The sequence below is a fragment of the Streptomyces sp. C1-1 genome, from assembly GCF_050214755.1.
Taxonomy (GTDB): Bacteria; Actinomycetota; Actinomycetes; order Streptomycetales; family Streptomycetaceae; genus Streptomyces.
Genome location: NZ_CP189826.1, coordinates 6460347 through 6575689 on the forward strand (window position 1 = coordinate 6460347; position 115343 = coordinate 6575689).

The 115343-nt window shown below is 71.1% G+C and carries 101 protein-coding genes and 2 tRNA genes (2 of these 103 cut by a window edge); 78 read left to right on the forward strand and 25 right to left on the reverse strand.

Annotated features, from left to right (window positions below; translation table 11 throughout):
- The 12 genes from ACQF4J_RS29450 to ACQF4J_RS29505 form a co-directional block, all read left to right on the forward strand.
- A protein-coding gene (locus tag ACQF4J_RS29450; RefSeq protein ID WP_427167160.1) for a valine--tRNA ligase crosses the window boundary here: on the forward strand, positions 1-1106 show its 3' end. 1519 nt of this gene lie to the left of the window's left edge; 1106 of the gene's 2625 nt are visible here — the last part of the coding sequence; the start codon falls outside the window, past its left edge; it ends in the stop codon at positions 1104-1106.
- Between the two features lie 133 nt (positions 1107-1239).
- A complete protein-coding gene (folC, locus tag ACQF4J_RS29455; RefSeq protein ID WP_427167161.1) occupies positions 1240-2724 on the forward strand; it encodes a bifunctional tetrahydrofolate synthase/dihydrofolate synthase in 1485 nt (494 codons plus the stop codon).
- A 4-nt stretch (positions 2725-2728) separates the two neighbouring features.
- The gene (locus tag ACQF4J_RS29460; protein ID WP_351568704.1) at positions 2729-3085 is read left to right on the forward strand and encodes a DUF4233 domain-containing protein; all 357 of its coding nucleotides are present in this window, start codon (positions 2729-2731) and stop codon (positions 3083-3085) included.
- Between the two features lie 67 nt (positions 3086-3152).
- The gene (ndk, locus tag ACQF4J_RS29465; protein ID WP_142151946.1) at positions 3153-3566 is read left to right on the forward strand and encodes a nucleoside-diphosphate kinase; all 414 of its coding nucleotides are present in this window, start codon (positions 3153-3155) and stop codon (positions 3564-3566) included.
- A 265-nt stretch (positions 3567-3831) separates the two neighbouring features.
- Positions 3832-4851 (forward strand): rod shape-determining protein, encoded by a 1020-nt coding sequence (locus ACQF4J_RS29470; RefSeq protein WP_004931372.1) that lies wholly within the window; start codon positions 3832-3834, stop codon positions 4849-4851.
- Between the two features lie 145 nt (positions 4852-4996).
- On the forward strand, positions 4997-5935 hold the full coding sequence (gene mreC / locus ACQF4J_RS29475; RefSeq protein WP_351568701.1) for a rod shape-determining protein MreC: 939 nt from the start codon (positions 4997-4999) through the stop codon (positions 5933-5935).
- Positions 5936-5954: 19 nt separating this feature from the next.
- Entirely contained in the window at positions 5955-6635 is a 681-nt protein-coding gene (gene mreD / locus ACQF4J_RS29480; protein ID WP_351568698.1) for a rod shape-determining protein MreD, read from the forward strand.
- Positions 6636-6751: 116 nt separating this feature from the next.
- Positions 6752-9004 carry a penicillin-binding protein 2 gene (gene mrdA / locus ACQF4J_RS29485; RefSeq protein ID WP_351568695.1) on the forward strand — a complete coding sequence of 751 codons (2253 nt, stop codon included), beginning with the start codon at positions 6752-6754 and terminating at the stop codon, positions 9002-9004.
- Positions 9001-10200, forward strand: a complete 1200-nt coding sequence (rodA, locus tag ACQF4J_RS29490; RefSeq protein WP_427167162.1) for a rod shape-determining protein RodA — start codon at positions 9001-9003, stop codon at positions 10198-10200. Before mrdA ends, rodA begins: the two co-directional genes overlap by 4 nt.
- A 55-nt stretch (positions 10201-10255) precedes the next feature.
- Entirely contained in the window at positions 10256-11764 is a 1509-nt protein-coding gene (locus ACQF4J_RS29495) for a CYTH and CHAD domain-containing protein (protein ID WP_351568689.1), read from the forward strand.
- Between the two features lie 159 nt (positions 11765-11923).
- Positions 11924-13894 carry a TIGR03960 family B12-binding radical SAM protein gene (locus tag ACQF4J_RS29500; RefSeq protein WP_427167163.1) on the forward strand — a complete coding sequence of 657 codons (1971 nt, stop codon included), beginning with the start codon at positions 11924-11926 and terminating at the stop codon, positions 13892-13894.
- Between the two features lie 261 nt (positions 13895-14155).
- Positions 14156-14689 (forward strand): CbrC family protein, encoded by a 534-nt coding sequence (locus ACQF4J_RS29505; protein WP_427167164.1) that lies wholly within the window; start codon positions 14156-14158, stop codon positions 14687-14689.
- 264 nt (positions 14690-14953) lie between these two features.
- On the opposite strand, the gene ACQF4J_RS29510 is transcribed toward ACQF4J_RS29505, so the two are convergent.
- Positions 14954-15637 carry a UTRA domain-containing protein gene (locus tag ACQF4J_RS29510; RefSeq protein WP_427168636.1) on the reverse strand — a complete coding sequence of 228 codons (684 nt, stop codon included), beginning with the start codon at positions 15635-15637 and terminating at the stop codon, positions 14954-14956.
- A 239-nt stretch (positions 15638-15876) separates the two neighbouring features.
- Between ACQF4J_RS29510 and ACQF4J_RS29515 the strand changes: the two genes are divergently transcribed.
- The 3 genes from ACQF4J_RS29515 (at position 15877) to ACQF4J_RS29525 (ending at position 17440) form a co-directional block, all read left to right on the forward strand.
- The gene (locus ACQF4J_RS29515; protein ID WP_427167165.1) at positions 15877-16284 is read left to right on the forward strand and encodes a gas vesicle structural protein GvpA; all 408 of its coding nucleotides are present in this window, start codon (positions 15877-15879) and stop codon (positions 16282-16284) included.
- A complete protein-coding gene (locus ACQF4J_RS29520; protein WP_427167166.1) occupies positions 16284-17054 on the forward strand; it encodes a GvpL/GvpF family gas vesicle protein in 771 nt (256 codons plus the stop codon). The genes ACQF4J_RS29515 and ACQF4J_RS29520 overlap by 1 nt, the downstream gene beginning before the upstream one ends.
- Before the next feature lie 134 nt (positions 17055-17188).
- Complete coding sequence (locus ACQF4J_RS29525) at positions 17189-17440, forward strand: hypothetical protein (protein ID WP_351568675.1); 252 nt, start codon at positions 17189-17191, stop codon at positions 17438-17440.
- Positions 17441-17492: 52 nt separating this feature from the next.
- Here ACQF4J_RS29525 and ACQF4J_RS29530 read toward each other — a convergent pair whose 3' ends face one another.
- From ACQF4J_RS29530 to ACQF4J_RS29540, 3 genes are all read right to left on the reverse strand, one after another.
- On the reverse strand, positions 17493-18050 hold the full coding sequence (locus ACQF4J_RS29530) for a potassium channel family protein (RefSeq protein ID WP_351801844.1): 558 nt from the start codon (positions 18048-18050) through the stop codon (positions 17493-17495).
- The gene (locus ACQF4J_RS29535; protein WP_351568669.1) at positions 18047-18892 is read right to left on the reverse strand and encodes a YhjD/YihY/BrkB family envelope integrity protein; all 846 of its coding nucleotides are present in this window, start codon (positions 18890-18892) and stop codon (positions 18047-18049) included. Before ACQF4J_RS29535 ends, ACQF4J_RS29530 begins: the two co-directional genes overlap by 4 nt.
- A gap of 396 nt (positions 18893-19288) precedes the next feature.
- Complete coding sequence (locus ACQF4J_RS29540; protein ID WP_427167167.1) at positions 19289-20050, reverse strand: SDR family NAD(P)-dependent oxidoreductase; 762 nt, start codon at positions 20048-20050, stop codon at positions 19289-19291.
- A 127-nt stretch (positions 20051-20177) separates the two neighbouring features.
- Between ACQF4J_RS29540 and ACQF4J_RS29545 the strand changes: the two genes are divergently transcribed.
- Positions 20178-20786 (forward strand): TetR/AcrR family transcriptional regulator, encoded by a 609-nt coding sequence (locus tag ACQF4J_RS29545; protein ID WP_427167168.1) that lies wholly within the window; start codon positions 20178-20180, stop codon positions 20784-20786.
- 468 nt (positions 20787-21254) lie between these two features.
- Here ACQF4J_RS29545 and ACQF4J_RS29550 read toward each other — a convergent pair whose 3' ends face one another.
- A complete protein-coding gene (locus ACQF4J_RS29550; RefSeq protein WP_427167169.1) occupies positions 21255-22094 on the reverse strand; it encodes a class II glutamine amidotransferase in 840 nt (279 codons plus the stop codon).
- A gap of 94 nt (positions 22095-22188) precedes the next feature.
- Entirely contained in the window at positions 22189-22545 is a 357-nt protein-coding gene (locus ACQF4J_RS29555) for a hypothetical protein (protein WP_427167170.1), read from the reverse strand.
- 146 nt (positions 22546-22691) lie between these two features.
- Between ACQF4J_RS29555 and ACQF4J_RS29560 the strand changes: the two genes are divergently transcribed.
- From ACQF4J_RS29560 to ACQF4J_RS29610, 11 genes are all read left to right on the forward strand, one after another.
- A complete protein-coding gene (locus ACQF4J_RS29560; protein ID WP_427168637.1) occupies positions 22692-23756 on the forward strand; it encodes a hypothetical protein in 1065 nt (354 codons plus the stop codon).
- Positions 23757-23804: 48 nt separating this feature from the next.
- On the forward strand, positions 23805-24578 hold the full coding sequence (locus ACQF4J_RS29565; RefSeq protein WP_351568655.1) for a TIGR03936 family radical SAM-associated protein: 774 nt from the start codon (positions 23805-23807) through the stop codon (positions 24576-24578).
- A gap of 271 nt (positions 24579-24849) precedes the next feature.
- Entirely contained in the window at positions 24850-28923 is a 4074-nt protein-coding gene (locus ACQF4J_RS29570) for an Rne/Rng family ribonuclease (RefSeq protein WP_427167171.1), read from the forward strand.
- Between the two features lie 255 nt (positions 28924-29178).
- Complete coding sequence (rplU, locus tag ACQF4J_RS29575; RefSeq protein ID WP_099928855.1) at positions 29179-29499, forward strand: 50S ribosomal protein L21; 321 nt, start codon at positions 29179-29181, stop codon at positions 29497-29499.
- A 14-nt stretch (positions 29500-29513) separates the two neighbouring features.
- Entirely contained in the window at positions 29514-29768 is a 255-nt protein-coding gene (gene rpmA, locus ACQF4J_RS29580) for a 50S ribosomal protein L27 (RefSeq protein ID WP_142151933.1), read from the forward strand.
- 113 nt (positions 29769-29881) lie between these two features.
- Complete coding sequence (gene obgE, locus ACQF4J_RS29585) at positions 29882-31333, forward strand: GTPase ObgE (RefSeq protein ID WP_351568649.1); 1452 nt, start codon at positions 29882-29884, stop codon at positions 31331-31333.
- Between the two features lie 262 nt (positions 31334-31595).
- A complete protein-coding gene (locus ACQF4J_RS29590; protein ID WP_427167172.1) occupies positions 31596-33146 on the forward strand; it encodes an alkaline phosphatase D family protein in 1551 nt (516 codons plus the stop codon).
- An 88-nt stretch (positions 33147-33234) separates the two neighbouring features.
- The gene (locus ACQF4J_RS29595) at positions 33235-34422 is read left to right on the forward strand and encodes a hypothetical protein (protein ID WP_351568643.1); all 1188 of its coding nucleotides are present in this window, start codon (positions 33235-33237) and stop codon (positions 34420-34422) included.
- A 183-nt stretch (positions 34423-34605) separates the two neighbouring features.
- Positions 34606-36102 (forward strand): bifunctional cytidylyltransferase/SDR family oxidoreductase, encoded by a 1497-nt coding sequence (locus ACQF4J_RS29600; protein ID WP_351801838.1) that lies wholly within the window; start codon positions 34606-34608, stop codon positions 36100-36102.
- 141 nt (positions 36103-36243) lie between these two features.
- Entirely contained in the window at positions 36244-38346 is a 2103-nt protein-coding gene (locus ACQF4J_RS29605; RefSeq protein WP_351568637.1) for a hypothetical protein, read from the forward strand.
- 215 nt (positions 38347-38561) lie between these two features.
- Complete coding sequence (locus tag ACQF4J_RS29610; RefSeq protein ID WP_427167173.1) at positions 38562-39710, forward strand: glycosyltransferase family 2 protein; 1149 nt, start codon at positions 38562-38564, stop codon at positions 39708-39710.
- Between the two features lie 5 nt (positions 39711-39715).
- Here ACQF4J_RS29610 and ACQF4J_RS29615 read toward each other — a convergent pair whose 3' ends face one another.
- Positions 39716-41119: a polysaccharide pyruvyl transferase family protein gene (locus ACQF4J_RS29615; RefSeq protein WP_427167174.1), complete on the reverse strand. Its 1404-nt coding sequence runs from the start codon at positions 41117-41119 to the stop codon at positions 39716-39718.
- 191 nt (positions 41120-41310) lie between these two features.
- Between ACQF4J_RS29615 and proB the strand changes: the two genes are divergently transcribed.
- From proB to ACQF4J_RS29640, 5 genes are all read left to right on the forward strand, one after another.
- Entirely contained in the window at positions 41311-42438 is a 1128-nt protein-coding gene (gene proB, locus ACQF4J_RS29620; RefSeq protein WP_351568628.1) for a glutamate 5-kinase, read from the forward strand.
- A gap of 186 nt (positions 42439-42624) precedes the next feature.
- On the forward strand, positions 42625-43053 hold the full coding sequence (locus tag ACQF4J_RS29625) for a hypothetical protein (RefSeq protein ID WP_058925325.1): 429 nt from the start codon (positions 42625-42627) through the stop codon (positions 43051-43053).
- A gap of 61 nt (positions 43054-43114) precedes the next feature.
- Complete coding sequence (locus tag ACQF4J_RS29630) at positions 43115-44401, forward strand: glutamate-5-semialdehyde dehydrogenase (protein ID WP_351568625.1); 1287 nt, start codon at positions 43115-43117, stop codon at positions 44399-44401.
- A gap of 112 nt (positions 44402-44513) precedes the next feature.
- Positions 44514-45107, forward strand: a complete 594-nt coding sequence (locus tag ACQF4J_RS29635) for a hypothetical protein (protein ID WP_351801834.1) — start codon at positions 44514-44516, stop codon at positions 45105-45107.
- Positions 45108-45220: 113 nt separating this feature from the next.
- The gene (locus tag ACQF4J_RS29640) at positions 45221-46291 is read left to right on the forward strand and encodes a hypothetical protein (RefSeq protein ID WP_427167175.1); all 1071 of its coding nucleotides are present in this window, start codon (positions 45221-45223) and stop codon (positions 46289-46291) included.
- A gap of 24 nt (positions 46292-46315) precedes the next feature.
- On the opposite strand, the gene ACQF4J_RS29645 is transcribed toward ACQF4J_RS29640, so the two are convergent.
- Positions 46316-47425 (reverse strand): M48 family metallopeptidase, encoded by a 1110-nt coding sequence (locus ACQF4J_RS29645; protein WP_351568616.1) that lies wholly within the window; start codon positions 47423-47425, stop codon positions 46316-46318.
- Between the two features lie 128 nt (positions 47426-47553).
- Between ACQF4J_RS29645 and ACQF4J_RS29650 the strand changes: the two genes are divergently transcribed.
- The 7 genes from ACQF4J_RS29650 (at position 47554) to ACQF4J_RS29680 (ending at position 51877) form a co-directional block, all read left to right on the forward strand.
- Complete coding sequence (locus ACQF4J_RS29650; protein WP_351568613.1) at positions 47554-47715, forward strand: hypothetical protein; 162 nt, start codon at positions 47554-47556, stop codon at positions 47713-47715.
- A 143-nt stretch (positions 47716-47858) separates the two neighbouring features.
- The gene (locus ACQF4J_RS29655; protein WP_427167176.1) at positions 47859-48014 is read left to right on the forward strand and encodes a hypothetical protein; all 156 of its coding nucleotides are present in this window, start codon (positions 47859-47861) and stop codon (positions 48012-48014) included.
- Positions 48015-48094: 80 nt separating this feature from the next.
- Positions 48095-48793: a nicotinate-nucleotide adenylyltransferase gene (gene nadD / locus ACQF4J_RS29660; protein ID WP_427167177.1), complete on the forward strand. Its 699-nt coding sequence runs from the start codon at positions 48095-48097 to the stop codon at positions 48791-48793.
- A 17-nt stretch (positions 48794-48810) separates the two neighbouring features.
- Entirely contained in the window at positions 48811-50508 is a 1698-nt protein-coding gene (locus tag ACQF4J_RS29665; protein WP_427167178.1) for an LCP family protein, read from the forward strand.
- A 113-nt stretch (positions 50509-50621) separates the two neighbouring features.
- Positions 50622-51065 (forward strand): ribosome silencing factor, encoded by a 444-nt coding sequence (rsfS, locus tag ACQF4J_RS29670; protein ID WP_351568604.1) that lies wholly within the window; start codon positions 50622-50624, stop codon positions 51063-51065.
- On the forward strand, positions 51062-51733 hold the full coding sequence (locus tag ACQF4J_RS29675) for a histidine phosphatase family protein (RefSeq protein ID WP_427167179.1): 672 nt from the start codon (positions 51062-51064) through the stop codon (positions 51731-51733). The genes rsfS and ACQF4J_RS29675 overlap by 4 nt, the downstream gene beginning before the upstream one ends.
- Before the next feature lie 71 nt (positions 51734-51804).
- Positions 51805-51877: transfer RNA gene (locus ACQF4J_RS29680), tRNA-Ala, on the forward strand.
- A gap of 68 nt (positions 51878-51945) precedes the next feature.
- Here ACQF4J_RS29680 and ACQF4J_RS29685 read toward each other — a convergent pair.
- On the reverse strand, positions 51946-52854 hold the full coding sequence (locus ACQF4J_RS29685; protein WP_351568599.1) for a helix-turn-helix transcriptional regulator: 909 nt from the start codon (positions 52852-52854) through the stop codon (positions 51946-51948).
- A gap of 133 nt (positions 52855-52987) precedes the next feature.
- Between ACQF4J_RS29685 and ACQF4J_RS29690 the strand changes: the two genes are divergently transcribed.
- The 4 genes from ACQF4J_RS29690 to ACQF4J_RS29705 all read left to right on the forward strand — a co-directional run bounded on the left by ACQF4J_RS29690 (position 52988) and on the right by ACQF4J_RS29705 (position 55109).
- Complete coding sequence (locus tag ACQF4J_RS29690; RefSeq protein ID WP_427167180.1) at positions 52988-54457, forward strand: MFS transporter; 1470 nt, start codon at positions 52988-52990, stop codon at positions 54455-54457.
- Positions 54458-54526: 69 nt separating this feature from the next.
- Complete coding sequence (locus ACQF4J_RS29695) at positions 54527-54700, forward strand: hypothetical protein (RefSeq protein ID WP_107057459.1); 174 nt, start codon at positions 54527-54529, stop codon at positions 54698-54700.
- A gap of 3 nt (positions 54701-54703) precedes the next feature.
- A complete protein-coding gene (locus ACQF4J_RS29700; RefSeq protein WP_003976229.1) occupies positions 54704-54937 on the forward strand; it encodes a hypothetical protein in 234 nt (77 codons plus the stop codon).
- Positions 54938-55036: 99 nt separating this feature from the next.
- A tRNA-Ala gene (locus ACQF4J_RS29705) sits at positions 55037-55109 on the forward strand.
- Between the two features lie 132 nt (positions 55110-55241).
- On the opposite strand, the gene ACQF4J_RS29710 is transcribed toward ACQF4J_RS29705, so the two are convergent.
- Together ACQF4J_RS29710 and ACQF4J_RS29715 are read right to left on the reverse strand one after the other, a co-directional pair.
- Positions 55242-56858 carry an NADH-ubiquinone oxidoreductase-F iron-sulfur binding region domain-containing protein gene (locus tag ACQF4J_RS29710; protein WP_351568595.1) on the reverse strand — a complete coding sequence of 539 codons (1617 nt, stop codon included), beginning with the start codon at positions 56856-56858 and terminating at the stop codon, positions 55242-55244.
- The gene (locus tag ACQF4J_RS29715; RefSeq protein WP_427167181.1) at positions 56855-58174 is read right to left on the reverse strand and encodes a ferric reductase-like transmembrane domain-containing protein; all 1320 of its coding nucleotides are present in this window, start codon (positions 58172-58174) and stop codon (positions 56855-56857) included. Before ACQF4J_RS29715 ends, ACQF4J_RS29710 begins: the two co-directional genes overlap by 4 nt.
- A gap of 419 nt (positions 58175-58593) precedes the next feature.
- Here ACQF4J_RS29715 and leuS point away from each other — a divergent pair, with 419 nt between their 5' ends.
- The 9 genes from leuS (at position 58594) to holA (ending at position 69603) form a co-directional block, all read left to right on the forward strand.
- A complete protein-coding gene (gene leuS / locus ACQF4J_RS29720) occupies positions 58594-61476 on the forward strand; it encodes a leucine--tRNA ligase (RefSeq protein ID WP_351568590.1) in 2883 nt (960 codons plus the stop codon).
- 253 nt (positions 61477-61729) lie between these two features.
- Positions 61730-62467 carry a hypothetical protein gene (locus ACQF4J_RS29725; RefSeq protein ID WP_427167183.1) on the forward strand — a complete coding sequence of 246 codons (738 nt, stop codon included), beginning with the start codon at positions 61730-61732 and terminating at the stop codon, positions 62465-62467.
- Between the two features lie 72 nt (positions 62468-62539).
- Positions 62540-63385: a DegV family protein gene (locus ACQF4J_RS29730; protein WP_351568584.1), complete on the forward strand. Its 846-nt coding sequence runs from the start codon at positions 62540-62542 to the stop codon at positions 63383-63385.
- Positions 63386-63571: 186 nt separating this feature from the next.
- Positions 63572-64642, forward strand: a complete 1071-nt coding sequence (locus ACQF4J_RS29735) for a helix-hairpin-helix domain-containing protein (RefSeq protein ID WP_427167184.1) — start codon at positions 63572-63574, stop codon at positions 64640-64642.
- 27 nt (positions 64643-64669) lie between these two features.
- Entirely contained in the window at positions 64670-65065 is a 396-nt protein-coding gene (locus tag ACQF4J_RS29740) for a hypothetical protein (RefSeq protein ID WP_427167186.1), read from the forward strand.
- An 11-nt stretch (positions 65066-65076) separates the two neighbouring features.
- Complete coding sequence (locus ACQF4J_RS29745) at positions 65077-67467, forward strand: ComEC/Rec2 family competence protein (protein ID WP_427168638.1); 2391 nt, start codon at positions 65077-65079, stop codon at positions 67465-67467.
- 4 nt (positions 67468-67471) lie between these two features.
- Positions 67472-68257: an arylamine N-acetyltransferase family protein gene (locus ACQF4J_RS29750; RefSeq protein ID WP_351568572.1), complete on the forward strand. Its 786-nt coding sequence runs from the start codon at positions 67472-67474 to the stop codon at positions 68255-68257.
- 29 nt (positions 68258-68286) lie between these two features.
- Complete coding sequence (locus tag ACQF4J_RS29755; RefSeq protein WP_142151908.1) at positions 68287-68532, forward strand: hypothetical protein; 246 nt, start codon at positions 68287-68289, stop codon at positions 68530-68532.
- Between the two features lie 81 nt (positions 68533-68613).
- Entirely contained in the window at positions 68614-69603 is a 990-nt protein-coding gene (gene holA, locus ACQF4J_RS29760; RefSeq protein ID WP_351568569.1) for a DNA polymerase III subunit delta, read from the forward strand.
- A 339-nt stretch (positions 69604-69942) separates the two neighbouring features.
- Here holA and rpsT read toward each other — a convergent pair whose 3' ends face one another.
- Positions 69943-70209: a 30S ribosomal protein S20 gene (gene rpsT, locus ACQF4J_RS29765; protein ID WP_015660447.1), complete on the reverse strand. Its 267-nt coding sequence runs from the start codon at positions 70207-70209 to the stop codon at positions 69943-69945.
- Between the two features lie 222 nt (positions 70210-70431).
- On the opposite strand from rpsT, the gene lepA reads away from it, so the two are divergent.
- Complete coding sequence (gene lepA, locus ACQF4J_RS29770) at positions 70432-72300, forward strand: translation elongation factor 4 (RefSeq protein WP_351568566.1); 1869 nt, start codon at positions 70432-70434, stop codon at positions 72298-72300.
- Between the two features lie 279 nt (positions 72301-72579).
- Entirely contained in the window at positions 72580-74454 is a 1875-nt protein-coding gene (locus ACQF4J_RS29775) for an AMP-dependent synthetase/ligase (protein ID WP_427167187.1), read from the forward strand.
- 180 nt (positions 74455-74634) lie between these two features.
- Here the strand turns inward: ACQF4J_RS29775 and ACQF4J_RS29780 are convergent, their stop codons facing one another.
- Both ACQF4J_RS29780 and ACQF4J_RS29785 read right to left on the reverse strand, forming a co-directional pair.
- Positions 74635-75189: a response regulator gene (locus tag ACQF4J_RS29780; RefSeq protein ID WP_351568561.1), complete on the reverse strand. Its 555-nt coding sequence runs from the start codon at positions 75187-75189 to the stop codon at positions 74635-74637.
- Between the two features lie 12 nt (positions 75190-75201).
- Positions 75202-79338 (reverse strand): HAMP domain-containing protein, encoded by a 4137-nt coding sequence (locus ACQF4J_RS29785; protein ID WP_427167188.1) that lies wholly within the window; start codon positions 79336-79338, stop codon positions 75202-75204.
- 102 nt (positions 79339-79440) lie between these two features.
- Here ACQF4J_RS29785 and ACQF4J_RS29790 point away from each other — a divergent pair, with 102 nt between their 5' ends.
- Both ACQF4J_RS29790 and hemW read left to right on the forward strand, forming a co-directional pair.
- Positions 79441-81357: an ATP-binding SpoIIE family protein phosphatase gene (locus ACQF4J_RS29790; protein ID WP_351568555.1), complete on the forward strand. Its 1917-nt coding sequence runs from the start codon at positions 79441-79443 to the stop codon at positions 81355-81357.
- A 31-nt stretch (positions 81358-81388) separates the two neighbouring features.
- The gene (gene hemW, locus ACQF4J_RS29795) at positions 81389-82621 is read left to right on the forward strand and encodes a radical SAM family heme chaperone HemW (protein WP_351801824.1); all 1233 of its coding nucleotides are present in this window, start codon (positions 81389-81391) and stop codon (positions 82619-82621) included.
- A gap of 12 nt (positions 82622-82633) precedes the next feature.
- Here the strand turns inward: hemW and ACQF4J_RS29800 are convergent, their stop codons facing one another.
- The gene (locus ACQF4J_RS29800; RefSeq protein ID WP_427167189.1) at positions 82634-83443 is read right to left on the reverse strand and encodes a DUF3097 domain-containing protein; all 810 of its coding nucleotides are present in this window, start codon (positions 83441-83443) and stop codon (positions 82634-82636) included.
- Between the two features lie 31 nt (positions 83444-83474).
- Complete coding sequence (locus ACQF4J_RS29805; RefSeq protein WP_351568546.1) at positions 83475-84206, reverse strand: MBL fold metallo-hydrolase; 732 nt, start codon at positions 84204-84206, stop codon at positions 83475-83477.
- Between the two features lie 150 nt (positions 84207-84356).
- Between ACQF4J_RS29805 and hrcA the strand changes: the two genes are divergently transcribed.
- The 9 genes from hrcA to ACQF4J_RS29850 all read left to right on the forward strand — a co-directional run bounded on the left by hrcA (position 84357) and on the right by ACQF4J_RS29850 (position 94661).
- Complete coding sequence (gene hrcA / locus ACQF4J_RS29810; protein WP_142151899.1) at positions 84357-85373, forward strand: heat-inducible transcriptional repressor HrcA; 1017 nt, start codon at positions 84357-84359, stop codon at positions 85371-85373.
- Complete coding sequence (gene dnaJ, locus ACQF4J_RS29815; RefSeq protein ID WP_351568540.1) at positions 85374-86507, forward strand: molecular chaperone DnaJ; 1134 nt, start codon at positions 85374-85376, stop codon at positions 86505-86507. It abuts the gene before it with no gap.
- 78 nt (positions 86508-86585) lie between these two features.
- Complete coding sequence (locus tag ACQF4J_RS29820) at positions 86586-87662, forward strand: nitronate monooxygenase (RefSeq protein WP_351568537.1); 1077 nt, start codon at positions 86586-86588, stop codon at positions 87660-87662.
- The gene (locus tag ACQF4J_RS29825; protein ID WP_351568534.1) at positions 87659-88411 is read left to right on the forward strand and encodes a 16S rRNA (uracil(1498)-N(3))-methyltransferase; all 753 of its coding nucleotides are present in this window, start codon (positions 87659-87661) and stop codon (positions 88409-88411) included. The genes ACQF4J_RS29820 and ACQF4J_RS29825 overlap by 4 nt, the downstream gene beginning before the upstream one ends.
- Before the next feature lie 106 nt (positions 88412-88517).
- Positions 88518-89087: a hypothetical protein gene (locus ACQF4J_RS29830; RefSeq protein WP_427168639.1), complete on the forward strand. Its 570-nt coding sequence runs from the start codon at positions 88518-88520 to the stop codon at positions 89085-89087.
- Positions 89088-89132: 45 nt separating this feature from the next.
- Entirely contained in the window at positions 89133-92333 is a 3201-nt protein-coding gene (locus tag ACQF4J_RS29835; RefSeq protein WP_427167190.1) for a S41 family peptidase, read from the forward strand.
- Between the two features lie 48 nt (positions 92334-92381).
- Entirely contained in the window at positions 92382-92735 is a 354-nt protein-coding gene (locus tag ACQF4J_RS29840) for a histidine triad nucleotide-binding protein (protein ID WP_351568522.1), read from the forward strand.
- 10 nt (positions 92736-92745) lie between these two features.
- Complete coding sequence (locus tag ACQF4J_RS29845) at positions 92746-93651, forward strand: ribonuclease Z (protein WP_351801822.1); 906 nt, start codon at positions 92746-92748, stop codon at positions 93649-93651.
- 20 nt (positions 93652-93671) lie between these two features.
- Positions 93672-94661: an adenosine deaminase gene (locus ACQF4J_RS29850; RefSeq protein ID WP_351568512.1), complete on the forward strand. Its 990-nt coding sequence runs from the start codon at positions 93672-93674 to the stop codon at positions 94659-94661.
- Here ACQF4J_RS29850 and ACQF4J_RS29855 read toward each other — a convergent pair.
- Together ACQF4J_RS29855 and ACQF4J_RS29860 are read right to left on the reverse strand one after the other, a co-directional pair.
- Positions 94658-95911 (reverse strand): MFS transporter, encoded by a 1254-nt coding sequence (locus ACQF4J_RS29855; protein ID WP_427167191.1) that lies wholly within the window; start codon positions 95909-95911, stop codon positions 94658-94660. The two genes, ACQF4J_RS29850 and ACQF4J_RS29855, sit on opposite strands and share 4 nt — an antisense overlap.
- Before the next feature lie 187 nt (positions 95912-96098).
- Positions 96099-96884, reverse strand: coding sequence for an IclR family transcriptional regulator (locus ACQF4J_RS29860; protein ID WP_351801818.1), 786 nt, complete (start codon positions 96882-96884; stop codon positions 96099-96101).
- A gap of 76 nt (positions 96885-96960) precedes the next feature.
- Here ACQF4J_RS29860 and ACQF4J_RS29865 point away from each other — a divergent pair, with 76 nt between their 5' ends.
- The 11 genes from ACQF4J_RS29865 to ACQF4J_RS29915 all read left to right on the forward strand — a co-directional run bounded on the left by ACQF4J_RS29865 (position 96961) and on the right by ACQF4J_RS29915 (position 107444).
- Positions 96961-97926 carry a 5-dehydro-4-deoxyglucarate dehydratase gene (locus ACQF4J_RS29865; protein WP_427167193.1) on the forward strand — a complete coding sequence of 322 codons (966 nt, stop codon included), beginning with the start codon at positions 96961-96963 and terminating at the stop codon, positions 97924-97926.
- Entirely contained in the window at positions 97923-99212 is a 1290-nt protein-coding gene (locus ACQF4J_RS29870) for a glucarate dehydratase family protein (RefSeq protein ID WP_427167194.1), read from the forward strand. Before ACQF4J_RS29865 ends, ACQF4J_RS29870 begins: the two co-directional genes overlap by 4 nt.
- A gap of 101 nt (positions 99213-99313) precedes the next feature.
- The gene (locus tag ACQF4J_RS29875; protein WP_427167195.1) at positions 99314-100459 is read left to right on the forward strand and encodes a carbohydrate kinase family protein; all 1146 of its coding nucleotides are present in this window, start codon (positions 99314-99316) and stop codon (positions 100457-100459) included.
- 144 nt (positions 100460-100603) lie between these two features.
- Positions 100604-101677, forward strand: coding sequence for a PhoH family protein (locus tag ACQF4J_RS29880; protein ID WP_142151885.1), 1074 nt, complete (start codon positions 100604-100606; stop codon positions 101675-101677).
- A 14-nt stretch (positions 101678-101691) separates the two neighbouring features.
- On the forward strand, positions 101692-102189 hold the full coding sequence (gene ybeY, locus ACQF4J_RS29885; RefSeq protein WP_142151884.1) for an rRNA maturation RNase YbeY: 498 nt from the start codon (positions 101692-101694) through the stop codon (positions 102187-102189).
- Positions 102186-103490 (forward strand): hemolysin family protein, encoded by a 1305-nt coding sequence (locus tag ACQF4J_RS29890; RefSeq protein ID WP_351568496.1) that lies wholly within the window; start codon positions 102186-102188, stop codon positions 103488-103490. The genes ybeY and ACQF4J_RS29890 overlap by 4 nt, the downstream gene beginning before the upstream one ends.
- The gene (locus ACQF4J_RS29895) at positions 103487-103846 is read left to right on the forward strand and encodes an MmcQ/YjbR family DNA-binding protein (RefSeq protein ID WP_351568493.1); all 360 of its coding nucleotides are present in this window, start codon (positions 103487-103489) and stop codon (positions 103844-103846) included. The genes ACQF4J_RS29890 and ACQF4J_RS29895 overlap by 4 nt, the downstream gene beginning before the upstream one ends.
- Positions 103847-103883: 37 nt before the next feature.
- Positions 103884-104237: a cytidine deaminase gene (locus tag ACQF4J_RS29900; RefSeq protein ID WP_058925378.1), complete on the forward strand. Its 354-nt coding sequence runs from the start codon at positions 103884-103886 to the stop codon at positions 104235-104237.
- Between the two features lie 188 nt (positions 104238-104425).
- Positions 104426-104905, forward strand: a complete 480-nt coding sequence (locus ACQF4J_RS29905) for a hypothetical protein (RefSeq protein WP_427167197.1) — start codon at positions 104426-104428, stop codon at positions 104903-104905.
- A gap of 153 nt (positions 104906-105058) precedes the next feature.
- Entirely contained in the window at positions 105059-106375 is a 1317-nt protein-coding gene (locus ACQF4J_RS29910; RefSeq protein WP_351568487.1) for a beta-xylosidase, read from the forward strand.
- A 58-nt stretch (positions 106376-106433) separates the two neighbouring features.
- Positions 106434-107444 carry a WxL protein peptidoglycan domain-containing protein gene (locus tag ACQF4J_RS29915; RefSeq protein ID WP_427167198.1) on the forward strand — a complete coding sequence of 337 codons (1011 nt, stop codon included), beginning with the start codon at positions 106434-106436 and terminating at the stop codon, positions 107442-107444.
- Here the strand turns inward: ACQF4J_RS29915 and ACQF4J_RS29920 are convergent.
- Positions 107338-107676, reverse strand: coding sequence for a P-II family nitrogen regulator (locus ACQF4J_RS29920; RefSeq protein WP_142151878.1), 339 nt, complete (start codon positions 107674-107676; stop codon positions 107338-107340). The two genes, ACQF4J_RS29915 and ACQF4J_RS29920, sit on opposite strands and share 107 nt — an antisense overlap.
- On the reverse strand, positions 107673-108998 hold the full coding sequence (locus tag ACQF4J_RS29925) for an ammonium transporter (protein WP_351568481.1): 1326 nt from the start codon (positions 108996-108998) through the stop codon (positions 107673-107675). Before ACQF4J_RS29925 ends, ACQF4J_RS29920 begins: the two co-directional genes overlap by 4 nt.
- Positions 108999-109137: 139 nt before the next feature.
- Here ACQF4J_RS29925 and era point away from each other — a divergent pair, with 139 nt between their 5' ends.
- The gene (gene era, locus ACQF4J_RS29930) at positions 109138-110091 is read left to right on the forward strand and encodes a GTPase Era (protein ID WP_351568478.1); all 954 of its coding nucleotides are present in this window, start codon (positions 109138-109140) and stop codon (positions 110089-110091) included.
- 106 nt (positions 110092-110197) lie between these two features.
- Here the strand turns inward: era and ACQF4J_RS29935 are convergent, their stop codons facing one another.
- A complete protein-coding gene (locus ACQF4J_RS29935) occupies positions 110198-111058 on the reverse strand; it encodes a helix-turn-helix transcriptional regulator (RefSeq protein WP_351801806.1) in 861 nt (286 codons plus the stop codon).
- A 119-nt stretch (positions 111059-111177) separates the two neighbouring features.
- Here ACQF4J_RS29935 and ACQF4J_RS29940 point away from each other — a divergent pair, with 119 nt between their 5' ends.
- Positions 111178-112032: an NAD-dependent epimerase/dehydratase family protein gene (locus ACQF4J_RS29940; protein WP_351801804.1), complete on the forward strand. Its 855-nt coding sequence runs from the start codon at positions 111178-111180 to the stop codon at positions 112030-112032.
- Between the two features lie 30 nt (positions 112033-112062).
- Here ACQF4J_RS29940 and ACQF4J_RS29945 read toward each other — a convergent pair whose 3' ends face one another.
- From ACQF4J_RS29945 to ACQF4J_RS29960, 4 genes are all read right to left on the reverse strand, one after another.
- Positions 112063-113346: an MFS transporter gene (locus ACQF4J_RS29945; protein WP_427167199.1), complete on the reverse strand. Its 1284-nt coding sequence runs from the start codon at positions 113344-113346 to the stop codon at positions 112063-112065.
- Entirely contained in the window at positions 113343-114644 is a 1302-nt protein-coding gene (locus ACQF4J_RS29950; protein WP_351801800.1) for a GH1 family beta-glucosidase, read from the reverse strand. The genes ACQF4J_RS29945 and ACQF4J_RS29950 overlap by 4 nt, the downstream gene beginning before the upstream one ends.
- A gap of 65 nt (positions 114645-114709) precedes the next feature.
- A complete protein-coding gene (locus ACQF4J_RS29955; protein ID WP_351568463.1) occupies positions 114710-114976 on the reverse strand; it encodes a protealysin inhibitor emfourin in 267 nt (88 codons plus the stop codon).
- A 21-nt stretch (positions 114977-114997) separates the two neighbouring features.
- Positions 114998-115343, reverse strand: the end of a protein-coding gene (locus ACQF4J_RS29960) for a M4 family metallopeptidase (RefSeq protein ID WP_351568460.1). Its footprint extends 728 nt past the window's final position; 346 of the gene's 1074 nt are visible here — the last part of the coding sequence; the start codon falls outside the window, past its right edge; its stop codon occupies positions 114998-115000.

Sequence of the window (115343 nt, forward strand, 5' to 3'; positions counted from 1 at the left end):
ATGCGATGGACGGCGAAGTCCCCTTCCGCACCATCGCGTTGACCGGTCTGGTCCGTGACGAGCGCGGCAAGAAGATGTCGAAGTCCTTCGGCAACGTGGTCGACCCGCTGGACTGGATGGACAAGTACGGCTCCGACGCCGTCCGTTTCACCCTGGCCCGCGGCGCCAACCCCGGCACGGACGTCCCGATCGGCGAGGACTGGGTCCAGGCGTCGCGGAACTTCGCCAACAAGATCTGGAACGCCACCCGCTTCGCGCTGATGAACGGCGCGACGGTCGAGGGCCCGCTGCCGGAGCCGTCGAAGCTGTCGGCCACCGACCGCTGGATCCTCTCGCGACTCAACAAGACGGTCGCGCAGGTCGACGCGTTCTACGAGGACTTCCAGTTCGCGAAACTCTCCGACGCCCTCTTCCACTTCGCGTGGGACGAGGTCTTCGACTGGTACGTCGAGCTGTCCAAGACGACGTTCCAGGCGGGCGGCGAGGCGGCCGAGGTCTCCCAGCGCGTCCTGGGCGAGGTCCTCGACGTCACGCTCAAGCTGCTGCACCCGATCGTCCCGTTCGTCACCGACACCCTGTGGACCACGCTCACGGGCGGCGAGTCCGTCGTCGTCGCCGACTGGCCGCAGGACTCGGGCTTCCGTGACGACGCCGCGGAGCGCGAGATCGAGACGCTCCAGTCGGTCATCACCGAGGTCCGCCGCTTCCGCGCCGACCAGGGCCTGCAGCCGGGCCAGCGCGTCCCGGCCCGCCTCAGCCTGGACGGCACGGCACTGGCGCCCCACGAGGCCGCCATCCGCCAGCTGCTCCGCCTGCAGCCGGAAGGCGACTCCTTCACGGCGACGGCGACCCTCCCGGTGGCCGGCGCCGAGGTGGCCCTCGACCTCTCCGGCACGATCGACGTCGCGGCGGAGCGCAAGCGCCTCGCCAAGGACCTCGCGGCGGCGGAGAAGGAGAAGGCCCAGGCGACGGCCAAGCTGGGCAACGAGGCGTTCCTGGCGAAGGCCCCGGACAACGTGGTGGAGAAGATCCGCACCCGCCTGGCCAAGGCGGAGGAGGACATCACCCGAATCCAGGCCCAGCTGGACCGCCTGCCCCAGCAGTAGCCGACCCGGCAGGGGCGCGGGGCCGTATTCATGTGCGGCCCCGCCGCGTGGGCGCGACCAGCCACAGACCTCCCCGCGCCCGCCGACCAGGACCAGCCACCCCTCCCCTCGGACGCAGCCCTAGACTGGCCCTGTGAGTGACAGCGACCCCTTCGACGAGATCATCGCGGCCGAGACGGACCGCGACCCCGATCTCGCGGTCATCGAGGCCGGCAGCAGAACCCTTCGCACCCAGGGCGGAGCCCCGAGCGCCGACGTGCCTGCCCGCCCCGAGGACCCGGAGGTCGACAAGGCCCTGCGCGAGGTCGAGGCCGACCTGGCGACCCGCTGGGGCGAGACGAAGCTGGAGCCGTCGGTCAGCCGCATCTCCGCGCTGATGGACGTGCTGGGCGAGCCCCAGCGCTCGTACCCCTCGATCCACATCACGGGCACGAACGGCAAGACCTCCACCGCCCGCATGATCGAGGCCCTCCTCGGCGCCTTCGAGCTGCGCACCGGCCGCTACACGTCCCCGCACGTCCAGTCGATCACCGAGCGCATCAGCCTGGACGGCGCCCCGATCTCCGCCGAGCGGTTCGTCGAGACGTACAACGACATCAAGCCCTACGTCGAGATGGTGGACGGCTCGCAGGAGTACCGGCTCTCCTTCTTCGAGGTCCTCACCGGCATGGCGTACGCGGCCTTCGCGGACGCGCCCGTGGACGTGGCCGTCGTCGAGGTCGGCATGGGCGGCTCCTGGGACGCCACGAACGTCATCGACGCGGACGTCGCCGTCGTCACCCCGATCGACCTGGACCACACCGACCGCCTCGGGGAGACGCCCGCCGCGATCGCCACGGAGAAGTCCGGGATCATCAAGCAGGACGCGACCGTGATCCTGGCGCAGCAGCCGGTCGACGCGGCCCAGGTGCTGCTGAAGAAGGCGGTCGACGTGGACGCCACCGTGGCCCGCGAGGGCCTGGAGTTCGGCGTCGTCTCCCGTCAGGTGGCCGTCGGCGGCCAGCTGCTCAACCTGCGCGGACTCGGCGGCGAGTACGGCGAGGTCTACCTCCCCCTGCACGGCCCCTACCAGGCCCACAACGCCGCCGTTGCCCTGGCCGCCGTCGAGGCGTTCTTCGGCGTCGGCTCGCAGCGCCCCGAGTCCCTCGACATCGACACGGTCCGCAAGGCCTTCGCGTCCGTGTCCTCCCCGGGCCGCCTGGAGGTCGTACGGCGCTCCCCGACCGTCGTCCTGGACGCGGCCCACAACCCGGCGGGCGCCCGCGCCACCGCCGAGGCGGTCGGCGAGGCCTTCGACTTCAGCCGGCTGATCGGGGTCGTGGGCGCCAGCGGCGACAAGAACGTGCGGGGGCTGCTGGAGGCCTTCGAGCCGATCTTCGCCGAGGTCGTCGTCACCCAGAACTCCACCCACCGCGCGATGGACGCCGACGAACTCGCCGCGATCGCCGTCGAGGTGTTCGGCGAGGACCGCGTCCAGGTCGAGCCGCGGCTGCCGGACGCCCTGGAGGCCGCGATCACCCTCGCCGAGGAGGAGGGCGAGTTCGCGGGCGGCGGAGTCCTCGTCACCGGCTCCGTCATCACCGTGGGCGAGGCCCGACTGCTCCTCGGGAGGGGCTGACACCGTGCGTACGCTGTGTTCCTCGACGCTGATCGGTGAGTTCTTCGTGATCGGGTTCGCCGGGCTGGTAGCCATGAAGGACCCGGACCTGTCCGTGTCGACGGTGTGGACGGTCAGCGGCATCGCGATGTTCCTGTGCCTGCTGCTGTGCGGCATGGTGACCCGCCCGGGCGGCATCGCCCTGGGCTGGGCCCTTCAGGTCGCGCTGATCGCCTCCGGGTTCATCGTGCCGACGATGTTCTTCCTGGGCGCGGTCTTCGCCGCCCTGTGGTGGGCCTCGGTGCACTACGGCAGGAAGATCGACGAGGCGAAGGCCAGATTCGCGGCCCAGAGCGGCTCCTCCACACCTGACGCTGCGTGACGAAGGCCCCGACACGCCCTGTAATCTTCGAACACCCCGCACGACTCTTGATCACTAGGAGCCCGCAGTGAGCCAGCGCACCCTCGTCCTGCTCAAGCCCGACGCAGTCCGCCGTGGCCTGACCGGCGAGATCATCAGCCGCATCGAGCGCAAGGCCGGCTGGCAGATCACCGCGTTGGAGCTGCGCACCCTGGACCAGGAGACGCTGGAGCAGCACTACGGCGAGCACAAGGGCAAGCCCTTCTACGAGCCGCTGGTGGAGTTCATGGCCTCCGGCCCGGTCGTGGCGCTGATCGTCGAGGGCGAGCGGGTCATCGAGGGGCTGCGGGCGCTCGCCGGCCCGACCGACCCGATCGCCGCCGCGCCGGGCTCCATCCGTGGCGACTACGGCGTGATCGTGCGTGAGAACCTGATCCACGCCTCCGACTCCGAGGAGTCCGCCGAGCGCGAGGTGAAGATCTTCTTCCCGGGCCGCGCGTAGCGCCGCCCGCACGGACCGGCGAGTCCGGGGGCGGGCCCCCGGACTTTCTGGCATATGCGTGGCGATCGAGGGAACGAGCACCCCCGAACGCCCCTCTCACCAAGCGAACGCACCCAGCATCTGCTGACAATGGCGGAGACCCTTACGCAGTGTCCGTGCGGGCGCCGATACGATGGAAGCCTTCACGTCACAGCACCCACTTCGCCGACCTGAAAAGCCCTCAAAAGCTCCCAGGAAGGCCAGACGAATCCTGATGGGGAACTCAATGTCGTTCATCGGCCGTGACATGGCTGTCGACCTCGGGACCGCCAACACGCTGGTGTACGTCAGGGGTCGCGGGATCGTACTCAACGAGCCGTCCGTAGTCGCGATCAACACGAACACCGGTGGCATCCTCGCGGTCGGTGCCGAAGCCAAGAAGATGATCGGCCGCACGCCCGGCAACATCGTCGCCGTCCGCCCGCTGAAGGACGGCGTGATCGCCGACTTCGAGATCACCGAGCGGATGCTCCGCTACTTCATCCTGAAGATCCACAAGCGGCGTTATCTGGCTCGTCCGCGGGTCGTCGTCTGTGTGCCCTCGGGCATCACCGGCGTCGAGCGCCGCGCCGTCATCGAGGCGTCGTCCCAGGCCGGCGCCCGCCAGGTGCACATCATCGAGGAGCCCATGGCCGCGGCCATCGGTTCCGGCCTGCCGGTCCACGAGGCCACGGGCAACATGGTGGTGGACATCGGCGGCGGCACGACGGAGGTCGCGGTCATCTCGCTCGGCGGCATCGTCACCGCCCAGTCCATCCGTGTCGCGGGCGACGAACTGGACAACGCGATCATCCAGCACATCAAGAAGGAGTACAGCCTCCTTCTGGGTGAGCGGACGGCCGAGCAGATCAAGATCACGATCGGTTCGGCGTACGACCTCGACGCTGACGAACACACCGAAATCCGCGGCCGGGACCTGGTGTCCGGGCTGCCCAAGACCGTCGTCATCTCGGCCGCAGAGGTGCGCAAGGCCATCGAGGAACCGGTCAACGCGATCGTCGACGCCGTCAAGACGACCCTCGACAAGTGCCCGCCTGAGCTGTCCGGCGACATCATGGACCGAGGAATCGTTCTGACCGGCGGCGGAGCCCTGCTGCGCGGTCTCGACGAGCGGCTGCGGCGCGAGACCGGCATGCCGATCCACATCGCCGAGGACCCGCTGGACAGCGTGGCGCTCGGCTCCGGCAAGTGCGTGGAGGAGTTCGAGGCGCTCCAGCAGGTGCTGGACGCCCAGCCGCGCAGATGAAGTAACTCTTCGATTCCGCCGTACGAGATGATCTCCTCTCGTGCGGCGGATCGTTGATATAGAGGCATAAGCTCGCGCATAAGCCTCCGCACCCCCGAAACCTGAACACCCGCACATTCCTATGAGGAAGGCACGGCCGCCGCACGTGAGGGACACGAGAGAGAGCCGGCTGCTCCTGGTGCTGTTGATCGCCGTCGCGTTCGCGCTGATCACCGTGGACATCCGCGGCGGGGAGGACTCACCGGTCGACGGTGCCCGCCGGGCGGCGGCCGCGGCCTTCGGCCCGATCGAGAACGGCGTGTCTGCGGCGGTCGACCCGGTGGGCAACGCCGTCTCCGCGATCCGCGACTCCGGCACCAAGCACGACCGGCTCGCCCGGCTGGAGAAGGAGAACGCGGCCCTCAAGGCCAGGCTCGGCAGCGACGACCGCAACGCCAGCCGCCTCAAGCAGCTCGACAAGATGCTGAAGATCGCCGGCGAGGGTCAGTACGGCATCAAGGGCGCCCAGGTCATCGCCATAGGAGCGGCCCAGGGCTTCTCCTGGACCATCACCATCGACGTCGGCGCCAGTGACGGCATCAAGCGGGACATGACCGTCCTCAACGGCGACGGCCTGGTCGGACGCGTGACGACGGTCGGCCCGAACACCTCCACCGTCCTGCTCGCCAACGACCCCGACTTCACCGTCGGCACCCGCATGGAGAACAGCGACGAACTCGGCTTCGCCTCCGGCCAGGGCGACCGGCCGCTGCGCGTCGAACTCCTCAACGGCAAGGCGGACGTGAAGAAGGGCGACCGGCTCGTCACCTTCGGCTCCGAGGCCGACAAGCCGTTCGTGCCCGGCGTCCCGGTCGGCGTGGTCTCCCGCGTCCAGCCCTCGGAGGGCGGCCTGACCCGCACCATCTACGTCACGCCGTACGTCGGCTTCACCAAGCTCGACATCGTCGGCGTCGTCGTCGAGGCCCCGAAGAAGGACCCGCGCGACACGGTGTTGCCGAAGAAGCCCAAGCCGACGCCGACGCCGACGGTCACCGTCACGGTCACCCCCTCGGCGAACGCGCCCACCGACGGCCCGACCCCGTAGCTGTAGGAGCTGAATCCCCATGCGTGTCAACCGGATCCTGCTCTCCTCGGCGCTGGTGGTCGTCGCCCTGGTGGTCCAGGTGAGCGTTCTCTCCCGGCTCCATCTCCCGGGCGCCGTACCCGACTTGCTGCTCCTGACCGTCCTGGGCCTGGCCATGGTCTACGGCCATGTCGGCGGCGCCCTCGTCGGCTTCGGCGCCGGCCTGCTCGCCGACCTCGCACCCCCGGCCGACCACGCGGCCGGCCGCTACGCCCTGGTCCTGTGCGTCATCGGCTACCTCGCCGGCCTGATCAAACCGGAGAACGGCAGACTCAAGTCGGCCACCGGCCCCATGGTCGTCGTGGTCGCCGCCGCCATCGGCTCCACCCTGCTGTACGCCGGGGTGGGCGCCCTCGTCGGCGACACCGCCGCCCGCCATGTCGGCCTGACCGGCCTGCTGTTCACGGCTGCCCTGTACGACCTGCTGCTCGCCCCCTTCGTGGTCCCCGGGATCATGGCCCTGGCCCGGCGCGCGGACAACGACCCGCTCGCCGAGACCAACTCCTCGTCCAAGAAGGCCACCGACATCTCCTCCGGCTGGATCTCCGCCGGTACCGGCCTGAAGATCGGTGGTCAGCGCGGCGGCCTCGGCGCCCTGAAGACCAAGGCGCGCACCCGCACGACACGGGTGGGACGCATCAAGGGGGTCAAGCGGCTGTGAGAGCGGGTCAGTTCACCCGAACGAGGCACTTTTCGGGGAACGGCGCCTCACAGGTCCGTCGTTCATCATGCGTACGCGCTCACACATTCGCGCACTGAGAGGGGGAGGCAGCCGCAGTGACCAACATTCCCGAGACCGGACGGACGCCACGCGTCCAGATCCGCCTCGTCGTCATCCAGATCCTCGTCCTCTCCCTGCTCGGCACCCTCGGCGGCCGCCTGTGGTACCTGCAGATCCGTGAGGGCGCCGCGTACCAGAAGGAAGCCTCCGGCAACCACGTCCAGCAGGTCGTCGAGCCCGCCGTGCGCGGCTCCATCCTGGACGCGCGCGGAGTGGCGCTCGCGGACAACGAGACCCGGCTGGTGGTCTCCGCCTCCCGCACCGACCTGCTGAAGATGAAGGACGACGGCAAGGCCGTGCTGACCAAGCTGGCCGGCGTCCTGGGCATGAAGCCCGCTGACGTCATGCAGAAGGTCCGGCTGTGCGACGCCAAGACCCCCCAGCCGTGCTGGAACGGCTCGCCGTACCAGCCGATCCCCATCACCGACGAGGCCACCCCGCGCCAGGCCCTGCAGATCCGTGAGCGCTCCGAGGACTTCCCCGGCATCACCGCCGAGCCCGAGGCCGTGCGCCGCTACGCCGCCCCCGGCAAGGCCAACACCGCGCAGGTCCTCGGCTACCTCTCCCCGGTCACCGACGACGAGATCCAGCAGGCCAAGGACACCGACTCGCCCTACCTGCGCTCCGACCAGGTCGGCCGCTCGGGCCTGGAGCGCCAGTACGACAAGGAACTGCGCGGCAAGGCCGGCGTCACCCGCTACGAGGTCGACAACCTCGGCCGCGTCATCGGCAAGGCCAAGTCCGACACCGCCCAGCCCGGCGCGAACCTCGTCACCAGCATCGACTCCCGCGTCCAGCGCGTCGCCGAGTACGAGCTGAACGAGGCGATGAAGAAGGCCCGCGAGCAGTTCGACAAGATCACCGGCGAGAACTACAAGGCCGACTCCGGCGCCGTCGTCGTCATGGAGGCCAAGACCGGCCGCATCGTCGCCATGGCCTCCGCGCCCACGTACGACCCGAACGTCTGGGTCGGCGGCATCTCCGCCAAGGACTACAAGGCGCTCACCGGCAAGAACTCCGACTACCCGCTGCTGAACCGGGCCATACAGGGTCAGTCCGCGCCCGGTTCGACCTTCAAGGTGGTCTCCACGGCCGCCGCGGTCGAGGCCGGCTACGCATGGGACGGCGGCTACCCCTGCACCAGCTCGTACTCGGTGGGCGGCCAGGTCTTCAAGAACTTCGAGGGCGAGAACTTCGGCCCGATCTCCCTGGGCCGCGCCCTGGAGGTCTCCTGCGACACCGTCTTCTACGGCCTGGCCGACCAGCAGTGGAAGAAGGACGGCGGCATCAACCCCAAGAAGGGCCAGCCCAAGGACTACTTCTACAAGGCCGCCCACCAGTTCGGCCTCGGCAAGGAGACCGGCGTCGACCTCCCGAACGAGGTCACCGGCCGCGTCCCCGACCGCCAGTGGAAGGAGTCCTACTGGAAGGCCAACAAGGACGCCTGGTGCAGGACCGGCAAGAAGGACGGCTCCTACGTCGAGAAGATCGCCTACGAGAACTGCCTCGAGGGCAACAAGATGCGCGAGGGTGACTCGATCAACTACTCCATCGGCCAGGGCGACACCCTCGTCACCCCGATCCAGGAGGCCATGATCTACGGGGCGCTCGCCAACGGCGGCACCGAGTACGTCCCCACCATCGGCAAGGCCGTCGTCAGCGCCGACGGCAAGACCGTCCAGGAGATCAAGCCGAAGGTCAGGGCGAAGCTGCCGGTCAGCAAGGCCACCCTCAAGGGCATGGACAAGGCCCTCGCCGGCGTCATCACCAGCGGTACCGCCGCATGGAAGTTCGGCGGCTGGCCGCAGGACAAGATCGAACTGCACGCCAAGACCGGTACCGCCGAGGTCTACGGCAAGCAGACCACCTCGTGGCTCGCCACGTACTCCAAGGACTACACGGTCGTCATGACCATCGCCCAGGCCGGTACGGGTTCCGGCGCCTCCGGTGAGGCCGTGCGCAACATCTACAGCGCGCTGTACGGCGTGCAGTCCGACGGCTCCATCGACAAGAAGAAGGCCCTGCTGCCCACCCCGCAGAAGGGCCTGCCGAAGATCAAGACGGACGGCACCATCGCCTCCCCGAAGGTCGCCAAGGACCCGGTCAAGGACCTGCAGAAGGCCGACAAGCAAGACGCCACGTCACCCGACGGGACGCAGCCCGGCGCGACCACCGCCTCGCCCACCGCGACCAACCGCACCACGCGCCGCAGGCCGCGCAGAAGGGGAAGCCGGAGGATGCTCACATGACCGGTGCCAACGGCTTCTCCGTCTCCGGGTACGGGCCCGAGCGGGCCGGCTGGACGCGGATCTTCGCCCGTGACTCGGTCGCCCGCCGCCTGGACTGGCCGATGCTGCTGTCGGGCCTCGCCCTGTCCGCCCTCGGCTCGCTCCTCGTCTTCTCCGCGACCCGCAACCGCACGGAGATCAACCAGGGCGACCCGTACTACTTCCTGATCCGGCACATCATGAACACCGGCATCGGGCTCGCCCTGATGGTCGGCACGGTCTGGCTCGGCCACCGCACCCTGCGCACCGCCGTCCCGATCCTCTACGGCATCTCCCTGTTCGGGGTGCTGCTCGTCCTCACCCCGCTCGGCGCCACCATCAACGGCAGCCGCAACTGGATCGTCTTCGGCGGCGGATTCTCCCTGCAGCCCGCCGAGTTCGTGAAGATCACGATCATCCTGGGCATGGCGATGCTGCTCTCCGCCCGGGTCGACGCGGGCGACAAGAAGTACCCCGACCACCGCACGGTCCTCCAGGCGCTCGGCCTGGCCGCCGTACCCATCCTGATCGTGCTGCTCATGCCCGACCTCGGCACCGTCCTGGTCCTGGTGACCATCATCCTGGGCGTGCTGCTCGCCTCCGGTGCCTCCAACCGCTGGGTCTTCGGCATGATCACGGCCGGCGTCGTCGGCTGCGTCGCGATCTGGCAGCTGCACATCCTGGACGAGTACCAGATCGCCCGCTTCGCGGCCTTCGCGAACCCCAGCCTCGACCCGGCAGGCGTGGGCTACAACACCAACCAGGCGCGCATCGCCATCGGTTCGGGCGGCCTCACCGGCGCCGGCCTCTTCCACGGCTCGCAGACCACCGGCCAGTTCGTGCCGGAGCAGCAGACCGACTTCGTGTTCACCGTCGCGGGGGAGGAGCTCGGCTTCGTCGGTGCGGGCCTGATCATCCTCCTGCTCGGCGTGGTCCTGTGGCGTGCCTGCCGCATCGCCCGCGACTCCACGGAGCTCTACGGCACGATCGTGGCCGCCGGCATCGTCGCCTGGTTCGCCTTCCAGGCGTTCGAGAACATCGGCATGACCCTCGGGATCATGCCGGTCACCGGCCTGCCGCTGCCGTTCGTGTCCTACGGAGGCTCGTCGATGTTCGCGGTGTGGGTGGCCGTCGGGCTGCTGCAGTCGATCAAGGTGCAGAGACCCATGTCCGCCTGAGCGCGGGCCCGATCGGCCCCTGCCGTCCGGACCCGGATCCCACTAGATTCGGGTCATGGCGGACACAAAACGCGAGATCGAGCGCAAATACGAGTCCGACGACAGCGGGCTGCCCGACCTGACCGGCGTCGCGGGTGTCGACGCCGTCGTCGACAAGGGCGTCGCGCACCTGGACGCCACCTACTACGACACCGCGGACGAGCGCCTCGCCGCCGCCTCGATCACGCTGCGCCGCCGCACCGGCGGCGCGGACGCCGGCTGGCACCTGAAGTTCCCCGTCGCCCCGGGCGTCCGGGACGAGATCCGCGCCCCCCTCTCCGACACCCTCCCGCGCGTCCTCGCCGGCCTGATCCGCTCCCGGGTCCGGGACGCCGAACTGCTGCCCGTGGTCCGCCTGCGCTCCGACCGCGACGTCAGCGACCTCGTCGACGTCACGGGCCGCGTCCTCGCCGAGGTCAGCGTGGACGCCGTCCACGCCGAACGGCTCACCGGCGCCGGCGGCACCGCCCAGTGGACGGAACTGGAGGTGGAACTCGCCGACGACGGCGACCCCGCCTTCCTCGACAAGGTCGACAAACGACTGCGCAAGGCGGGCGTACGGCCGTCCGGGGCCGCCTCGAAGCTCGCCCGGGCGCTGACGGAGACGACACCGAAGAAGAAACGCCGGAACGGCAGGCCGACGGTGCCCCCGCCGGTGACCGCCGGCGACCACGTCCTCGCCTACGTCCGCGAGCAGCGCGACACCATCGTCGCCCTCGACCCGGCGGTACGGCGGGACACCTACGACGCCCTGCACCGCATGCGCGTCGCCACCCGCCGTATGCGCAGCGCCTTCCGCAGCTACGCGAAGGTCCTCGACCGTACCGTCACCGATCCCGTCGGCGAGGAACTGAAGTGGCTGGCCGGTGAACTCGGGGTGGGACGGGACAGCGAGGTCCTCGCCGAGCGCCTGTCGACGGCCCTCGACGGACTGCCCCGGACGCTGGTCGCCGGCCCCGTCCGCACCCGCCTGCGGCGGTGGGCGAACGCCCGGCGCGGCGGCTCGCGCCGGCGGCTGACCGGCGCACTGGACTCCGCGCGGTACCTGACCCTGCTCGACACCCTGGACGCACTCATCGACGAGCCGCCTCTGCTGAAGGCGGCCGGCGGAAAGCCGGAGAAGGTGATCGCCAGGGCCGTACGCAAGGACTTCGGGAAACTGGCGGAGCTGGTGGAACAGGCCATCGCCCTCGACCCCGGCACCGAGCGCGACCTCGCGCTGCACGAGGCCCGCAAGAAGGCCAAACGGGCCCGGTACTCGGCCGAGGCCGCCGTCGGCGCCCTCGGCGACCGCGCGTCGGCCCTGGTCAAGTCGATGAAGTCGGTCCAGACCCTGCTCGGCGACCACCAGGACAGCGTCATGGCCCGCCTGGCCCTGTGCGAGCTGTCCGCCGTGGCGCACGCGGCGGGGGAGCACTCGTTCACGTACGGGGTGCTCTACGGGCGCGAGGAGCAGCGCGCGGCGGCCGCGGAGCTGGCGCTGCCCGCCGCCTGGCGGGGGATCACGGAGGCGACGGACATCTGACGGCCGCCGGGGACGGCGAGGAGGCCCATGGGCGTCCGGGCGGTCGGCGAGGAGGCCCGTGGGCGTCCGGGCGGTCGGGGAGGGGCCGCGGCCGCGTTACGCTAGATGGTCACCCCTGTCAGACCAGTCCATCCAGCCCATCCCACGAAGGTTCGCGAGATGCCTGCCGAAGTCGCTGCGTCGGTGTTCCCGCAGCTCGAAGCTCTGCTCCCGCATGTGCAGAAGCCGATCCAGTACGTCGGCGGAGAGCTCAACTCCACGGTCAAGCCGTGGGAGTCCTGCGACGTCCGCTGGGCACTGATGTACCCGGACGCCTATGAGGTCGGCCTGCCCAACCAGGGCGTCATGATCCTCTACGAGGTCCTGAACGAGCAGGAGGGCGTCCTCGCCGAGCGCACCTACAGCGTGTGGCCGGACCTGGAGGCGCTGATGCGGGAGCACGGCGTCCCGCAGTTCACCGTGGACAGCCACCGCCCGGTGAAGGCCTTCGACGTGTTCGGTCTGTCCTTCTCCACGGAGCTGGGCTACACGAACATGCTCACCGCCCTGGACCTGGCGGGCATCCCGCTGGAGTCGAAGGACCGCGGTCTCGACGACCCGATCGTCCTCGCGGGCGGCCACGCGGCCTTCAACCCGGAACCCATCGCGGACTTCATCGACGCGGCGATCATCGGCGACGGCGAGCAGGCCGTGCTGGACATGACGCGGATCATCAAGGAGTGGAAGGCCGAGGGCCGCCCCGGCGGCCGCGAGGAGGTCCTCTTCCGCCTGGCGAAGACCGGCGGGGTCTACATCCCGGCGTTCTACGACGTCGAGTACCTCCCCGACGGCCGTATCGCCCGCGTGGTCCCCAACAAGTCGGGCGTGCCCTGGCGGGTGTCGAAGCACACGGTCATGGACCTCGACGAGTGGCCGTACCCCAAGCAGCCGCTGGTCCCCCTGGCCGAGACGGTCCACGAGCGCATGTCGGTCGAGATCTTCCGCGGCTGCACGCGCGGTTGCCGCTTCTGCCAGGCAGGCATGATCACCCGCCCGGTGCGCGAGCGCTCCATCACCGGTATCGGCGAGATGGTCGACAAGGGCCTGAAGGCGACGGGCTTCGAGGAGGTCGGCCTCCTCTCGCTGTCCAGTGCCGACCATTCGGAGATCGGCGACATCGCCAAGGGCCTGGCCGACCGCTACGAAGAGGACAAGATCGGCCTCTCGCTCCCCTCCACCCGCGTCGACGCCTTCAACGTGGACCTGGCGAACGAGCTCACGCGCAACGGCCGTCGTTCCGGCCTCACCTTCGCCCCCGAGGGCGGCTCGGAGCGGATGCGCAAGGTCATCAACAAGATGGTGTCCGAGGAGGACCTCATCCGCACCGTCGCCACCGCCTACGGCAACGGCTGGCGCCAGGTGAAGCTGTACTTCATGTGCGGCCTGCCGACGGAGACGGACGAGGACGTCCTGCAGATCGCCGACATGGCGACCCGCGTCATCCAGAAGGGCCGCGAGGTCTCCCGCTCCAACGACATCCGCTGCACGGTCTCGATCGGCGGCTTCGTCCCCAAGCCGCACACCCCCTTCCAGTGGGCCCCGCAGCTCTCGGCCGAGGAGACGGACGCCCGCCTGGAGAAGCTCCGCGACAAGATCCGCGGCGACAAGAAGTACGGCCGCTCGATCGGCTTCCGCTACCACGACGGCAAGCCGGGCATCGTCGAGGGCCTGCTCTCCCGCGGCGACCGCCGCGTCGGCGCGATCATCCGCGCCGTCTACGAGGACGGCGGCCGCTTCGACGGCTGGCGCGAGCACTTCTCCTACGACCGCTGGATGGCCTGCGCCGACAAGGCCCTGGCGCCCCTCGGCGTGGACGTCGACTGGTACACCACCCGCGAGCGCACCTACGAGGAGGTCCTCCCCTGGGACCACCTCGACTCCGGCCTGGACAAGGACTGGCTCTGGGAGGACTGGCAGGACGCCCTCGACGAAACCGAGGTGGAGGACTGCCGCTGGACCCCCTGCTTCGACTGCGGGGTGTGCCCGCAGATGGACACCCACATCCAGGTGGGCCCGACCGGCAAGAAGCTGCTGCCGCTGACGGTCAAGAACGCGGGTCCGACGCCGGCTGCGAGCGGGCACACGCACTGAGGTGAGCGAGGCCCTCGACCGGGTGATTGAGGCGCTGGCGGGGCGAGCGAGGACGAGGTGACGGCTGCACTGTCCGCGGTCGGCGTCCCACTCCCTCGTCCGTCGGTGCCGACGGCGCCCCTCCAGACGTCTCTGCCGGGTTCCGGGGGCTTCGCTGGACATCGTTTCTGAGGTGGAGTGGGTCTGAGATTCAGGCGGGCCCACCCACGCTCAGGCCACCCGCGTCAACACGGTCACCTTCTGGCACAGGAAGGCTCGCTGATGAGCGCTGCCCTGCCCGTATTCCGCTATCACCCTGATCCTGTTGCGAGCGGTTCCATCCGCGAGAGCGCCGAGACCTGCGTCTGTTGCGAGCGCAGTACCGGGTGGATCTACACCGCGACCTTCTACACGGCCCAAGACGTCGACGGGCAGTTCTGTCCCTGGTGCATCGCCGACGGCAGCGCCGCTGAACGATTCGAGGGTGAGTTCGCCGACTCGTACGGGCTCGCCGGGGTCAGCGAGAAGATCCTGGAGCACGTCACCCGCCGTACCCCTGGCTTCCACGCCTGGCAGGACCCGCATTGGCTTGTCCACTGCGACGACGCGGCCGCCTTCGTCGGCGAGGTCGGACACACCGAACTCGCCGCCCACCCCGAGGCACTCGACCAGCTGCGGACCGACCTGCGGATGGGCGGTTGGCACGACGCATCACAGCTGGAGAGCTTCCTGACCCACCTCGGGCAGGGCGCAAGCGCCATGCTCTTCCGCTGCACCGTCTGCGGCACCCACCTCGCCTACGCCGACGCCTCCTAGCCAAGCCCAGCCCAGATGTCACCCGATCGTGCGGCAGACCCGTCGTAATCCTCGTCCTCGCCGCTGGAGAGCCAGATCTCCTCGGCTCCAGCGAACGAGCTTGGGCGTGCTGTGGTCGGGGGCGCTCGGCGACCGGACCGGGTTCGGCGGCCACGCCGCACGCCCGGCCACGCTGCACGGCCGGCCGGAGCGGCCGGACGCCCCGGCGCGCCGCAGGCGCGCCCTTGAGGAAGTGAAGGGGTTTCGACCGATGCCGCTTGAGGTTCAGGCCCGGGTGCGTCGGGCGGGCTCTTTGTCGGCGGTGATCCGGTAGGCGAGTTCGGCGCGGTCGGCACCGATGCGCAGTTCTTCAAGGATCAGGGCCTGGGCGTCGGTGCCGCAGGTGACGCGGGACAAGTGCAGGACCGGGGTCGCGTCGGGCAGGCGCAGCGCGGTGCGCTCGTCGGGCAGCGGCATGCGGGCCCGTACCGTCTCGGACCACCACAGCTCGTGGCCGGCCTTCGACAGCATCTCGTACAGCCTCGCTGGTTCGGCGTCCGGCGCTTCGGCGAGACCCGGTACGGCGTCGGCCGTCACGAAGGGGATCAGCGTGCGGTGCATTGCACGGGTGCCCGTGGTGGGATCGATCAGAAGCCGGTCACAACCCCAGAGGGCTTCTTCCGCCTGGAGCTCCAGAAGGTGGGCTGTGGTCTGGGCGGCGTGCGTGCGGTAGGTGTTCGGCTCCTCGGTCTGCTGCCACGCGGTTACGCCGTGAAGTACGAACTGCCCGGCGGAGGTTCGGTCTATATGCCTGGTGAGGCGCACGACAGGCTGTCCGGTCCAGCGTACGTAGCTGTCCTTACCGTGCCGGACGTCGATGAGTGGGGCGCCGGGTTCGTACTCGCCGGACAGGATCGCTTCCCGGATCGCGGCGGCGACCTGCTGATAGGCAGCGGATCCTGTCCTCAGGCAAGCCCGTCTCTGAGCAAGGGTCGAGGAGGTTGGGTGACCACGGGCGACGTCAGGAGGTTCCCCTCGTACATACGTTTGACCTTGAGGCTGGGGGGCTACCCGAAGACGGAAACCTGATCGCTGCCTTGAAGCCTGTGGTGACCTGCGGGAATGCGTCGCAGCGTTCCCGTCTCGGGGAGGGCGGGATCGGCGAGGCGCTGTGGAGGCGGGATCCCACATAGGGCAAGGGGCTGGTTGTGATGACGGTGGCAACGCAGCAGGGTGGCGGCGGAGGAGGTTCCAGTGGCCTCTATGACGTGCTGGAGCTGATTCTCGACAGGGGGCTGGTGATTGACGCGTTCGTGCGGGTCTCCGTGGTCGGCATCGAGATATTGAAGATCGATATTCGGATCGTGGTGGCGAGCGTGGACACGTATCTGCGTTTCGCTGAGGCATGCAACCGTCTCGACCTGGAGGCGGGGCCGAGCAAGCCTGCCGGCCTGACCGAGCTCACGGGACAGCTCACCGAATCCGGTGCCCGGGGTAAGACCAAGGGGGCGCTGTCCGGAGCCGCCGAGACGGTCTCGGGGGCTTTCCAGCAGGCCCGCGACGAGGGGCGCCAGCGGCAGGGAACCCGGTCCGCGCGCCGGGGGGAGGATGAGTAGTGAGCACCTACGTCTATGGCATCACGCATGCCTCGCACGCCTTGCTGGTCAAGGACGTGGACGGCGTGGGTGACCCACCGCGGCCGGTACGGGTGCTGCGCGAGGGCGAGCTGGCCGCGATCGTCAGTGACGCTCCCGAGGAGTTGCGGCCCAAACGGCGTGATCTGCTTGCCCACCAGCGGGTGCTGGACGCAGCCGGAGAAGCAGGCGTGGTCTTGCCGATACGGTTCGCCAGCGTCTCGCCCACCGACGAGACGGTGACGACGGTGCTGGCTGAGCGTGCGGATCACTTGCTGGAGCGGCTGCGGACGCTGGAGGGCAAAGCGGAGTACAACCTCAAGGCCAACCACAACGAAGAGACGGTGCTGCAAGTGGTGGTGGCGGACAACGACGAGATCCGCTCCCTGGCGGAAGCGAACCGGCGGGCCGGCGGGGGCTCGCAGGAGGACAAGGTCCGGCTCGGGGAGATGATCGCTGCCGCGCTTCAGGTCCGCGAAGCAGCAGATGCCGACATGCTCCAGCGGGAACTGGGCCCGTCGGCCGAGGCGGTCAGCGCCGCCCCGTCGAGCACCGGCTGGCTGGCCAACCTCTCCTTCCTGATCGACCACGGCTCAGCGACACGGTTCTTGGAGGCGGTCGACCAGCTCCGCCGGCAGCACCCGCATCTGGAGCTGCGCGTCAACGGCCCGCTGCCGCCCTACAGCTTCGTCGACGACGCTTCCGAGCACGCCGAGGGCACCGCGGAAGCGTTCGAAGCAGCAGCCGAGTAGAACAAAGGGTGAGTCCGCTCCTGCTGAACCCGGCTGCGGGGCAGGCGCTGGTGTGCAGGGCGGGTCCGACCTCAGCCCCGGTCGTGGCGCGGGTGGGTCTTCGCTCGTGGCCACTCGCAGGCAGAAGGGTGAGCATGACCGAGGTGCTGTACCTGCGCGGTGAACCCTGTGTCCGCTGTGATGAGGGCCTGCTGCAGGGCGGCAGCGGCCCGGGAGGGCCGCGCAGGCTCTGCCCTGATCATTTCCGCGAGGCGGCGGCCGAGTACTTCGCTCGCCGAGGCCACGCCGACCCCGCGCTGACGGCTGCTGCGGCGCTGTCCCAGGGCCTGCGCGGCGTTTCCCTGCCTGCGTATGAGGCCGGGGCGCGTGAGCGCGGATGCAGGTGAGCAGCGGGACGCCCCGCAGCCCTCGGGTGTCAGCGGCGGGTTCAGCGCTCGGCTACTGAGGCTGGTCCTGGCTGCGCCGGCGGTGGCGGACGGCGCTCACGACGAGCCTGATCGCAACGCCGAGGACGACGAGGTCGGCGACCATCTGCCCGGTGACCACCAGCCGCGCGGTCTGGGACTTGGCGGTGATGTCGCCGAAGCCGACGGTGGAGAACACGGTGACGGTGAAGTACAGGCCGTCGGTGTGGGACAGGCGCTCACCGAAGTGGGCGGGGGACAGGGCGGCCAGGACGACGTAGGTGCCGGCGAACAGCAGCAGGAAGAACGGCACACTCACGGCCAAGGACTCGACCGCGCGCACGCCGGGCAGCGGTGACCGCATGATCAGACGGACTTGGAAGGCGATCAGCAGGACGAACACGGCCAGTCCCGTGACCAGGATCGTGACGGCGCGCGGCGTGGAGGAATGGTCCAGGGGCAGCGCGTAGTAGACGGCGACCAGCGCTGCGACCGACGCCACCGCTCGCAGCACCAACCACGCGATCCTGCCGGGCGACAGCGTCTGCCGGGGTCGGTCAGTGTGCGCCGCCGCGGTGGTGGGGACGGTCATGGCTTCCGCCGCAGCCTGCCCAGCGCGCCCCGGAACGACAGGCCGTGCTCCGTCCACACCAGGCCGAGTGCCCCGCCCAGGACCAGGACCACACCGATGGCGATGAAGAACGACATCAAGCCGAACACGGTGCCGATCGACCCGTATCGGCGGTCGTAACTGACGATCAGGTCGGAGAAGATCACCGAGAACACCGCCATCATGCCGACCCAGCAGACACCCGTGGCCACCGAACACGGCAGCAGCCGCCTCCAGGCGATCCGCTCGGCCAGCAGGAACCGCATCGACAACCAGAAGAACCCGACGCTCAGCACGAGATGAATGATCCAGAACAACACCGGACCGCTCGCACGCAGCGTCGGCCCCGCGCCGGATATTCCGAACAGCACGCCCACGACCAGCGCCAGCCACACCAGGGCGCGCACCGAGTCCGAGACGCCTCGGGCCGGCACGTCGAAGACCCGCTGGTACAGCTGCTGGACGGCTTTCGCCCCGGCCAGCCCGGCCAGCACGAAGAACACCCAGGACAACCCGGTCACTCCGGCGGAGATGGCGGCCGAGGAGGCGAACAGATGGCCGACGTCCGCTGCGGCCTGGTGGCTGAGGCCCATGCGGTGCGACAGTTCGGAGGCGGCCGACCGCCCGGCCAGAGCGGTCACGATCAGGAAGAACGGCACCGCGCACAGCAACAGGGTGGCAGCCAGCACCATGGCCTGGCTGATGAAGTCCACCGCACCCAAGCGCCGCCACAGGGCATCCGCCCACGATCCGGTGTACTTGGCCCTGCCCCACTCGGTCGTCCGCCGTACCCGCCCGCTCTCTCGCTGTGCCTCGGACTTCATCCCTGGCGTCGAGGGGTCGGCAGTCGCCGACGGATGTGTTGCCTGCCCGGCGTGCCCGTCATTCGGAGTCCTGCTCGACGCATTCATGTCCCTCTCCCGGTGACGTCCACCCAGAGATCGGTAAGCCGCTGCTCGGACACGCGGATGCAAGGCTGACCGCCCAGCGGTCGCACGGTCCGCGGAGTATTCCCTACCTCGATCGTCTCTCGTCCCTGCTACTTGTGCAGGCCCGAGCGGGGTCGTTGAGGCTGTCTGGGGGTTGGTGCACCTGTCCGAGCCGAGCTCGGTGCTCGTCGCGGCGCCGGACGTCGTGCAGACTCCAGCTGTCACCGTCTCTGCGGCAAGCTCGAGCGGTTGCCTCCCTGTTTGTCACGGAGTCGGCGGTGGGCTTATCGCTCAGACCTGCTCGGTGGGGCGTACGAGCAGCTCGGCGACGGCCACGTGCCGGGGGCGGGTGACGATGTAGCCGACGGTGTCGGCGATGTCCTGGCTCTGCAGCCGCTCGATGTCACCCAGAGCGGCGGTGATGTGCTGCTGGATGACGTCGGGGTTGTGGGTGCGCAGTTCGGTGTCGACGCTGCCCGGCTCGATGACGGAGACGCGGACGTGCTGGCGTGCCAGTTCCTGGCGCAGGGATTCGCTGAAGGCGCCGACGCCGAACTTGGTGGCGCTGTACACGGCGGACATGGCGTAGGCGTTGCGGCCGGCGAGTGAGCCGATGTTGACGATGTCGGCGACCTGGCGCGGGACCTCGGCCGCTGCCTTGACCAGATGGGGGACGGCCGCGTGGGCGGTGTACATCAGGCCCATGAGGTTGATGTCGATCATGCGCCGCCAGTCATTCAGGTCCGCGCTGGGGGCGGGTCCGAGCAGCATGAGGCCGGCGTTGTTGACCAGCGTGTCCAGGCGGCCGAGGTTTTCGACGGTCCGCTCCACCGCTTCCGCGGCGGCCTGGGCGGTGGTGATGTCGGCGGGCACGACCAAGGCCTTGCCGCCGGCGTCGGAGATTTCCGCAGCGAGGTCGGTGAGCCGGTCCTCACGCCGGCCCACCAGGGCCACGGAGGCGCCCTCGCGGGCAAGCTCCAGCGCGGTGGCGTGGCCGATACCGCTGGACGCTCCGGTGACCAGGGCGACGGTTCCTTCAAGACGACGAGTCATGGGTTCAAGCCTTTCGATGAATGGCAATGCCGGCGCGAGCCGTACGGGATTGCGGGACGACCCCTATGGGTGGGGGCCGTATGGGGGGAGAAGCGGCTCAAGGCAGAGCCGAGGGCACAATGGGGAAGTGAGCAGCACTGGGCAGAAGACCACCGACAGCACGCGCCGAGAGAGCAGGACAGACAGAGAGCTACCGCCTCGCGAACGCCTGGTCCGGGCCGCCTCGCGGCTGTTCTATTACGAGGGCGTCCGCGCGATCGGCGTGGAGCGGCTGATTGCCGAGGCCGGGGTGACGAAGGCGACCTTCTACCGGCATTTCGCCTCCAAGGACGACTTGGTCGTGGCCTATCTGCTGACCAAGGACGCCTATTACAAGCAGGTGGCCGAACCGCTGGCCGCCGGGCACCCGCCCGCGGAAGCGATCGACCTGATCTTCGAGGCCATCGCCGAGCACGCCCGCGAGCGCGGCTTTCGCGGATCGCCGTTCATGAACGCGGCCTCCGAGTACCCGGACGCCGACCATCCGGTCCGCGCCCTGGTGACGACCCACCGGGACTGGATCCGCGGCCTCTTCCAGGACCTGCTCACCCGGCTCGGCCACGCCGATCCCGAGTCGGCCGCCGGTGCGCTGCTGATGCTGTACGACGGCGCGATGGCTGCCGGCTACCTGGACGACTCGACGGCCGCCCACAAGACCTTGCTGAACGCGGTCAGGCTCATCAGATCGGACGGCTGATCCCAGCAGGGCCGCGCGCAACAGTGGCCCGCTGCGGGGCCCCGGCCAGGCCGGGGCGCTGGTTGCTTTCATGGAACTTCGTGATCTCTCTTCGACGTGCGCCGGGTCCCATCAGCAGCTCTCTGTGTGGAGGCAGCCCCGCCCGGAAGGCGAGGGGCCGTTCCATCCGAGGTAGGAAGACCGGTCGTTCTCCCTGCCGACCGTAGCCCTCTCGGGGTTCGCGCGCCACTCGTCGGCCTCATTTGTGGCGTCCCTCACCGGTCCGCGGCCGGCTCACGCTGCCGGCTCAGAGGGCCATCCATGACGCCGCGGCTCACAGGCGCGCCGCGGCTCGCCGTGCGGCAGCGGAGTGTGACCACCACGCCGAGGTGGCTATCAACGGCCGTCGATGACCTCATGACGGGCGCCACGGCTCGCCGTGGCCGTCCGGCCGAGAGTTCGGGACGAAGCGGTACAAGTAGTAGGCGGTCAGCGGTTGTTCGGCCGGGGCTCGAACGTGTGGAGGCTGTCCTCGCCCGGCTGGACGATGCCGTAGGTGCTTTCGGGGACCTCGTTCCAGGCTCCGGGGAGGTTGCCCAGCGGTTCCGACACGACGAGGCGCGTGTTCTCGCCGACCTCTCGCAGGAACTCGGTGTCCGGGTGGAGGGCGCGCAGGGAGTCGACCCTGGTGCTGTAGTACAGGGAGCGGGAGGCGCCCTCGCTGGAGTAGCGGAAGGCCCACAGGCGGTCGCCGTCGGACATGGCGAGGGTCATCTGGAGCGGGTGCCGTACGCCGTGCTTGTGTCCCGTCTCCTCGACCAGGCCGGCCATGCGGGCCACGGCGTCCGGGGGGTCGTCGGTGAGACCGAACGTCAGGGCCAGGTAGAACATCAGCTCGGAGTCGGTGGAGCCCTCGATCTCGGGGTAGAGGGCGGGGTCGACGGCCAGGGCCAGGTCGCGTCTGAGCCGGGGGAATTCGTTGATCACGCCGTTGTGCATCCACATCCAGCGATCCCACCGGAAGGGGTGGCAGTTGGTCTGCTGCACCGCCGTTCCGGTCGTCGCCCTGATGTGGGCGAAGAACAGCCCCGAACGGACGTGGTGGGCGACCTCCTGCAGGTTGCGGTTGTTCCAGGCCGGCCCCACGTCCCGTACGACCGCCGGGGTGACGAGATCCTCCGCGTACCAGCCGACCCCGAAGCCGTCGCCGTTGGTGGTCTCCACCCCCAGCCGGGAGTGCAGGCTCTGGTCGATCAGACTGTGCTGCGGCTCGAACAGGACGTGGCTGAGCAGGACGGGCGTACCCGAGTAGGCGATCCAGCGGCACATGTCGGCACCCACCTTCCCGTGACGGAGGATGGCGACGCTCCTGCGACAAGTATGGACTTGCCCGGCAGGCGCGGCACGTGCGGCCGGTTCGCGGTCAGCCGGTGGTGGAGTGCAGGAACGGCGGGACCGGCCGGTGCAGGTCGGTGGCCTCGATGGTCAGGGTGTCGTGCGCGACGTCCGCGCCGTCGCTCATCGACACCTGGACGGTGTGCTTCTCGCCCGTGCGCCCGAGGCGCCCGGTGACCGTGACCTTGTGGCCCTCCACCGTGACCCGCAGGTCCGAGTCGGCGGACGTGGACGCGCTGACGACGTGCCGTGGCCCCGCGGGCCACACGCTCACGGACGAAGTGAACTCTTCTCCGGCCGTGACCTCGATCTGCGACGGAGTGAGGATCATGAAGCCCTTCAGGTGCCATGACCCGGTGCCTGGGGATGTGTGATTGCCGGTCATGTCGTCAGCGTGCGCCGATCGCGCGAGCGGGTGCAGATGACGGTAGGCCCGTTCCGAGGGCCTGTCGCGGCGGCGGCGGGGGCCGTTCGGCCCCAGGACCGCGTACAGACCGCATCCATCGGGGCCGGATGCGCGTCTACGTCGGTATGGACCTGGAGGAATACCCGCAGCGGCCCCCGCAGCAGACACCGGAAGGATGTCTGGTCGTGGCGATCCGCCTGCCGGTGCGGATCGTCGTGCTCGTCCTGGTGGTCCCGGTGCGCATGGTGTGGGACGCGCTGGTGGTGGCGGGCAGGTTCCTGACCGACACCGTCTTCAGGCCGGTGGGCAGGGCCCTGTTGTGGGTGGGACGGGCGTTGTTCGTCTGGCCGATCGTGGGGCTGTGGCGCTACGTCGTCGTGCCCGCCGGCAAGGCGCTCGGGCTGCTCGGCAAGGTGCTCGTCGTCATTCCCCTGGTGTGGCTCCACCGGTCGGTGCTGACGCCCCTCGGACATGCCCTCGTATGGATGTACGAACGGGTGATCGCGCCCGTCGCGCGAGGCGTGTGGTGGCTGCTGGCCGCCCTGGGGACCGGCGTGTACACCGTCCTGGCCTGGCTGGCGCGGTACCTCCTCGTCGTCCCCGCGGGATGGGTCTACACGTGGATCCTCACCCCGGTGGGGCGCGCGATCACCGCGTGCGCCAAGGGGCTGGCGTGGCTGGCGGGCACGGTCGCCACCGGCATCGGCGTCGCGCTGTACTGGGTCGCCCGGGTGCTGCTGGTGCTGCCCGCGCTGGCGCTGTGGCGCTGGGTCCTCGTCCCCGTCGGACGAGTCCTCGCCGTCGTCGCACGCGAGGTCGGGGACGCCCTCGGGCACGCTTGGCGGGTGGCCGGGCGGATCTCGCTCGCCGTCGGCCGCGCGCTCGCCACGCTCTTCCGGCTGGTCTTCGTGGAGCCGGTGCGGTGGGTGTACCGCACGGTGCTCACCCCCGTCGGCCATGCCGTCCGGGACGCCGTGCTGCGGCCCGCGGCCGCCGTCGCGCGCAGCGTGGGCCGGGCGACCGGGGAGGCGCTGGCCTCCGCCCGGGAGTCCGTACGGCAGGCGCGGGCGGACTTCCGCCGGATGCTGTTCGGGGAGCCCGAGCGGGTCGAGAGGATCGACCGGCGGGAACCCACGGGCCGCGAGACACGTACTCTTGGTAGAAGTACGACCGCTCTCACGAAGGACTGAACGACACTGGGCAAGCGACAGCCCGAAGGCCCGCCGCCCGCACCCGCGGTGCAGCGCATCCGACTGCGCTACACCAAGCGCGGCCGCCTCCGGTTCACCAGCCACCGTGACTTCCAGCGCGCCTTCGAGCGTGCGCTGCGCCGCGCCGAGGTGCCCATGGCGTACTCGGCGGGGTTCACGCCGCATCCGAAGGTGTCGTACGCCAATGCCGCACCCACCGGCACGGGCAGTGAGGCGGAGTACCTGGAGATCGCCCTCACCGAGGCGCGGGACCCGGAGAAACTCAGGATCCTGCTCGACGAGTCGCTGCCCGCCGGGCTCGACGTCGTCGACGCCGTCGAGGCCCGCACCTCCGGGCTCGCCGACCGGCTGACCGCTTCCGTGTGGGAGCTGCGGCTGGACGGCGTGGCGCCCGAGGACGCCGAGCGCGCGGTCGCCGCCTTCAAGGCCGCCGGGACCGTGGAGGTCCAGCGGACGACGAAGAACGGCGTCCGGACCTTCGACGCCCGCTCCGCGGTCGCGGACCTCGAAGCGCGGGCGGATCTCGAAACGCACAGTGAACCGGCTGATAGGCCGACCGACCAGCCCTGTGCGATACTGCGGCTGGTTGTTCGGCACGTGACGCCTGCCGTACGACCCGACGACGTCCTGTCCGGTCTCCGCGCCGTGGCCGACCTGGCGCCGCCGGTCCCCGCAGCGGTGACCAGGCTGGCGCAGGGGCTGTTCGATGAAGAGACCGGCACGGTGACCGACCCGCTCGCGCCCGACCGCGAGGCAGCTGAGGCCCCAACGGCCGCTGCCGCCGCGACGGCGCCGGCGTAAGGAAGGTCCCGCGAAGGACGAACGTCGTAGCGCCGCCCTCGTACTCGGGAGCCACCTGGGTCGGGCAGCGCACCGACCAGAAGACTTTCGCCAGGCCGTACCCAACAGGGTGTACGGAACCGGCGAGACAAGACACAGAGAGCTCCCGTGCGGCGCCCGCGCCCCGGACGGCGGCACCGCGCATCGCGCGAGCCGCGGACGTCAACGGCGGTCGAGTCATCGACGCCGGACCAGGTGCGGAGCCCGGGAGCCTGACGGGAGACAAGCCCGCATGCTCGAACCGACCGAACCCACCGAGGGTTCCGAAGAACTGAACACTCCCAGCGACACCCTGCCGCCGCGTCGTCGGCGCCGTGCCGCTTCCCGCCCGGCGGGCCCGCCCGTCGGGGCCGCCGGGACACCGGAGGAAGTCACCGCGTCGGCCATACCGGCCGAGGGCGAGGAGGAGGCCGTGGAGGCCGCCGAGCCGCAGGAGCTCGATGAGGCCGCTGAGGCCGAGGGTGCCGAGGAGACGGAGGTCGCCGCGGAGGCGCCCGTCGAGGAGCCCGCGCCCGCCGCCCGCACCCGCCGTCGTGCGACGCGCCGTGTGTCCTCGCCGACCGCCTCTCCGGCGTCCGCCGAGGCGGCCGAGACCGTCGTACCCGCCGCTGCCGCCGAGGTCTCCGAGGCTGCCGTGAGCACCGAGACCGAGCAGGCCGTCGTGTCCGGTGAGGACGCCGCTCCGCCGCGCACCCGTCGTCGCGCCACCCGGCGGGTCACCTCGCCGACCGCCACCGCGGCGTCCGCGGAGGCGGCCGAGACCGTCGTACCCGACGCTGCCGCCGGGAGCGAGAGCGCAGAGGAGCCCGTCGCCGTGGCCGAGGCGCCCGCCGAGGAGTCCGCGCCCGCCGCCCGGACGCGCCGTCGTGCCACCCGGCGCGTCACCGCGCCCGTCGGAGCCCCCGAGGCCGCGAGCGAGCAGGGCACGGAGGCCGACACGGCCGGTGCCCCCGAGACCACCGAGCCCGCTGCGGACGGTGCCGAGGAAGCGGCTCCGCGCCGCACCCGTCGGCGTGCCACGCGTCGTGTGACCGCGCCCGTCGGGGCGCCGGAGGAGGAGACGGCACCGGCGCAGGAGGCCGCCGAGAGCGCCCCCGCACCCGAGGCCGCACCCGTCGAGACGCCTGCCGCCCAGGAGCCCGCCGCCGCCCAGGCCGAGGAGGACGCCTCTCCGCGTCGCCGCCGCCGGGTCGCCCGCAAGGCCGCCACCGGGTTCTCCGAGCCCGCCAGGGTCACCGCCGAGGCGTCCGTCGAGGAGGACAGCCCGCAGCGTCCGGCGCGTCCCGCCGTCGCCGTCTTCCAGGCGCCGGTGTTCACCGAGCCGAGGTTCCAGACGCCCGAGCGTGCCGCCGCGGAGGCGGCCGCCGAGGCCGGGTCCGGTGCCGAGCCCGCCGAGGCCGAGGAACTTCAGGAGGAGCAGACCGGAGCCCGGCGCCGTCGCCGCCGCCGGGGCGGTGGCTTCGGCGACGAGCCCGAGGCACCGGCCGCCGCCGAGACCGTGGCGCGCGTCGAGTCCGCGGACACGGACGCCGACGAGGACGAGGCGGAGGAGGCCGAGGAGTCGGCCGAGGACGCCCACGAGGGTGACGAGACCGAGGAGACCGGCTCGCGCCGGCGCCGTCGGCGCGGTGGCCGTCGCCGCCGCCGGGGCGAGTCCGCGGACGCCGCCGGTGACGACGAGGACTCCGACGACGTCGCCGCCGAGCAGGCCGACCAGGACGCCGAGGACACCGCCGAGCAGGAGGAAGAGGACGCCGAGGACGCTCACGACGAGCCCGGCGGGTCCAGCTCCAGCAGCCGCCGTCGTCGCCGTCGCCGTCGGCGCGCCGGTGAGACCTCCGTCGACACCGAGCCCAGCGAGAACGACCCCGAGCGCACCGTCGTCAAGGTCCGCGAGCCCCGCCCGAAGTCCGAGCCGTCCGACGAGGTGCAGTCCATCAAGGGCTCCACGCGTCTGGAGGCCAAGAAGCAGCGCCGCCGCGAAGGCCGTGAGCAGGGCCGCCGCCGCGTCCCGATCATCACCGAGGCCGAGTTCCTCGCCCGCCGCGAGGCCGTCGAGCGCGTGATGGTCGTCCGCCAGAGCGGCGAGCGCACGCAGATCGGCGTCCTGGAGGACGGCGTGCTCGTCGAGCACTACGTCAACAAGGAGCAGGCGACCTCGTACGTCGGCAACGTGTACCTGGGCAAGGTGCAGAACGTGCTGCCCTCGATGGAGGCCGCCTTCATCGACATCGGCAAGGGCCGCAACGCCGTCCTGTACGCCGGTGAGGTCAACTTCGAGGCGCTGGGCATGGCCAACGGCCCGCGGCGCATCGAGTCCGCCCTGAAGTCGGGCCAGTCGGTCCTCGTGCAGGTCACCAAGGACCCGATCGGGCACAAGGGCGCGCGTCTGACCAGCCAGGTCTCCCTCCCGGGCCGCTACCTCGTGTACGTCCCCGAGGGCTCCATGACCGGCATCAGCCGCAAGCTGCCCGACACCGAGCGGGCCCGGCTGAAGACCATCCTCAAGAAGATCGTCCCCGAGGACGCCGGTGTCATCGTGCGCACCGCCGCCGAGGGCGCGAGCGAGGACGAGCTGCGCCGGGACGTCGAGCGGCTCCAGGGACAGTGGGAGGAGATCCAGAAGAAGTCGAAGAACGGCAACGCCCCGACGCTGCTGTACGGCGAGCCGGACATGACGGTCCGGGTCGTCCGCGACATCTTCAACGAGGACTTCTCCAAGGTCATCGTCAGCGGTGACGAGGCGTGGGAGACCATCCACGGCTACGTCTCGCACGTCGCCCCCGACCTCGCCGACCGCCTGTCGAAGTGGACCTCCGAGGTCGACGTCTTCGCCACCTACCGGATCGACGAGCAGCTCGCCAAGGCCCTGGACCGCAAGGTCTGGCTGCCCAGCGGCGGTTCGCTGGTGATCGACCGGACCGAGGCGATGGTCGTCGTCGACGTCAACACCGGCAAGTTCACCGGCCAGGGCGGCAACCTGGAGGAGACGGTCACCAGGAACAACCTGGAGGCGGCCGAGGAGATCGTGCGCCAGCTGCGGCTGCGCGACCTCGGCGGCATCATCGTGATCGACTTCATCGACATGGTGCTGGAGTCCAACCGGGACCTGGTGCTGCGCCGCCTGCTCGAGTGCCTGGGCCGGGACCGCACCAAGCACCAGGTCGCCGAGGTGACCTCGCTGGGCCTGGTCCAGATGACCCGCAAGCGGGTCGGCCAGGGCCTGCTGGAGTCCTTCTCCGAGACCTGCGTCCACTGCAACGGCCGCGGTGTCATCGTGCACATGGAGCAGCCGAGCTCCGCCGGTGGCGGCGGCAAGCGCAAGAAGCGCGGGCGTGGCGGCGACGGGCACGAGCACGTGCACGAGGCCGCGGTGGCTGTCGAGGCGGAGGAGGCCGAGGAGACGGAGGCCGAGGTCGCCGCCGAGGCCGCCGAGCCGGTCGCGCTTCCCGCGCCGGTCTTCGAGCCGGACGAGGAGCTGTACAGCAGCGTCGCCGAGGCGGAGGCCGCCGTGCGCGGTGGCCGTTCCCGGCGCCGGGCGAGCCGGCGTGCGTCGGCTCCGGCCGGCGCGCCGAAGGGGCGGACGCGTCCGGAGGGCGACCGGGCCGGGTCCGACGCCGCCAGGGCCGAGTCCGACACCGAGGTCGCCGAGGTGCCCACCGCCCAGGTCGTGCCGGCCGAGGCGGAGGCCGAGCGTCCGGTGCAGCCGGAGACGGCCGCCGAGGCGCAGGCCGAGCCGGTCGCCGCGGAGGACCCGGTGGTCGCCGCCGAGCCCGTCGAGGACGCCGCGCCCAAGGGCCGTACCCGCCGTCGTGCCACCCGCAAGGTGTCGGCGCCCGCCGGTTCGCCGGCCGGGACCGAGGCGGCCGTGGTGACGGTCACCGAGGCCGCGCCCGCGCCCGAACCGCAGGTCGAGGCCGAGCAGCCCGCCGAGCCCGCCGAGGAGCGGTCCGAGACGGTTGCCGAGAGCGCGGCCCCGGCCCGTCCGCGGCGCCGCGCGGTCCGCAAGGCCACCGCGCCCACCGCGTCCGAGGAGGCGGCCGTCGTGGTCGTCCCGTCGGCCGCGGGGGACGAGCCCGCGGAGGCCGCCGAGGGGGACGTCGAGGAGGCCGCTCCGGCCAAGAAGACGGCCCGTAAGACGGCCAAGAAGGCGACCGCGAAGAAGGCGGCCACCAAGAAGACCGCGGCCAAGAAGACGGCCGCGAAGAAGACGACGGCCAAGAAGGCGGCGAAGACCGCCAAGACGGCCGCGGCCAAGTCGACGGCGAAGAAGACCTCGGTCTCCGCCGCCGCCGACGAGAGCTGAGCAGGACGAGGTGCGGGTGCGGCCGGTCGGTGTGATCGGCCGCATACCCGCGGGACCCGGTCCGGTTTGACCCCCTCGGCCACGGCCCCGTAACCTTGACCCTCGGCGTGTCCATGGATATAGGACGCGCCACATCCCCGTAAACCTCTTCCTCCAGAGCGCCGGGCGTTCCGCGCCGGCCGTTCCGGAGAGGCTGCCCGTGCCGGGTGGCTGGACTGCGGGGGTGCCGTTCCCGAGCGAGAGAGTGAGATCCGCGTGTACGCCATCGTGCGCAGCGGTGGTCGCCAGCACAAGGTTGCTGTCGGCGACATCGTTGAGGTTGACAAGATTTCCACTGCCAAGGTTGGCGACACGGTCGAGCTCTCGACCCTGCTCGTTGTCGACGGCGACGCTGTGACCAGCGACCCGTGGGTGCTGGCCGGCATCAAGGTCCAGGCCGAGGTCGTGGACCACCACAAGGGTGTGAAGATCGACATCCTTCGCTACAAGAACAAGACCGGCTACCGCCGTCGTCAGGGCCACCGCCAGCAGTACACGGCGATCAAGGTCACTGAGATCCCCACGGCTGCGAAGTAAGGGACTGAGGAGAGATGGCACACAAGAAGGGCGCATCGTCCACCCGGAACGGTCGCGACTCGAACGCCCAGCGGCTCGGCGTGAAGCGCTTCGGCGGTCAGGTCGTCAACGCGGGTGAGATCCTGGTCCGCCAGCGTGGCACCCACTTCCACCCGGGTTCCGGCGTCGGCCGTGGCGGCGACGACACGCTGTTCGCGCTGCAGGCCGGTGCGGTGGAGTTCGGCACGTTCCGTGGCCGCAAGGTCGTGAACATCGTTCCGGTCGCCTGAGTCGGCTGATCGGAAGCTTTTCGCGAGGCGGACCTCACTTCCCGGTCGGGAAGGCGGGTCCGCCTTTCGCGTGTTAACACGAGTAGTACTTACGTCTCTGGAGGCACCGAACCATGACCACCTTCGTGGACCGCGTCGAACTGCATGTCGCCGCGGGTAACGGAGGTCACGGCTGTGCCTCCGTCCACCGCGAGAAGTTCAAGCCGCTCGGCGGCCCCGACGGCGGCAACGGCGGACGCGGTGGAGATGTCATCCTCACCGTCGACCAGTCGGTGACCACGCTTCTCGAATACCACCACTCCCCGCACCGCAAGGCCACCAACGGCAAGCCCGGCGAGGGCGGCAACCGCTCCGGCAAGGACGGCCAGGACCTGATCCTCCCCGTGCCGGACGGCACCGTCGTCCTCGACAAGGCGGGCAACGTCCTCGCCGACCTGGTCGGGCACGGCACCTCGTACGTCGCCGCGCAGGGCGGCCGCGGCGGCCTCGGCAACGCGGCGCTCGCGTCGGCGCGGCGCAAGGCGCCCGGGTTCGCGCTGCTCGGCGAGCCGGGGGATCTCCAGGACGTCGTCCTGGAGCTGAAGACCGTCGCCGACGTGGCGCTCGTGGGTTATCCGAGCGCGGGCAAGTCGTCGCTGATCTCGGTGCTGAGCGCCGCCAAGCCGAAGATCGCCGACTACCCGTTCACGACGCTGGTGCCGAACCTCGGTGTCGTCACGGCCGGTTCGAACGTGTACACCATCGCCGACGTGCCGGGGCTGATCCCCGGGGCCAGCCAGGGCAGGGGACTCGGTCTGGAGTTCCTGCGGCACGTGGAGCGGTGCAGCGTGCTGGTGCACGTGCTGGACACGGCGACCCTGGAGTCCGACCGCGACCCCGTCTCCGACCTCGACATCATCGAGGAGGAGCTGAAGCAGTACGGCGGGCTCGACAGGCGGCCCCGGATCGTCGTCCTCAACAAGATCGACGTACCGGACGGCAAGGACCTCGCCGAGATGGTGCGGCCGGACCTCGAGGCGCGGGGCTACCGGGTCTTCGAGGTGTCGGCGGTGGCCCATCTCGGGCTGCGGGAGCTGTCGTTCGCGCTGGCCGAACTGGTGGCGAAGGCGCGCGCCGCGAAGCCGAAGGAAGAGGCGACCCGGATCGTCATCCGGCCGAAGGCCGTCGACGACTCTGGGTTCACCGTCACGCGCGAGGACGTCGGCGGCGAGCCGCTGTTCCGGGTGCGCGGCGAGAAGCCCGAACGCTGGGTCCGGCAGACCGACTTCAACAACGACGAGGCCGTGGGCTACCTCGCGGACCGGCTCAACCGCCTCGGCGTGGAAGATGAGTTGGTGAAGGCGGGGGCCCGCTCCGGGGACGGCGTGGCCATCGGTCCCGAGGACAACGCCGTCGTGTTCGACTGGGAGCCGACGCTGACGGCCGGTGCGGAGATGCTGGGACGCCGGGGCGAGGACCATCGCTTCGAGGCACCGAGGCCCGCGGCGCAGCGGCGGCGGGATCGGCAGGCCGAGCGGGACGAGGCGGAGCGGGAGTACGGCGACTTCGACCCGTTCGCGGAGTAGGGGACGGTGCCTTCGGCGCCATGACGGGGCGGTCGTAGACGCCCCGGGTCATTCGGCCAACTTGGTGGGATCACCGCACGCGGCTCGTTCGTGAGGCCCGTTGCGACAAGATCGGGTTCATTCTGTTGTTCCCGTGTCGCAACGGGTCTTCTGTTGTCTGTCTATTTGTCATGCACGCGAAGGGTCACGTTCAGGGGGCCGACCGCCCCGATGCGTGAGCCTGCACGAGTCCAAGAGGCCAGCGAGGCAAGGGAGTTCGAGGATGACCGGAGCCATCTCGCCCGACCGACGCCGTTTTCTGACCGCCGGTGCCGCCGTTCTCGGCGTGGCGGCCGCCGCCCAGCTGTGGCTCCCGGGCACCGCCCGAGCCGCGGAAAGCACCGTGCCCGACGGTGTGTTCAGCCTCGGTGTCGCCTCCGGCGACCCGCTGCCCGACGGCATCGTGCTGTGGACCCGCCTCGCCCCGGACCCGCTGAACGGCGGAGGCATGCCCGACGAGGTGGTCCCGGTGGAGTGGGAGATCGCCGAGGACGAGCGGTTCAGAAAGACCGCCCGCCGGGGAGTCGCCCAGGCCCGCCCCGAGTACGGGCACAGCGTTCACGTCGACGTACGGGGTCTGCGTCCGGACCGCTCGTACTGGTACCGCTTCCGGGTGGGCGGGCAGATCTCCCCGGCCGGCCGCACCCGCACCGCCCCGCACCCGCACAGCAAGGGCGGCTCGCTGCGCATCGCGCTGGCCTCCTGCCAGAACTGGCAGCACGGGTACTTCACGCCGTACGCCGACATGCTCGACCAGGACCCCGACTTCGTCCTGTTCGTCGGCGACTACATCTACGAGTCCACGCCGTCGTCGGCGGGCCCGCGCCGGCACGAGGGCACGGGGGAGCCGTACACCCTGGAGCAGTACCGCAACCGGTACGCCCAGTACCGCTCCGACCCCGACCTCGCCGCGATGCACGCGAACGCCCCCTGGGTGGTCACCTTCGACGACCACGAGGTCGACAACGACTGGGCCGGGGAGATCCCCCAGGACCCCGCCAAGCAGCCGCACGACGCCTTCGTGGCCCGGCTGACGGCGGCCTTCCAGGCTTACTACGAGCACATGCCGGTCCGCGCGAGCGCCGTCCCGGACGGCCCGCACATCCAGATGTACCGCCGCCTGGAGTTCGGCCGCCTGGCCCGCCTCAACGTCCTGGACACCCGCCAGTTCCGCACCGACCAGGCGACCACGCAGGAGGGCGCCCAGTCGCCGTCGATGACCATGCTCGGCGCCGAGCAGAAGCAGTGGCTGCTGGACGGGCTGCACGACTCGCCCGCCCGCTGGAACATCGTCGCCTCGCAGATCATGATGGCCGAGACGGACCTGCAGATCGGCGACGGCAAGCTCTGGTACTACGACGCCTGGGACGGCTACCAGGTCGAACGCAACGCCCTGCTGGGGGAGTTCGCCGACATCCGCAACCCGGTCGTGCTCAGCGGCGACCGCCACCTGACGATGATCAGCGACCTCAGGACGGACTACTCCGACCCCGACTCGGACGTCGTCGGCGCCGAGTTCGTCGGCACGTCCATCTCCAGCAACGGCGACCAGGACCAGGCCGCCTTCCACGCCCAGTGGGACCCGCTGATGCCGGACAACCCGCACTGGAAGCTGATCGACGCCCACCGCGGCTACCACCTCTTCGACATCGACCGGCACGGCATCGACGCGCAGGTCAGGGTGGTCGACACGGTCGTACGGCCGACGGCGGCCGCGAGCACCCTGGCCCGGCTGCGGGTGGAGAACGGCCGCCCCGGCGTCGAACTCGCCTGACGTCGGCGCGGGACGGGACCTGGGGCTCATCCGTGTTCCAGGTCCCTCTCAGGTAAGTCTCAGGTAAGGCTCTTACCATCCCCTGACCATGGAGACGGACTGTACGAGAGATGACGTCCCGGTGAAGCGGCCCGAGCCGCTGCCCGCCGGCACCCGGCTGCTGCACATCGGCCCGCACAAGACCGGGACCACCTCGATCCAGGGCGCCCTGTTCGCGGCGAAGGACCAACTGCCCGCGCACGGCGTGGAGTTCCCCGCGCACACCCGGCATCCCATGGAGGCCGCGCTGGCCGCCTGCGCCCGGCCCGCCATGATGGGCGACATCGTGCCCACCGACCGGCACTGGACGAACCTGGTGAAACAGGTCGAGGCGACCGGCAGGCGCACCTCGGTGGTCAGCAGCGAGTTCTTCGCCGACGCCGAGGACGAGGCGACCGTCGCCCGGATCGTCGGACAGCTCGGCGGCGACCGGGTGCACGTGCTGGTCACCCTGCGCCCGCTGGCGAGGATCATGCCCTCGCAGTGGCAGCAGTACGTGCAGAACGGCCTGCGCATGGGCTACGAGGACTGGCTCCGGCACATGCTGCGGAAGGCGCCGTACGAACAGCCCACCCCCAGCTTCTGGCGCCGCCACGGGCACGACCGGCTGGTCGAGCGCTGGGCCGCGGTGGTGGGTCCGCAGCGGGTCACCGTCGTCGTGGTCGACGACCGGGACCGGGACGGCCTGATGCGCACCTTCGAGGCGCTGCTCGGGCTGCCCGAGAACCTGCTGCAGCCGGTTCCGGACACGGCGAATCGTTCCCTTACCCTCGCCGAGACCGAAATGCTGCGGAATCTTAACAAGGAATTCCGCGGCAATGGACTGCCGGACGAGCTGTATTCCAGGCTCGTGCGCAACGGCGCGGTGATGCATATGAAGAATGCGTGCAGTCCGACACCGCGGGACGTGAAGATCTCCACCCCGGCCTGGGCCGTCGAGGCGGCCGCCGCCAGGGCCGCCGGAATGGCGGAACGCATCGCCCGTACGGGCGTACGCGTGCTCGGGGATCCGGCGCTGCTGTCCGTGGTGCCCACGTCACCGGCCCCGGCCTCCGGCGAGGCGCGGATCGCTCCCGAGGTGGCCGCCCAGGCGCTCTACGGAGCCCTCGCCGCGGCCGCGGAGGCGCCCGTGCGGCACGCGAATCCCGCGAAGGCGCGCACGGTTCACCAGACGTCCTCCAAGGAACTCGTGAAGGTGCTCGGCCACCGCTGTCTGAGGAAGCTGCGACGGCACTGACGCCTTGTGCGGTTACTCACAGCAATTCGGCGGACGCTCCCGGCGAGTGTCCCCGTGTCACCAGTAGTGCAAGGTGAATGTCAGGTGGCGCGCACATATGCAGTGAACGGCGCTCACCTTGCACAGCGGTAACCGCAAGTGGGACCATTTCCAGGTTCCCTGTCGCCCCAAGGTAGGTCCTCTGTGTCCCAGCACATAGCCAAGCCCCGTACCACCGCAGTGATCCTGGCCGGTGGCACCGGCCAGCGCGTGGGTCTCTCGATCCCCAAGCAGCTGCTGAAGATCGCCGGCAAGGCAGTCATCGAGCACACCCTGACCACCTTCGAACAGGCGGACTCGATCGACGACATCATCGTGCTGATGGCGCCGGGCTACGTGCCCGACGTCGAGAAGATCGTCGCCAAGGCCGGGTTCACCAAGGTCAAGAAGATCATCGAGGGCGGCTCGACCCGCAACGAGACCACCGAGCGCGCCATCGAGGCCCTCGGTGAGGGTCTGGCCGAGGGCGAGGACCTCAACGTCCTCTTCCACGACGCCGTCCGCCCGCTGCTCTCGCGGCGCGTGATCGACGACTGCGTGGTCGCGCTGGAGCGCTACCAGGCGGTCGACGTCGCCATCCCGTCCGCGGACACCATCATCGTGACCCGCACGCACGGCGAGGACGGCGAGTTCATCACCGAGATCCCGGACCGCTCCCGGCTGCGCCGCGGGCAGACCCCGCAGGCCTTCAAGCTGTCCACGATCAAGCGGGCCTACGAGGTCGCGGCCGGCGACCCGAACTTCCAGGCCACCGACGACTGCTCCGTCGTGCTCAGGTACCTGCCCGACGTGCCGATCAACGTCGTCGCGGGCGACGAGTACAACATGAAGGTCACCCAGCCCGTCGACGTCTTCATCGCCGACAAGCTGTTCCAGCTGGCCTCGACCGCCGCGCCCGAGCAGGTGAGCGAGGACGCCTACCGCGAGCTGCTGACCGGCAAGACGATCGTGATCTTCGGCGGCTCGTACGGCATCGGCAAGGACATCGCCGAGCTCGCCGAGTCCTACGGCTCCAAGGTCTACGCCCTCGGCCGCTCCACCACCGGCACCCACGTGGAGAACCCGGAGGAGGTCGACGACGCGCTGTCCAAGGCGTACGGGGAGACCGGCCGGATCGACTACGTCGTCAACACCGCGGGCGTGCTGCGCATCGGCAAGCTGGCCGAGACCGACAACGCGACCATCGAGGAAGCGCTGAAGGTCAACTACCTCGCCCCGGTGCAGATCGCACGTTCGGCGTACAAGTACCTGGCGGAGACCAAGGGCCAGCTGCTGCTCTACACCTCCAGCAGCTACACCCGCGGCCGCGCCGAGTACAGCCTCTACTCCTCGACCAAGGCCGCCATGGTGAACCTCACCCAGGCCCTGTCCGACGAGTGGGCCGGCGACGGCATCCGCGTGAACTGCATCAACCCGGAGCGCACCGCCACGCCGATGCGCACCAAGGCCTTCGGCCAGGAGCCCGCGGGCACTCTGCTCTCCTCCGAGGCGGTCGCCCGCACCTCGCTGGACGTGCTGCTGTCCGAGCTGACCGGGCACGTCATCGACGTCCGCCAGCAGGACCCGACGGCGGGCGCCGCGAAGGCCTCCGGCTTCGAGCAGGCGCTGGCCTCGGTGCTGGACCGTCAGGACGGCGTGTAATAATCGACGGGAATTAGACTTCCGTTATTCAGGCCTCTGCTTTCCGGGGTTAATGCAGTGCATTGAGCAGTGCATCGTCCGGGCCATCGCAGGGGCCTGAATACATTCAAAACCGGCACTCCCTCCCAGAGCAGGTTCTCCGTGATATCCACCGCTATTCGCGTCGCCCGGGTGGGCAGCGCGGCCGAGCTGGCCGCGGCGGCGCTCATGATGCTGGGCTTCCCGGCGCTGATGCTGGCCGCGCTCGTCCCGAGCGTGCCCGCCTTCGCCGCGGCCGCCGCCGTGACGTACGTCGCCGACCACTATCTGCACCGCAAGGGCAGCTACCTGGTCAACCGGCTCAGCAAGGTCCGCGCCGGCCTCTCGATCCGCTTCCTGATCCGAGAGCTGCTGCTGATCCTGCTGCTGGCCCGGCTGTCCCTCGCGGACAACCTGATCTACTACGGCGCCGTCGCCTGCTTCATCGCCTTCTACGGCCTCCAGGCCCCGCACGGCGCCCTGGTCACGCTGATCCGCAACCGTCGCCGGATGCCGGTCGCCACCCGCAACGTCGACCTGAAGTCCCGCATCCGCATCCCGGACGCCCCGCCGCGCTTCCTGCTGAACCGCTCGGCCGAGAAGATGCTCCACCTCGACCTCGCGGCCGTCGCCGGCATCCTGGTCGCCGCCGAGATGAAGACGTCGGTGCCCGGCTTCATCGGCATCGGCATCACCATCTTCCTGGGCTGCCTGTACGTCCTCGCGCTGATGCCGTACGTCCGCGGTGGCAAGATCCCGCCGAACGCCGAGAAGGTCCTGGCGGCCGTCGACGACTGGCTGCGCGAGTACAAGCCGGAGACGGTGCTGTACTTCTCCGGCTCCAAGGACTCCGCCTACCAGGTCAACATGTGGCTGGAGACGATGGAGCAGCTCGACTCCCGGCCGCTGGTCATCCTGCGCGAGCGGGTCATCCTGGCCAACCTGGCGCCCACCACGGCCCCGGTCATCTGCGTGCCGGGCGGCGTCCACCTGATGAACATGGACCTGAGCACCGTGCGCGTCGCGCTGTACGCGGCCAACGTCGGCAAGAACATCCACCTGCTGCGCGTGCCCACCATGAAGCACGTCTTCATCGGCCACGGCGACAGCGACAAGCTCGCCAGCGTCAACCCCTTCAGCAAGGTGTACGACGAGGTGTGGACCGCCGGCCGCGCGGGCCGCGACCGCTACGCCATCGCCGACGTCGGCGTCCGCGACGACGACATCGTGGAGGTCGGCCGCCCGCAGCTGGCGCCGATCCAGGGCCGGCAGGGCCTGCCGGAAGGCCCCGGCGCCGACGGACGCTGCCCCACCGTGTTGTACGCGCCCACCTGGGAGGGATGGGACGGCAACCCGGGCAACACCTCGCTCGTGCTGGCCGGCGAGAACATCGTGAAGAAGCTCATCAAGGCCGACCCGCCGGTCCGTGTGCTGTACAAGCCGCACCCGTTCACCGGCACCGTCAGCAAGGAGGCCGGCGCCGCGCACCAGCGCATCACCGCGCTGGTCGAGAAGGCCGCAGCCGAGCGCGCCGCCGACCCCCGCTTCACCTCCGACGCCGCCGCCCAGGCACAGGCCAAGGCCGAACTGGCCCGCATCGAGACGCGCCTGGCCGAACTCTCCGGCACCGCGGGCGACCGCGGCGACGAGGCCGAGGCCACCCGTGACGGTGTGGTCGACCTCAAGAAGCACGAGGAGGTCGCCCGGCTGCGTGCCGAGTGGAACGACGCCTACTGGCGCTCCTGCGGCAGCTTCGAGCACCGCGTCGTCACGGGCGCCGAGCCGCGCCTGTACGACTGCTTCAACGTCTCTGACGCGATGGTCTCCGACATCTCCAGCGTGGTCTCCGACTTCATCGCCAGCGGTAAGCCGTACGCGGTGACGGACTCCGCCGAGCTGGGCGTGGAGGAGTTCAAGCGGCAGAACACCGCCGTGCGCGCGGCCACGATCCTGTCCAACTCCGCCGCCGAACTGGGCGAGCTGCTGGCCGCGGTCCGCGACCCCGCCGCAGACCCGCTGGCGGAGGACCGCAAGGAGCTCAAGGAGTACCTGCTCGGCCCGGACGAGCCGACCTCCATCGAGCAGTTCAACACCGCGGTCGCCGACCTGGCGCTCAAGGCCGAGACCCGCAACCTCGGCCAGGAGTCCCGCGCCGCCGCGGCCGGTACCCCCGGCGCCGACGAACTGTCGGACGCGCTGTCGGCGCAGCCGCCCACCACCGCGTGAGCGCCACTGTGTGAAAACGGTGAGAAGGGCCCGGTTCTCGAGGAGTGATCCTCGAAAACCGGGCCCTTTTTACGTACGTACAGGCAACCCACCACCCTGGTCGTCCGTCTAGTAGATAGCCAATAAGACGATACGGGGGAAAGATCCCGTGACGAGGGGGAAATGTGACCGTGGCGCAGCCTGATGTGACTGTCGTCATCGGAGCGTACGAAGCGATGCCCTACCTGGTCGAATGCCTCGCGTCCGTCGAGGCACAGACCATCGACCCGGAGCGCATCGAGGTCATAGCGGTGGACGACGGCTCCACCGACGGCACGGGGGAGTGCCTGCAGGAGTTCGCCGACCGCGTCTCCATGCCCGTCACGGTGATCCGCCAGGACAACTCCGGTGGCCCCAGCGGCCCCCGCAACGTCGGCCTGAGCAAGGCCGCCGGGCGCTACGTGTTCTTCCTCGACGCCGACGACCGGCTCGGCCCCGAGGCCCTGGAGCGCATGGTCGACATGGCCGACCGCAACGGCACGGACGTCGTCCTCGGCAGGGTCGAGGGCATCAACCGCAAGCCGCCGCAGTCCATGTGGGGCAAGACGCTCGAACGCACGGACGTCTTCTCCTCGAACATCAAGTTCACGCTGAGCGCGCAGAAGCTGTTCCGCCGGGAGCTCCTGGAGCGGCACGGCATGCGCTTCGACGAGTCCCTGTGGACCGGCGAGGACGCGCTGTTCACGATGGAGGCCTATCTGCGGGCAGACGGCGTCTCCGTGATCGCCGACCACACCTGCTACTACCTGGTCGGCCGCGACGACGGCAAGCACGTGACCAAGAGCGGCGGTTACACCCTGCGCTTCGACTCCGCGCGCGCCCTGATGAACCTGATCGCCGACATGGTGCCGCCCGGCGAGCGGCGCGACTCGCTCATGCACCGGCCCTTCGTGGTCACCCTGCTGCCGCAGTTCGGCCCCAAGTACCTCAAGGACAGCGAGAAGGTACGACGGCACAAGTTCGAGCTGGCCAAGCCGCTGATGGAGCAGTTCTGGACCGAGGGAGTGGCGCGCCGGCTGAAGGTCGAGGAGCGTCTGCGGCTGCACCTGGTGGCCGAGGAGCAGCCCGAACTCCTGCTGCCCGTGGTGGAGTTCGTGAAGGCGAAGAAGCAGGCGGCGGCCCTGCTGGAGAAGCGGGGCCACCACGTCTACCTCGCCTACCCGCACTTCCGTGACGCCTCGGCGGGCATACCCGACTCGGTCTACCTCGCCACCCCGCGCGAGGCCAGGGCCTTCCCCGGCTACCGCGAGCACACGCCCACCTCGGTCCTGCGCCGCGCGGTGCGCAAGGCCCGTCGGGTGCTGAAGGCGCCCGCGGCGGCCTGACACCGTTACTGGCGGCCCGTCTGCAGCGCCCGTCTGATCGGGCGGGCCACCACGCGGCGGGCCTTGCGGTAGACGGACGTCGGCGCCGGTGTCGTGGCGGAGCGCTCCAGCTCGCGCCTCAACCGGTCGTTGTCCACGGACAGTTCGGCGAGCCGCGTCTGCATCCAGCCGAACCGGGAGGTCAGCGAGGCCAGGTCGGCGTCGTTCCAGGGGCGGATGCCCGCCGGGAAGGACAGCGCCTTCATCCGGGCATCGAAAGCCGCGCCGCCGTCGCCGTGGGTGAAGGTGTTCTCCAGGCCGTTGCGGCCGAGGAACGCCGTGAAGCGCTCGAAGCGCTCCGCGTGCCCGCCGGTCAGACCGGTGAGGTCGGCCTCCTCGTACAGCCGCGCCGGGTCCAGGTCCTCGGGCAGCTTGTCGATCCTGCGGTGCGGGATCTCGAAGTAGCGGCACAGCTCCAGCGTCCGCGAGTCGCCGCACAGCACCGTCGCGGGCGTGCCCGCCAGCAGCGCCGCGATGTTGCCGTGGATGCGGGAGCCGAACGAGAAGTCGTAGCCGCGCAGATCGTCGATCCAGGTCACCGGGTCGACGTAGACGCGGACCTTGTCCTCCCGGTACATCGGGTGGTCCGGGTGGGTCGGGATCGCGGTCACCGCGGCGTTCGGGTGCGACAGGTCCCGCCAGTGCAACTGCCGTGCGTCGCTGAGGTTCTGGCCGATGAAGGTCAGGTGCGGATAGCGGGCGTGGGCGCGGTCGACGACCTTGCCCAGCCCCTGCTTCTGCACCGCGCTGTGCGAACCGTTGACCGCGATCCGCGACGCGGCGGTCAGCTCCGGCACCCGCTTGCTCACCGGCAGCTCGTCGCCGTACAGGAACAGTGACGGGCAGCCGATGACCTCCACGTCGTGGAAGCCCAGGCCCCGCAGGTACTTCTCGGTGAACTCGCCGCGCACCCCGATGGACGCGCTGCGGTCCAGCACCGCGGAGACGAAGTCGCGCACCGACTCCTCCATGGGCTTCAGCCGCTCCGCGTTGTAGCTCAGCCCGGCCTGCGCGCCCACGCCCAGCACCACCACCGGGATGCGCAGCCGGCGGATCAGCCGCGTCAGCCGCTTCAGCTGCCCCTCGAAGGACGGCCGGAAGGCGTTGGCCAGCGGCACGACGAAGACGTCGTACTCCTCGTTGATCCGTTCCGCCGCCGACACATCCGTCCGGATGCCGTTCGAGACGACCTCCGTGCCGGGTGTCTCGAGGATCTTGTGCGCGGCGTCGCTGAAGATCAGGTTGCCGGAGTTGGTGGCGATGACGTCCTGGTGCAGTGCCTCCTCCACCGAGAAGACGTCATAGGGACTCTTCCCCGACCGGAGGAGGATGCGCTGTGCAGGACGGGCCTGGTGATCTATGGGTGACACGACATTCAAATTAAGTTTGCCGGGACTTTTATTTCTATAGGCAACCAGTGCAACCTTTTTGCCGTACGCACCGCGTGAGCATCCGGTTACGTGCCGCGTGTCCGGTGCGTGGACCGATGCGCGCCGCCCGTGCCCCTTCGCGTAGATTGCCTGGCGGGGCAACCCGAGCGCGCGAGGGGACGGACAAGCAGGTGGCAGGGGCAAGGCAGGGCGTGGCGGAAGCCCGCAGGATCGTCGTCAAGGTGGGTTCCTCGTCGCTGACCACCGCCTCGGGCGGCCTGGACGCCGACCGGGTCGACGCGCTGGTCGACGTCCTCGCCAAGAGCCGCAGCGGGGGAGAGAGGGAGATCGTCCTGGTCTCCTCCGGTGCCATCGCCGCCGGTCTCGCCCCGCTGGGCCTGCGCCGCCGCCCCAGGGACCTGGCCCGCCAGCAGGCCGCCGCCAGCGTCGGCCAGGGCCTGCTCGTGGCCCGCTACACCGCCTCCTTCGCCCGCTACGGCGTCCGCGTCGGCCAGGTGCTGCTGACCAGCGACGACATGAGCCGCCGCGCCCACCACCGCAACGCCTCGCGCACCCTCGACAAGCTGCTCGCCATGGGCGCGTTCCCGATCGTGAACGAGAACGACACCGTCGCCACCGACGAGATCCGCTTCGGCGACAACGACCGCCTCGCGGCGCTGGTGGCGCATCTGGTCCACGCCGACCTGCTGGTGCTGCTCTCCGACGTCGACGGCGTCTACGACGGCGACCCCGGCAGGCCGGGCACCTCGCGGATAGCGGAGGTGCGCGGCCCGCAGGACCTCGCCCACGTCGAGATCGGCAGCGCGGGCAAGGCCGGCGTCGGCACGGGCGGCATGGTCACCAAGATCGAGGCGGCCGGCATCGCCGCCGCGGCCGGCATCCCCGTCGTCCTGACCAGCGCCGTGCACGCGGCGGAGGCCCTGTCCGGCGGGGACACCGGGACCTACTTCCACGTCACCGGCAAGCGCTACGCCGACCGCCTGCTGTGGCTGCAGCACGCCTCCACCCCGCAGGGGCACCTGACCCTGGACGAGGGCGCGGTACGGGCCGTCGTCGAGCGGCGCAAGTCGCTGCTGCCGGCCGGCATCGCCGGCGTGGAGGGCGACTTCACCGCCGGTGACCCGGTCGAGCTGCGCGACGGCGAGGGGCGCGCGGTGGCCCGCGGGCTCGTCAACTTCGACGCCAAGGAGATCCCCCAGCTGATCGGGCGTTCGACGCGGGAGCTGGCGCGCGAACTGGGCCCGGCCTACGAACGTGAGGTCGTCCATCGGGACGACCTGGTGATCCTGCGTCCCTGACGCGCGCCCCCGCGAGCCCGGCCAGGCAGTTCCGCGGCCGAAAACAGGGTGAACGCCCCGCAAAACGGCCCGCCCTGAGGTGGACGTTCCGCAAAACCGCCCCATGAGCCCTTGCGGCCTGCTCAACTTTGACTCAGGGACCCGTTCCGTACGAGCACCGCTCGCTGCCGCGCAAAGGAGGCCGTCGTGAGACGAGTACGCCCTGGGGCGGCGGCGTCCCGCGGTGGTCTGACCAGTGTCACGGCCGGCGAGTCCTACGAGGAGCCGGCGGACCTGCCCCGACTGTGGCACGTCACCCTCAGCGTCTCCGGCCAGGCCGCCCCGCTGCACGAGGTCCGGCGCGCTCTCGAACAGCTCGCCCACGACCACCCCTTCCTGCTGACCAGCAGGTACGCCAACGACCACGCGGAGATCCGCTACTGGGAAGAGGCCCGCGACCTGCACGACGCGGCCGCCGTGGCCCTGCGCCTGTGGGGCGAGCACCGCCAGACCGCCAAACTGCCGCCCTGGGAGATCGTCGGCCTGGAGGTCATCGACCGCGAGACCTACCACCAGCGCCTCGCCGAGGGATACGGGCCGCCGCCGGCGACCCCTGTCGGAGTTCACCCGTTTTGAGACTGTCTCGGGGTGTGGGACGAGCGGTGAACGGCCCGGTCCGGCGCACTACCCTTCCCTCATGACCACGCTCTCGCCGTACGACTCCATGTCCCCGGTCGCCCAGGCCGCGTACCGCGCCAAGGCCGCCGCCGCCGACCTCGCCCCGCTGCCGCGCGCGGTCAAGGACGACGCGCTCGCCGCCGTCGCGGACGCGCTGGAGGTCCGTACGAGCGAGATCGTCGAGGCCAATGCCAAGGACATCGCCAAGGCCCGCGAGGCCGGCACCAGCGAGGCCATCATCGACCGCCTGACGCTCACCCCCGAGCGGGTGCGCGCCATCGCCTCCGACGTGCGGGACGTGGTGGCCCTGCCCGACCCGGTCGGCGAGGTCGTCCGCGGCTCCACCCTGCCCAACGGCATCGACCTGCGCCAGGTCCGCGTCCCGCTCGGTGTGGTCGGCATCATCTACGAGGCCCGTCCGAACGTCACCGTGGACGCCGCGGCCCTGTGCCTGAAGTCCGGCAACGCGGTCCTGCTGCGCGGCTCCGCATCCGCGTACGAGTCGAACACCGCTCTGGTGCGTGTGCTGCGCGACGCCGTGGGCGGGGCGGGGCTGCCCGCCGACGCCATCCAGCTGGTGCCCGGCGAGAGCCGCGAGAGCGTGCGCGAGCTGATGCGGGCCCGCGGCCTGGTCGACGTGCTGATCCCGCGCGGCGGCGCCTCGCTGATCCAGACCGTGGTGAACGAGTCCACCGTCCCCGTCATCGAGACCGGCACCGGCAACTGCCACGTCTACGTCGACGCGCAGGCCGACCTCGACATGGCCGTCGACATCCTGATCAACTCCAAGGCCCAGCGGCCCAGCGTCTGCAACGCCGCCGAGACCCTCCTGGTCCACCGGGACATCGCCCCCGAGTTCCTGCCGCGCGCCCTGGACGCCCTCGCGGAGGCCGGCGTCACCGTGCACGCCGACCCGCGGGTGCTGGCGTACGCCGAGGACACCAAGGCGACCGTCGTCGAGGCCACCCCGGACGACTGGGACACCGAGTACCTCTCCTACGACATCGCCGCCGCCGTCGTCGACTCCCTCGACAAGGCCGTCGAGCACATCCGGCTGTGGTCGTCCGGTCACACCGAGGCGATCGTCACCACCTCCCAGCAGGCCGCCCGCCGCTTCACCCAGCTGGTCGACTCCACCACCGTCGCCGTGAACGCCTCCACCCGCTTCACCGACGGTGGCCAGTTCGGCTTCGGCGCGGAGATCGGCATCTCCACGCAGAAGCTGCACGCGCGCGGCCCGATGGGCCTGCCGGAGCTGACGAGCACCAAGTACATCGTCACCGGGGACGGCCACATCCGCCGCTGAGACCGGGGCCCGCGGCGGGGCGCATATGCGCCTGGTACATGCGCCCCGCACGCTTCGCCGCCCGCGAGAGGTGTCTCACACGGCGGATGAATTTCCATACCGTCTGCCCAAATTGACCCCCCAGGTCTACTCTGGATCCGTGCCGGAGGACGTGGGGGGCACGCCGTTCCCTGACGGCTGGGAGCCCGAAGACGACCACGACCGCGGGGTGTCGGACGAAGAGTTCGCCTCCGTGGTCTTCGACGAGGCCTTCGTACGGGCGGCCGTGGTGCACGAGCCGACCGCCGTCGAACGCCTCCTGGCCGCCGCCCAGGCCAGAGCCGAGGCCTCCGAGGCGGAGGCCCGCCGGGCCCACGGACGGGGCGAGCGGTACGACGAGGGATACGAACCCTCCCGTTTCGGCCATGATCCCGAGCTCGACGACCTGGACGACACCGATGTCCTCGAGGGCCCCTACGGCACCTCGGGCCCCTACGGCAAGCAGGTCCGCTGGCACCGCCCGGTCGCCTGGATGCTCGCCCTCGTCATGGGGATCGGCATGGTCGCGCTGGCCTTCACGGCCGTCTACAGGGGTGCCTCCTCCAGCGGCCGGGACCAGGTTCCACCGCCCGCGTCGACCGGTCTGGAGCAGGGCAGCGCGCCTCCGCCCTCCGCCTCCGCCGAGACCTCCCAGCCGGCCATACCGGTCATCCCGCGCACCCCCTGAGCGGGGACCCCGAGCGATCCGGCCACGTACGGTCCCGGTCCTGGTGAGAACCTGTCAGAACTTGTCGTGTACCAGGGCGTTTACCGGAGCGTCCGGAGACCTACCCTGAATGTATGGGCGGGCCTGGAGACCCACCTGAGGGGACACCCGAGGGCGGCCCCGGAGGTGGAGAGGACGAGTACCGATCCGTCGTCTTCGACGAGTCGTTCGTCCGGGCTGCCCGCCTGCAGGAGTACTCCGCGCGCGAGCGCATGTCCGACCACGCCCCCGCGGTACGCCGCCGCCCGCCCCTGCACCGGGGCCTGTCCCGGCAGGCACTGATCCTGGTCCTGCTGATCGCCGTCGCCTTCGGCACCGCGATCTACATGGGTGTACGCCACCCCTACCAGAGCTCCGTCGCCCGCCGGCCCGTCGAGCCCCTGCGGATGACCGTCATCCCGCTCACTCCCCAGGGCAAGGTGCCCGGGACGGCCGACGCCGAGTACCTGTACACGCACAGCCCCGCCGCACAGTTCCGCATAGGCGCCGAGGGCATACCGCTGCCCGCCGCCCGGCGCACCGCGCACTTCTCCGACAGCCAGGTGGTGGCCGCCCTGACCACGGCCAAGGACTACATCGTCCGCTCCTCGCTCTATCCCGAGGTGATCGGCAGTCAGGACGTGCGCGCCGTGCGCGTCATGCTCGACGGCGCCCAACTCGACCAGTTCGACCAGAGTTTCGCCCGCCCGACCGCCGACGGGCGCCACCAGCCCACCGGTTGGCTGGTTCGCTTCGACCAGACCCGTGCCGAGCTCGCGGACCGCAGGATCCGTGTCCAGGGCTCGATGGAGGCCGCCGAGACCGACTCCGCCACTCTGGAGGTCACCGCGGACCACACCTTCGTGTACGCGCTGAAGCCGACCGGCTCCGCCGCGAACGCCCCGGCCTCCCTGTTCACCGTCCGGCGCGAGCTGCACTTCCGCTTCGACCGCGACGACCTCCGCCTGCACCAGGCCCAGCTCGTCGTCTCCTACGTCCAGGCCGGCCCGCTGTCCTGCGCCGAGGACTCCACCAACCACTTCTACCCGCTGCTGGCCGGCCAGACGGCCAGGTCGGGCGGCCCCGCGGGCACCGACCCGTACGCGACGGGCGGCGCCACGGCACTCTGCGGCACGCTGGCCACCGGGGCGCAGCCGAAGGTGTGAGGGCGCTGCGGTCCCCGGCGTCGGTCAGTCCTCGTCGCGCGGCGGCGCGTCCGTGGGCGGCCGGTCCGTCGGCGGTTCGTCCTGCTGCGGTGTGCTGGTGAAACCGTCGAAGCCGCGCCGCACCCGGCCGCCGAGGCCCCCGGCCCCGCCGGCGATGTCGCTGACGAGCTTCATCAGCGGGTCCTTGGAGCTCTTCACATTGCCGGCGTAGCTGGCCGCCGACTCCCGGAACGAGTCCGAGACCGAGGTGTCCTTGTCCTCGTCGCGCCGCGGGTAGTGGCCGTCCATGATCCGCTGGTAGTCCCGGGTCTCGGACCACTTCTTCAGCTCCGCAGCCCGGATGGTGGTGAACGGGTGGCTGCGCGGCAGCAGGTTCAGGATCTTCAGCACCGAGTCGCGCAGGTCGCCGCCCGACTCGTACTCCTCGGCCTGCTTCAGGAACGCGTCCACGTTCATCTCGTGCAGATGGTTGCCGCCCGCGATCTTCATCAGGCCGCGCATCGACGCGCGCAGGTCCTGCCCGACCAGCAGGCCCGCCCGGTCGGCCGACAGCTCAGACTTGCGGAACCACTCGCGCAGCGCCGTCACGATCGCCATGATCGCGAGCGTGCCCAGCGGGATCCACGCGACGCGGATCGCCAGGTTCGTCAGGAACAGCAGGATCGTGCGGTACACCGCGTGCCCGGACAGGGCGTGGCCCACCTCGTGGCCGATGACCGCCCGCATCTCCTCCTCGTCGAGCAGCTCGACGAGCCCGGTGGTGACGACGATGATCGGCTCGTCCAGGCCGATGCACATCGCGTTCGGCTGCGGGTCCTGGTTGACGTACATCGGCGGGACCTTCTCCAGGTCCAGGATGTAACAGGCGTCCCGCAGCATGTCGTTGAGGTGGGCGAACTGCTCGTCGGACACCCGAACCGAGTCCGAGAGGAACAGCAGCCGCAGGCTGCGCTCGGGCAGCAGGCCACTGAGCGCCTTGAAGACCGTGTCGAACCCGCTCAGCTTGCGCAGCGCCACGAGCGCGCTGCGGTCCGCCGGGTGCTCGTACGCACGCGAGGAGATCCCCGGGAAGCGCCGGCGCTGCCTGCTCGGTACGTGCTCGTGCCCGTTGTGCTCGTGGCCGTCGTCGGACATGTCTTCCCCCATGTGCGTGTGAGTGGCCCTTTGCGGACCCTTGTGCGGCCCTTTGCGCCCCCGAAGCAAGCCCCAGCCTAGGCGGAGTTACCGTGGACGGGCACCACACCGAAGGAGAGTCCCGCACCATGGAGCACATCCCAGCAGCCGCCTGGCTCGCCACGGCCGCCAGCGCCCCCCAGCACCAGGGATCGGGCTACCTGCTCCGGGTCGTGCTGGTGGTGATGATCCTGGGCTGCGCGTTCACCGGGTGGTTCCTGCTGCGGGGCTACAAGCGGAAAGACGACTGAGGGCCGCCCAGGGTTCCCCGACGGCGGAGTCGGCGTGATCGCCGACACGGCCCCCGCTTACCATGAGCCGACGTCTTATCCCGCCCTCCCCCAACTCTCGACTCCGTTCGAGCGGGGGACCCCGACGATAGGTCCTGCCGAAGATGAGCCTCCACGCCACCGCTGCCCACCTGGTCACCCTCGCCGAAGCCGAGGGCGGCAACCACGAGAGCCTCAACCCCGCGATCACCGGCGGCGGCGCCCTCGCCGTCCTGCTGCTCCTGCTGTGGATCACCACCCGCTTCAACCGCGACCGCTGAACCCCGCACCGCCCGGTACCGGGACAACCCGGGCATCCGTCGAACGGAGCGCTCAGGCCGGGCCGGTAGGGTCTGCACGCATGGGAGAGCAGGACATGCCTACCGGTCCGGCGATGGACATCGCGAGCGGCACCACGGCCCGCCGGGCGAGCGGCACCGAGACCCGCCCGGTGAACGGCCCGTCGAACCCCGGCAAGCGCCGCCTCGGCGTCATGGGCGGAACGTTCGACCCGATCCACCACGGGCACCTCGTGGCGGCCAGCGAGGTCGCCGCGCAGTTCCACCTGGACGAGGTGGTGTTCGTACCCACCGGCCAGCCGTGGCAGAAGACCCACCGCCATGTCTCCCCGGCCGAGGACCGCTACCTGATGACGGTCATCGCGACCGCCGAGAACCCGCAGTTCTCGGTGAGCCGCATCGACATCGACCGTGGCGGCCCCACCTACACCGTGGACACCCTGCGCGACCTGCGTGCGCTCAACCCCGACACCGACCTCTTCTTCATCACCGGCGCCGACGCCCTCGGTCAGATCCTCACCTGGCGCGATTCGGAGGAGCTGTTCTCCCTCGCGCACTTCATCGGCTGCACCCGCCCCGGCCACCATCTGACCGACCGCGGCCTCCCCGAGGGCGGCGTCTCGCTGGTGGAGGTTCCCGCACTGGCCATCTCCTCCACGGACTGCCGTGCGAGAGTCGCCAAGGGAGACCCCATCTGGTACATGGTGCCGGACGGAGTCGTGCGCTATATCGACAAGCGCGAGCTGTACCGCGGCGAGTGAGCCGAGAGGGGCTACCGGTGAACGACCGATACGACGCGGGCCACGGCGGCGACCAGGGCGACCAGTACGAGCTCGTCGGCTACGACGAGTACGGCCGGCCCGTGTACCGGCCGGTCGCCCCGCAGCAGGCGCCGCAGCAGTACGACCCGTACGCGCAGCAGCAGGGATACGGCTACGACCCGTACGCGACGGGCGGCCGGCAGCAGGCGCCGCAGTACGACCCGTACGGCGGCGGTCAGCAGCAGGCCGTGCCCTCCTACGACCCCTACGCCGCCGGCGGACCCCAGGGCGGGGCCCCGGCACAGCCGTACGACCCCTACGGGCAGGCCGCGGCCAGTGGTCAGCAGCCCCGGGTCGCCGAGCAGACCGCGTACATCCCGCAGCAGGCCGGACCGGCCGAGCCGGCCGAGGACACCGCGCCGCCCTCCCGGCCCGAACGGGACTACCACACCGAGCAGTTCGCCTTTGTCGAGGAGGCCGAAGGCGACCCCGAAGACGTCATCGACTGGCTGAACTTCACCGAGAACCGCACCGAGCGCCGCGAGGAGGCCAAGCGCCGCGCCCGCAGCCGGCTCATCGCCCTCGTGGTCGTCCTGGCCCTGGTCGCGGTCGGCGGTGTCGGCTACCTCTGGTACGCCGGGAAGTTGCCCGGCCTGTCCACTTCGCACTCCAAGACCGGCACGGCGACGGCCGCGGGCGCCCAGAACCGCGACGTGATCGTCGTCCACCTGCACAACACCAAGAAGGGCGGCACCGCCACGGCGCTGCTCGTCGACAACACCACCACCAAGCAGGGCACCACCGTCCTGCTGCCCAACTCCCTGGCCGTCACGGACGAGGACGGCACCTCGACCACCCTCGCCAAGTCGGTCGACGAGGACGGCTCCTCCGGTACCCGCGACGCCCTCGACACCGTCCTCGGCACCAACATCGAGGGCACCTGGCGGCTGGACACCCCCTACCTGCAGAACCTCGTCGACCTCGTCGGCAACATCGAGGTCGACACCAACGCGGACGTGCCCGACCCGGACGCCAAGAAGAAGGGCACCGCACCCCTCGTCCACAAGGGCTCGAACCAGACCCTCAGCGGCAAGATGGCTGTCGCCTACGCCACGTACCGTGCCTCCGGCGAGGCCCAGAACGCCCAGCTGGAGCGGTTCGGCCAGGTCATGCAGGGCGTGCTGCGCAAGATGTCCTCCGACCCGACGGCCGCGACCACCACCGTGCAGACACTGGCGCAGATCCTCGACCCGTCCCTCACCGACAAGGATCTCGGCACCTTCCTCGCCAAGCTCGCCGACCTCGCCAAGGGCGGCGACTACAAGACCGCCCTGCTGCCCGTCCAGGGCGACGGCACGCTCAGCGCGCAGACCGCGGCCAGTGTGGTCAAGGACGTCCTCGGCGGCACCGCCAAGAGCCCCGACCAGGGCTCCGCCGTCCGCGTCTCCGTCGAGAACGCGAGCGGTGTGAAGGACGACACCGAGAAGGCCCGCGTGGTCCTCCTCAACGGAGGTTTCACCTTCCTGGGCGGCGGCACCGCCACCACCACGGCCACCTCCAAGGTCGTCTACGCGAACGCCGCCGACAAGGACAACGCCACCGAGGTCGCCAAGACCCTGGGCCTGCCCACCAGCTCCGTCGTCAAGGGCAGGACCGCCTCGAACGCGGACGTCTCGGTGACCCTCGGCCAGGACTACAAGCCGTCCTCGTCCTAGGAAACGGCAGGTGGCACGCGCGGACGCCCCATGTGATCCCTTAATCACGTGGGGTGCGCCCGGCGGTCCGTGAGACCCTTGATGCCAAGTGACCGCCGACCGAAAGCCATGTAGTGACCGCCACTGACCGATCTCTCGAGCTCATCAACACCGCCGCCCAGGCGGCCGCCGACAAGCTCGCGCACGACATCATCGCCTACGACGTCAGCGACGTGCTGTCGATCACGGACGCCTTCCTGCTGGCCTCCGCCCCCAACGACCGTCAGGTCAAGTCGATCGTCGACGAGATCGAGGAGCGGCTGCAGAAGGAGCTCGGCGCCAAGCCGGTACGCCGCGAGGGCGACCGCGAGGCCCGCTGGGTCCTGCTCGACTACGTCGACATCGTCGTCCACGTCCAGCACAGTGAGGAGCGCGTCTTCTACGCCCTCGAGCGGCTGTGGAAGGACTGCCCCGAGCTGGAGCTGCCCGCCGACGCCAAGGCCACCCGCGGCAAGGGCGCGGAGCACGCCAAGCTGCAGGCCGCCGAGGAGGCCGCCGACCTGGGCGGTGAGTGGTGAGCGCCACAGGCGAGGTCTCCGTGGGCCGGCCCGGCCGGGGCCGCCGCATCATCCTGTGGCGCCACGGCCAGACCTCCTGGAACGTGGAACGCCGCTTCCAGGGCACCACGGACGTCCCGCTCACCGAGGCCGGCGTGGCCCAGGCCCGCCGCGCCGCCCGGCTGCTCGTCGCCCTCAAGCCCGACGCGATCATCGCCTCCGACCTCCAGCGCGCCGCGGACACGGCCGCCGAGCTGGCCGGGCTCACCGGCCTGGAGGTCGCCCTCGACGAAGGACTGCGCGAGACCTACGCGGGCGTCTGGCAGGGATTGACGCACGAGGAGATCATCGAGCGGCACGGCGAGGAGTACGCCGCGTGGAAGCGCGGCGAGGCGGTGCGGCGCGGCGGTGGCGAGCTGGAGGCCGAGGTGGCCGAGCGTGCCGCCCCGGTCGTGCTGCGGCACGCCGAGAAGCTGCCCGACGAGGGGACGCTCGTCGTGGTCAGCCACGGCGGCACGATCCGCACCACCATCGGCCGTCTCCTCGGTCTGGAGGCCCACCACTGGGAGAGCCTCGGCGGCCTCTCCAACTGCTGCTGGTCCGTCCTCGGCGAGGGCGCCCGCGGCTGGCGCCTGCTGGAGCACAACGCCGGCACGCTCCCGGAGCCGGTGCTGGGCGACGACGACTGAGCGGATTTCACTTTCCGGCAGGTCGCAGGCTAAAGTTCTTCTTGTTCGCCCCGCGGAGCGGGGAAGAACAAGGGGCTATAGCTCAGTTGGTAGAGCGCCTGCATGGCATGCAGGAGGTCAGGAGTTCAATTCTCCTTAGCTCCACATATAGGTGAGACTGATCGGCACTCTGTGGAGTTGTCAAAGATCGGTCGATGAGGATCCCGTCTCCATCAGGAGGCGGGATTTTCCGTCTGCCACATTCGGATGATCTCGTCAGCTCCCTCCTCCGTGGGCGGCCACAGCGGTTCCCTGTGCTGCCGCAGCAGCGCGAGCCTCGCCCGGCTGACGTCGTCGTCCGGCGTGTAGACCACGACGCGGCACTCCGGCATGCCGTCGACCGACAGGGACTGCGAGTGCATCCGCACCTCGCCCACGGCCTCGTGACGGAACGTCTTGACCCGGCGGCCCGGCTGTATGACCTCGCCGCTCGCCCACAGCTCGGCGAAGTACGGGCTGGCCGCCGACAGTCGGCGCACGAACCCCTCCCAGGCCGGCTCGCCCACATGTCTGCCGTAGTGGGATCGCAGCGTCGCCACCATCACCGGCAGCTCCCGCTCCCGGTGCACCAGCGGGCAGGTCTCCTCGGACACCGTGAACAGCGTCCACAGCACGTTCGGAACCGCGAGGCCGCGCGCCCGCGGAACCGTGAACAGGTCGCGGTAGCCCGGGTTCGTGGCGAGGACGTCGTAGCGCGAGTTGTAGACCACCGCGGGCATCGGATCGAGGGCGTCGATGATGCCCTGCACCTCGGGGCCCACGGTCTGGGCCATCCGCTCCGGGTCCGGCTCGAACGGCACCTCCGCCAGGCGGTACAGATGCTCCCGCTCCGGCGGATCGAGCCGCAGCGTGCGCGCCACCGCGTCCAGGACCTGCGCGGAGGCGTTGATCGGACGGCCCTGCTCCAGCCATGTGTACCAGGTCACCCCGACGCCCGAGAGCTGGGCGACCTCCTCGCGCCGCAGCCCCGGTGTGCGGCGCCGGAAACCCGGCGGCATGCCCACGTCCGCGGGGGTCACCCGGGCCCGCCTGCCGCGCAGGAACGCGGCCAGCTCGGGCCGCCGTCGCTGTGTCGTCGTCATCGTCACGTCCCCCACGTCACGTCCCCGTCGTACGACCATCCTCGATGCCGGAGTTGGCCGGTGCCAGGTGCTGTCAGTACCAGCATCGGCGGGCTCTCGGCACCCGTACCGGCGCGTCGTCAGGCTCGACGGCATGACGACCACATCCGAGACCGGACCGGGTTTCGCACCCGTTCCAGGTCCTGCGAAAAGTGAAGCACCCGCCACTGACAACGGGTCCCGGCCGCTGCTGGCGCTCGTCCTCGCCGCCCAGTTCATGGCGGTCCTCGACGTGTTCATCGTGAACGTCGCGGCCCCGACCATCGGCGCCGAACTCCACGCCTCCGGCGCCGATCTGCAGCTCGTGATCGCCGGCTACACCATCACCTACTCGGTGCTGCTGATCACCGGCGCCCGCCTCGGCGACCGGTTCGGACACGGCCGCGTCCACCTCGCCGGGCTCGCCCTGTTCACCACGGCCTCGCTGGCCTGCGGACTGGCCCAGGGCGCCGCCCAACTCATCGTCTTCCGGCTGGTGCAGGGCGCCGGCTCGGCCGTGATGATCCCGCAGGTGCTCAGCCTCATTCAGCGCAACTTCACCGGTGAGGCCCGGGCCAGGGCGCTGGGCGCCTACTCGGCGGTCATCGCGGTCGGCGCCGCGGCCGGGCAGGTGGTGAGCGGGGTCCTGGTCGACGCCGACCTGTTCGGCACCGGCTGGCGGCCGGTGTTTCTGGTGAACGTGCCGGTGGGACTGGCCCTCCTGGCCCTCGGCGGTCGCGTGCTGCCGGCCCGGGACGCGGCGGAGCGTGACCGGACCCGCGGCCTCGACCTGCCGGGGCTGCTGCTGCTCGGCGCGGCCGTGTCCTTGCTCACGGTGCCGCTGGTGCTCGGCCAGGAGGAGGACTGGCCGCTGTGGTCGTGGGTGTCGCTGGGCGCCTCCGTGCTCCTGTTCGCCCTGTTCTGCGCCTACGAGTCCGGGCTCGCCCGCCGCGGCGGCGCCCCGCTCATCGCCCCGCGCGTCCTGCGCCTGCCCGGCATGGGCCTGGCCGTGTTCCGCATCCTGGCGGTCATGGCCGTCAACGGCGGCTTCCTGTTCGCGCTCACCCTGCACATCCAGGGCGGCCTCGGCTACAGCGCCCTGCGCGCCGGTCTCGCCTTCGCGCCCACCGCGGTCGTCTTCGGCCTGGTCGGCCTGACCTGGCGCCGCTGGCCGGCGTCCTGGCAGCGGCACCTGAGCCCCGCCGGGTTCGTGCTGACTGCGCTGGCCGTGGCGGGCGTCGGTCTGATCCTGAAGGGCGGCGGCGACGGCGGAGTGTGGCTGTACGCCGCCTACGCGGGCGTGGGGGCGGGACTCGCGCTCGGCTTCAGCCCGACCCTCACCGGCGCCCTGGCCGCGGTACGCCCCGAGGACGCGGCCGATGCCAGCGGGCTGCTCGCCACGGTCGCACAGCTCGGACAGCTGACCGGAGTCGCCGCGTTCGGCACACTGTTCCTGAACCGGCTTGAGTCACTTGGGGCCCCGGAGGCGTATACCTCTGCGAAGGCGCTTCTGGCGTGCATGTTCGCGCTGGCCGGGACGGCCGCGGTGGGTGCCGTGTCCGGACTGGTACTGAGGCGTCGCTGACCGTATCGGCCCGGCCGTGGCAGAATCAAACGGCCGGAAGGGGGCGCGGCCCGACGGGAGGGAGCAGTGATGCCTGCGAGCATCCTCGAGGAGGTCGGCCACCTCCTCGAAGCGGCGTCGACACGGGACACGGTCACCCGCCTGAGCTGCCCTTCCTGCGGTTCCGTCCATGTCGCCCAGGTTCTCGGCGACAACGGCGGAATCTCCTACGTGTGCACGGCCTGCGGCCACAGCTGGAGCTGATCGATGGGTGCACACAGGCGAAAGTGCGACTGGTGCGGCAGCGGTACGCCGATCGTCCGCGACATGGAACCGGTCAACCCCGACTACCAGTACTGGTGTGAGGAATGCGCGCGGGCGCTGATCATAAAAGGCGACCCGATCGAGACGTACCGCGAGCTGGAGGGCGAGCCGATCTACGGCCGTCTCCTGGAGGAGCACTGCACCCTCAAGCGGTTCTACTCGTTCGTGACGGCCTGAGGTCCGTCGCCCGCGGGCCCCGGGAAACGATTTGGTGTTCCACCCCGTCGACCGTGTAATGTTGGCGTCGCCGCCAGGGAAACCGGGGCGACACAGCACGGGGCTATAGCTCAGTTGGTAGAGCGCCTGCATGGCATGCAGGAGGTCAGGAGTTCAATTCTCCTTAGCTCCACAGCAAGATCCCGCCGGATCGATTCGATCCGGCGGGATCTTTCGTTTTGCCCGTGAATCCCGGCCGGGGCCGGGGGAGTTCGAGGAACGCGGAAGGGCCGCCCGGTCCGGACGGCCCTTCGTGACGTGTGTCTCAGCGGCCCAGAGCGCGCCGTCCGCGGCCCTGGGAGAGGACCGGCAGGTTCCGGGACGGAGCGCGGTCCCGAGGGGCCTCCTCCTCGATGCGCAGGGCCAGCGCCGGGCAGCGGCGCACCGCGCGCACCGCCTTGGCCTCCGCGTAGCGCGGCACCTGGGCCTGGGCGACGGTCGGGAAGCCGTCGGCGCCGAGTTCGAAGACCTCCGGGAGGATGTCCGCGCACAGGCCGTGGCCGCGGCACAGCGTCCAGTCGACGTAGATCTTCTGCCGGCTGGCCCCGTTCTGCTCGGGGGCCTCCGCGCCGCCGGGGAGGCCCGTAGGGGCCCTGCCCCCCTCGAAGAGCGGCAGAACGCCCTCTACGGGCCGTCCGCAGCCGTTCCCGAGGACGTGGGCGGCGAGGTCGTCGGTGAACGCCTTGATGGTCGACTCCAGGAACATCGCCGAGCCGTCCGGGTGCGAGCACGCGCCACGGCGCTTGACGTTCTTGGCGACCTGCTTGAGGGCCTCCAGGGCGGCCGGTCCGCCGCCGTTGATGATGTCCTCCATGCCGCGCGCGGCGGCGGGCAGACCGAGGTAGCAGGGGCCGCACTGGCCGGCGCTCTCCTCGGCCAGCCACTGGGCCACGCGCAGCGACTCGCCCAGCGGGCAGGTCTCCTGACTGATCGGCAGGATCGCGCCGGCGCCCAGCGCACCGCCCACCGCGTCCAGGGAGTTGCGGGAGATGATCGCCTCGTTGACGGTCGCCGCGTCGATCCACTTGCCGTGGTAGCCGCCGGTCAGCACACCCTGCGGGACCTGCGGGGCGCCGGCGAGCTGCAGGACGTAGCGCAGCGGCACGCCCGTGGGGACCTCGATCACCATGGGGCGGGCGACCGCGCCGGAGACGGTGAGCATGACGGTGCCCGGCTCGTCGTACAGGCCGGTGTTGCCGTAGCGCTCCGGCCCTATGCGGGCGGCGATCGCCAGCTGGGCGAAGGTCTCGGCGTTCGACAGCAGGGTGGGTGCGCCGCCGACGCCGTTCTGCGAGGCGCTGACCTTGCGGCCGGGCGGGATCGCCGGGCCGCCGTCGACGGAGCGGATCAGCGACGCGGCGGCGCCGGTGACCATGCGGACCGGGTTGCGCTGCACGAACGCCTTCAGCGCCGAGCGGCGTCCGTTGCTCAGTCCGCGTTCGGCGAGGGCCGCCTCCATGGAGCGCTGCGTCGACTCACGGGTGACCCCCACCACGAGCGTGCGGGCACCCAGGGCCTCGGCGCACAGCAGCGCGCCGTCCAGGATCAGGTGCGGGGCGCGGTTGATCAGCACCGTGTCCTTGCGGCAGGCCGGTTCGTCCTCGCTGCCGTTGACGACCACGACAGGCCGTACACCGCGCTTGATCGCCGCCTCGGCGACCGAGCGCAGCTTCTTGTGGAAGGGGAAGCCCGCGCCGCCGCGGCCCTTCAGACCGATGTCCTCGGAGAGTTTGGCCAGTTGCTCGCCACCGAGGGGCTCGAGCGGTCCATGCACCTTCAGGTGCATGGACAGGTCGAGTCGTTCCACAAGGTCGAAGCCCGACGTGAGCTGAGGAAGGCCGACGACGCGGACTTCTGGGACGTCGGGCAGGGCCTCGTTCACCTATAGCCTCCGGAAGGCGTGTTCCAAGGTTCGCCCGAGCCCGATGCGTCGAAGGACTCACCGGGCCTTGCTTGATTGGCGGCACCGCTGTTGTACGTGTCGTTCTGGTTGTACGCGCCATAGCCGGTGTTCGTCTCACCGGTGTCGTACATATCACTGTTCCGGTAGGCCGCGGTGCCCGTGCTGCCGTAGGCCGGGATGTTGTTGTAGCCGGTGTCCTGCATGGGGTCGTAGGCCGACGGGGGCGCCTCGCCGACCGGCGGGGGCGAGGGGACCGGCCAGCTGCCCGAGGTGCTGCCGTCGACCCGCGGGACGGCCGCGGTGGCCTGCATGTCCAGGGGCAGATCCATGCGTGCGGTCTGGTCGGCCCCGAAGGGCTGCTGGCCGGGCTGCTGGGGCGTGACCGCGCGATAGGCGGCCGCGAAGCCGTTCGAGGGCTCCGGGGTCATGGCGCGGGAGGAGCCGGTGTCGTAGAACGCGCCCGAGGGGGCCGCCGCCGGCTGCGCGGGGGACGGCTTCGGTGCCCGGGCGCCCTCGTAGCCGGGGAGGGAGGAGGTCTCGGAGAGGCGGGCGCGGCTGGCCTCGAGCTCGTCGCGGGCCGCCATGGGGTCATTTCCCAGGAGTACGGCGAGACGGTCGGCGATCTTGCGCTTGACCGGACGAGGGGCGGCACGCAGGCCGAGCGCCGCGATGATCCCGACCAGGCACAGCTCGTAGGAGATCATGAAGAACGGCTTCGCCGGGCGCCCCGCGAACAGGCCGTGGATCACCGCGAAGCACAGCGCCGGGTAGGCCAGCATGTGCATCGCGCGCCAGCGGGCCGCGACGGGCGCCGGCGAGGCGAACTGGTTGCGCAGGGCGCCGGTGATACCGACGAAGATCATGAGGTACGCGGCCAGGGAGCCCATGCCGATGAGGGTGGCGCTGCCCGGGTTGGCGCCGCCGCTGCCCGTCAGCACCCAGCCGAAGGGGATCAGGGCGGCGATCCAGTCGGCGTGGTCCAGCGCGAGCTTGATCCCGATGTGCACGACCAGGAACGCGATCGAGGCCACCGCCGTCACCCGGTGGATGGCCTGCGCCACGATCCGCTGGCGGATGTTGAGCAGCAGCCGGTCCTGGGCGACCAGTCCCCAGATGCACGAGCAGGTGAGGCAGACGAGCGACAGGACGCCCGCACCGAAGTTCAGGAACTGCTGCAGCCAGCCGCCTCCGAGCAGCACGACGATGGGTATGAGCAGCAGGACGACAGCCGTCGCCACCCCGTAGGCCGACCGGCCCGGCCTGGGGAGCGAAGTGTTACTACGACGAGGGTTCATGGGGGCAACTCCGAGCAGTTTCGGGAAAGCGGTCCCGCTGCCGAACTCTAAGTGGCGCCATACCGATCGGTACGAGGTTTGAGTTATTGCGTTGTTATCAGGAGACAACGTGATTGTTGTGATGTCCGGGTAATGGGTGTTACGCGAAGTAAGCTGTGTCCTTGATTCAGTTGTCGCCGGGAGGGGTGGCCCGGTGCCAAGGATGCATACGCAAGCGCGTCGCATCCTGCTCAAGCGCTGCGGTACCCTAACGCCATGCGTGCCGTACGCCTTCTGCTTAGCGAGCCGCGCTGATCAGTCCCGACCACCGGCGAACCGCCTGGTCGGAGTCGGCGCGGCGTCCCCTCCTGTGCGAGGGGATTTTTCGTTTCCGGAACGACGAAGCCGCTGGCAGAGACGATCGATGGAGCTTAAGGATCATGAGCGAGACGAACCCCGCTGCCGCCACTGGTATGTCGGTGGATGCCGCGCCGCACCGCTACACGGCCGCCATGGCCGCCGAGATCGAGGCACGCTGGCAGGACTTCTGGGACGCCGACGGCACGTACGCGGCACCGAACCCCAAGGGTGACCTGGCGGGCGACCCCGAGGTCGTCGCCCGGCCCAAGAAGTTCATCATGGACATGTTCCCGTATCCCTCCGGCGCGGGCCTGCACGTCGGCCACCCCCTGGGATACATCGCCACCGACGTCTTCGCGCGCTTCCAGCGCATGACCGGGCACAACGTCCTGCACACCCTGGGCTTCGACGCCTTCGGCCTGCCCGCCGAGCAGTACGCGGTGCAGACCGGCACGCACCCGCGTGTCTCCACCGAGGCCAACATCGCGAACATGACGGCGCAGCTGCGCCGGCTGGGCCTGGGCCACGACAAGCGCCGGTCGTTCGCCACCATCGACCCGGACTACTACAAGTGGACCCAGTGGATCTTCCTGCAGATCTTCAACTCCTGGTACGACGACGAGGCGAACAAGGCCCGCCCGATCTCCGAGCTGATCGCCCAGTTCGAGACCGGTGACCGGGCCGTACCGGGCCACACGCGCGCGTGGCACGAGCTGAGCGCCGGCGAGCGGGCCGACGTCCTGGGCGAGTTCCGCCTGGCCTACGCCTCCGACGCGCCGGTCAACTGGTGCCCCGGCCTGGGCACCGTGCTGGCGAACGAGGAGGTCACCGCCGACGGCCGTTCCGAGCGCGGCAACTTCCCGGTCTTCAAGGCCAAGCTGCGTCAGTGGAACATGCGCATCACCGCCTACGCCGACCGGCTGCTGGACGACCTGGAGGCGCTGGACTGGCCCGAGGCCATCAAGCTGCAGCAGCGCAACTGGATCGGCCGCAGCGAGGGCGCCCGCGTCGACTTCCCGATCGACGGCGAGCACATCACCGTCTTCACCACCCGACCCGACACCCTGTTCGGCGCGACCTACATGGTGCTGGCGCCCGAGCACCCGATGGTCGAGAAGTTCACCCCGGCCGCGTGGCCGGAGGGCACCCACGAGGTGTGGACCGGCGGCCACGCCACCCCGGCCGAGGCCGTCGCCGCCTACCGCGCGCAGGCCGCCTCGAAGTCCGACGTCGAGCGGCAGGCCGAGGCCAAGGACAAGACCGGCGTCTTCACCGGCTCGTACGCCACCAACCCGGTCAACGGCGCGCAGGTCCCCGTCTTCATCGCCGACTACGTCCTGATGGGCTACGGCACCGGCGCGATCATGGCCGTTCCCGCGCACGACACGCGTGACTTCGAGTTCGCGCGCGCCTTCGAGCTGCCGATCGAGTGCGTCGTCGAGCCGACCGACGGCCGTGGCACGGACACCTCGACCTGGGACGAGGCCTTCGTGTCGTACGACGCGAAGATCGTCAACTCCGTCGGCGAGGGTGTCTCCCTGGACGGCCTGGGCGTCGTCGAGGCCAAGGCGCGCATCACCGAGTGGCTGGAGCGCCGGGGCATCGGCGAGGGCACCGTCAACTTCCGTCTGCGCGACTGGCTGTTCAGCCGGCAGCGCTACTGGGGCGAGCCCTTCCCGATCGTCTACGACGAGGACGGCATCGCCCACGCGCTGCCCGAGTCGATGCTGCCGCTGGAGCTGCCCGAGGTCGAGGACTACAGCCCGCGCACCTTCGACCCGGACGACGCCGACACCCAGCCCGAGACCCCGCTGTCCCGCAACGAGGACTGGGTCAACGTCACCCTGGACCTGGGCGACGGGCCGAGGAAGTACCGGCGCGAGACCAACACCATGCCCAACTGGGCCGGTTCCTGCTGGTACGAGCTGCGCTACCTGGACCCGCACAACGCCGAGCGGCTGGTCGACCCGGAGATCGAGCAGTACTGGATGGGCCCGCGCGAGGGTCAGCCGCACGGCGGTGTCGACCTGTACGTCGGCGGCGCCGAGCACGCGGTGCTGCACCTGCTGTACGCCCGCTTCTGGTCCAAGGTCCTGTTCGACCTGGGGCACGTCTCCTCCGCGGAGCCGTTCCACAAGCTGTTCAACCAGGGCATGATCCAGGCCTACGTCTACCGCGACGCCCGAGGTATCGCCGTACCGGCCGCCGAGGTGGAGGAGCGCGACGGCGCCTACTACTACCAGGGCGAGAAGGTCTCCCGGCTGCTGGGCAAGATGGGCAAGTCCCTGAAGAACGCGGTCACCCCGGACGAGATCTGCGCCGAGTACGGCGCCGACACCCTGCGCCTGTACGAGATGGCGATGGGCCCGCTGGACGTCTCCCGGCCGTGGGACACACGCGCGGTGGTCGGCCAGTTCCGGCTGCTGCAGCGGCTGTGGCGCAACATCGTCGACGAGGCGACGGGTGAGGTGACCGTCACCGACGCCGAGCCCGACGAGGAGACGCTGCGCGCCCTGCACAAGGCGATCGACGGCGTGCGCGGCGACCTGGAGGGCATGCGGTTCAACACCGCGATCGCCAAGGTCACCGAGCTGAACAACCACCTGACCAAGGCGGGCGGCGCGGTGCCGCGTTCGGTCGCCGAGCCGCTGGTGCTGCTGGTCGCCCCGCTGGCCCCGCACATCGCCGAGGAGCTGTGGCGCAGGCTGGGCCACACCGACTCGGTCGTCCACCGGGACTTCCCGGTCGCGGACCCGCGGTACGTCGTGGACGAGGCCGTGACCTGCGTGGTGCAGATCAAGGGCAAGGTCAAGGCGCGCCTGGAGGTGCCGCCGTCCATCTCCGAGGAGGAGCTGGAGAAGATCGCCCTGGCCGACGAGAAGGTCGTCGCGGCGCTGGAGGGGGCCGGCATCCGGAAGGTGATCGTGCGGGCGCCGAAGCTGGTCAACATCGTTCCCGCGTAGGCAGCAGGGCAACCTTGCCAGCCGGCCTGCGTGGGCGGTCGGCCTGCGTGGGCGGCCGTCTGCGTGGGCAGCCGGTCCGCGTGGACGGCGTTCCCGCCCAGGCACCGGGCACCGCCTCCGGGTTGTCCCCTACGGGCCGGATCCGGGTCTTCTACGGGCAGGTTCGGGGTTCTTCTGGAACTCCGGGCCTGCCCGTCTCGTTTACGGTGAAAGAAGACGCGGAACAGGCCGCGCGGGCCGGAGGAGGAGCACGGTGGAAGCAGTGATCGCGGTCTTCGTCCTGCTCTTCGTCCTCTTCCTGGTGCTGGGCACCTACGCGGCGGTGAAGGCGGTCGGCGCCGCGAAGCGCGGCGTCGACCGCACCATCGACCAGGCCCGCCGCACGGTCGAGGACCACACTCTGCGGGCCAAGACGTTCGTGCCGGGTCCAGTGAGCGGCGTCGCCCAGCTGCGCCTGAGGCTGCGCACCTCCATGCGGGCCACGCAGGACGCGCTGCAAGCGGGCGCGTCCGACGACGAGTCCCTCAAGGAGTCCCTGGCGCTCTTCCAGCGCCTGAGCGCACACGGCCATGAACTGGACGGCGAGCTCAAGCGCCTGGAGTCCGAACCCGACCGCGCCACGCTCGCCCAGCGGCTGCCCGATCTGCGCGCCCGCACCGAGCGCATCACGCAGTCGGCCGACTCCCTGCGCTGGGCGGCCCGCGACCGGGCCCGCCGCTTCGCCGACGACGACCTGGACACGCTGAGCGCGCAGATCGACCTCGAGGCCGGTGCCCTGCGGCACTGGACGAAGGACGAGCCGTCCGTCGCCCCATTGTCGTGGCCCGAAGCCCCCGCGGCCGAAGCCGAAGGCGGGGCGGCTCGGCAGACCTGGCCGGAGACCCCTCGGTCCGGCGAGGCCGAGGAGCCGACTCGGGCCGCCATCACCCCGCCCGCCCCGCGCCCCACCTACCCATGGCAGAAGAAACCCCGCCCCGAGAGCACCACTTGATCCGGTCAAGGCCGGACCAGGTGAGAGGGGCCGGGCTGCCCTCCGACCGCTACGCCAGGTAACCTCCAGCTCATGTCCCGCCATGTCGCGATCGTCACCGATTCAACGGCCTACCTGCCGCCCCGGACGATGGAGCGCCACGGCATCACAGCGGTTCCCCTGACCGTGGTCCTCGGCGACCAGGCCCTGGACGAGGGCACCGAGATCTCGACCCGTTCCCTGGCCCAGGCCCTGCAGAAGCGACGCCCCGTCACCACCTCGCGGCCCAGCCCCCGGCTCTTCGCCGACACGTACCGCAGGGTCGCCGAGTCCGGCGCCTGCGGCATCGTCTCCCTGCACTTGTCCGCCGAACTGTCGGGCACCTACGACGCCGCGGTCCTCGCGGCGCGCGAGGCGCCGGTGCCGGTGCGGGTGGTGGACACCGGGACGGTCGGGATGGCCCTGGGGTTCTGTGCCCTTGCCGCGGCGGAGGCGGCGGAGGCCGGCGGCACGGTGGACGAGGTCGTCACCGCTGCCGAGAAGCGCGCGTCGGGCACATCCGCCTACTTCTACGTCGACACCCTCGACTATCTGCGCCGCGGCGGCCGGATCGGCGCCGCGCAGGCACTGCTGGGTTCCGCTCTCGCCGTCAAGCCCCTGCTGCAGCTGGACGGCGGCCGTATCGAGCTGCTGGAGAAGGTCCGGACGGCGTCGAGGGCGATCGCCCGTCTCGAGGAGATCGCCGCCGACCGCGCCGGCAGCGCGGAGGTCGACATCGCTGTCCACCATCTCGCGGCCCCCGAACGGGCGTCGGCGCTGGCGGACCGGCTGCGGACGCGCGTGCCCTCGGTGGGCGACCTGCATGTGAGCGAGGTCGGAGCGGTGATCGGGGCACACACCGGGCCCGGTCTGCTGGGGGTCGTGGTCTCGCCGCGGTGACGGCGTGGCCGTCGCGGTTGCCAACCGCCGCATTGCCCTTCGGCTGGGCGAGGTTGTGGATTGCCTGAGGCCCTTTCAGGTGGCCGGTTCACTCGTGTGGGTGGTGGAGATATCCACAACCGGCCGGTGATCCCCGGGAATTGAGCAAGATCATCGCGGTGGCGGTGGATGTCCCATCCTCGTCGCATGGCACTTCGATCACGTACACGCACAGCGACAGCGACCAGTGGACCGGGGCGCGCCCCCGCCTCCGACGGCCGGGTGAGGCACCGCCGCGCGCCGGTACGGGGCCGGGCGGGTCGCAGGCACGCGTCGGCGGAACTCCGACGGCGGGCGCGGCAGTTGTTCCCCGAACGGGGCCCTGACGGGCGGGAGTCGGGAGCGGGGCCGCCGGTAGGCCCCGGGGGCTGGACCGACGAGCAGGATGTCGGAGGGCCGGCGCCGGACGTGCGCGACAGTGTGTCGGTCCTGGACGCGCAGGACTTCGTGTCGGCAGAGGAAGCGACCGGGGAGCCGGAGCCTCGGCGGGCCGGGGACGCCTGGCGCGGGCGTGCCGGACTGGCCGTCCGGGAGCGGTTGCCGCTGTGGCTGCAGTCCAGGTGCGGGCTGGAGCGGCGCAGCGTCGTGGCGCTCTCGGTGCTGCTCGTAGTCGCCGCTGTCCTCGCCGTGCAGCACTTCTGGGCCGGCCGGACGCAGTCCGTACGGGCGCCGGAAGTGGTGCGGGCGGCGGTGCCGTTCGGCGCGGGGAAAGCGAGCGGGGAGCCCGGGCCGGGGGTTTCGGCCGGGGCGCCGGGCGCTGTGGGAACGGCCGGGGGCGGGGCCGAGATCGTCGTGGACGTCAGCGGCAAGGTCCGCAGGCCCGGCATCCACCGCCTGCCGCCCGGCTCACGGGTCACCGACGCGCTGCGGGCCGCCGGTGGTGTACGGCCCGGCACCGACCTTCAGGGCCTCAATCGGGCACGCTTCCTCGTGGACGGTGAGCAGGTGGTCGTCGGTGGCCCCGCCTTCCCGGCGCCGGGACCTGCCGGCGCGGCCGGGGGAGGCCCGGCGGGCGTGGCACCCGCGGCCCCCGTCTCCCTCAACACGGCGACCGCGGAGCAGCTCGACACCCTGCCCGGTGTCGGCCCCGTGCTGGCCCAGCACATCGTCGACTACCGCACTCGGCACGGCGGTTTCCGCACCGTGGGTGAGCTGCGCGAGGTAAACGGCATCGGCGACCGCCGGTTCGCCGATCTGCGGAATCTCGTACGGCCATGAACCGCCGGACCGAGCCCGCGCCGCGCGATGGCCGCGCTGATTGTCCGGCCGATCTCGCGTCGTGCGGCCGAGGCGTTGATTGTCCGGCCGATCTCGCGTCGTGCGGCCGAGGCGTTGATTGTCCGGCCGATCTCGCGTCGTGCGGCCGAGGCGTTGATTGTCCGGCCGATCTCGCGTCGTGCGGCCGAGGCGTTGATTGTCCGGCCGATCTCGCGTCGTGCGGCCGAGGCGTTGATTGTCCGGCCGCCCCCGCCTCGCGCGACCGAAACGCTGATCGTCCGGCCGACCCCGCGCCGCACCCTCACCGAGCCGACCGCTCGGCCGTCCACAGCTCCTCCGGGAAGCGCCTTGGGGCCGCTCATCCCCGGCAGGAGGGACCGACGGACCTACGGCTCGTGCCGCCCGCGCTCGCGGCCTGGGTGACGGCGGCGCTCATGCTGGACGCGACCTCCGGGTGGGTCGCGGCTGTCGTCGTCGGCTGTCTGGGCGCGGCGGTGCTTCTGCTCGGGGTGCGGAGGGGCAGGGCGCGCGCCGGGTCGGCGGTGAAGGGGGCGTGGCCGCGGGTCTCGGTCGCCGCCGTGCTGCTCTGCGTCGCCGCGGCCGCCGTGTCCGCCGGGCTGCACGGAGCCGACGTGCGTCGTGGGCCCGTGCCAGAGCTGGCCCGGCGGTACGCCATGGTGACCGCCGAGGTCGAGGTGACCGCCGATCCACGGCCGACCCGGCCCCGGATCAGAGGGGATCACGCCGCCCCGGCCTCCGTCCTGGTCGAGGGAGAGGTACGACGGCTGCGGGAGAGCGACGGGACGGCGGTGGTGACGCGGGCGCCGGTGCTGGTGATCGTCCCCGCGGGGGGTCCCGGCGGCGTGGGGCCCGCCCCCGGGGGCCGGTCGCGGTCGCCCTGGCTGGAGTTGCTGCCCTCCACGCGGGTGCGTGTCGAGGCGCGGATGGCTCCGCCGCTGCTGGGCGGGGACCCGGTCGCGGGGGTGCTGCGGGTGCGGGGACGTGCCGCGCCCGAGGTGGTGGGCGGACCCTCGGGAGCGCAGCGGTTCGCGGGACGGTTGCGGGCCGGGCTGCGCGAGGCGACCGACGGGCTGCCTGCGGACGCGCGGGCGCTGCTGCCCGGCCTGGTCGTCGGGGACACCTCGCGCATCACACCGGAGCTGGACGAGGCGTTCAAGGAGACCGACCTGGCGCACACCCTCGCCGTGTCCGGCAGCAACCTCACGATCATCCTCGCCCTGCTCATCGGACCGCCGGGTATGGCGCAACTCGTGGAGCGGCGGGGGCTCGCCCCCCGGCTGGGCATTCCGCTGCGGGCGACCGCGGTGCTCGGCGGGGTCCTCACACTCGGGTTCGTCGTCGTGTGCAGACCGGATCCGAGCGTGCTGCGCGCCGCGGCGTGCGGGGCCGTGGTGCTTCTGGCCCTGGCGACCGGGCGCCGCAGATCCCTGATCCCGGCGCTGGCGACGGCCGTGCTGCTCCTGGTGCTCTACGACCCCTGGCTGGCCCGCAGTTACGGCTTCCTGCTCTCGGTGCTGGCCACCGGCGCGCTGCTCACCCTCGCCCCGCGGTGGAGCGAGGCGCTGCGCCGGCACCGGGTCCCACCCCGGCTGGCCGAAGGGCTCGCCGCGGCGGCCGCGGCGCAGGCGCTGTGCGCGCCGGTCGTCGCCGTGCTGTCGGCGCGGGTGAGCCTCGTGGCGGTGCCGTGCAACCTGCTCGTGGAGGTCGCGGTGGCGCCGGCCACCGTACTGGGCTTCGCCGCGCTGGCGACGGCGCCGGTGATGATGCCGGTGGCCAAGGCGCTGGCGTGGGTCGCGAGTTGGCCGGCTGGGTGGATCGCGGAGATCGCACGGACCGGGGCCGCGTTGCCGGGCGGGGGAGTGGACTGGCCGGGCAGTTGGGCAGGGGCGCTGCTGCTCGCCCTGGTCACGGTGGCCGTCCTGCTCATCGGCCGGCGGCTGCTGAGGCATCCGTGGCTGTGCGGGGCCTGCCTGACGCTGCTCGTGCTGGTGGTGGTGCAGCCGCCGCCGCTGACCAGAGTGATCACGGGCTGGCCCCCGCCCGGCTGGCGGTTCGCGGTGTGCGACGTGGGCCAGGGCGATGCGACCGTGCTCGCGGCCGGGCCGGGCAGCGGGGTGGTCGTGGACGCCGGACCGGACCCCGAGCTCGTCGACCACTGCCTGCGCGCGCTGGGGATCACGAGGATTCCGCTCGTCGTGCTCACCCACTTCCACGCCGATCATGTGGCCGGACTGCCCGGTGTGCTGCGGGGGCGTTCCGTCGGGGCGATCGAGACGACGGGTCTGGAGGAGCCCGCGGACCAGGTCGCGTTCGTGCGCGGGCAGGCGGCGGCGCGGCGCATCCCGGTGACCCGCGCGGTCGCCGGGGAGCGGCGGCGCACCGGCGCGCTGTCCTGGCAGGTGCTGTGGCCCCCGGCGGACGCGGCACCGGAGCAGGACGGGCCGAACGACGCCAGCGTGGCCATGCTGGTCCGCTCGGCGGGCCTGCGGCTGCTGCTGCTCGGGGATCTCGAACCACCGGCCCAGCAGGCCCTGCTGAGGTCCCCGCAGGGCGCGCTGCTGGGCGGCGTGGACGTCCTCAAGGTCGCCCATCACGGTTCCGCGTACCAGGATCCGGAACTGATACGCCGGGTGGCGCCGCGGATCGCTCTGATCAGCTGTGGGCAGGACAACCCGTACGGGCATCCCGCCCCCGGCACCGTGGCGGCGCTGCGGGCACTGGGCGCCGTGGTGCTGCGGACCGACCGGGACGGGGCGCTCGCCGTCGCGGACAGGGGCGGCAGGCTGAGCGTGGCGCGAGACTGAGGGCATGAACTCCTCACAGGTCGATGCCTACCTCCGCCGGCTGGGCGTCGAGCACCCGGAGCACCCCGCCACCGCCGCCGCGTTGCGTGCACTGCAGCTGCGCCATCTGCAGACCGTGCCCTTCGAGAACCTCTCCGTCCACCTGGGCGAGGAGATCGTGCTGGAGGAGGAACGGCTGTGGGACAAGGTGGTGGGGACGCGGCGGGGCGGGTTCTGCTACGAACTCAACGGAGCCTTCGCGGCGTTGCTGGGCGCGCTGGGTTTCGAGGTCACGCTGCTCGCGGCGCGGGTGCACGGCGGCGAGGGGCGGCTGGGGATCCCGTACGACCATCTCGCGCTGCGGGTGCGGGCGGTGGACGGGAGCGAGTGGCTGGCCGACGTCGGATTCGGGGCGTTCAGTCACTTCCCGCTGGAGTTCGGGGAGAGGGGTGAGCAGGAGGATCCCGGTGGGGTGTTCCGGATCGTCGAGAGGGGGCCGGATCTGGACGTCTTCATGAACGGTGAGCCGCAGTACCGGCTGGAGACGCGACCGCGTGAGCTCGGTGACTTCGTGGCCGGGGCGTGGTGGCACAGCACTTCGCCGGCCTCCCACTTCGTGCGGTCACTGGTGTGTTCCAGGGTGACGGAGGACGGAGGGCGGATCACGCTCGGCGGGCGCACGTTGAAGGTGACGGGAGGCGACGGGCGGCGGGAGGAGCGCGAGTTGGGCACGGACGAGGAGGTGCTCGCGGTGTACCGGGAGAGGTTCGGGATCGAGCTGGGTCGTGTGCCGGCCGTGCGCGAGGACTGAGGTCCGGCCGGGTGCCCGAGAATGGGCCGGTGAGCGATGTGAGACATGTGCTGGTGCTGCCCGACCGGGATGCCGCCGAGGAGGCGGCCGAGGCGTTGGGGGAGCGGTTCGGGGTCAGGGAGGAGCCGCAGCTCGTGCGGGACGCGCTGGCCGGTGAGGACGACGCCGAGGACGCGCAGTGGCTCCTCGTCCTGCGGGACGAGGAGGGGCGGCTGGATCCCGGGGAGCTGGACGCGTTCGCGGGGGAGTGGGAGGGGTGGCGGGAGGAGCCGTAGCCGTCCCGAGCCGTGGCCTCCGGTCGGGGGGGCGCACCTGCGCGGGGCGTGTTGTCAGTGGTGCGTGCCATGCTTGGCGCGATGGCCAAGAAGACTGCGAATGACGACCCCCTCGCCCCGGTGACGCTTGCCGTGGGCCAGGAGGACCTGCTGCTCGACCGGGCCGTGCAGGAGGTGGTGGCCGCCGCCAGGGCCGCCGACGCCGACACGGACGTACGTGACCTGACCCCGGACCAGTTGCAGCCCGGCACACTCGCCGAGCTGACCAGCCCGTCGCTCTTCGCGGAGCGCAAGGTCGTGGTCGTACGCAACGCGCAGGATCTCTCGACCGACACGATCAAGGACGTGAAGGCGTACCTCGGGGCGCCGGCCGAGGAGATCACCCTGGTGCTGCTGCACGCGGGGGGAGCCAAGGGCAAGGCGCTTCTCGACGCCGCCCGGAAGGCCGGGGCGCGTGAGGTCGCCTGCCCGAAGATGACCAAGCCGGCGGATCGGCTGGCCTTCGTGCGCGGGGAGTTCCGGACGGCCGGGAGGTCCGCCACGCCGGAGGCCTGCCAGGCGCTGGTCGACGCCATCGGGAGTGATCTGCGGGAGCTGGCCTCGGCCGTGTCCCAGCTGGTCGCCGACGTCGAGGGGACCATCGACGAGGCGGTCGTGGGGCGGTACTACACCGGGCGGGCGGAGGCGTCGAGCTTCACCGTGGCCGACCGGGCCGTGGAGGGGCGGGCGGCGGAGGCGCTGGAGGCGCTGCGGTGGTCGCTGGCCACGGGGGTGGCTCCCGTGATGATCACCAGTGCGCTGGCGCAGGGAGTGCGGGCGATCGGCAAGCTGTCGTCCGCGCGTGGGGGGCGACCTGCGGACCTGGCGCGGGAGCTGGGGATGCCGCCGTGGAAGATCGATCGGGTGCGGCAGCAGATGCGGGGGTGGACGCCGGACGGGGTCGCCGTCGCGCTGCGGGCGGTGGCGGAGGCGGACGCGGGAGTGAAGGGCGGGAGCGACGATCCCGAGTACGCGCTGGAGAAGGCCGTGGTGACGATCGCGCGGGCTGCGCGGTCGCGGGGGCGGGGGTGAGGTTGCGTCTTTCGGTGCCTTTGCCGGGGGCTGGGCGCCTTTGCCGGGGGCTGGGCGCCGTTGCCGGGGGCTCTGCCCCCAGGCCCCCGTTCGGCCCTGAAGGGGCCTCGTCCTCAAACGCCGGACGGGTTGAGATGCGCGGAGCGCCACAACGGACCCACGACGAACGAAGACCCCGCCCCACCCCGGGGAAGGGGGGAAGCGAGGTCTTCGGTCTGTGCTTGCGAGCCTGTACCCGCGTGGCGAACGCAGGCCGCGTACAGGCTCTGGGTGCCGGACGGGAGCGGATGAGAGAGGGCCCGCTCTGGGTCCCTCCGGCGGTCAGATCAAAGGAAGGTGTCAGCCCTTGAGGGACGCGACCTTGGAAGCAAGCGCCGACTTCTTGTTGGCGGCCTGGTTCTTGTGGATGACGCCCTTCGAGACGGCCTTGTCGAGCTGACGCGCGGCAGCGCGCTGGTACTCGGTGGCCTTCTCGACGTCACCCGCGGCAGCGGCCTCGCGGGCCTTGCGGATCGCGGTCTTCAGGGAGGACTTGACGGCCTTGTTGCGCAGCCGGGCCTTCTCGTTGGTCTTGATCCGCTTGATCTGGGACTTGATGTTCGCCACTGATTGAGCCTTTTCAGGTTCAGGCGCGGGACCGCATGGGACCCGGGCCAGGTGATTTCTTGAGGTGCGCCTCGCGCTGAGAGGGCATGAGGCACAGCCACCCAGGCTACCAGTGGCCCGGCCGACGGCCCAAAACGGTTCCCGGTCGCCCGCCGTGGGACCATGGAGCCTACGTATCGATCCGACCCGAGGCATAAGGCGCCTCAAGAGACAGGACCCTGCGTGCCCGCGACCCCTAACAATGTGCCCGAGCCGAGCCGTACCGACCCGGCTCTGATCCGCAATTTCTGCATCATCGCGCACATCGACCACGGCAAGTCCACGCTCGCCGACCGGATGCTCCAGCTGACCGGCGTCGTCGAGCAGCGCCAGATGCGTGCCCAGTACCTCGACCGCATGGACATCGAGCGCGAGCGCGGCATCACGATCAAGTCCCAGGCGGTGCGGTTGCCGTGGGCCCCGACCCACGACAAGAGCAATACGCACATCCTCAACATGATCGACACCCCGGGGCACGTCGACTTCACCTACGAGGTCTCGCGGTCGCTCGCCGCCTGCGAGGGGACCATCCTCCTCGTCGACGCCGCCCAGGGCATCGAGGCGCAGACCCTCGCCAACCTCTACCTGGCGATGGAGAACGACCTCACGATCATCCCCGTGCTCAACAAGATCGACCTGCCGGCCGCGCAGCCCGAGAAGTTCGCCGAGGAGCTCGCCAACCTGGTCGGCTGCGACCCCGCCGACGTGCTCAGGGTCTCCGCCAAGACCGGTGTCGGCGTCGACGCGCTGCTCGACAAGGTGGTCAGGGACATTCCGGCGCCGGTGGGTGTCGCCGACGCCCCCGCCCGCGCGATGATCTTCGACTCGGTCTACGACTCCTACCGCGGCGTCGTGACGTACGTCCGTGTCATCGACGGTCAGCTCAACAAGCGTGAGCGGATCAGGATGATGTCGACCGGCGCCACGCACGAGCTGCTGGAGATCGGTACGAACTCGCCGGAGATGCTGGCCGCCGACGGCCTCGGCGTCGGCGAGGTGGGCTATCTCATCACCGGTGTGAAGGACGTGCGGCAGTCCAAGGTCGGTGACACCGTCACCAGCCAGCAGAAGGGGGCCACGGAGGCGCTCGGCGGCTACAAGGACCCCAAGCCCATGGTCTTCTCGGGGCTCTACCCGCTGGACGGCTCCGACTACCCGGAGCTGCGCGAGGCCCTCGACAAGCTCCAGCTCAACGACGCCGCGCTCGTCTACGAGCCGGAGACCTCGGCGGCGCTGGGCTTCGGCTTCCGTGTCGGCTTCCTGGGGCTGCTGCACCTGGACGTGATCCGCGAGCGCCTGGAGCGCGAGTTCGGGCTCGATCTCATCGCGACCGCGCCGAACGTGGTCTACCGGGTCGTGATGGAGGACGGCAGCGAGCACATCGTCACCAACCCGAGCGAGTTCCCCGAGGGGAAGATCAACGAGGTGTACGAGCCCGTCGTACGGGCCACGATCCTCGCGCCGACCGAGTTCATCGGTTCGATCATGGAGCTGTGCCAGACCCGGCGCGGCACCCTCCTGGGCATGGACTACCTGTCCGAGGACCGGGTCGAGATCCGCTACACGCTGCCGCTCGCGGAGATCGTCTTCGACTTCTTCGACCAGCTGAAGTCCAAGACCCGCGGCTACGCCTCGCTGGACTACGAGCCCACGGGCGAGCAGACCTCCAGCCTGGTCAAGGTCGACATCCTGCTGCACGGTGACAAGGTGGACGCCTTCTCCGCGATCACTCACAAGGACGCGGCCTACGCCTACGGTGTGCGGCTCGTCGCCAAGCTGCGCGAGCTCATCCCCCGGCAGGCCTTCGAGGTGCCCATCCAGGCCGCCATCGGCTCGCGGGTCATCGCCCGCGAGACCATCCGCGCCATCCGCAAGGACGTCCTCGCCAAGTGCTACGGCGGTGACATCTCCCGTAAGCGGAAGCTGCTGGAGAAGCAGAAGGAGGGCAAGAAGCGGATGAAGATGGTGGGTTCCGTGGAGGTTCCGCAGGAGGCCTTCATCGCCGTACTGAGCAGCGATGACAGCGCGGGGTCGGCCAAAAGCAAGAAGTAACCGCGGGTAACCGAGGCTCACGTCCGCAAACCGGGCAGAACGGGGGCCCGTCGTGCGAAAGCGTGACGGGCCCCTACGCGCGCGTAGGGTCGCTCTCTGTAGGAAGTGACAGCCCGTCGCCCCTTACGAACCGGCCGGTCGGGCTCTACCCTGATCTCTGCTCGATGGTTACTCGCGAGTTAAACAACGGCTCGCGAGCGAGCCAGCCGTAGTAAGACCGCCGCAGTCAATACCGCCGCTTTTGAGCCAGCCGCACAGTCGCGGGCCCCGGAGGATGTCGTGAGCGACACACAGACACTGATCGAGAACCGTCCGCCGAGCGTGGCGAACCTCTTCCTGGAGCGGGCCGCGGCCACACCGGAGGCCGAGGCCTACCGCTATCCCGTGCCGCCGGCCGCGGGGCAGGGCCCGGACGAGTGGAAGTCGCTGACCTGGGCCGAGGCCGCCGAGCGGGTGTACGCGATCGCCGCGGGCCTCATCGAGCTGGGCGTGCAGCCCGAGCAGCGGGTCGCGCTCGCCTCCTCCACCCGTGTCGAGTGGCTCCTCGCCGACCTCGGCATCATGTGCGCCGGTGCGGCGACCACCACCGTCTACCCGCAGACCAACGCCGACGAGTCGGCGTTCATCCTCTCCGACTCCGAGAGCCGGGTGCTGATCGCCGAGGACGCGGCCCAGCTCGCCAAGGCCGTGGAGAAGCGCGCCGAGCTGCCCGCCCTCACGCACGTCGTCGTGATCGACGCGGCGGGCGTGGAGACCAGTGACTGGATCCTCACCCTCGCCGAGCTGGAGGCCCGGGGCGTCGCCCGGCTGGAGAAGGACCCCGAGCTGATCAAGGAGCGGGTCGGTTCGATCACCAGGGACCAGCTCGCGACGCTGATCTACACCTCCGGCACCACCGGCCGCCCCAAGGGTGTGCGGCTCGCGCACGACAGCTGGTCGTACATGGCGAAGGCGATCGCCGCGACGGGGCTGGTGAGCCGCGAGGACGTGCAGTACCTGTGGCTGCCGCTCGCGCACGTCTTCGGCAAGGTGCTCACGTCCGGCCAGATCGAGGTCGGCCACGTCACCGCCGTGGACGGCCGCGTCGACAAGATCATCGAGAATCTGCCGGTCGTGCAGCCGACGTACATGGCCGCCGTGCCGCGGATCTTCGAGAAGGTCTACAACGGGGTCGCCGCGAAGGCCCGCGCGGGCGGCGGCGCCAAGTACAAGATCTTCCAGTGGGCCGCGGAGGTCGCCCGCGAGTACGCGAAGGTCGCCCAGGACAACTTCCGGCGCACCGGGACGGCCTCGGTGCCGTTCGCGCTCGGCGCGAAGCACAAGGCGGCCGACGCGCTGGTGTACGCCAAGATCCGGGAGGCGTTCGGCGGAAACCTGCGGGCCTGCGTCTCCGGCTCGGCGGCGCTCGCGCCCGAGATCGGCTACTTCTTCTCCGGCGCCGGCATCCACATCCTCGAGGGCTACGGCCTGACGGAGTCCTCCGCGGCCTCCTTCGTCAACCCGGGCGAGGCCTACCGCACCGGCACGGTCGGCAAGCCGCTGCCCGGCACCGAGGTGCGCATCGCGGACGACGGGGAGATCCTGCTGCGCAGCCCCGGCATCATGCAGGGCTACCACGGGCTGCCCGAGAAGACCGCCGAGGTGCTGGAGCCGGACGGCTGGTTCCACACCGGTGACATCGGCGAGCTCTCGCCCGACGGGTACCTGCGCATCACCGACCGCAAGAAGGACCTCATCAAGACGTCCGGCGGCAAGTACATCGCGCCCGCCGAGGTCGAGGGACAGTTCAAGGCGGTGTGCCCGTACGTGTCCAACATCCTGGTGCACGGGGCCGACCGGAACTTCTGCACGGCGCTGATCGCGCTGGATGAGCCGTCGATCCTGGAGTGGGCCAAGGAGAACGGCCTGGAGGGCAGGTCCTACGCCGAGGTCGTCGCCGCGCCGGCCACGGTCGCCATGGTCGAGGGCTACGTCAAGGAGCTCAACGCGGGCCTGCAGAAGTGGCAGACCATCAAGAAGTTCCGGCTGCTGCCGCGCGACCTCGACGTCGAGCACGGCGAGATCACCCCGAGCCTGAAGCTGAAGCGCCCGGTGGTCGAACGGGAGTACAAGCACCTGATCGACGAGATGTACGCGGGTACGCGCGAGGCATAAGTCCGTGACGGTGCGGCTTTCGCGCGGGTGCGACGTGGGAGTGAGCGGTGCCCGCGCCCTCTGCCGGGGGTGCGGGGGTCGCCCCCCGCGGTGATGCGCCAAGCACCTGATCGACGAGATGTACGCGGGTACGCGCGAGGCGTAGATGGTCGCATCCCCGTATCCGCGAGGCGTAGACCGTCACGCGGGGTGATTGTGGGGTACCAGGTGGCGTAGCTCCCGGACCTGTGCGCGCAGGCGTTCCAGGTCCGGGGGGTGCTCTCCGGTGAACTCTTCCTCCAGTTCCGCCAGCCGCCGGCTGAGTTCTCCGTGCAGCCGCTCCAGTTGCTGGCTCTTGCGGTGCAGGTCCAGGAAGACGGAGACCTTGGCCCGTAACACCCAGGGGTCGAACGGCTTGGTCAGGTAGTCCGCCGCCCCGGTGGCATAGCCGCGGAAGGCGTAGCCGGAGTCGTCGTCCGCGCCGGTCAGGAAGATGATCGGGACGTCCTTGGTCTGGTCGAGCCGTTTGATGTTGGCGGCCGTCTCGAAGCCGTCCATGCCCGGCATCCGGACGTCGAGCAGGACCAGGGCGAACTGCTGCCGCAGCAGCGCCTTCATCGCCTCCTCGCCCGAACGGGCCCGTACCAGTGGCTCGTTGAGGGACCCCAGGACGGCCTCCAGTGCGATCAGGTTGTCCTCCATGTCGTCGACGAGGAGGATGCTGGCGCGCTCGTAGGTCGTTGCCTCAAGCCTCATGGTGACTGTGCCTCATTCGTTTTCGGGCGTCGGTGTCGCCGCCGCCTCCTCGATGTCCGTCCGTTCCGCGGCCCCCGCGCCCTCCGGATCCAGCAGACCGCAGACGACGGTCAGCAACTGGTCGACGTCCACCGGCTTCGGTACGTAGTCGTTCGCGCCCCGCGCGATGGACTTCTCGCGGTCGCCGGGCATCGCCTTCGCGGTGAGCGCGACGATCGGCAGGCCGGTCCAGCGCGGGGCGCGGCGGATGGCGGAGATCGTCTCGTAGCCGTCCATCTCCGGCATCATGATGTCCATCAGGACGAGCTCGACGTCCGGGTTGCGTTCCAGGGTCTCGATGCCCTCGCGGCCGTTCTCCGCGTACAGCACCGGCATGCCGACGCGGCCGAGGACGTGCGTGAGGGCGAAGACGTTGCGGATGTCGTCGTCCACGATCAGCACCCGCCGTCCCGGCAGGACCTGACCGGCCCGGCCCGCCTTCCAGGCCTCCAGCTTGGTGGGGGCGGGCCAGGAGTCGTCGACGTCGTGCGTGGCCGTGTGCGGCTCGGCCGACAGCTGCTCGGGCACCGGCAGCGGACGGTTCTCGGCGACCGGTCCGGTCGCCGGGTGGCCGGGGCTGACGACGGGGACGTAGAGCGTGAAGGTGGAGCCCTTGCCCGGTTCGCTCTCGGCGACGATCCGGCCGCCCAGCAGGCCCGCGATCTCCCGGCTGATGGACAGGCCGAGGCCGGTGCCGCCGTACTTGCGGTTGGTGGTGCCGTCGGCCTGCTGGAACGCCTCGAAGATCACCGGGAGTTTCTCCGGCGCGATGCCGATGCCGGTGTCGGAGACGGCGAAGGCGATCACCTGGTCGCTGCCCTGGACGTAGCGGTGCTCGGGGTCCTGCACCCTGTTGACCCGCAGCTCCACCCGGCCGGTCGCGGTGAACTTGATCGCGTTGGAGAGCAGGTTGCGCAGGATCTGCTGCAGGCGCTGCTCGTCCGAGTACATCTCGCGCGGCACGTCCTCGCCGACCGCCACCTCGAAGGCGAGCCCGCGGTCCAGGGTGAGCGGGCGGAAGGTGGCGTGGACGTAGTCGAGGAGCTTGATGAGCGGCAGCTTCTTCGGGCGTACGTCCATCCGGCCGGCCTCGATCTTCGACAGGTCCAGGATGTCGTTGATCAGTTGCAGCAGGTCGGAGCCGGAGCGGTGGATCGTCGTCGCGAACTGCACCTCCTGGTCCGACAGATGGCCGTCGGGGTTGTCCGACAGCAGGCGGGCCAGGATCAGCAGGGAGTTCAGCGGCGTCCGCAGTTCGTGCGACATGTTCGCCAGGAACTCCGACTTGTACTGCGAGCTGGTGGCCAGCAGGGCCGCCTTCTCCTCCAGTTCGGCGTTCGAGCGCTGCAACTCGGCCTGCTGCTTCTGCAGTTCGTCGGACCGCTCCTGCAGCTGCATCGCCAGGCGCTGGGACTCGCCGAGCAGGGACTCGGTGCGGGAGTTGGCGATGATGGTGTTGATCGCGACGCCGATGGTGTTCACGAACTGGTCGAAGAAGGCCAGATGGACGTCGGAGAAGCGGGAGAACGAGGCGAGTTCGATCACGCCGAGGAGCTTGTCCTCGAAGAGGATCGGGATGATCACGACACTGGTCGGGGCCGCCTCGCCGAGTCCGCTGTTGATCTTGATGTAGTCCGGTGGGGCCTCCTCGACCAGGATCCGCTTCTTCTCGCGGGCCGCCTGGCGGACCAGGCCGTGCACCGGCAGCCCGCCGGTCTCGACGGTCGCCCCCTGTGCCGAGCCGTAGCCCGCGATGAACGCCAGCCCCTTCGCGGGGACGGTGGTGCGGATGGAGGCTCCGTCCTCGTCCGGGTCGGCCAGGAAGAACGCCCCGTACTGGGCGTTCACCAGCGGTGTCAGCTCCCGCAGGATCAGGTCGGCGACCTCCATCAGGTCGCGGTGGCCCTGCATCAGGGCCGCGAGGCGGGCCAGGTTGGACTCCAGCCAGTCCTTGGCGCGGGTCGTCTCGCGGAGGTTGGCCACCATCAGGTTGATGTTGTCCTTGAGCTCGGCGACCTCGCCCTGGGTCTCCACCGTGATCGAGCGGGACATGTCGCCCTGCGCCACCGCGGAGGCCACTTCGGCGATCGCGCGGACCTGGGTGGTCAGGTTCGACGCCAGTTCGTTCACGTTGGTCGTCAGGCGCTTCCAGGTGCCGTACACGCCCTCCACCCGGGCCTGGCCGCCGAGTTGGCCCTCCGAGCCGACCTCGCGGGCGACGCGGGTGACCTCCGACGAGAAGGACGACAGCGTGTCGACCATGGTGTTGATGGCGGTCTTCAGTTCCAGGATCTCGCCGCGGGCGTCCACGTCGATCTTCTTCGACAGGTCGCCGTTGGCCACGGCTGTCGTCACCTGCGCGATGTTGCGGACCTGCGAAGTGAGGTTGTCCGCCATGTAGTTGACGTTGTCGGTCAGATCCCGCCAGACGCCGGACACGCCCAGCACCTGGGCGCGTCCGCCCAGCCGGCCGTCCGTTCCGACCTCGCGGGCGACGCGGGTGACCTCGTCGGCGAAGGCGCGCAGCTGTTCCACCATCGTGTTGACGGTGTCCTTCAGTTCCAGGATCTCGCCGCGGGCGTCGACGGTGATCTTCTTCGACAGGTCGCCGTTGGCCACGGCTGTCGTCACCTGTGCGATGTTGCGCACCTGCGACGTCAGGTTCAGCGCCATGAAGTTGACGTTGTCGGTGAGGTCCTTCCAGACCCCGGAGACGCCCCGTACCTGCGCCTGGCCGCCGAGGTTGCCCTCGGTGCCGACCTCGCGGGCGACGCGGGTGACCTCGTCGGCGAAGGCGGAGAGCTGGTCCACCATCGTGTTGATCGTCGACTTCAGCTCCAGGATCTCGCCCTTCGCCTCCACCGTGATCTTCTTGCCGAGGTCGCCCTGGGCGACCGCCGTCGACACCAGGGCGATGTTGCGGACCTGCGACGTCAGGTTGTCCGCCATGAAGTTGACGTTGTCGGTGAGGTCCTTCCAGACCCCCGAGACGCCGCGCACCTGGGCCCGGCCGCCGAGGTTGCCCTCGGTGCCGACCTCGCGGGCGACCCTCGTCACCTCGTCGGCGAAGGCGGAGAGCTGGTCCACCATCGTGTTGATCGTCGACTTCAGCTCCAGGATCTCGCCCTGCGCGTCGACGGTGATCTTCTGCGACAGATCGCCGTTGGCGACGGCCGTGGTGACCTGGGCGATGTTGCGGACCTGCGACGTCAGGTTCGACGCCATGAAGTTGACGTTGTCGGTGAGGTCCTTCCAGACCCCGGAGACGCCGCGCACCTGGGCCCGGCCGCCCAGCTGGCCCTCCGTCCCCACCTCGCGGGCGACGCGGGTGACCTCGTCGGCGAAGGCGGAGAGCTGGTCGACCATCGTGTTCACGGTGAGCTTCAGTTCCAGCAGCTCACCGGTCGCCTCGACCGTGACCGTACGGGTCAGGTCGCCGCGCGCCACCGCCGTCGTCACCAGGGCGATGTCCCGCACCTGAGCGGTCAGCCGGGCGGCCATCGTGTTGACCGCCTCGGTCACGTCGCGCCAACTCCCGGACAGACCCTGCACCTTGGCCCGCCCGCCGAGCCGCCCCTCCGTGCCCACCTCGCGCGCGACCCGGGTCACCTCGCCGGTGAACAGCGACAGCTGGTCGACCATCTTGTTCACGGCCCGGCCCAGCCGCCGCAGGTCACCCCTGAGCTGACGGTTGCCGTCGTGCAGATCGACCCGCTGCGTCAGATCGCCCCCGGCCACCGCGTCCAGCACCCGGGTCGCGTTCGCCGCCGGGGCCACCAGGGCGTCCAGCAGCTGGTTGACATCGGTGACCCGGGCCGCCCAGGCGCCCTGCCCCGGGCTCGCCGACAGCCGCTCGTCGAGCCGCCCGTGCCGCACCAGCTCCCGCTTGACCCGCTGCACCTCGCGGTTGAAGTGCATGTTCCGGTCGGCGATCTGGTTGAAGACGGCGGTCAGTTCGGCCACCATGCCGTGCCCCGTCTCGGGCACCTTCGTGAAGTCGCCGTCCCGGGCCGCCGTCATCGCCGCGAGCAGCGGGCGTAGCTCCGATGCTCGGACTTGTTCCGGTTTTTGTCCGTCTTCGAGCGTACGCATAGCACTGTTCTCACTCATGGCGGCCCACTTCGGTAACTCGGCGCTTATGGGCGTGGTCAGTCTGTCACTCTGTCCGCATCGACCGAGGCGTATTCGTCCGAACTGCTCGGGGAGCTGGACATGGGGGCCGTTCCGATCCAACGGAAGACCGCTGCCCGTGCCCTCGACGCGCCCGCGCACGGGGAAGCGCGCGCGGACACGAGTGCGCGGGCGCACGCCACCCTGCCCGGGAGCTCCGTCGCGCCCGGATCCGCCCGCTCGCTCCTGCGCGCCGCCTTCGCCCGGTGGGCGGACGCCGAACTGCCCGGCGCCGACCGCCTCACCGGCCGGCTCGCCGAGGACGCGCTGCTCGTCGTCAGCGAGCTCGTCACCAACGCCGTCGTGCACGCCGGCACCGACGTCCACGTGACCTGCCGGCTGGAGGAGACCGCCGGCACCCTGCTCGTCGAGGTCCGCGACCACCACCCCTCCCGGCCGCCCCGCGGCACGGACGCGGAGCCCTCGCGCGGGACGCACGAGTACGGCCGCGGACTGCGCCTGGTCGCCGAGCTCGCCGAGTCCTGGGGCGTCACCTACAGCAGGGGCGCCAAGACGGTGTGGGCGCGGCTGCCGGCCGAGGAGGGCGCGGCCGCCGACGAGACCGCGGGCGGCGCGGTGGAGTACGGCCTCGACGTCGCCCGCTTCCTCGCCCCCGAGTCGCTGCGGGCCGAACGCGACGCGGACTGGCTCAACCGGGGCGCCCTGTCCTTCCTCGCCGAGGCCTCCGACCTGCTCGCCGGGCAGCTCGACGAGAACCTGGTCGCCGCGCTCACCGGACAGCTGATCGTGCCGCGGCTCGCCGACTGGTGCGCCGTATGGCTGGAGGACGAGGTGATGGGCCGCTGGGAGACCCTCGACACCGGTCCGCCGCCCCATGGAAGCGGCGGCACCGGACCGCGGCTGGCCCGTGTCTGGCACGGCAGCGAGAACCGCATCGAGGAGCTGCGCCGGGTGCTGGAGAAGGACCCGCCGCCCCCGCCGGGAGCCCTGCAGTCGGGGCCCGTCGCCCACCCCTGGCCGGCCGAGGCGCTCGACCCGCGCGACGCCCACGGCGCGGCGCTCGCCTACCGCCTGATCGCCGGCGGCCGCCCGCTCGGCACCCTCGTCATCGGCCGCGCCGGGCTCCTGCGCTTCCCCGACGAGGTCACCGGGCTCGTCGAGGACCTCAGCCGCCGGGTGGCCCTCGCCATCGGCGCGGCCCGCCAGTACGCCCGCCAGGCCACCATCAGCAAGGTCCTGCAGCGCGGCCTGCTGCCCGCCGCCGTCGCCGAGATCCCCGGCGTGCGCAGCGCCCTCGTCTACGAGCCGTGCGACAAGGGCGGCCCCAGCGGCGACTTCTACGACCTCTTCCCGGCCGGCGACGGCCGCTGGTGCTTCGCCGTCGGGGACGTCCAGGGCAAGGGCCCCGAGGCGGCCGTCGTCATCGGCCTCGCCCGCCCCTGGCTGCGGCTGCTGGCCCGCGAGGGCTACGGCGTCGCCGGCGTCCTCGACCGCCTCAACCGGCTCCTCCTCGACGACGCGACGGAGGCCGCGGACGCGGCGGCCCGGGCCCTGGTCCAGCCGGTCGGCCCCGCCGACGGCCCGCAGACCCGCTTCCTGTCCCTCCTCTACGGCGAGCTGACCCCCTTCGACGGCGGAGTCCGCTGCACCCTCGCCTCGGCCGGCCACCCGCTGCCCCTGCTGCTCGGAGCCGACGGGGACGTCCGCACGGCCGCCCGCCCGCAGACCCTCCTCGGCGTCGTCGAGGACGAGACGTACAGCAGCGAGAGCTTCGCCCTGCGCCCCGGCGACAGCCTCCTGTGCGTCACCGACGGCGTCACCGAGCGCCGCTCAGGCTCCGCCCAGTTCGACGACGCCGACGGCCTCGCCACCGCGCTGGCCGGCTGCGCCGGCCTGAGCGCCCAGCTGATCGCGGAGCGCATCAGACGCCTGGTGCACGAGTTCGGCGGCCGGCCGCCCGAGGACGACCTGGCGCTGCTGGTGCTGCAGGCGGAGTGAGCAGCCGCGCCGGTACGGGACAATGGAGGGCATGCCTTCCGCACTCCCCGACGGCGAGCCGGTCCCCGCCGACGGCGCACTGCCCGCGTCCGCACTCGCCGGGGCCGCCGCCCGACCCCTCGGCTTCTACCTGCACGTCCCGTACTGCGCGACCCGCTGCGGGTACTGCGACTTCAACACCTACACCGCCACCGAGCTGCGCGGCACGGGCGGTGTCCTGGCCTCCCGCGACAACTACGCGGACACCCTGATCGACGAGATCCGCCTGGCCCGCAAGGTCCTGGGCGACGACCCGCGGCAGGTCCGCACGGTCTTCGTCGGCGGCGGCACCCCGACGCTGCTGGCCGCCGGCGACCTCGTACGGATGCTCGGTGCGATCCGCGACGAGTTCGGACTCGCGGCGGACGCCGAGGTCACCACGGAGGCGAACCCCGAGTCGGTCGACCCCGCCTACCTCGCCGCCCTCCGCGAGGGCGGCTTCAACCGGATCTCCTTCGGCATGCAGAGCGCGCGGCAGCACGTGCTGAAGGTCCTGGACCGCACCCACACGCCCGGCCGCCCCGAGGCGTGCGTGGCCGAGGCGAGGGCGGCGGGCTTCGAGCACGTCAACCTGGACCTGATCTACGGCACCCCGGGCGAGTCGGACGACGACTGGCGGGCCTCGCTGGAGGCGGCGATCGGCGCGGGCCCGGACCATGTGTCGGCGTACGCGCTGATCGTCGAGGAGGGCACGCAGCTGGCCCGCCGGATCCGGCGCGGCGAGATCCCGATGACCGACGACGACGTCCACGCGGACCGGTACCTGATCGCGGAGGACATCCTGTCGGGCGCCGGCTTCGACTGGTACGAGGTCTCCAACTGGGCGACCGCTCCCGACGCCCGCTGCCTGCACAACGAGCTGTACTGGCGCGGCGCCGACTGGTGGGGCGCGGGCCCCGGAGCGCACTCGCACGTCGGCGGGGTGCGCTGGTGGAACGTGAAGCACCCCGGCGCCTACGCGGCGGCCCTGGCGGCGGGGAAGTCCCCGGGGGCCGGCCGCGAGGTGCTGTCGGAGGAGGACCGGCGGGTGGAGCGCGTCCTGCTGGAGCTGCGCCTGCGCGACGGCGTGCCCCTGGAGCTGCTGAAGCCGGCCGGGCTGGCGGCGGCGCGCCGGGCCCTGACCGACGGACTGCTGCGGCAGGACCCGTACGAGGAGGGCCGGGCCGTGCTGACCCTGCGGGGGCGGCTGCTGGCGGACGCGGTGGTCAGGGACCTGGTCGACTGACCGCCGCCCGGCTCACTCCGGAGCGGTGACGAAGTCGATCAGTTCCTCCACGCGGCCGAGCAGCTCAGGCTCCAGGTCCTTGTAGGAACCCACCCGCTTCAGGATCGCCTGCCACACGGCACCCGTGTTCTCCGACGGCCAGCCCAGCGCCCGGCACACCCCGGTCTTCCAGTCCTGGCCGTGCGGGACGCGCGGCCACGCCTCGATGCCCAGGGACGACGGCTTCACCGCCTCCCAGATGTCGATGTAGGGATGCCCGACGACCAGCGCGTGCTCGCTGGTCACCTCCTGGGCGATCCGCCACTCCTTGGTGCCCGGCACCAGATGGTCCACCAGGACGCCCAGCCGGGCGTCCGGGCCCGGCGCGAACTCGGCCACGATCGACGGCAGGTCGTCGACGCCCTCCAGGTACTCCACGACCACGCCCTCGATCCGCAGGTCGTCGCCCCAGACCTTCTCCACCAGTTCGGCGTCGTGCCGGCCCTCGACGTAGATCCGCCCGGCGCGGGCCACGCGCGCGCGTGCGCCGGGGACGGCGACCGAGCCGGACGCCGTACGCGTGGGCCGTACCGGAGCGGCGCCGGCGGGGCGGACGAGCGTCACCACCCGGCCCTCCAGCAGGAACCCGCGCGGCTCCATCGGGAACACCCGGTGCTTGCCGAACCGGTCCTCCAGAGTGACCGCGCCCGCCTCGCAGCGGATCACCGCGCCGCAGAAACCGGTACCCGCCTCCTCGACCACCAGACCGGGCTCCGCCGGGACCTCGACGACGGGCTCGGGCTTCTTCCACGGCGGGGTCAGGTCCGGCGAGTACTGGCGCATTCGCATGACGATAGGAGAAGCACCCCGGCGATCATCGCGACACGCCGAAACGTGCCGCCAGCGCGTCCCGTTGCGCCCGGACGAACGCCGCGTCCACCACCGCTCCGTGACCGGGCACGTACAAGGCGTCCCCGCCGCCCAGGTCGAGCAGGCGGTCGAGGGCGGCGGGCCAGTGGGAGGGTACGGCGTCGGGGCCCGCCTGCGGCTCGCCGGACTCCTCGACCAGATCGCCGCAGAAGACGACCTCGGGGGAGCCGGGCACCAGGACGGCGAGGTCGTGCGCGGTGTGTCCGGGCCCCACGTTCGCCAGCAGCACCTGCCGGCCGCCGCCCAGGTCCAGGGTCCACTCGCCGCAGACGTGATGGCGGGGCGGGACCAGGGAGTCCACCGCCTCGTCGGCCGCGCGCGCGTCCAGCCCGTTGCGCACCGCGTCCTCGCGCAGCGCCTCGCGCGCGTGCCGGGCGCCGAGCAGCGCGTCCACGCCCACCGCGCCGTACACCTCCGCGCCCGCGAACGCCGCCGCACCGAGGACATGGTCGAAATGCGGGTGGGTCAGCGCGAGATGGGTCACACGATGTCCGGCCAGTTCCCCGGCCTGGGACCGCAGCAGCGCGCCCTCCGCGAGGCTCGACCCCGCGTCGATCACCAGGGCCGTGCCGTCCCCGACGACCAGCCCCGCCGTGCAGTCCCAGCCGGGCAGCCGGCACCGCCCGACCCCGGCCGCCACCCGCTCCCACCCGAGCTCTTCCCAAGTCACCGTCATACCGCGACGCTAGCCGGAGGAGCCCCGGGGACGGGACCGACCTTGCCCCGGCGGTACCCGACCGCCGTACACTGGGCCGGGGAGTGCTGGCACTCGGACGGACAGAGTGCCAGGCCAAGCACCAGGGGTCGACATCGGGAGGTGTGCGCGATGCTGAGTGAACGACGGCTTCAGGTACTGCGCGCCATCGTCCAGGACTATGTCGGCACCGAGGAGCCGGTCGGGTCCAAGGCCCTGACCGAGCGGCACAACCTCGGCGTCTCCCCGGCCACGGTCCGCAACGACATGGCGGCCCTGGAGGACGAGGGGTACATCGCCCAGCCGCACACCAGCGCCGGGCGCATCCCCACCGACAAGGGCTACCGCCTGTTCGTCGACAAGCTCGCCGGCGTCAAGCCGATGACCGCGCCCGAGAGGCGCGCGATTCAGAACTTCCTCGACGGCGCCGTCGACCTGGACGACGTGGTCGCCCGCACCGTGCGGCTGCTCGCGCAGCTGACGCGGCAGGTCGCCGTCGTGCAGTATCCGTCGCTGACCCGCTCGACCGTGCGGCACGTGGAGCTGCTCTCGCTCGCCCCCGCGCGCGTGATGCTCGTGCTGATCACGGACACCGGGCGGGTGGAGCAGCGAATGGTCGACTGCCCGGCGCCCTTCGGGGAGGCCTCGCTCGCGGATCTGCGGGCGCGGCTGAACAGCCGGGTCGCGGGACGCCGGTTCACGGACGTGCCGCGGCTGGTCGAGGACCTGCCCGAGGGTTTCGACGTGGAGGACCGGGGCACGGTCTCGACAGTGCTCTCCACCCTCCTCGAAACCCTCGTCGAGGAGAACGAGGAGCGGCTGATGATCGGCGGAACCGCCAATCTGACCCGTTTCGGACATGACTTCCCCCTCACCATCCGGCCCGTGCTCGAGGCGCTGGAGGAGCAGGTCGTGCTCCTCAAGTTGCTTGGCGAGGCCGGAGATTCGGGCATGACCGTACGCATCGGTCATGAGAACGCCTACGAGGGACTCAACTCCACGTCCGTGGTCTCGGTCGGCTACGGTTCGGGCGGCGAGGCAGTCGCCAAACTCGGCGTGGTCGGACCGACCCGCATGGATTACCCGGGAACGATGGGAGCGGTACGCGCAGTGGCACGGTACGTCGGACAGATCCTGGCGGAGTCGTAAGTGGCCACGGACTACTACGCCGTTCTCGGCGTGCGCCGCGACGCGTCGCAGGAAGAGATCAAGAAGGCCTTCCGGCGGCTCGCACGCGAGCTGCACCCGGACGTCAACCCCGATCCGAAGACCCAGGAGCGGTTCAAGGAGATCAACGCCGCTTACGAGGTGCTCTCGGACCCGCAGAAGAAGCAGGTCTACGACCTCGGCGGCGACCCGCTCTCGCAGGCGGGCGGCGGCGCGGGCGGCTTCGGCGCCGGCGGCTTCGGGAACTTCTCGGACATCATGGACGCGTTCTTCGGCACGGCGTCCCAGCGCGGTCCGCGCTCGCGCACCCGGCGCGGCCAGGACGCGATGATCCGGCTGGAGATCGAGCTGGACGAGGCGGCCTTCGGCACGACCAAGGACATCCAGGTCGACACGGCCATCGTCTGCAACACCTGCAACGGCGAGGGGGCGGCCCCCGGCACCTCCGCGCAGACGTGCGACATGTGCCGCGGCCGCGGTGAGGTCTCGCAGGTGACCCGGTCCTTCCTGGGCCAGGTCATGACCTCGCGGCCCTGCCCGCAGTGCCAGGGCTTCGGCACGGTCGTGCCGACGCCGTGCCCGGAGTGCGCTGGCGACGGCCGCATCCGCTCGCGTCGCACGCTGACGGTCAAGATCCCCGCCGGTGTGGACAACGGCACCCGCATCCAGCTCGCGGGCGAGGGCGAGGTCGGTCCGGGCGGTGGCCCGGCCGGTGACCTGTACGTGGAGATCCACGAGCTCCCGCACTCGACGTTCCAGCGGCGCGGCGACGACCTGCACTGCACGGTGACGATCCCGATGACGGCGGCGTCCCTCGGCACCAAGGTGCCGCTGGAGACGCTGGACGGCATGGAGGAGGTCGACATCCGGCCCGGCACCCAGTCCGGCCAGTCGATCCCGCTGCACGGCCGGGGCGTCACACATCTGCGCGGCGGCGGCCGGGGCGACCTCATCGTCCACGTCGAGGTCCAGACCCCGACGAAGCTCGACCCCGAGCAGGAGCGGTTGCTGCGCGAGCTGGCGAAGCTGCGTGGTGAGGAACGCCCCCAGGGCCAGTTCCAGCCGGGTCAGCAGGGCCTGTTCTCGCGCCTGAAGGACGCGTTCAACGGTCGCTGAGGCGCAGTCGTCCCCGTCACCCAGGTGACGGGGACGACCCGATTCGGACTTGTTCGGGGGACGTGACAACATGCGGGCATGTCCTCCGCGCTGACCGATCTCTTCCCTCACCCGATCGTGCAGGCCCCCATGGCGGGTGGCGTTTCCGTACCGCATCTCGCCCAGGCCGTGTCCGAGGCCGGCGGGCTGGGGTTCCTGGCCGCCGGGTACAAGACCGCCGACGGCATGTACCAGGAGATCAAGCAGCTCCGCGGACTGACCAAGCGTCCCTTCGGCGTCAACCTCTTCATGCCGCAGGCCGACCACACCGACCGGTCCGCCGTCGAGGTATACGCCCACCAGCTGGCCGGTGAGGCCGCCTGGTACGAGACCGAGCTGGGCGACCCCGACAGTGGCCGTGACGACGGCTACGACGCCAAGCTCGCCGTGCTGCTCGACAACCCGGTGCCGGTGGTCTCGTTCCACTTCGGCGTGCCGAGCCCGGAGGTCGTCGACTCGCTGCACCGCCTCGGCACCTACACCCTCGTCACCGCGACCACCGCGGAGGAGGCCCTCGCCGTCGAGCGGGCCGGCGCCGACGCGGTGATCGCGCAGGGCGTGGAGGCCGGCGGCCACCAGGGCACCCACCGCGACCTCCCCGAGAACGACGGCTCCGGCATCGGCCTGCTCTCCCTCGTCGCCCAGGTACGCGAGACCGTGAGCCTGCCGATCGTCGCCGCCGGCGGCATCATGCGGGGCAGCCAGATCGCCGCCGTCCTCGCGGCGGGCGCGACCGCGGCACAGCTCGGCACCGCGTTCCTCGCCACCCCCGAGTCCGGTGCGGCCGCCGTCCACAAGCAGGCCCTGACCAACCCGCTGTTCGTGCGTACGGAGCTGACCCGGGCCTTCTCCGGCCGCCCCGCCCGCGGCCTGGTCAACCGCTTCCTGCGCGAGCACGGCCCGTACGCGCCCGCCGCCTACCCCGACGTCCACCACCTCACCGCGCCGCTGCGCAAGAAGGCCGCCGCGGGCGCGGACGCGCAGGGCATGGCGCTGTGGGCCGGGCAGGGCCACCGCATGGCGCGCGAGATGCCCGCCGGGCAGCTGGTGGAGGTCCTGGCCGCCGAACTCGACGCGGCCCGGACAGCGTTGTCGGACAAGGGAGGGCTGCGATGACCGCGCCGGTGTTCGTCGTCGAGTCGCTGGAGGGCGTGGGCCCCGGCTCGGTCGTCGAGGTGGAGGGTCCCGAGGGACGGCACGCGGTGTCGGTGAAGCGGATGCAGGCCGGCGAGGACGTGGTGCTGACCGACGGCAGGGGCCGTGGGGCGGCAGGAGTCGTCCTCAGCGTCTCCGGGAAGGACCGTCTGGTCGTCGAGCCCCTCGAGTTCCCGGTGGAACCCGAACCGTCCCCGCGGATCACCGTCGTCCAGGCCCTGCCCAAGGGCGACCGCGGTGAACTGGCCGTCGAGACGATGACCGAGACCGGAGTGGACGCCATCGTCCCCTGGTCGGCCGCCCGTTGCATCACCCAGTGGAAGGGCGAGCGGGGACTGAAGGCGCTCGCCAAGTGGCGGGCCACCGCCCGCGAGGCCGGCAAGCAGTCCCGCCGGCTGCGCTTCCCGGAGGTCGCGGACGCGGCGACCAGCAAGCAGGTTGCCGCACTTCTCGCCAAAGCCGACCTCGCCGCCGTCCTGCACGAGGACCGGGACTACGGCAGCGAGCCGCTGGCGACCGCCGAACTCCCCGCCCAGGGAGAGATCGTGCTGGTCGTCGGGCCCGAAGGGGGCGTCTCCCCGGAGGAGTTGGCGCTCTTCGAGGAGGCGGGTGCGAAGGCGTACCGGCTCGGGCGCAGCGTGCTGCGCACCTCGACCGCCGGCACCGCGGCCACCGCCCTGCTCCTCGGCCGCACCGGCCGCTGGTCGTGACACCGGTCGCGTAGGACCGGCTCCCGGTGGCAAGGGGGCGCACGGGGCGCTTTCGTGGCCGTATGCGCTCTACCGCGTGACCGCGGTCAGTGGCAGGCTGCCCTCCATGGGGGCGTTGAGGCGAAACTGGCGGCGGCCGCGAGGACGGCGGGTGGCGGCTGTGGCGGGGCTTGCCCTGCTGGCCTTCGGCGGGGTCGTGGCCTGTGATCCGGCCGGGCTCAGCGCCGCGGCCGTGGCCTACACGACCGACCAGACGGCGACCGCGGAGCTCAAGCGGCAGCACGTGGACGTCCAGTGGCTCAGCTGCACGGCCAACTACGGGAACAACAACAAGAACTCCACGTCCGGCAGTTCGATGCCCTCGGCGAGCGAGACCACCGTCGCCGACGTCGACTGCCAGGGGCAGACCAAGGACGGCAAGGAGATCACCGTCACCGGAAAGGTCACCCGCGCCGTCGACGGCGCCTGTGTGCGCGGCGATCTCACCGCCAAGGTCGGCGGCAAGACGTGGTTCCACGTGAGCGGCCTCGGCAACTGCACGTCCACCCCGTCACCCATCCTGAACAACCCGGGCAACGGCAACGGCAACCAGCCCGGGCCGACCGTCACCGTGACCGTCACCCGGACCATCTGGTGCAAGGGCGACCCGAAGTGCTGGCCGGCCCAGGGCAAGTGATCCAAACCCCTGTCCCGCGACGGTGCGGCTGCCTAGAGTGATCGGGTGACTCAGCTCGCAGCCTCCGCGTATCTCCGGCATCCGCACCTGCACGGCGAGTTGATCGCCTTCACCGCCGAGGACGACGTGTGGATCGCGCCCCTCGACGGCGGCCGGGCCTGGCGGGTCAGCGCCGACAACGTCCCCGTCGACCACCCCCGCATCTCGCCCGACGGCGCCACCGTCGCCTGGACCTCCGCCCGCGACGGCGCCCCCGAGGTGCACGTCGCCCCCGTCGACGGCGGCGCCGCCAAACGCCTCACTTACTGGGGGAGTTCGCGCACCCAGGTGCGCGGCTGGACCCCGGACGGCCAGGTCCTCGCCATCAGCACCTACGGCCAGGCGAGCCTGCGCCGCAGCTGGGCCCGCGCGATCCCGCTGGACGGCGGCCCGGCCACCACCCTCCCGCACGGCCCCGTCGGCGACGTCGCCTTCGGTCCCGCCACCGTCCTGCTGTCCGCGCCGATGGGCCGCGAGGCCGCCTGGTGGAAGCGCTACCGGGGCGGTACGGCGGGCAAGCTGTGGATCGACCGGGAGGGCGACGGCGAGTTCGTACGGCTGCACGAGGAGCTGGACGGCAACCTGGAGAGCCCCGTCTGGGGCGGCGACCGCATCGCCTTCCTCTCCGACCACGAGGGCGTCGGCGCCGTCCACTCCTCCCTCGCCGACGGCTCCGACCTGCGCCGGCACACCCCCACCGACGGCTTCTACGCCCGCCACCTGGCCGGCGACGGCACCCGGCTGGTGTACATGTCGGCCGGTGAGCTGTGGATCCTCGACGACCTCGACGGCGCCGAGCCCCGCCGCCTCGACGTCCGGCTCGGCGGGCCCCGCGTCGACCTGCAGCCGTTCCCGGTCAACACCGTCCGCTGGTTCGGCTCCGCCCACCCCGACCACACCGCCCGCGGCAGCGCGGTCGCCGTCCGCGGTTCGGTCCACTGGGTCACCCACCGCTCCGGCCCCGCCCGCGCCCTCGCCGCCGAACCGGGCGTACGCGCCCGGCTGCCGCGCACCTTCCGCGCCGACGGCGAGGAACACGTCGTCTGGGTGACCGACGCCGAGGGCGACGACGCCCTGGAGTTCGCGCCCGCCACCGGCACCGCGCCCGGAGCCACCCCGCGCAGGCTGGCCGCCGGACAGCTCGGCCGGGTCCTCGGCCTCGCCGTCGCCCCCGACGGCAGCCGGGTCGCGGTCGCCACCCACGACGGGCGCGTCCTGCTCGTCGAGCGGGACAGCGGCGAGGTCCGCGAGGTCGACCGCAGCGCCGACGGCGACGTGAGCGGCCTGGTGTTCTCCCCCGACTCCGGCTGGCTGGCCTGGTCCCACCCCGGGCCGCGGCCGCTGCGCCAGCTCCGGCTGGCCAACACCACCGACCTGTCGGTCACCGAGGCGACCCCGCTCCGCTTCCGGGACTACTCACCCACCTTCACCCTGGACGGCAAGCACCTCGCCTTCCTCTCGGCGCGCTCCTTCGACCCCGTCTACGACGAGCACGTCTTCGACCTGGCGTTCGTCGGCGGGTCCCGCCCGCACCTGATCACCCTGGCGGCGACCACCCCGTCCCCGTTCGGCCCGCAGCGCCACGGCCGCCCCTTCGAGGCGCCGGACAAGGACGAGACCCCGGACAGCGAGGGCGCCCCCAGCACCCGTGTCGACCTCGAAGGCCTCGCCGACCGGATCGTGCCCTTCCCGGTCGAGGCCGCCCGCTACTCCACGCTGCGCGCCGCCAAGGACGGCGTGCTGTGGCTGCGCCACCCGGTGCGCGGCGTCCTCGGCGCCTCCCGGGCCAACCCGGACGACCCCGACCCCGAGAGCCGGCTCGAACGCTACGACCTGGCCCAGCAGCGCATCGAGCACCTGGCCTCCGACGCCGACCACTTCGCCGTCAGCGGCGACGGCAAGCGCGTCCTGCTGTGGACGGACGGCAAACTCAAGGTCGTCCCCAGCGACCGGCGCGCCTCGAACGACGACGAGAGCGACACCAACATCACCGTCGACCTCACCCGCATCCGCCAGACCGTCGACCCGGCCGCCGAGTGGCGCCAGATGTACGACGAGACCGGCCGGCTCATGCGGGACAACTTCTGGCGTCCCGACCTCGGCGGCGTCGACTGGGCCGGCGTACTCGACCGCTACCGCCCCGTCCTCGACCGGGTCGCCACCCACGACGACCTGGTCGACCTCCTCTGGGAGGTGCAGGGCGAACTCGGCACCTCGCACGCCTACGTCACCCCGCGCGGCGGCCACGGTCACGGTGAGCGGCAGGGGCTCCTCGGCGCCGACATCTCCCGTCACGAGGACGGCAACTGGCGCATCGACCGCATCCTGCCCGCCGAGACCTCCGACCCCGAGGGGCGTTCCCCGCTCGCCGCGCCCGGCGTCGCCGTACGCCCCGGGGACGCGATCGTCGCGGTGGCCGGCCGGCCGGTCGACCCGGTGACCGGCCCCGGCCCCCTCCTGGTCGGCACGGCGGGCAAGCCGGTCGAACTCACCGTGCTGCCCTCCGGCGGCGGCGACCCCCGCCACGCCGTGGTCGTCCCCGTCGCCGACGAGGAACCCCTCCGGTACCACGCCTGGGTCGGCGACCGCCGCGCCTACGTCCACGAGAAGTCCGGCGGCCGCCTCGGCTACCTGCACGTTCCCGACATGCAGGCCCCCGGCTGGGCCCAGATCCACCGTGACCTGCGGATCGAGGTCGCCCGCGAGGGACTGGTCGTCGACGTCCGCGAGAACCGCGGCGGCCACACCTCCCAGCTCGTCGTCGAGAAGCTGGCCCGCAAGATCGTCGGCTGGGACCTTCCCCGCGGCCTGCGCCCCTACAGCTACCCGGAGGACGCCCCCCGGGGGCCCGTCGTCGCCGTCGCCAACGAGTTCTCCGGCTCCGACGGCGACATCGTCAACGCGGCCATCAAGGCCCTCGGCATCGGCCCGGTCGTGGGCACCCGTACCTGGGGCGGGGTCATCGGCATCGACAGCCGCTACCGCCTGGTCGACGGCACGCTCGTCACCCAGCCGAAGTACGCGTTCTGGCTGGAGGGTTACGAGTGGGGCGTGGAGAACCACGGCGTCGATCCGGATGTGGAGGTCGTACAGCGCCCGCAGGACTACGCGGCCGGCCGCGACACCCAACTGGACGAGGCGATCCGCCTGGCGCTGGAGGCACTGGAGGAACAGCCCGCGAAAACACCGCCGGGTCTGCCCACCTGACGGCGATACGATGCCCGAGTCGACGATCAACGAACTGGAGGAACCGGTATGGCCGGGGAACCGCAGGACGACTGCCTGTTCTGCAAGATCATCGGAGGGCACGTCCCGGCGACGATCGTCCGTGAGACGGAGACGACCGTCGCCTTCCGCGACATCAACCCCCAGGCACCCACCCACGTCCTGGTGATCCCCAAGGCCCACTACCCCAACGCGGCCGAACTCGCCGCCGCCGCACCGGAACTCGCCGCCGACGTCCTGCGCGAGACGAAGGAGGTGGCCGACGAGGAAAAGCTCGACAGCTACCGCGTCGTCTTCAACACCGGCCCCGGCGCCGGCCAGACCGTCTTCCACGCGCACGCGCACGTCCTCGGCGGCCGCGGCCTGCAGTGGCCCCCCGGCTAGTCGAAGCACCGTGTCCGTACGCGAATTGGTCGTCCTCGGCACCGCAAGCCAGGTCCCGACCAGGCACCGCAACCACAACGGCTATCTGCTCCGCTGGGACGGCGAGGGCATCCTCTTCGATCCCGGCGAGGGCACCCAGCGCCAGATGCTGCGTGCCGGAGTCGCCGCGCACGACCTGAACCGCATCTGCGTCACCCACTTCCACGGCGACCACTCCCTGGGGCTGGCCGGCGTCATCCAGCGGATCAACCTCGACAAGGTCCCGCACGAGATCACCGCCCACTACCCGAAGTCCGGGCAGCGCTTCTTCGACCGCCTGCGGTACGCGACGGCCTACCGCGAGACCGTCGGCCTCACCGAGGCGCCGGTGGACCGCGACGGCCCCCTGGCCGCCACCCCGTCGTACACCCTCGACGCCCACCGGCTCTCCCATCCCGTGGAGGCCTACGGCTACCGCCTCACCGAACCCGACGGCCGCCGCATGCTGCCCGACCGCCTCGCCGCGCACGGCATCAAGGGCCCGGACGTGGGCCGCCTGCAGCGCGAGGGCTCGCTGAACGGCGTCTCGCTCGACGACGTCAGCGAGGTCCGCCGCGGCCAGCGGTTCGCGTTCGTCATGGACACCCGCCTGTGCGAGGGCGTGCACGCGCTGGCCGACGGCTGTGACCTGCTCGTCATCGAGTCGACCTTCCTCGACGAGGACACCCACCTCGCGGTGGAGCACGGTCACCTGACCGCCGGCCAGGCGGCGACGGTGGCCCGGGACGCGGGCGTGCGGCATCTGGTGCTGACGCACTTCAGCCAGCGTTACACCGACCCCGAGGAGTTCGAGCGGCAGGCGAGAGCGGCCGGCTTCGAGGGCGAGCTGACCGTCGCGCATGATCTTCTGCGGGTACCGGTTCCGAAACGTCGGTAAAACGCCCGTACGATACTGCGATGCCCCTCCCCAAAGCTGAACTGCACCTCCACATCGAAGGCACCCTGGAACCGGAGCTGGCCTTCGAGCTGGCCGCCCGCAACGGCGTCGTGCTGCCGTACGCGGACACGGACGCACTGCGCAAGGCGTACGACTTCGACGACCTCCAGTCCTTCCTGAACCTGTACTACGAGCTCATGACCGTCCTGCGCACCGAGCGGGACTTCGAGGACCTGGCGAACGCCTACCTCGCCCGGGCCGCCGCGCAGGGCGTGCGGCACGCGGAGATCTTCTTCGACCCGCAGGCCCACCTGGCGCGGGGCATGGACATGGGCACGGTGGTGGAGGGGCTGTGGCGGGCGCTGGGGAGCAGCGAGGCGAGGCACGGCATATCGACCCGGCTGATCCTCTGCTTCCTGCGCGACGAGTCCGCCGAGTCGGCCCTCGAGACCCTTCTGGCCGCCAAGCCCTACCTGGACCGGATCACCGGCGTCGGTCTGGACTCGGCCGAGGTCGGCCACCCGCCCGTGAAGTTCCGCGAGGTGTACGAGGCCGCCGCCGGCCTCGGGCTGCGGCGCGTCGCGCACGCGGGCGAGGAGGGGCCGCCGGAGTACGTCACCGAGGCGCTGGACGTGCTCGGCGTCGAGCGTGTCGACCACGGCCTGCGCTGCATGGAGGACCCGGTCCTGGTCGCCCGGCTGGTCCGGGACCGCGTGCCGCTGACCCTGTGCCCCCTGTCGAACGTCCGTCTGCGCACCGTCGGCACCCTGGCCGACCACCCCCTCCCGGCCATGCTGGACGCGGGTCTGATGTGCACGGTCAACTCCGACGACCCGGCCTACTTCGGCGGCTACGCGGGCGACAACTTCGACGCGGTGCGGCAGACCCTGGGGCTGTCGGAGGACCGGCTGCGCGAGCTGGCCCGCAACTCCTTCCTCGCCTCCTTCCTGGAGGACGACGAGGAGCGCCGGGCCCGGTACCTCGCCGAGGTGGAGGCGTACGAGTTCTAGGCGGCCCTGGTGATGTCCGGCAGTGTCTCGCGCCCCGCAAGGGGCGCGGGGCTGTGCTGGTATGCGGCTCCGCCGCGGGGCGCGACCGGTGCCCACCGGCCCGCGCGCAGGGCGACGGCGGTCATGGGGACGGCGATCACGAGCAGCCCCACCGCCAGGACGACCCCCATCACCGGGTAGCCGGCCCGCTCGGCCAGCACACTTCCCGTCAGGGGGCCCGCCGCCGTGCCCAGTGAGGACGCCGAGCCGACCAGGACCGCCCAGCGGCCGCGCGGGTCGAGGGAGGCGGCGAGGCCGATGACGTACGACAGGACGACCGGGTAGAGCAGGTTCCAGGCGATCTCGCCGGCCGCGAACGACATCAGGTCGGCGGCGGACGCGCTCAGCACGATGCAGCCCGCGATGACGGCCGTGCCGCCGCCGACCGGCACGGCCCGCCCGAACCGGGGTCCGACCGCGCCCGCGACCGTCACACCCAGCAGCCCGGCGCCGAGCGCCACCGCGAAGACCGCGCCGACGGTGGCCTCCGTCAGATGGGCCTGGGCCAGGCCGATCCGGCCGCTGACGCCCCACAGGGCGTTCTGGGCGAGGGACCAGCAGAGCATGGCGGCGGCCAGGACCGTGCCGGAGCGGCGGTGGGGGAGGCGGGTGCCGTCCAGGGGGCTGTGCGCGGTCGCCGTACGGACCGGGAGGCGGCCGGTGAGCGGCCAGACGGCCAGGGCGGTGAGGGCGATCGCGGCCGGCGGCTGCCCGTGGCCCGGACCGAGGTGGGGGACCGTCAGATAGACGGCGCCCGCGAGGGCGGAGACACCGAGCAGGCCGAGGGTGGTCGTGCGGTGGGGGTCGGTCCCCCACGCTCGAACGCCCTCGCGCGGGGGCGCCCCCATGGCGGCGATGCCCGTGGCGGCGACCGTCGTGGCCGTGCCGGAGCCGAGGCCGCCGATCAGGGCGCCGATGACGACCGCGGGGACGCTGTCGGTCAGCGCGGCGGTGCCGTAGCCGAGGACGGCCAGGGTCAGGCCGACGCGGGCCAGGGTGCGGGCGCCGATCCGCTCCACCCGTGAGGCCAGGACGAACCCGGCCGACGCCGAGCTCAGCAGCAGCGCGCTGCCGAGGGCGCCCGCCTGGGTGGTGGTCAGCGGCAGTCCCGAGTCCAGGCGGCCCACGGTGGTGGGCAGCAGGTAGGGAGCGAGGTACCCGGCCGTGAAAAGGGCGACGAGGGGCCAGGCGATGGTGCGGGGGGCGAACACGGGCGTTCCCAGGGCATGCGAAAGGAGCGGTGCGAGAAGGGGGTTGGGCGCAGGCCGTCGACGGACAGGAACGCGCGAGCAAGTTGTATCAAGCACGCGGTTGCGGAAGAAGGGGCGGGGGTGTGATGTGGCGCACGTTCTGTTTGGGGTGGGGGAGGCCGGGTAGAAGAGGGCCTCGCTCAGGGCCTCAACGCCAGTGCGCCGAGCCCCCCGCGCCCGGTGCGGTCGCCTCGATCTTGGCCCTGATCTCCCGCATCACCGCCACGATCCGTTCCTCGTGCCCGGGGGTCAGCCGGGCCACCGGCACCGAGCAGCTGACCGCGTCCTGCGCCGGTGTCTCGTAGCGCAGCGCGAAGCCGAAGCCGACGATGCCGAGGACGCCCTCCTCGCGGTCGATCGCGTAGCCGCGGGCGCGCACCTCGGCGAGATCGGCGGCCAGCGACTCCCTGGTGGTCCGGGTGTTGGGGGTGAGGGCCTCGTAGGGGCCCTCGGGCAGGTCGTCGTCGGGGCGTTCGGCCAGCAGCGCCTTGCCCAGGGCGCCCACGTGTGCCGGGAGGCGGCGGCCGACGCGGCTGATCGTCCGCAGGTACTCGTGCGACTCGCGGGTGGCCAGATAGGCCACGTCCCGGCCGTCCAGGCGCCCCAGGTGGATCGTCTCGCCCAGCGCCTCCGACGCCTCGTCCAGGTACGGCCGTACGGCCCGCACGCGCGGGTCGGAGTCCAGATAGCTGGTGCCGGTCAGCAGGGCGTGGATGCCGATGCCGTAGAGGGAGCCGGTGACGTCCGTGCGCACCCAGCCGCGGCTGATCAGCGTCTGCAGCAGGGCGTACATGGAGCTGCGCGGCACCTGGAGCGCCTCGGCCAGCTCCTGCAGCCGCGCCGGCCGGTCGCCGCGCGCGGCGAGCAGTTCCAGCAGCTCGACCGTCCGTGCCGCGGACTTCACCTCGCGCACGCCCCCGCCTGTCTCCGACATGGGGCGATGGTAGTCCGCCGGTGTGCTCCCGTTGACGGGCGTCGTTCGCATATCTAGGCTCTGTCTTCATACATAGATGTCATCTATATGGGGAGACAGCGTGACGGGCGAGACGGAAACGACTGCGCGGAGGCTGCGGCACGGCATGGCGAGCGGGGTGCTCTCCTTCCCTCTCACCTCCTTCCATGACGACGGCTCCCTCGACCCCGACGGCTTCCGCGCCCATGTCGCGGCCCAGCTCGCCACCGCGCCCGGCGCCGTCTTCCCCGCCTGCGGCACCGGCGAGTTCTTCTCGCTGGACGAGGAGGAGTACCGGCAGGTCGTGACGATCGCCGTCGAGGAGGCGGGCGGGAAGGTGCCCGTCGTCGCCGGAGTCGGTTACGGCTGGGCGCAGGCCGCCCGATTCGCCCGCATCGCCGAGGAGGCCGGCGCGGACGCGTTGCTGGTGCTCCCGCACTACCTCGTCGCCGCCCCGCAGGACGGCCTCGTCGCCCAGCTGGAGCGGCTCGCCGCCCGCACCCGGCTCCCGCTCATCGCCTACCAGCGCGGCCAGGTCACCTACACACCGGCCGCGCTGCGGCGGATCGCGGACATCCCCCACGTCATCGGCCTCAAGGACGGCCACAGCGACCTCGACCGCCTTCAGCGCCTCACCCTCGCCGCCCCCGAGGGCTTCCTGTTCTTCAACGGCGCCGCCACCGCCGAGATCCAGGCCCGCGCCTACGCCACCGTCGGCGTCCCCGCCTACTCCTCCGCCGTCCACGCCTTCGCCCCCGAGATCGCGAACGCCTTCTTCACCGCCCTGCGCTCGGGCGACGACAAGGGCGTGGAGCGGCTGCTGCGCGACTTCTACGTCCCGCTCGTCGAACTCCGCGACCGCGTACCGGGGTACGCCGTGTCCCTGGTCAAGGCTGCGGCCCGGCTCCGCGGCCGTCCCGTCGGCCCCGTCCGCGCCCCGCTCACCGACCCCTCACCCGCCGACCTCGCCGACCTCGAGACCCTGCTCGCCTCCGGACTCGACCTCGTAGGAGCGACCCTGTGAACCTCACGATCACCGACGTCCGGCTGACCCCGATCCTGGTCGCCGACCCCCCGCTGCTCAACACGCAGGGCGTGCACCAGCCGTACACCCCGCGGCTGATCGTGGAGGTGGTCACGGCCGACGGGGTCACGGGAGTCGGCGAGACCTACGGCGACACCAAGTACCTGGAGCCGGCGCGGCCCTTCGCGGAAAGGCTCGTGGGCCGGCCGGTCAGCGACCTGAACGGCCTGCTCACCATCGCCGACGAGGTCGCCGTGGACGACGCCCGGGTCTCCGGGCAGGTCGACGTCGGCGGGCTGCGCGGTGTGCAGACCGCCGACAAACTGCGGCTGTCCGTCGCCTCCGGCTTCGAGGTCGCCTGCCTGGACGCCCTCGGCAAGGCGCTCGGGCTGCCCGTGCACGCCCTGCTCGGCGGCAAGGTGCGGGACACCGTCGAGTACAGCGCCTACCTGTTCTACAAGTGGGCCGGCCATCCCGAGGGCGTTACCTGCGAGCAGGACGACTGGGGGGCCGCGGTCGACCCGGCCGGAGTCGTGGAGCAGGCGCGGCGGTTCAAGGAGCGGTACGGGTTCACCTCGTTCAAGCTCAAGGGCGGGGTCTTCCCGCCGGACGAGGAGATCGCCGCCGTACGGGCGCTGGCCGCGGCCTTCCCCGGCCACCCCCTGCGTCTGGACCCCAACGGCGCCTGGTCGGTCGCGACTTCGCTGAAGGTGGCGAAGGAACTGGGCGACGTCCTGGAGTACCTGGAGGACCCGGCGCTCGGCACCGCCGCCATGGCCGAGGTCGCCGCCGGCACCGACGTGCCGCTCGCCACCAACATGTGCGTGACGACCTTCGCCGAGATCAGGGAGGCGTTCGCCAAGGACGCCGTCCAGGTCGTCCTCTCCGACCACCACTACTGGGGCGGGCTGCGCAACACCCAGCAACTCGCCGCGATCTGCCGGACGTTCGGCGTCGGAGTCTCCATGCACTCCAACACCCACCTGGGCGTCAGCCTGGCCGCGATGACGCACGTGGCCGCGACCGTCCCCGGCCTCCACCACGCCTGCGACTCCCACTACCCCTGGCAGTCGGAGGACGTGCTCACCGAGCGGCTGACCTTCGACGACGGCGCCGTGAAGGTCTCCGACGCACCCGGTCTCGGCGTCGAGGTCGACCCCGACAAGTTGCGCTTCCTGCACCGGCGGTGGCTGGACGACGACGGTTCGCTGCGGGACCGCGACGACGCGGCGGCGATGCGGGTCGCCGACCCCGGGTGGGAGACACCGGCCGTACCGCGCTGGTAGGCGGACCCGGCGGGACGCGACGGGCGGGGCGGGAGCGGCGGCCGGTCACGGGTGATGTGGTGCACACTTGGCCTGAACCGCACCATGCCAGGGGAGTGCCCGTGATCGCGCCCAACGGAAAGGGACCGTCACCCATCACCGAGGGACCGCAGTGCCAGGCCCGGGTCGACCCCCTGGCCGCCCTGCGGGTGCCGGACGACCCGCCCTGGGACGTGTACCTGACCGGCACCGTCTTCCTGGACATCATCTTCACCGGGCTCGACTCCGCCCCGGTGCGCGGGACCGAGTCCTGGGCGCGCGGGATGGGGTCGAGCCCCGGCGGGGTCGCCAACATGGCCACCGCGCTCGCCCGCCTCGGCCTGCGGACCTCCCTCGCGGCCGCCTTCGGCGACGACCACTACGGCGAGTACTGCTGGGACGCCCTGGAGCAGGGCGAGGGCATCGACCTCTCCCCCTCCTGCACCGTCCCCGGCTGGCACTCCCCGGTCACCGTCTCCATGGCGTACGAGGGCGAGCGCACGATGGTCTCCCACGGCCACGAGCCGCCCCCGGACGCCGTGCTCATCCCAGAGGGCGCCCCCGGCCGACCGCCCCGTGCGCGTGCCGCCGTCGCCTCCCTCACTCCGGGCCGCCGGGCGCCCTGGATCGCCCAGGCCGCCGCGCTCGGCACCCGGGTCTTCGGCGACGTCGGCTGGGACGACACCGGCGCCTGGGACCTGGCGGGACTGGCCGACCTGGAGCACTGCGAGGCCTTCCTGCCGAACGCCGAGGAGGCGATGCGGTACACGGGCGCCGGCTGCCCCCGGGCCGCCGCCCACGCCCTCACCGAACACGTGCCGATCGCCGTCGTCACCCTCGGGGCGGAAGGCGCGTACGCCGTCGACCGGCGCACCGGCGAGAGCGCCGAGGTGCCCGCCATCGACGTGGAGGCCATGGACCCCACCGGCGCGGGGGACGTGTTCGTCGCCGGGTTCGTCACCGGCACCCTCGCGGGCTGGCCGCTCGCCGACCGGCTGGCCTTCGCGGGACTCACGGCGGCCCTGTCCGTGCAGGAGTTCGGCGGGTCGCTGTCGGCGCCGGGATGGTCGGAGATCGCGGCATGGTGGCGCAAGGTGCAGTCGGTGGAGGGACAGGACCCCGCCGCCCTGCGCCGGTACGCCTTCCTGGAGCACCTGATCCCGGAGGAGGCGGCGCGGCCGTGGCCGCTGCGGCGGGCGGTGCCGACCATCGGGTTCCGCCAGGCCTGAACACCGCGCCCCGGTGCGGAAGACGGGCCGCCGAAAAGTCCTACGGCGTTGTCAGTCCCCCGGCGTACCCTGGAAACCGCCAGGCCGCCCTTGTGGCGTGCGTGCCGTACCTAGGAGGACGAGCAAGGCCTACAGAGCCGGCCCATGACTCAGACACCCACAGCTCACACCCCCGCGCAGGAGCAGGCGAGAGCCCAGTTCACCGTTCCCGCCCAGCACCCCATGGTGACCGTCCTGGGGTCCGGCGACTCCCTCCTGCGCGTGATCGAGAAGGCCTTCCCGGGGGCCGACATCCACGTCCGGGGCAATGAGATCAGCGCGGTCGGCGACCCGGTCGAGGTGGCCCTCGTCTCCCGCGTGTTCGAAGAGATGATGCTGGTGCTCCGCACCGGGCAGCCGATGACGGAGGACGCAGTGGAACGCTCGATCGCCATGCTGAAGGCGAGCGAGAACGGGACGAGCGACGGCCAGGAGACCCCGGCCGAGGTACTGACGCAGAACATCCTGTCCTCCCGCGGCCGCACCATCCGCCCCAAGACCCTCAACCAGAAGCGGTACGTCGACGCGATCGACAAGCACACGATCGTCTTCGGCATCGGCCCCGCCGGTACCGGCAAGACCTACCTCGCCATGGCGAAGGCGGTGCAGGCCCTGCAGTCCAAGCAGGTCAACCGCATCATCCTGACCCGACCCGCGGTCGAGGCCGGCGAGCGCCTGGGCTTCCTGCCCGGCACGCTCTACGAGAAGATCGACCCGTACCTGCGCCCGCTGTACGACGCGCTGCACGACATGCTCGACCCGGACTCGATCCCGCGGCTGATGGCGGCCGGGACGATCGAGGTCGCGCCGCTGGCGTACATGCGCGGCCGCACGCTCAACGACGCCTTCATCATCCTCGACGAGGCCCAGAACACCTCGCCCGAGCAGATGAAGATGTTCCTCACCCGCCTCGGCTTCGACTCGAAGATCGTGATCACCGGTGACGTGACGCAGGTCGACCTGCCGAACGGCACCAAGTCCGGTCTGCGTCAGGTCCAGGACATCCTGGAGGGCCTCGACGACGTCCACTTCTCCCGGCTGACGTCCCACGATGTCGTACGGCACAAGCTCGTCGGCCGTATCGTCGACGCGTACGAGAAGTACGACAGCAAGCACGGCACCGAGAACGGCTCCCACAAGGGCGGCCGGGGCAGGCAGTCCGGGCACAAGGGGAAGTAGAAGACCACAGCGCCATGTCGATCGACGTCAACAACGAATCCGGAACCGAGGTCGACGAGCAGGCGATCCTCGACATCGCCCGCTACGCACTCGCGCGGATGCGCATCCACCCGCTCTCCGAACTCTCGGTGATCGTCGTGGACGCCGACGCCATGGAGCAGTTGCACATCCAGTGGATGGACCTGCCGGGGCCGACGGACGTCATGTCCTTCCCGATGGACGAGCTGCGTCCGCCGTCGAAGGACGACGACGAGCCCCCGCAGGGCCTCCTCGGCGACATCGTGCTGTGCCCCGAGGTCGCCAAGAAGCAGGGCGAGGAAGCGCCGACGCAGCACTCCATGGACGAGGAGCTCCAACTGCTCACCGTCCACGGCGTGCTGCACCTGCTCGGCTACGACCACGAGGAACCGGACGAGAAGGCCGAGATGTTCGGCCTGCAGGCGGCCATCGTGGACGGCTGGCGCGCGGAGAAGGGCCTGACCGGCCCGTCCCCGGCCCCGACCGTCTCATGAGTGGGCAGATCGTCGCGGGCGCCGTCGCCCTGGTCGTCGTCGCGTGGCTCGCCGCCTGTGCGGAGGCGGGCCTCGCCCGCGTCTCCAGCTTCCGCGCCGAGGAGGCGGTCCGTTCCGGCCGCCGCGGCAGCGCCAAGCTCGCGCAGGTGGCGGCCGACCCGACCCGCTATCTGAACGTCGCCCTCCTGGTCCGCGTCGCCTGCGAGATGGCGGCCGCGGCCCTGGTGACGTACGCCTGTCTGCAGTCCGTCCACGGCACCACGCGCGCCCTGCTCGCCGCGATCGGCGTCATGGTCCTGGTGTCGTACGTCGCGGTCGGCGTCTCCCCGCGCACCATCGGCCGCCAGCACCCGCTGAACACGGCGACGGCGGCCGCGTACGTCCTGCTGCCGCTGGCCAGGATCATGGGCCCGATCCCGAACCTGCTGATCCTCATCGGCAACGCGCTGACCCCAGGCAAGGGCTTCCGCCGCGGCCCCTTCGCCTCCGAGGCGGAACTGCGCGCGCTGGTCGACCTCGCGGAGAAGGAGTCGCTGATCGAGGACGACGAGCGCCGCATGGTGCACTCGGTCTTCGAGCTCGGCGACACGCTCGTGCGGGAGGTCATGGTCCCGCGCACGGACCTGGTCGTCATCGAGCGCTACAAGACGATCCGCCAGGCCCTGACCCTCGCGCTGCGCTCCGGCTTCTCGCGCATCCCGGTCACCGGCGAGAGCGAGGACGACATCGTCGGCATCGTGTATCTCAAGGACCTGGTCCGCAAGACGCACATCAGCCGCGACGCCGAGTCCGAACTGGTCTCGACGGCGATGCGCCCGGCTGCCTTCGTCCCGGACACCAAGAACGCCGGCGACCTGCTGCGCGAGATGCAGCAGGAGCGCAACCACGTCGCCGTCGTCATCGACGAGTACGGCGGCACGGCCGGCATCGTCACCATCGAGGACATCCTGGAGGAGATCGTCGGCGAGATCACCGACGAGTACGACCGCGAGCTGCCCCCGGTCGAGGACCTCGGCGACGACCGCTACCGCGTCACCGCCCGGCTCGACATCACCGACCTCGGCGAGCTGTACGGCCTCGACGAGTACGACGACGAGGACGTGGAGACCGTCGGCGGCCTGCTCGCGAAAGCACTGGGCCGGGTGCCCATCGCGGGCGCCTCCAGCGCTGTGGAACTCCCGGACGGCCGCGAGCTGCGCCTGACGGCCGAGGCGGCGGCCGGCCGCCGGAACAAGATCGTGACCGTGCTGGTGGAGCCGGTATCGCCGGCGGAAGGGACCGAGGAGGAGAAGGACGAATGACCCCCGAGAAGCTGCGCGACCTCTGTCTGTCCTTCAACGCGGTGGTGGAGGACTTCCCCTTCAACCCGGAGACCTCGGTCTTCAAGGTGCTGGGCAAGATGTTCGCCCTGAGCAACCTCGGCGCGAGCCCCTTGACCGTCAACCTCAAGTGCGACCCCGAGGACGCCGTCCGGCTGCGCGCCGACCATCCGGGCCTGATCATCCCCGGGTATCACATGAACAAGCGGCACTGGAACACCGTCACGGTCGACGGCGACCTCCCGGAGCGGATGGTGCGCGAGCTCGTCGAGGACTCGTACGACCTGGTCGTGGCCGGTCTGCCGCGGGCCGAGCGGCTGCGTCTGGACCGTCCCTGAGCGCACCCCCGGCTCGGGCGCTCCGTATGCTCGGCTCATGACCGACAGCAGCGCGCTCGACCCCGAGGACCGCAAGATCGTCACCCTGGCCCGTTCCGCGCGGGCCCGCAACGGCGTGCCCGAGGGGGCGGCCGTACGGGACGAGACCGGCCGCACGTACGTCGCCGGGACCGTCGACCTTCCGTCACTGAAACTGAGTGCCCTGCGCACGGCGGTGGCGATGGCGGTGGCCTCGGGGGCGAAGTCGCTGGAGGCGGCGGCCGTGGTGACCGAGGCCGAGTCGGTGCAGGACGCGGACCGGGCGGCGGTGGCGGAGCTGGGCGGGGCCGGGACGCCGGTACTGCTCGCCGGGCCCGACGGAACGGTACGGACCAGCCTCGTTGCAGGTTGAATACCGGCCGTTTCAGAACCGTCCGGAATTCGTCCTTGTCGTTTCCTCACCCCACCGGCATCAATGGAACCGGTAGTTCCGACGGACCGTCAGATCCACCCCCCACGCGGTGTACCGCACCACGCCGCCCCTGACGGCCGCGGACTCTCCCATCCATCCCCACATGGCAGTAAGGGAGCCGGATCCCCATGAGAGTCAAACGACTGACCACAGGTGCGGCCATGGCGGTGGGGGCCCTCGCGGCCGCGTCGCTCGCGTTCGCGCCCAGCGCCCTCGCCGTCACCCCCGGCACGGCGACCATCACCGCCGACTGCGGTGCCTTCGGCGGCGGAGAGGCCACGCTCACGGCCACCCAGGACGGCACGTCGGCCACGCTCACCCTCACGTCGTCCGCGATCACCGCTCCGATCGCCCTCTCGGCGAACTCGATCACCTCCACCCTCACCATGGCGAACAGCGCGACCGGCGGTACCGATGCGTTCTCCGGCACACAGAACCCGGCGATGGCGGCCGGCGACCCGGTCACCGTCGGGCCCCTCTCGGGCACCGTCGCCTCCGGCGACAGCCTGGACGCCTACGGCGGTTCGCTGCAGATGACCGTCTTCGGCATCACCATCACCTGTACCGCGACCGGTCCGCAGTCCCCGGGGCCCTTCGTCTTCGACTGACGGTCGCAGCCAGCACATAGCCGATGGACCGTCAGTTCCTGGAGACCGTACAGGAATTGACGGTCCATCAGTTCATTTCGGCGTCTCCATTGACTTCTCACGCGATCCACACATCAATGCCCCCAGTGAGCGCACAGAGAAGGGGGCACTCCCATGGGTCCGATCACCCGAAGACGCCGCTGGGCGTCTCTGCTCGGGGCGACCGCGCTCGCGGTCACCGCGGGCGGCGCGCTGGCCTGTCCGGCCGGCGCCGCCACGAACGTGGACTTCGCCACGCACTGCATCCCGCCCGCGGTCGCGGGCATCCCGCCGATCGACGGCACCACCACGGCCTCCATCGCGGTGGACAACACCAGCCCGAAGGTCGGCGACACCGTCACCGTGACCTACACGGTGGTCAAGCCCGCCGCCAGCAACCCCACCGCCATCGCCCTGCCGGCCGACATCATGACGCCCACCGGCAAGGTCACCCTCGGGGGCGCGCAGACGGGCGCCGTCACGGTCGCCGGTCCGAAGAAGAACGATCCGGTGCCGGGCAACGGCGCCTTCCCGTCGTTCTCCATGACCGGCACCTTCAAGGTCACCAGCGCCGGCTCCATCACGCTCTCGCCCGGCGACTACAACATCCACACCAGCTACATCCTGGAGCTGGACACCCCGTGCACGGTGACCAACCCGCCCGCGCCGACGTCCCAGACGATCACGGCGACGGACTCCACCCCGGTCAACAACCGGGCCATCCAGCTCGGCAAGGCCTCCGGCGCGCCCGGTGACAGCGTCACCGTCAGCGGCAGCGGCTTCACCGCCGGCGCCGCGGTGACCCTCGCCGGACGCTCCGGGAGCAGCCAGACCGGGGACAAGGCCTCCGTCACCGCCGGCAGCGACGGCAAGTTCAGCGGCTCCCTCACCGTCAACGACAAGACGACCACCGGGATCGTGGCGTACGAGGGCAGCGCGTGGAGCGACGCCCTGGGAGCCGGGCCCGCCGTCTACACCGTCACCGACAACACCCCCGTCCCGGACGGCAGTCAGAAGCTGACGACCACCGTGAAGGCCGGGACCCTCTCCATGTCCCAGGCCGGGGACTCCGTCGCGCTGTCGGCGGTCGACTTCGGCAAGGGCGGTGCCTCGACCGGCGCGCTGCAGACGGTCACCGTCAAGGACTTCCGCGGCGGACCGGCCGGCTGGTCGCTCACCGGCAAGGTCACCGACTTCACCGGACCCGGCGCCAAGATCGATGCCGGGAAGCTGAGCTGGACCCCCGCCTGCGCCACCAAGGCGGGCAGCCCCAGCACCTGCAAGGCCGGTTCGGCGGGCACCGTGGGCGCATCGGGGGCGACGCTCGCCTCCACCGCCAACGGCACGCTCACCGGCGGCGAGTTCACCGCGGACGCCCAGCTCTCCCTGGACGTACCGGCGTTCACGCCTCCCGGCTCCTACTCCGGCGTCCTCACCCTCACGCTCAGCTGACCGTACGGGCGTCCGCACCCGCCCGTCCATCACCTCGTCCACGTGGGGGTCCGCACCCATGCGCAAGCTGTACGCCCTGCTCCTGGCCCTGTTCCTCACCGGCCTGACCGCGCCGGCGCACGCCGCCGACAACGGCAGCTGGTCCGTCTACCCCGTCTCCTCCGAGATCGCCGCGCGCCCGTACTTCTACCTCTCCGCCGACCCCGGCGCGACGATCGCGGACAAGGTCGTCGTCGCCAACAAGACCGGCGACCCCCTGACCTTCCGGCTCTACGCGGCCGACGCCTACAACACCCCGCGCGACGGCGGGTTCGCGGTGCGGACGGCGCAGGAGCGGCAGCGCGGGGTCGGTGCCTGGGCGCGGCCCGCGAAGTCCCGGGTGACCGTACCCGCGCACGGCAGGGTCACCCTCCCCTTCACCCTGCGCGTGCCCGAGGGCGCCGAACCCGGCGACCACGCGGGCGCGTTGGTGGCGCTCGACGAGCGGATCGAGAAGGGCGCGGGCTCACTCGCGCTCGGTGTGCGGCGCGCCGTGGCCGCCCGTGTCTACCTCCGCGTCGGCGGCCCGACCCTCCCCGCCATCGCCGTCGAGAACGTCCACGTCGTCCACCACCAGCCCCTCGTCCCGGGTCTCGGCGACAGCACTGCGACGGTCTCCTACACCCTCCACAACACCGGCAACGTCACCCTGGACCCCAAGGTGGAACTGCGCGCGAAGGGCCTGTTCGGCCGCACGCTCCTCGCCCGCGACCTGCCCCGCGTCCCCTCCGAGCTACTGCCGGGCCAGCGCGTCCACCTCACCGAACCCTGGCGCGGCGCGCCCCAACTCGACTGGGGCAAGGTGGAGTTGACGGCGAGCGCGAAGGACACCCGGGAGTCGGCGAGCGCGTCCTTCCTCGCCCTGCCGTGGGTCGCGGCGCTGGTGCTCGTAGCGGTCGCCGCCGTGGGGACGGTGCTGGTGCTCAGAGCGCGTCGGGGCCGCGCTCGCCCGTCCGCACCCGTACGACCGTCTCGACGGGCAGCGCCCACACCTTTCCGTCCCCGATCTTCCCCGTCTGCGCGGCCTTGACGATCGCGTCGATCACGGCGTCCGAGACGGCGTCCTCGACGACGACCTCGATGCGGACCTTGGGCACGAGGTCGACCTGGTACTCGGCGCCGCGGTACACCTCGGTGTGGCCGCGCTGCCGGCCGTACCCGCTGGCCTCGGTCACGGTCAGGCCGTGCACGCCGAGCTCCTGGAGGGCGGTCTTCACCTCGTCGAGGCGGTAGGGCTTGACGATCGCGGTGATGAGCTTCATGCCTGGCTCTGGACCTTCTGCGCGGAGGGGACGACGGACGAGCTGACCGGGGCGCCGTGGCCCAGGACGCCGTGATCGTATGCCGTCTCGGCGTGCACCGTAAGGTCCAGGCCGGTGTGCTCCTGCTCCTCCGTCGCCCGGAAGCCCATGACCCTGTCGATCAGCTTGCCGATCGCGTAGGTGACACCGAAGGTGTAGGCGGCGACGACGACCACGGCCACCGCCTGCCTGCAGAGCTGGGCGAGCCCGCCGCCGTAGAGGAGCCCCTCCGTGCCCCCGGTCATCGCCTTCTCGGCGAAGACGCCGATGAGGAGTGTGCCGACGATCCCGCCGACCAGGTGGACGCCGACGACGTCGAGCGAGTCGTCGTAGTTCAGCTTGAACTTCCAGCTCACCGCGTACGAGCAGAGGGCACCGGCGGCGAGGCCCACCACCAGGGCGCCCAGCAGGGAGACGGACCCGCAGGACGGGGTGATCGCGACCAGGCCGGCGACCGCGCCGGACGCCGCGCCCAGCGTGGTCGGATGACCGTCGCGCTTCTGCTCGACGAACAGCCAGCCCAGCAGGCCGGTGCAGCCGGCGGCGAGGGTGTTGAGGAAGGCGGCGGCCGCCAGGCCGTTCGCGCCGAGGGCCGAGCCCGCGTTGAAGCCGAACCAGCCGAACCACAGCAGGCCCGCGCCCAGCATCACCATGGGCAGGTTGTGCGGCCGCATGGCGTCCTTCTTGAACCCGAGCCGCGGACCGAGGACCAGGCACAGGGCCAGACCGGAGGCGCCGGAGGTGATCTCGACGGGCAGACCGCCCGCGAAGTCGAGGGCGCCGAGGTGATGCGCGATCCAGCCGCCCGGGCCCCAGACCCAGTGGGAGACGGGAACGTATACGAGCAGCGCCCAGACCGGCACGAAGACCAGCCAGGCGGAGAACTTCGCCCGGTCCGCGATCGCGCCGCTGACCAGCGCCGCCGTGATGATCGCGAAGGTGAGCTGGAAGGTGGCGAACAGCAGGGTGGGGACGGTGCCCTGCACACTGTCCGGGCCGAGACCGGCCATGCCGGCGTGCTTCAGGCCGCCGATCAGCCCGCCGCCCGCGTCGTCGCCGAAGGCCAGCGAGTAGCCGCAGACCAGCCAGACCACCGTGACGAGCGCGATCGACACGAAGCTCATCATCAGCATGTTGAGGACGCTCTTCGTGCGGACCATGCCGCCGTAGAAGAGGGCCAGACCAGGGGTCATCAGCAGGACGAGGGCGGTGGCGGCGAGCAGCCAGGCGGTGTCACCGGTGTCCGCGTGCGCGGCGGCGAAGGTCGTCACGGTCGTCTCCAACGGGGTGGGGGCTCGTCAGAGGGTCACGGGTGTGCGTTTCCAGACGCCTACGGGGATGTTTCCGTGGCGTTTCGTTGCGTCCGGGTTACCGGAATCTCACGGTGCGGCGGTGCTCCGTGGATCAGGGACAATGAACGCCATGAGTGTTCGTACCCAGTCATCCGAAGAGCCGGGCGAGACCGTCCACCGCGCCGGCTTCGCCTGCTTCGTGGGCCGCCCCAACGCGGGCAAGTCCACCCTCACGAACGCTCTGGTCGGGCAGAAGGTGGCGATCACCGCGAACCAGCCGCAGACCACGCGGCACACCGTGCGGGGGATCGTGCACCGGGAGGACGCCCAGCTCATCCTGGTCGACACCCCCGGGCTGCACAAGCCGCGCACGCTGCTCGGCGAGCGGCTCAACGACGTCGTGCGCACGACGTGGGCCGAGGTGGACGTGATCGGCTTCTGCCTCCCCGCGAACGAGAAGATCGGCCCCGGCGACCGTTTCATCGCCAAGGAGCTGGCGGGGATCCGCAAGACCCCCAAGATCGCGATCGTCACCAAGACCGACCTCGTCGACTCCAAGACCCTCGCCGAACAGCTGATCGCCATCGACCAGCTGGGCAAGGAGCTCGGCTTCGAGTGGGCGGAGATCGTGCCGGTGTCGGCGGTCGGCGACAAGCAGGTGAGCCTGCTGGCCGACCTCCTCGTCCCGCTCCTGCCCGAGGGCCCGGCGCTCTACCCCGAGGGCGACCTCACCGACGAGCCCGAGCAGGTCATGATCGCCGAGCTGATCCGCGAGGCGGCCCTGGAGGGCGTCCGCGACGAGCTGCCGCACTCCATCGCGGTCGTCGTCGAGGAGATGCTCCCGCGCGAGGACCGCCCGGCCGACAAGCCCCTGCTCGACATCCACGCCAACCTCTACATCGAGCGCCCCAGCCAGAAGGGCATCATCATCGGCCCCAAGGGCAAGCGCCTGAAGGACGTCGGCATCAAGAGCCGCAAGCAGATCGAGGCGTTGTTGGGGACGCCGGTGTTCCTGGACCTCCATGTGAAGGTCGCGAAGGACTGGCAGCGGGACCCCAAGCAGTTGCGTCGGCTGGGGTTCTGACAGCCTTCCTCGCCCCGCCGCCCCGTCCCCAGGGGCTGTCGGCCCCTCGACCCGCTCCCGGGGGCTCCGCCACCTGGAACCCCGATCGGCCCGAAGGGCCTCGTCCTCAAACGCCGGACGGGCTGGACGGCGGGACCATGTCCTGCAGTCCGACCACCCGCAGCAACTGCAGCCGCTCGTACGACTCGGTGCCCGGGCGGGCCGTGTGGACGATCAGCAGGTGGTGGTGCTCGTGGCTGAGCATGACCTCGCAGTCGAGCTCCAGCAGGCCCACCAGGGGGTGCTGGAACCGCTTGGTCGCGCGATTGCGCAGGGACACCTCGTGTTCGTCCCACAGCCGCGCGAACTCCTCACTGGAGGAACGCAGTTCGGCGACCAGGGCGGCCGGTTCCGGGTCGTCGGGGCGGGCCGCGGTCACCGCGCGGAGGTTGGCCACGTGCGAGCGGGCGTGCGGTGCGTGGTCGTCGTCGGGGAAGAGGGAGCGGGCGTCCGGCTCCAGGAAGAAGCGCCGGACCAGGTTCCGCTCCCGCCGCGGCCGGGACATCACGTCGCCGACCAGCGCCTTCGCCATCGTGTTCTGCGCCAGCACCTCGCCGCAGTCGTTCACCAGCTGGGCCGGGGTGTCGTACAGCCGGTCCAGGATCAGCAGCAGCCCCGGCCGGACGTGCGCCGACGCCGTCTCGCGCCGCGGCGGCTCCTCCCCGGCCAGATGGAACAGATGGTCGTGCTCGGCGGCCGTCAGCCGGAGCGCCCGCGCCATCGCCGACAGCATCTGACGGGACGGGCGCGGACCCCGGGACTGCTCCAGGCGCGTGTAGTAGTCGACCGACATGCCGGCCAGCTGGGCCACCTCCTCGCGGCGCAGGCCCGGCGTGCGGCGGCGGGCGCCGGGCGCGAGCCCCACGTCGGAGGGCTCCAGGCGGGCGCGGCCGCGGCGCAGGAAGTCGGCGAGTTCGGCTCGGTTCACCCCTCCAGCGTGCGGGAGTCCGCCCGGCTTATCCAGGGACTGCCGATCCCCTGATCGGAAGGTCTCTCCCGGTGGCGGGCGTCCCCCTGAAGGGTGGGTGGGGACGAGAGGAGCAGGACATGCTGACTTTGGTGACCGGTACGACGGGACAGGTCGGACGGCGCTTCGTGCCGAGGCTGCTGGCGCAGCGGCGCCCGGGGGAGACCGTACGGGTCCTGGTACGGGACGCGGCGCGCGGGGAGCCGTTCGCGGCGCTGGGCGCCGAGGTCGTGGTCGGCGATCTGCGGGACGCGGACGTGCTCGGCAAGGCGGTGGCCGGGGCGGACGCCGTGGTGAACGTCGCCGCCGCCTTCCGCGGGGTGCCAGACGAGGAGGCACGGGCCGTCAACCGGGACGCGGCGGTGGAGCTGGGACGGGCCGCGCTCGCCTCCGGCGTCCGGCGCTTCGTACAGGTCAGCACCGGTCTGGTGTACGGCACGGGGCGGGGGCGTCCGGTGACCGAGGAGGACGAGAGCCGGCCCGGCGGCGCGATGTGGGGCGCCTACCCCGCGTCGAAGGCGGAGGCCGAACGGGAACTGCTGGCGATGGACGGCCTGGACGTGCGGATCGCCCGGCTGCCCTTCGTCTACGGCGAGGGCGATCCGCACCTCGCCCAGTCGTTGCGCTGGGCCGGGCAGTGGGCGGCGACCCAGCGCCTGCACATGGGTCACCACGCGGACGTCGCCCAGGGCCTGTTGCGCATCCTGCACGCCCCCGGCGTCGCCGGCCGGATCTACAACATCGCCGACGACGCCCCCGTCACGGCGGTCGAGCTGCACCAGCTCAACGGGGCCGAGGTGCCCGCCGAACTGCACGGGCGCACCGACCCCGACCCATGGCTGGTGATCATGTCCACCGACCGCATCCGCCGCGAGCTGGGCTATCGGCCCCGGTTCCCGTCGGTGTACGCGGCCCGGGACGCCGGCGCCCTGTGAGTCCTTCGACGCCCAGTCACTCGAGCCCCCTCACTCCACCCCCCTGATCCGGCCCACCAGCACCGCCCCCGCCAGCCCGATGACCGCAGCCACCACGTAGAGCACCCGGTATCCGCCGAGGTAGGTGACGATCGGCGCGGCGAGGGCGGGGGCCGCCACCTGGGGCAGGGCGTTGGCCACGTTGATCACGCCGAGGTCCTTGCCGCGGTCCAGGGCCGCGGGCAGGACGTCCGTCATCAGCGCGAAGTCGACCGAGGTGAACACGCCGAAGCCGATCCCGAGGACCGCCGCGGCGACGACCGCGCCCGGCCAGGTCTGCCAGCCGGCCAGGGCGCCCGTCGCGACCGCCATCAGCACGCCGGACCAGATCACGAAGGGCTTGCGCCGCCCGACCCGGTCCGACCACACCCCGCCGACGACGACCGTGGCGAGCAGGGTGAGGCCGTTCACCGCGGTCAGCACCAGCACGCCCTGCTCGGGGTCGTGGTGGTGCAGACGGTCGCGGAGGTAGTACAGCAGGTACAGCAGCACCAGCGCGTTGCTCAGGTTGATCAGGAAGCGGGTCAGCCAGGCCCAGCCCAGGTCCGGATAGCGGCGCGGGCTCAGCCAGAACCCGGCGAGGAAGGACCGCCAGGCCCACGCCGGCCGGTCCGTCGGCCCGAGCCGAGGATCGGGGTGGCCGAGCACGTACGGCAGCACTCCCGCCAGCGTGAACACCGCGCACGCCACGTACCCGGCGCCGATCCCGCCCGCGACGGTCGCCAGTCCCGTGCCGCCGACCACTCCGAGGATCTGCGCCGCGCCCAGCCAGCCGCCGACCGAACCGCGCTGGAGCCGCGGCACCTGGTCCGGGACCGCCGCCGTCACCGCCGCGAAGGCCGCGTTCAGGGTCAGCTGGACCAGACACCAGCCGAGCGTCATCGTCCACAGGCCGCCCGCCCCCGCGAGCAGCAGCAACGACAGCGCCCCGCCCGCGGCTCCGGCCACGATCCACGGCGTACGGCGGCCACGGCGGGACGTCGTCCGGTCCGACAGCGCGCCGAAGAGCGGGTTGGCGACCAGGGACACCGCGGCGCCGATCCCGGTCACCCACGCCAGCATCGTCTCCTTCGACATGCCGGTACCGGGCGCGAAGTCCTTCGCCTGCGAGGCCAGCAGGATCTGCAGGGGACCGAACCAGCCCACCCAGATCGCCCCGTTGGCCAGGGAGAGGGACGCCGTCCAGGCGCGGCCGACCCGCAGGACGGGCTCGGCGAGGGCCGCCGGGGGGTCCTGGTCCCGGTCGCCGTCCCGGTCCCGCGGCGGGGCCGTCATCTCTGCGCCCGCAGCAGCTGCCGGTACCAGCCGTACGAGGACTTCGGGGTGCGCTTCTGGGTCTCGAAGTCGACGTGCACCAGCCCGAAGCGCCGCTCGTAGCCCTCCGCCCACTCGAAGTTGTCCAGCAGCGACCACACGAAGTACCCGCGCACGTCCACGCCCGCCTCGACCGCGTCGTGCAGGGCCCGGACGTGCCCGTCCAGGTAGGCGATGCGGTCCTGGTCGTCGAGGCCCGGGTAGCTGCAGCCGTTCTCGGTGACGACGACGGGCGGCAGCCGGTCGCCGTAGCGCTCGCGGAACCCGGTGAGCAGCTCCGTCAGCCCCGACGGGACGACGGGCCAGCCGAAGTCCGTCACCGGGACTCCCTCGATCTGCCGTACGGAGAAGGGGAGTTCGGCGGGGATGGTCAGTCCGCCGAACTCGATGTCCGCGCCCTGCGGGGCGCCCACCCGGGTCGGCGCGTAGTAGTTGACGCCGTAGAAGTCGATCGGCTCCGCGATGACCTTCAGGTCCGCCTCTACCTCCCCCGGCATCAACTCGCCCAGCCCGTCCGGGTATTCGCCCAGGATCAGCGGGTCGGCGAAGAGTCGGTTGAGCAGCAGGTCGTAGAAGGCGGCCGCCTCCACGTCGGCCGGCTCCTCGGACGCCGGCCAGGTCGGCCCGTGGGAGTTGGCGATCCCGACGTCGGCGGCGCCGGCCGCGCGCAGGGCCCGTACCGCGAGGCCGTGGGCCAGCAACTGGTGGTGGGCCACCGGAAGCGCGTCGAACATCAGCTGCCGGCCCGGCGCGTGCGCGCCCAGGGCGTGCCCCAGCAGGGTGTGTTCGGCGGGCTCGTTGAGGGTGATCCACTTCGTCACCCGGTCGCCCAGTCGCTCGGCGACCACGGACACGTGCTCGGCGAAGCGCTCGGCGGTGTCCCGCCGCAGCCAGTCCAGGGCGAGGGGGAGGTCCCAGTGGAAGAGCGTCGGGACGGGGCGGACGCCCGCCGCGCACAGTTCGTCGACGAGGCGGTCGTAGAAGTCCAGGCCCTCGGGCGAGCGCACCCGCGGCCAGGACACCGAGAAGCGGTAGGCGTCCACGCCCAGGTCGGCGAGGAGCGCCACGTCCTCGTGGTATCGGTGGTAGTGGTCGCAGGCGACCGCCGCCGTCGAGCCGTCCTTCACCCGTCCCGGCTCGGCCGTGAACGCGTCCCACACGGACTGCTCGCGCTCGTCGACGGCCCCCTCGATCTGGTGGGCCGAGGTCGACACGCCCCAGAGGAAGCCGGCCGGGAACTGAGGTATCGGGTTCGTCATGCGCGGATCATCCTTACCGCCGGTAACGGAAGTCAACGCCCGCGCATGAAGGACCTGTTACGGGATCACGCCCCTTCCTTCAGCACCCTGGAGATCAGCTGCCGCTGCTCCTCGCTCAGCCGCGGATCGGCGGCGTACACCGTCCTGCCGTCCACGGTGATCTCGTAGTTGAAGCCGTCGGGAACCCCGACGGACGGCCGGCCCCGGCCGGCGGACATCGCCTTCTCGGCCAGGGCCTGCCACTCGCCCGCGTCGGGCCGCCCCGAGGTGTCCACCTCGGCGCTGCGCTCGATGCCCGCGAATCCACCCGTGCGCCTCACTCGAATACGCATGGGTCCGTGTCTAGTACGGAACTACGTCGTGCGCACCCCGACCTGCTCCCAGGCCTTCAGCACGGCCTGCAGCTCCTCGCCGTCGCTGAAGCGGGCCTTGGCCGCCTTCACGGTCAGCGAGGCGAAGTCCGTGAACAGGGCGTCCTTCTTCAGCTCGCCGCCGGTCAGGACGTCGTACCAGATCTGGCCCGCCTTCTCCCAGGCGTGGCCGCCGAGCGCCGTGGCGGCCAGGTAGAAGGCGTGGTTGGGGATGCCGGAGTTGATGTGGACGCCGCCGTTGTCGCGGCCGGTGCGGACGAAGTCGTCCATGGTCGCCGGCTGCGGGTCCTTGCCGAGGACGTCGTCGTCGTACGCCGTGCCCGGCGCC

Excerpts from the sequence above, each read along its gene's own strand:
- ACQF4J_RS29470 (WP_004931372.1), top strand. The coding sequence starts at position 3,832 with ATGTCGTTCATCGGCCGTGACATGGCTGTCGACCTCGGGACCGCCAAC.
- mreD (WP_351568698.1), top strand. The coding sequence starts at position 5,955 with ATGCGTGTCAACCGGATCCTGCTCTCCTCGGCGCTGGTGGTCGTCGCC.
- rodA (WP_427167162.1), top strand. The coding sequence starts at position 9,001 with ATGACCGGTGCCAACGGCTTCTCCGTCTCCGGGTACGGGCCCGAGCGG.
- ACQF4J_RS29495 (WP_351568689.1), top strand. The coding sequence starts at position 10,256 with ATGGCGGACACAAAACGCGAGATCGAGCGCAAATACGAGTCCGACGAC.
- ACQF4J_RS29500 (WP_427167163.1), top strand. The coding sequence starts at position 11,924 with ATGCCTGCCGAAGTCGCTGCGTCGGTGTTCCCGCAGCTCGAAGCTCTG.
- ACQF4J_RS29505 (WP_427167164.1), top strand. The coding sequence starts at position 14,156 with ATGAGCGCTGCCCTGCCCGTATTCCGCTATCACCCTGATCCTGTTGCG.
- ACQF4J_RS29525 (WP_351568675.1), top strand. The coding sequence starts at position 17,189 with ATGACCGAGGTGCTGTACCTGCGCGGTGAACCCTGTGTCCGCTGTGAT.
- ACQF4J_RS29530 (WP_351801844.1), bottom strand. The coding sequence starts at position 18,050 with ATGACCGTCCCCACCACCGCGGCGGCGCACACTGACCGACCCCGGCAG.
- ACQF4J_RS29535 (WP_351568669.1), bottom strand. The coding sequence starts at position 18,892 with ATGAAGTCCGAGGCACAGCGAGAGAGCGGGCGGGTACGGCGGACGACC.
- ACQF4J_RS29540 (WP_427167167.1), bottom strand. The coding sequence starts at position 20,050 with ATGACTCGTCGTCTTGAAGGAACCGTCGCCCTGGTCACCGGAGCGTCC.
- ACQF4J_RS29550 (WP_427167169.1), bottom strand. The coding sequence starts at position 22,094 with ATGTGCCGCTGGATCGCCTACTCGGGTACGCCCGTCCTGCTCAGCCAC.
- ACQF4J_RS29555 (WP_427167170.1), bottom strand. The coding sequence starts at position 22,545 with ATGACCGGCAATCACACATCCCCAGGCACCGGGTCATGGCACCTGAAG.
- ACQF4J_RS29560 (WP_427168637.1), top strand. The coding sequence starts at position 22,692 with ATGGACCTGGAGGAATACCCGCAGCGGCCCCCGCAGCAGACACCGGAA.
- ACQF4J_RS29570 (WP_427167171.1), top strand. The coding sequence starts at position 24,850 with ATGCTCGAACCGACCGAACCCACCGAGGGTTCCGAAGAACTGAACACT.
- rpmA (WP_142151933.1), top strand. The coding sequence starts at position 29,514 with ATGGCACACAAGAAGGGCGCATCGTCCACCCGGAACGGTCGCGACTCG.
- obgE (WP_351568649.1), top strand. The coding sequence starts at position 29,882 with ATGACCACCTTCGTGGACCGCGTCGAACTGCATGTCGCCGCGGGTAAC.
- ACQF4J_RS29590 (WP_427167172.1), top strand. The coding sequence starts at position 31,596 with ATGACCGGAGCCATCTCGCCCGACCGACGCCGTTTTCTGACCGCCGGT.
- ACQF4J_RS29595 (WP_351568643.1), top strand. The coding sequence starts at position 33,235 with ATGGAGACGGACTGTACGAGAGATGACGTCCCGGTGAAGCGGCCCGAG.
- ACQF4J_RS29610 (WP_427167173.1), top strand. The coding sequence starts at position 38,562 with ATGCCCTACCTGGTCGAATGCCTCGCGTCCGTCGAGGCACAGACCATC.
- ACQF4J_RS29630 (WP_351568625.1), top strand. The coding sequence starts at position 43,115 with ATGACCACGCTCTCGCCGTACGACTCCATGTCCCCGGTCGCCCAGGCC.
- ACQF4J_RS29640 (WP_427167175.1), top strand. The coding sequence starts at position 45,221 with ATGGGCGGGCCTGGAGACCCACCTGAGGGGACACCCGAGGGCGGCCCC.
- ACQF4J_RS29645 (WP_351568616.1), bottom strand. The coding sequence starts at position 47,425 with ATGTCCGACGACGGCCACGAGCACAACGGGCACGAGCACGTACCGAGC.
- ACQF4J_RS29650 (WP_351568613.1), top strand. The coding sequence starts at position 47,554 with ATGGAGCACATCCCAGCAGCCGCCTGGCTCGCCACGGCCGCCAGCGCC.
- ACQF4J_RS29655 (WP_427167176.1), top strand. The coding sequence starts at position 47,859 with ATGAGCCTCCACGCCACCGCTGCCCACCTGGTCACCCTCGCCGAAGCC.
- nadD (WP_427167177.1), top strand. The coding sequence starts at position 48,095 with ATGGGAGAGCAGGACATGCCTACCGGTCCGGCGATGGACATCGCGAGC.
- ACQF4J_RS29685 (WP_351568599.1), bottom strand. The coding sequence starts at position 52,854 with ATGACGACGACACAGCGACGGCGGCCCGAGCTGGCCGCGTTCCTGCGC.
- ACQF4J_RS29690 (WP_427167180.1), top strand. The coding sequence starts at position 52,988 with ATGACGACCACATCCGAGACCGGACCGGGTTTCGCACCCGTTCCAGGT.
- ACQF4J_RS29695 (WP_107057459.1), top strand. The coding sequence starts at position 54,527 with ATGCCTGCGAGCATCCTCGAGGAGGTCGGCCACCTCCTCGAAGCGGCG.
- ACQF4J_RS29700 (WP_003976229.1), top strand. The coding sequence starts at position 54,704 with ATGGGTGCACACAGGCGAAAGTGCGACTGGTGCGGCAGCGGTACGCCG.
- ACQF4J_RS29715 (WP_427167181.1), bottom strand. The coding sequence starts at position 58,174 with ATGAACCCTCGTCGTAGTAACACTTCGCTCCCCAGGCCGGGCCGGTCG.
- leuS (WP_351568590.1), top strand. The coding sequence starts at position 58,594 with ATGAGCGAGACGAACCCCGCTGCCGCCACTGGTATGTCGGTGGATGCC.
- ACQF4J_RS29730 (WP_351568584.1), top strand. The coding sequence starts at position 62,540 with ATGTCCCGCCATGTCGCGATCGTCACCGATTCAACGGCCTACCTGCCG.
- ACQF4J_RS29735 (WP_427167184.1), top strand. The coding sequence starts at position 63,572 with ATGGCACTTCGATCACGTACACGCACAGCGACAGCGACCAGTGGACCG.
- ACQF4J_RS29740 (WP_427167186.1), top strand. The coding sequence starts at position 64,670 with ATGGCCGCGCTGATTGTCCGGCCGATCTCGCGTCGTGCGGCCGAGGCG.
- ACQF4J_RS29745 (WP_427168638.1), top strand. The coding sequence starts at position 65,077 with ATGCTGGACGCGACCTCCGGGTGGGTCGCGGCTGTCGTCGTCGGCTGT.
- ACQF4J_RS29750 (WP_351568572.1), top strand. The coding sequence starts at position 67,472 with ATGAACTCCTCACAGGTCGATGCCTACCTCCGCCGGCTGGGCGTCGAG.
- holA (WP_351568569.1), top strand. The coding sequence starts at position 68,614 with ATGGCCAAGAAGACTGCGAATGACGACCCCCTCGCCCCGGTGACGCTT.
- ACQF4J_RS29780 (WP_351568561.1), bottom strand. The coding sequence starts at position 75,189 with ATGAGGCTTGAGGCAACGACCTACGAGCGCGCCAGCATCCTCCTCGTC.
- ACQF4J_RS29785 (WP_427167188.1), bottom strand. The coding sequence starts at position 79,338 with ATGAGTGAGAACAGTGCTATGCGTACGCTCGAAGACGGACAAAAACCG.
- ACQF4J_RS29790 (WP_351568555.1), top strand. The coding sequence starts at position 79,441 with ATGGGGGCCGTTCCGATCCAACGGAAGACCGCTGCCCGTGCCCTCGAC.
- hemW (WP_351801824.1), top strand. The coding sequence starts at position 81,389 with ATGCCTTCCGCACTCCCCGACGGCGAGCCGGTCCCCGCCGACGGCGCA.
- ACQF4J_RS29800 (WP_427167189.1), bottom strand. The coding sequence starts at position 83,443 with ATGCGCCAGTACTCGCCGGACCTGACCCCGCCGTGGAAGAAGCCCGAG.
- ACQF4J_RS29805 (WP_351568546.1), bottom strand. The coding sequence starts at position 84,206 with ATGACGGTGACTTGGGAAGAGCTCGGGTGGGAGCGGGTGGCGGCCGGG.
- hrcA (WP_142151899.1), top strand. The coding sequence starts at position 84,357 with ATGCTGAGTGAACGACGGCTTCAGGTACTGCGCGCCATCGTCCAGGAC.
- ACQF4J_RS29820 (WP_351568537.1), top strand. The coding sequence starts at position 86,586 with ATGTCCTCCGCGCTGACCGATCTCTTCCCTCACCCGATCGTGCAGGCC.
- ACQF4J_RS29825 (WP_351568534.1), top strand. The coding sequence starts at position 87,659 with ATGACCGCGCCGGTGTTCGTCGTCGAGTCGCTGGAGGGCGTGGGCCCC.
- ACQF4J_RS29830 (WP_427168639.1), top strand. The coding sequence starts at position 88,518 with ATGGGGGCGTTGAGGCGAAACTGGCGGCGGCCGCGAGGACGGCGGGTG.
- ACQF4J_RS29840 (WP_351568522.1), top strand. The coding sequence starts at position 92,382 with ATGGCCGGGGAACCGCAGGACGACTGCCTGTTCTGCAAGATCATCGGA.
- ACQF4J_RS29850 (WP_351568512.1), top strand. The coding sequence starts at position 93,672 with ATGCCCCTCCCCAAAGCTGAACTGCACCTCCACATCGAAGGCACCCTG.
- ACQF4J_RS29860 (WP_351801818.1), bottom strand. The coding sequence starts at position 96,884 with ATGTCGGAGACAGGCGGGGGCGTGCGCGAGGTGAAGTCCGCGGCACGG.
- ACQF4J_RS29865 (WP_427167193.1), top strand. The coding sequence starts at position 96,961 with ATGTCATCTATATGGGGAGACAGCGTGACGGGCGAGACGGAAACGACT.
- ACQF4J_RS29880 (WP_142151885.1), top strand. The coding sequence starts at position 100,604 with ATGACTCAGACACCCACAGCTCACACCCCCGCGCAGGAGCAGGCGAGA.
- ybeY (WP_142151884.1), top strand. The coding sequence starts at position 101,692 with ATGTCGATCGACGTCAACAACGAATCCGGAACCGAGGTCGACGAGCAG.
- ACQF4J_RS29890 (WP_351568496.1), top strand. The coding sequence starts at position 102,186 with ATGAGTGGGCAGATCGTCGCGGGCGCCGTCGCCCTGGTCGTCGTCGCG.
- ACQF4J_RS29895 (WP_351568493.1), top strand. The coding sequence starts at position 103,487 with ATGACCCCCGAGAAGCTGCGCGACCTCTGTCTGTCCTTCAACGCGGTG.
- ACQF4J_RS29900 (WP_058925378.1), top strand. The coding sequence starts at position 103,884 with ATGACCGACAGCAGCGCGCTCGACCCCGAGGACCGCAAGATCGTCACC.
- ACQF4J_RS29905 (WP_427167197.1), top strand. The coding sequence starts at position 104,426 with ATGAGAGTCAAACGACTGACCACAGGTGCGGCCATGGCGGTGGGGGCC.
- ACQF4J_RS29910 (WP_351568487.1), top strand. The coding sequence starts at position 105,059 with ATGGGTCCGATCACCCGAAGACGCCGCTGGGCGTCTCTGCTCGGGGCG.
- ACQF4J_RS29915 (WP_427167198.1), top strand. The coding sequence starts at position 106,434 with ATGCGCAAGCTGTACGCCCTGCTCCTGGCCCTGTTCCTCACCGGCCTG.
- ACQF4J_RS29920 (WP_142151878.1), bottom strand. The coding sequence starts at position 107,676 with ATGAAGCTCATCACCGCGATCGTCAAGCCCTACCGCCTCGACGAGGTG.
- era (WP_351568478.1), top strand. The coding sequence starts at position 109,138 with ATGAGTGTTCGTACCCAGTCATCCGAAGAGCCGGGCGAGACCGTCCAC.
- ACQF4J_RS29940 (WP_351801804.1), top strand. The coding sequence starts at position 111,178 with ATGCTGACTTTGGTGACCGGTACGACGGGACAGGTCGGACGGCGCTTC.
- ACQF4J_RS29945 (WP_427167199.1), bottom strand. The coding sequence starts at position 113,346 with ATGACGGCCCCGCCGCGGGACCGGGACGGCGACCGGGACCAGGACCCC.
- ACQF4J_RS29950 (WP_351801800.1), bottom strand. The coding sequence starts at position 114,644 with ATGACGAACCCGATACCTCAGTTCCCGGCCGGCTTCCTCTGGGGCGTG.
- ACQF4J_RS29955 (WP_351568463.1), bottom strand. The coding sequence starts at position 114,976 with ATGCGTATTCGAGTGAGGCGCACGGGTGGATTCGCGGGCATCGAGCGC.